The sequence below is a fragment of the Diaphorobacter limosus genome (assembly GCF_033100095.1).
Taxonomy (GTDB): domain Bacteria; phylum Pseudomonadota; class Gammaproteobacteria; order Burkholderiales; family Burkholderiaceae_C; genus Alicycliphilus; species Alicycliphilus limosus.
The window spans coordinates 3,958,020-4,072,126 of sequence record NZ_CP136921.1 but is presented as its reverse complement, the minus strand read 5'-3'; the positions used below and the strand labels follow the sequence as shown (position 1 = coordinate 4,072,126).

The window sequence follows — 114,107 nt, the reverse complement described above, 5'->3', positions numbered from 1 at the left end:
GGCAGCACCACGGGCGGCATCAAGATGACACCCAAGGGCGAGGCCGACCGCCGCTTCGTCACCGCCCAGGAGCTGAGCGACATGGCGGCCGACCAGAAGGTCGCCTCCATTGCCAAGGACGCCATGGCTCCCGGTGCGACCGTGGAGTTCTACGGCTGCTATGTCGGCCGGTCCGAGGAAACCGGCAAGGCCGTGGGCACGATCTTCGGCGGGGCGCAATTCAAGGCCATCGACTCCACGCTGCGCACGAGCAACGAGCGCTTCGCACGGCGGGCAGACAAGGACGAGGACGGCGAAGAGGTGAACACCCGGCACGGCAAGGAAAGGGTCGTCGAGGTCAAGTCCAGCCAGGAGATCGACGACCGCGTCGCCAAGGGCGACAAGGCACTCGGGAAAACCTTCGACAAGTGGCTGCTCGACCGGGCCAGGCAGATGGAGGCCGACGGCGACCTGCCCCCGCAAAAGGACGACGCCGCGCGCATCGCAGCGATGCGCGAGGTGTTCGACCGCTCCGGGGGAAAGATCAAGCGGCTCGAAATCCACACCGACAAGGAAACGCTCCACAAGAGCGACAAGCGGAAGTGGGTCCGCAAGTGGAAGACGACAAAGGTGAACTAGCCGGGAAGGCCTTGTCATGACGATCAGCTCCTCACCCAAACTCACCAAGGGCGGCATCGTGCTCGTCGATCCCACCACCGCCCAGGTGCAACGCGTGATCGCGCTGCAATACAACGCTGAATCGCTCAAGCGCGAGCTCAAGGGCCAGGATGTCGGCGGCGAGGCCGGGGGCGATCGTGCCGAGCCCACACGCTTCAAGGGCCCGGCGGTGGAGACCATCAGCTTCGAGGCCGACCTGGATGCGACCGACCAGCTCGAATTCCCGGACCAGCATGCCGCCACCGTGGCCCATGGCCTGGCGCCGCAGATCGCGCTGCTGGAATCGCTGTCGCAGCCCAGCAGCGCGCAGTTGAGCAAGGTGAACAGCCAGGCCAGCTCGGGCCAGCTGGAGATCGCGCCCATGCTGGCGCCGCTGCTGCTGCTGGTCTGGGGCGCTAGCCGCGTGATACCGGTCAAGCTGACCAGCTTCTCGGTGACCGAGGAGGCCTTCGACCCCGCGCTCAACCCGATACACGCCAAGGCCAGCTTCGGTCTGCGCGTGCTCACCGTCGATGACCTGGGCTTTGCCTCCAAGGGCGGCGCGCTGTTCATGACCTATCTGCAAAACCGCGAGCAGCTGGCCGCCAAGGCCCAGCCGGTGTCGCTGTCCACGCTGGGCGTGACGGGAGTGTGACCATGACCGACCCCATTGCCGCCTTTATGCAGGCCAACGGCCTGGCCCAGCCAGCCTTTGCGCCGGACAGCCGCTACCACGGCCTACCCACGGCGCAGACCCAGCTGGCCGACGGCCGCACCGTGGCCTATGTCACGCGGCGCTTTCTGCCGCCGCCGGAGAACTTCGCCACCATCCAGACCCTGACCCTGGCCGCCGGCCAGCGCCCGGATCAGCTGGCGGCGCAATACCTGGGCGTGGCCGAGCAATGGTGGCGCCTGGCCGACGCCAACGGCGCCATGCAGCCCGAGGCCATGACGGCCGTGCCGGGTTCAAGCCTGCGCATCACCCTGCCCGAGGGCGTGCCGCCGCCCCCCTTCGAGGCCTGATCATGTTCGCCCAGGGCATACAGCTCACCCTGCTCGTCGGCCCGCTGGTGCCGCTGCCGGTGCCGCGCGTGGTGCTGGATGCGCTACAGAGCGTGGAGGTGCGCACGGCGGCGGGCAGCGCCTCGGGCTTTCAGCTCACGTTCACGATCACCGCGCGCTCGCCGCTCAACACCATCTTCCTGCTGGCGGCAGGCACCAACACCGGCATGGCCACGCCGCCGCTGCGCGTGCTGCTGATCCTCACCATGAACGGCAGCGCCCAGCCGCTGTTCGACGGCGTGATGACCCATGTGGAGGTGCAGCCTGGCGGGCGTGGTCAGGCCGGCACGCTCACCGTGACCGGCGAGGACGTGACCAAGGCCATGGACATGCAGGATTTCAGCGGCCTGCCATTTCCCGCCGTGCCGGTGGAGGGCCGCGTCGCCCTGCTGTGCGCCAAGTACGCGCCCTTCGGCCTGATCCCCATGGTGATCCCGGTGCTGTTCCCCGACGTGCAGATCCCCATCGACAAGATTCCCGCGCAAAAGGGCACAGATCTGGCCTATATCCAGGAGCTGGCGCGACAGGTGGGCTATGTGTTCTACGTCGAGCCGGGCCCGGCCCCGGGCACCAACATCGCCTACTTCGGGCCCGAGATCAAGCTGGGCATACCGCAGCCGGCACTGAACCTGGACATGGACGCGCTGACCAATGTGGAGTCGCTGTCGTTCTCCTTCGATCCGACCAAGGGCGTGCTGCCCATCGTCTACATCCAGAACCAGCTGACGCGCGTTCCGATACCGATCCCCATCCCGAACCTGAACCCGCTGCAGCCGCCGCTGGGCGCCTTGCCTACGCCGATTGCCAACCTCAAGGTGCTCAAGGACACGGCCAAGATGAGCCCCATGCGTGCCATCTCGGCCGGCCTGGCCGAGGCCGCCAAGTCGCAGGACGCCGTGAGCGGCAGCGGCAGCCTGAACGTGCTGCGCTACGGCCGGGTACTGAAGGCGCGCGGCCTGGTGGGCGTGCGTGGCGCCGGCGTGGCCTACGACGGCCTGTACTACGTCAGCAGCGTGACCAGCCGGCTCAAGCGCGGGGAGTTCAAGCAGAGCTTCGAGCTCACGCGCAATGGCCTGGTGTCGATCACTCCCAATGTCCCGGTCTGAAGGAGGAACAGACGATGAACGACAAGTTCTACGGCAAGTACCGAGGCATGGTGCTCAACAACATCGACCCCATGCAGATCGGCCGGCTGCAGGTGCAGGTGCCCGACGTGGCCGGGCTGCTGCCCGCCACCTGGGCCATGCCCTGCGTGCCCGTGGCGGGCGTGCAGAACGGCATGTTCGCCCTGCCCATGATCGGCTCGGGCGTGTGGGTGGAGTTCGAGCAGGGCGACCCCGACTATCCCATCTGGGTCGGCTGCTTCTGGGGCAGCGCGGCCGAGGTGCCAGCGCTGGCGCGCGCCACGCCGCCCGGCGTGCAGGCCATCACGCTGCAGACCACGCTGCAGAACGGCCTCACGGTCAGCGACCTGCCCGGGCCCACGGGCGGCATCATGCTCAAGAGCGCCACCGGCGCCACGCTGATCGTCAACGACACGGGCATCTACATCCAGAACGGCAAGGGCGCCTCGCTGATCATGACGGGGCCCACGACGAACATCAACGCCGGCGCGTTGACGGTCGTTTAAGGAACATCGTATGCCCGGCCCCCTGCTGCACCTCGGCGCCACCGTGCTCTGCGCCCACGGCGGCCAGGCCACGCCCAGCGCGCCCGTGCCGCGCGTGCTGGTCTCGGGCCAGCCCGTGGCCACGCAGGCCGCGCCCTGGCTGGTGGCGGGCTGTGCGTTCTCTCCGCCTCAGGGCAACGGGCCCTGCGTCACGGCGCAATGGGTAGTGGCGGCCACGCGCGTATTCGCCGCCGGCCAGCCGGTGCTGGTGATGAGCGGCCAGGCCATCTGCACGCCCACGGGCACGCCGCTGATGCCGGTGGCCGCGCAAACCCGCGTCATTGGGATGTGAAGGAGGTGCATCATGAGCAGCTACGTCGCCTTCCCCTACCGCACCGACGGGCACGGCCGCACGCATGAAGCCGCGCGCGAGGCCTGGCTGCATGGCCTGATCGAGCAGCTGTTGTTCACCCTGCCCGGCGAGCGCGTGAACCGGCCCGACTTCGGCTGCGGGCTGATGCAGCTCGTGTTCGCCCCCAACAGCCCCGAGCTGGCCGTCACCGTGCAGGCTCTGGTTCAGGCCTCGCTGCAGCAGTGGCTGGGGCAGTTGCTGCGCATCGACGAGGTGGCCGCCAGCAGTGAGGACGCCACGCTCACGGTGGCCGTGCGCTACACGGTGCTCGAGACGCAGCAGGCCGGTGAGGCCCAGTTCACGCGGAGCCTCGCATCATGAGCACGCAGCAATACCTCTGCAAGAATCCGCTCCGCATTGCCGCCCTGCGCGCCGCCGCGCAGGAGCTGCCGCCGCGCTGGTTCAACGGCATCGAGTACCTGGAGGTCATGCACGGCGAGCCGCGCCTGGTGCTGCACTTTGTGCATGACCTGGGCCAGGCGCCCGTCGCACCACTGACCGCCGGCAACGTCGAGGTGCGCGGCGGCCAGCGTGTGCGTGACCCGCATGTGGTGGGCGTGAGCGCCAGCGGCAAGCAACTGACGGTGGAGCTGGACGACAGCGGCGACTTCTCGCGCTACCAGCTGCGTCTGGTGGCCTCGGCCGGCGCGGACGCACCACCCGACGGCATAGACCCGGCCCTGGCGCAGATCAGCTTTGGCTTCAAGGTCGACTGCCCCAGCGACTTCGACTGCCGCCAGACCCGGGACTGCCCGCCAGAGACCCAAGCGGTGCCCGACATCGACTACCTGGCACGCGACTACCCGACTTTCCGCCGCCTGGTGCTCGATCGCCTGTCGGTGCTCATGCCAGACTGGCGCGAACGCAACCCTGCCGACCTGCTGGTGACACTGAGCGAGGCCCTGGCGTATCGCGCCGACGAGATCGCCTACTTCCAGGACGCCGTGGCCACCGAGGCCTACCTGGGCACAGCACGCCAGCGCGTCTCGGTCAAGCGCCACACACGGCTGCTGGACTACCAGCTGGCCGAGGGCGGCAACGCCCGCGCCTGGGTCGCCTTCGAGGTCGATGCCACGGCCGACGGCCAGCAGCTGGCGGGCTGCGACCCGGACACCGGCCTGGACGGCACGCTGCTGCTGACCCAGTCGGCCGGCACGGCCAAGCGCCTGCCATCGCGCGCCCGGGCCGCCGAGTTGGTGGCTGGCGGCGCCCAGCCCTTCGAGCTGCTGACGCCCGTCACCCTGTACAGCGCGCACAACGACCTGCGCTTCTACACCTGGAGCGACGAGGCCTGCTGCCTGCCCAAGGGGGCCACGCGCGCCTTCGTGCGCGACGCTGTGGCCCAGCGCCTGCGCCTGCGCGCCGGTGACCTGCTGCTGCTGGAGGCGCGCGCCGGCACCAGCAACGGCCTGCCCCAGGACGCCGACCCCACGCAGCGCCATGTGGTGCGGCTCACGCGGGTAGACCCCGAGGCTGACGCCGCCCGCCAGCCCGCACCCACGCCGCGGCGCGACCCAGTCACGCTGCAGCCCATCGTGGAACTGCAATGGGCCGAGGAAGACGCCCTGCCATTCGACCTGTGCCTGTCCAAGGTCATAGGCGGCTCCCTGGTACAGGACATGGCCGGCGCCTGCGCCAACCTGGCGCTGGCCGACCACGGCATGAGCCCCAGCGCCACACAAAAGCTGCTGCCCGTGCCCGGCGGGCGCGTGCCACGCCTGCGGCCAGAGCATGGCAGCCAACTTCCCCTCACGCGCCAGGCCATGGTGCGCGACGCGTTGGGACGCTTGACGCTGGTCGATGCCACGGCCCCCGCCGCAGCCGCCATGCAGACCGACCCGGCCGGGCAGCGCGCGGCCATGCGTGTCACCAGCGACGGTGACGGCCGGCTCTGGAGCGTGCAGCCCGACCTGCTGGGCAGCAACGGGCAGGCAGCCGACTACGTGGTCGAGACCGACAACGACGCCAGCGTGCTGCTGCGCTTCGGCGACGGCGTCAACGGCCGCTCGCCGGGCGCCACCGAGGGCTTGTCGCTGCGCATGCGCGGCGGCAACGGCAGCAACGGCAACGTGGGCAGCAACGCCATCGCCCATGTGCTGTGCGGCTTCGACGGCATCACGCGCGTGCGCAACCCGCTGCCCGCCCGCGGCGGCACCGGCCCGACACCGCTGGCGCGCGCGCGCATGGACGCGCCCCAGGCCTTCCGCCGCCAGGAGCGCGCCGTTACGCCCCAGAACTATGCCGACATGGCCATGCGCGACACGCGCGTGCAGCGCGCCGTGGCCACGCGGCGCTGGACCGGTAGCTGGTACACGATGTTCATCACCGTGGATCGGCGTGGCGGGGCGCCCGTGGACGCGCCCTTCGAGGACAGCATGACGGCCTTCATCGACCGCTACCGCCTGGCCGGCCACGACGTGGAAATAGACGCCCCGGCCTATGTGGCGCTGGACATCGCGCTGCATGTCTGCGCCCTGCCCGGTTACTTCACGGCCGACGTGGAGCGGCGGCTGCTGCAGGTGTTCGGCAGCGCGCAGGGCGGCTTCTTCGACCCCGACCGCTTCAGCTTTGGCGACCCGGTTTACTTAAGCGCCGTGGTCGCCGCCGCCATGGCCGTGACCGGCGTGTCGCACGTTGAGCCGCTGCGCTTTCAGCGCCTGGGCCGCGCGCCCGCGGGCGAGATAACGGCAGGCCAGATCACCATGGCGCGGCTGGAGATCGCGCGGCTCGACAACGACCCGAATGCACCCGAGAACGGCAGGCTCGCATTCGAGGTACACGCAATGGGAGGCCAGCCATGAGCGACGACCATCTGAGCGGCTGCCACTGCTGCGAAGGCCAGCAACCGCGCCCTGCCATCTACAACGACCCCGGCCTGCCCGCGCTCGCCTGGCGCCTGGACACCCAGCCGGGCTTTTACCAACGCATGCTGGCCAGGCTGCCGCTGTGGCGCGACCCGGAGGCGGGCGCAGGCGCACCGCGCCCCCTGGCGCACCTGGCCACGCGCGAGCCCGTTGACGCCACCGTGGCCCTGGTGGACGCCGCCGCCTGCGCGGCCGATGTGCTGAGCTTCTACCAGGAGCGCATCGCCAACGAGGGCTTTCTGCGCACCGCCACCGAGCGCCGTTCGGTGCTGGAGCTGGCGCGCGCCGTGGGCTACGAGCTGCGCCCCGGCGTCGCCGCTGGCGTGCATCTGGTGTTCACCGTGGAGGACGCGCCAGGCGCGCCCGGCCTGTGCACCATCGCCGCCGGCAGCCCGATCCAGAGCGTGCCGCCGCAGGGCAAGCTGCCCCAGGTGTTCGAGACCTCGGCCGAGCTGCTGGCGCGCGCCGAATGGAATGCGCTGCGCCCGCGCCTGACACGGCCGGCCGACATGGCCTTGCTGAATGTCAGCGGTGGTGCACGGCGGCTGGTGTTGCTGCTGCCCCAGGGCAGCCTGCCCGCGGGCACCGCCGGCCTGCACCAGGGCCTGGCCAGCGGCAGCCTGTACCGCCTGGATCCGGGTCTGCCGGTGGATCCCAGCGTCGATGCACTCGAGGTGGGTCGCATTTACCTGGGCGCCAACGCCAACCGCATACAGGCCGGCGAGCTATTGCTGTTCGTGGGCAAGAACGGCGCCAACCTGCTCCATCTGGTGCTGCGCGCACGCGAAGTCGAAGAAGAAAAGACGCTGGAGCGTGTGCGCATCGATCTCGACCCCCTGCCCGACCCCGTCGCGCCGGCCGCGCCACCCATGCTGCAATGGGCCATACCGGTCATGTACGCCATCTCCGGTCCCTACGCCCAGGCGCAGGTTCAGAGCGTGCCCTTCACCAGCGGCAGCATCAGCACCACCTTCAGCGGCAAGGCCTGGCAGGAGGGCGAACTGCAGGCCATGATCGCCATCCAGGGCTGGAGCGGCACGCAACTGGTGCAGGCCATCACCGCCAGCGCCCAGCCAGCCACCAAGCCGGTGGCGCCCGAAGCCGGCGCCTTCAGCTTTGGCGCACGCCTGGGATTTTTCGGCCACAACGCGCCGCAATGGAACTCCCTGCCGGCCAGCAACACCAAGGGCGGCGCGACCTACTACCCAGCCAACTGGGACAGCACCAACCCCAGCATCTGGACAGACTCGCAAAGCGGCGCCATCACACCCCAGCACACCTACCTGGAACGGCCCGTGCCGGCCCTGGCCGCGGGCAGCTGGATGGTGTTCGATTCGCCCGGTGTCAAGGCCAGCACCTATCTGCTGTACGACAGCCGGGAGTGCGCACGCGCCGACTACGGCCTGTCCGGCCGCGCCATGGCCTTGCGCATGGCCGGCAGCGACGGCAAGCCACTGTCGGCACCCCCTTCGGAAGCCTTCAAGTTCCGCGACACCACGGCCCATGTGGCCAGCCAGCGCCAGCCGCTGGTGGATCTACCCATCGATGCCCCGGTCGCGGCGGGCAGCCAGCGCCTGGAGCTGTCCACCATGGTACTGGGCCTCACCCCGGGCAAGCTGCTGGCCTTTGTCGGCGCGCGCAGCGACATCCCCGGCGTGGATGCGGCCGAGATCGCGGTACTCGACGACGTGGTGCATGCCAACGGCCGCAGCACCCTGGTGCTCAGGGGCAAGAGTGGCCTGCAGTTCAGCTATCAGCGCGAGGGCCTGCGCATACACGCCAACGTGGTCGCCGCCACCCATGGCGAGGGCGTGCAGGAGGTACTGGGCAACGGCGACGCCTCCCAACCGTTCCAGCAGTTCACGCTGCGCCGCCCGCCCACCACCCACCTGTCGGCCGCCAGCAGCAGCGGCGCGCAAAGCACGCTGGCCCTGCGCGTCAACGGCCTGTTGTGGAGCGAACGCCCATCGCTGTATGGCGCGGGACCGAACGAGCATGTGTTTGCCACGCGTATCGACAACGACGCGCGCATGACCCTGCTGTTCGGCGACGGCCGCCAGGGTGCGCGCCTGCCCACCGGGCAGATGAATGTGCGCGCCAGGTACCGCACCGGACTGGGTGCCGATGGCGAGGTGGCGGCCGCCAGCCTGACCATGCCGCGCGCCATGCCGCTGGGCCTGCGCGGCGTCAACAACCCGCTGCCGGCCGGCGGCGCGCAGGATCCCGAGAAACTGGCCGACGCACGCCGCAACGCACCGCTGACGCTGCTGGCCTTCGAGCGCGTGGTCTCGCTGCGCGACTACCAGGATTACGCGCGCGCCTTTCCCGGCATAGGCAAGGCACGCGCCGACCTGGTCAGCGTGGACGCCAGCACGCGCGTGCTGCTGTCGGTAACGGGCGCCACCGGTGGCACGGCCGACGCCCAGGTACTTGACAACCTGCGCCTGGCCATCACCGACCAGTCCGACCCCGCGCAAGCCTTCACGCTACAGGCTGCGGCGTTGCGCTACTTCCGCTGCCAGGCCAGCGTGGTCGTCGATGGGCGCTACCAGGCTACCGCCGTACTGGCCGACTGCCTGGCGCGCCTGCTCGAGGCCTATGGCTTTGACGCACGCGAGCTGGCCCAACCCGTGACCGCCGCCGCCTTGCTGACCCTGCTGCAACAGGTGTCGGGCGTGGTCGCCGTGGATCTGTCGGTGCTGCAGCCTTACGGCCAGGGCGCCAGCCCCGATGCCGTGCAAGAGGTACTGCCGGCCTTGGGCGCACGCTGGGTCGCCGGCGCCATGCAGCCGGCCGAGCTGCTGCTGATCAACCCCGCCGCCGTGCAACTGCTGGAGGCCATGCCATGAGCCTGCTCACCCCCGAAAGGCTGTACCAGCTGCTGCCGGCCATACACCGCCTGCGCGACGCCGAGCAGGGCCAGCCGCTGCGCGCGCTGCTAGCGGTGATCGAGGAAGAACTCACGGCACTCGAGCTGGATGCCGCCCGCCTGTACGACAACTGGTTCATAGAGACCTGCGACGAGTGGACCGTGCCCTACATCGGCGACCTGGTCGGCGCACGGGCGATCCGCCCCGTGCCCTCGGCCGGCGTCAGCATGCGCGCCTGGGTGGCCAACACCCTGGCGTACCGGCGCCGCAAGGGCACGGCCCTGGTGCTGGAGCAGCTGGCGCGCGACGTGACGGGCTGGCCGGCCACGGCCGTGGAATTTTTCCAGCGCCTGGCCACCACGCAGCACATGAACCATGTGCGCCGCGCTCCAGCAGCCACCGCCGGCGTGCGCGACGCCGCACGCGCCGAGCTGGCCCAGGCCCACGGCGGCGCCTTCGATCCATACGCGCACACCCTGGAAGTGCGCAACGCCGACACACGCGGCGGCCGCCACAACATCCCCAACATCGGCATCTTCCTGTGGCGCCTGCGCGCCCAGCCGCTGGGCCAGGGCGTGCCGGGCGAGGCGGATGCCGACTTCATCAGCGCACGCGATAGCGGCGCGGGCTGGTGGGCCATGCACCCCGCCGGCGTGGACGCACCGCTGTTCAACCGCCCGCGCACCTTGACCGGGGGCGCCCTGACCCAGGCTGCCCAGGCCGCGCGCGAGGACAACGTCAGCGCCCCACTGCGCTCGCTGGCCCTGCATGCCGAGCTGGGACGCCTGCGCGCCGGCATGGCTGAACCGCCCCCCGTATTCATGACGGCGCAGCAGCCCGGGCTGCGCGTGTTCGCGCAGCTGGCCGGCGAGAGCCTGCCGGTGGAGATACCGCGCGAGCGCCTGTGGATCTGCGAGATACCCAACGCCGTGACACTGCCCGTGCCGCCGCGCGCGGCGGCGCTGGACGTACGGCGCGGGCGCATTGCCTTTCCCGCCGCCGCCAACGTGCAGCAGGTCTGGCTGCAGGCCGCCCACGGCAGCGTGGCCGACATGGGCGGCGGCCCCTACGACCGGGGCGACGCCCTGCGTGCCGCCAGCGCCAGCCTGTCCGAAGGCACGGCCACGAACGCGGATCAGGGCGGCTTCCTGGCCCCCACGGTGTGGCAGGCGGGCGTGACGCACCTGCTGGCGCTGGGCAGCACCGGCCAGCTGTTTGCCACCTTGCGCGACGCCGTCACGGCCTGGAACGCCCTGCCTGCGGGCCGCACCGGCGTGATCGTTGTCATGGACAGCCTGAGCGAGACTGACGCGGCGCCGCTGACCATCAACCTGGCCGAGGGCTCACGCCTGATGATCGTCGCCGGCCAATGGCCGCTGGTGCCCGTACCCGGCGCCCTGCCCGGCACCCTGGGGCGCCTGCCCGGCCGCTTCGAGGCGCGGGATACGCGCGCGCACTGGCAGGGCAGCCTGCGCGTGGTGGGCCAGGCCGCTCCGGCCAGCCCCAACCCCGGCGCGCTGTTCATCAACGGGCTGCTGCTGCAGGGGCCACTCAGCCTCTCCGGCCCGCTGGGCCAGGTGGAGCTGGCACATTGCACCATGCTGCCCAGCACCACCCACATCACGGTGGCTGGCGACAGCCCGCGCCTGGCGCTGCGCGTGCTGCACAGCCTGACGCCACCCATCGCGGCGGCCGGCCCTGTCACCAGCATCACCCTGGCCGACAGCATCGCCGGCCTGCTGGACGAGGGCGCGGCCCCACAGCCGGCACTGAATGCCCCCGACGCCCCCCTGGATCTGCAGCGCACGACCGTCCTTGGCTCGGTGAGCGGGCTCACGCTCACGGCCAGCGACTGCATCTTCGACGCGCCTGTCACGGCCGTGCGGCGCCAGACGGGCTGCGTGCGCTTTTGCTATGTGCCGCCCGCATCCCAGGTGCCGCGGCGCTACCGCTGCCAGCCGCAGCTCGAGAGCGACACCCGCATCGCGGCGCTGCGCGCCAAGGCAGCGGCCGCCGGCCTGCCCCCGCCGACGGGCGCGGAAGAGGCGGCCCTGCGCGCCGAGGTCGAGGCCACGGTACGCCCGCTGTTCAGCGCACGCCGCTATGGCGACCCGGCTCTGGGTCAGCTGGATCTGCGCTGCGCGGTGCAGATACGCACCGGGGCCGAGAGTGGCGCCGAGATGGGCGCCTACGAGCAGCTGCGCCAGCCCCAGCGCGAGGCCAACCTGCGCGACGCGCTCGACGAATACCTGCGCCTGGGCCTGACGGCCGGGCTGCATTACGCCAACTGATGCAACAAGGCAAGGAGGTACCACCATGCAAGGCGATCTCTCCCGCGAAACCTTCGACGCGCGCAAGCACTACACGGCAGTGCGGCTGCAGCAGGGCCGCGTGCTCACCGATGCCGACTTCAACGAGCAGGGCGACATCACGCGCCAGCGCCTGGAACATCTGGCGCGCGATGTGATCGGCGCCAGCGGCGGCCCGGCCGAGGGCGCGGGCTTTGCGCTGGCGGGCGGCATGGCCGCCCTGGCCGTACACGCCCAGGATGCCAACAGCATCTGGATTGCCGGCCAGGATGGTGTGCTGCTCGTCAGCAGCAACGGCGGCGGCGCCTGGACTGTGGCCAACACCGGCAGCACGCGCCACCTGCGCGCCCTGGCACGCAGCGGCAGCACCGGCTGGGCCGTGGGTGATGGCGGCACCATCTTGCGCACCAGCAATTCCGGCAGCAGCTGGACCGCCCAGGCCAGCGGCACGCTGCAGGCGCTGCGCGGCGTGGCCTGCACCGACGCCCAGCATGCCTGGGCCGTTGGCGATGGCGGCCTGGCCCTGGCCACGGTCGACGGCGGCGTCACCTGGACGGCGCGCGCCACCGGCGTGGCGCGGCTCCATGCCGTGGCCTTCACCAGCGCACAGAACGGCCTGGCCGTGGGCCAGGGCGGCGCCATCGTGCGCAGCGCCGACGGCGGCCAGACCTGGGCCAAGGTCGGCAGCGGCAGCCAGGCCACGCTGCGTGCCGTGGTCTTGAACGGTGCCCAGGCCCTGGCCGCGGGTGACGGTGGCACCCTGCTCGTGAGCGGCGATGGCGGCGCCACCTGGAGCACGGCGACCAGCGGCAGCACGGCCCGCCTGCGCACCCTGCGCATGCGTGACGCCAACACCGGCTGGGCCGCCGGCGACGGCGGCACGCTGCTGGCCACCGGCAACGGCGGCGCCAGCTGGACGGCGCAGCCCGTGGCAGGCAGCCCGCAACTGGCAGGCCTGTCGGTCGCCGGCACGGCCGACGCCTGGGCCGTGGGCGGCGGCCAGTCCTGGCGCATCGCGGCCACGGGCGCGGGCGCCCCCGCCACGCTGCCCGCGGCCAGCCTGCTGATCAGCGCCGGCTGCTACTTCGTGCAGGGCCAGCATTGCGTCTGGGAGCAGGCCGCATCACTGGCCAACCAGCCCGATGGCGGCGTGGCCCCGCGCCTGGCACCGGGCCAGCACCTGATCTACCTGCGCGCCTGGCAGCGCCACATCAGCGCGCTGGAAGACCCCGCCATACGCGAAGTGGCGCTGGGCGGGCCGGACACGGCCACGCGCGCACGGCAGATGGCCCAGGTGCGCGCCCTGGCACTGCCAGCGCCAAGCAACAACCTTGCCTGGCATTGCAACGCCCCGCTGGATGACTGGAACCAGCTGACTGCGCCCTCCAGCGCCCGACTGGCGGCGCGTGCCGAGCCCGAGCTGGCTGCCACCGGCGTGTGCGACCTGGCCGCCAGCGCCGGCTACCGGCGGCTGGAAAACCAGCTCTATCGGGTGGAGATCCACAGCGTGGACGCCAACACCGGCGCCGCCACCTTCAAGTGGTCGCGCGAAAACGCCTCGGTGGCCTACGCGGTGCAATCCGTCACCCTCGACAGCGCGGCCCAGCAGACCATCGTGCGCGTGGCCGCGCGCGGGCGCGATGCCAACCTGGATCTGTCGCCACACGACCGCGTGGAGTTGCTGGACGATGCCGCCGCACAGCAGCAGCGCGCCGGCCAGCTGTTCGAGTTTCTGCACGACGGCGACGACACGCTGGAGCTGGTGCTCGACGGCCTGCCCCAGGGCAGCCTGGGCCAGGACGCCAGCGGCCACCCGCTGCTGCGGCGCTGGGAGCAGCGCCCCACTGCCGCCGGCCAGCACGCGCTGGCCGTGGTCGAGGGCGGCTGGATTCCCCTGGAAGACGGCGTGCAGGTGCGCTTTGCCCCCGGCGGCAGCTACCGCGTGGGCGACTACTGGCAGATCCCCGCGCGCACGGCCACGGCCGATGTCGAGTGGCCGCTGGACGAGGACGGGGCGCCGCAAGCCTGCCCGCCCGCCGGTGTGCGTGACGGCTGGGCGCGCCTGGGCCTGGTGACGGTGGACGCGGGTGGCCTGATCAGCGCCATCACCGACTGCCGCGAATGGTTCCCGCCACTCACCCAGCTGACGCAGCTGCTCTACGTGGGCGGCGACGGCCAGGAGGCCGCGCCCAACACCACGCTGGCCGAACCGCTGCGCCTGCGCGTGGCACGCGGCGCGCTGCCCCTGGCCGGCAGCCGGGTGCGCTTCACGCTGGAGGCCGGTGGCGGCAGCGTCAACCCCCCCGAGGCCACAACCGATGCGCAGGGCCTGGCACAGTGCAACTGGCAGCTGGGCGGCGCCGGGCCGCAGCGCGTGCGCGCCAACCTGCTCACCAGCGGCGGCGCAGCCGTGCCCGAGCAGACACTGGTGTTTGCCGCCACGGCCCAGGCACCGGCGCAGGCGGGCGGCGGTTGTTGCATCACCATTGGCAAGGGCGGCGACTTTGAGCAGCTGAGCACCGAGCTGCTGATGAAACTGCTGGAGGAACATGGCGGCCAGCTGTGCCTATGCCTGCTGCCCGGCACGCATGAGCTCGCAGACCTGACGGTGAACCAGGTGCCGCCCGGAGCCAGGCTGTCGCTGCACGGCTGTGGCCCCACGGCCATCGTCGCCGTGCACGCACCCATCGCGCTGGGCGGGTTTGCCGCGCTGGAGCTGCGCGACCTGCAGCTGGCCATGGACCCCGGCACCTCGCTGCAACTGACGGGCAACCGCGAACTGGGCCTGCACAGCCTGCGCGTGCGGGGAAAGCAGGATCAGCCCCAGCCCTGGATCGTGGTGGACGGCAGCAGCGAGCTGCGCATGCACCAGTGCGAGGTGGCGGCGGCGGCGCCGGCCTCGGTGGTGCTGCAGAACATCACCGGGCAATGCGAGGTCATGCACTGCGTGATCGCTGGCGACCTGGCGTTCTATGGCATGCCGCCGCCCGACGGCACGGCCTCGGCACCTATCGCAACGGTTCTGGTGAATGCGTTGATCAGCGGCGACTTCCAGGTGCCGGCCGGCCGCGGCCAGCTGGTGCTGGGGCACAACCGGTTGCGCCGCCTGAACCTGGGCGAGGAAATGCTCAAGCAGTTGATACAACGGCAATTCAACGGCCTGTTCCAGACCGTGGTGCTGCAGGGCAATACCTTCAGCAGCGCGCCCAGCCTGTGCGCCGGCGTGCTCCTGACGGTCAACGGCAACCATTTCACAGCCGGCCAGACAGCGGAAAACCTGCATGGCGTGCTGGCGGGCCGCCGCGCGGCCGCCAGCGGCAATGCAAGCGACCTGCTCAATGACAAGATGACGCTGGTGTTCCTGCTCACCAACCGCACCCAGTTCCGTGGCGCGGCCAACCTGATGCCCACGACGCCACCATCGATTTGAAGAAAAATTCGACCGTAGCGCCTGACCGTCAAGCGCTGACAGCTATTGTTTTTGATAGCTTTCGGCGCTCTCCCAGCGCCCGGCCACGTTCTTCAGCAGCGTATTCACCGCCACCAGGCGGCGGCCCTGCACGTCGATCAGGCTGCGCCGGGCGGCCAGCACCGTGGTCTGGGCCGAGAGCACGTTGAGGTAGGCCACGGTGCCCGCGCGATACTGGTTGCTCACTACATCCAGCGCCCTTTGCGCGGCGGCGACGGCCTCGGTCTGTACCTGCTGCTGCTGGGCCAGGCTGGTGGCGGCGGCCAGGTTGTCCTCGACCTCCTGCAGCGCCGTGAGCACGCTCTGGCGGTAGCCGGCCGTGGCCAGATCGAGCGCGGCGCGGGCCGACTCGACCGACGCATCGCGTGCCCCACCGTCAAACAAGGTGGCGGCCAGGGCCGGGCCCAGCGACCAGAACAGCTGCGGCGCACTCACCAGATCTGACAGGCGCGCGCCACGGTAGCCTGCCGCGCCCGACAGGGTGAGTGCCGGAAAGTAGGCCGTCCGGGCCACGCCCAGATCGGCGTTGGCGGCGGCCACGCGGCGCTCGGCGGCGGCGATGTCGGGGCGCCGGCGCAGCAGCTCGGCCGGCAGCTCGGCGGGCACCAGGGGAGGCGCCGGCAGCAGGCCGGTGGCCGGCAGATCGAAGGCCGCGGGCGCCAGGCCCAGCAAGGCGGCCAGGGCGTGCTCCAGCTGGGCGCGGCTGGTGCCGGCCTCAATCAGCTGGGCCTGGGTGCTTTTGTACTGGGCCTCGGCCTGGGCCACGTCGGCGCTGGAGGCCACGCCTGCGCGCTCACGGTTGCGCGTGAGCTGCCAGCTTTGCTCGTAGGCGGCCAGGCTCTCCTGCAGCAGCCGCTGCTGGGCCTCGGCGGTGCGCAGCGCGAAATAGGCTTGCGCCAGGCTGGCCTGCAGCGACAGGTGCGCCGCCGCCAGGTCGGCGCCGCTGGCCTGGGCCTGCGCCTGGCTGGCATCCACCGCGCCCGACAGGCGGCCCCACAGATCCAGCTCCCAGCTGGCGTTCAGCCCCAGGCTGTAGCTGTTGTTGGTGCCGCCGCCCGAGCCCGTCGCGCTGCGCGCACGCGTGGCCGTGCCGCTGGCGCCCAGGCTGGGCAGCAGGCCGGCGCGGCTGCCCGCCACGGCCGCCTGGGCGGCGCGCAGCCGTGCCACGGCCTGGGCGATGCCGGGATTCGCGCTCGCGGCCTGCTGCTGCAGGCGGTCGAGATCCGGGTCGGCATACAGACGCCACCACGCCTCGGGTGCCGGTGCGTCCTGTGGCTGCACCGGGCGCCAGATGCCGGCATCCTGCGCGGCTGCCGTGGCCTGCTTGAACTGCGCGGGCAGCGCTATCGCCGGGCGCTGGTAGGGCGGCGCGCTGGCGCAGCCAGCCAATAGGGTCAGGGCGATAGGAAGGCTAATAATTAATACTTGTGATAGCTGCATGCGCTTGTCCTGTAAGCGTTAGAGCCCTGTTTGATTCAAAACCGCTGCACCACCCCCGCGCCGCGCCCGCAGGCGCCGGCGCAGGCGCTCCAGCAGCACATAGACCACGGGCGTGGTGTAGAGCGTGAGCAGCTGGCTCACCAGCAGGCCGCCGACGATGGCAATGCCCAGCGGCTGGCGCAGCTCGGCGCCCACGCCGTGGCCCAGGGCCAGCGGCAGCGCGCCGAAGATGGCAGCCACGGTGGTCATCAAGATGTGGCGCAGGCGCAGGTGGCAGGCGCGGTAGATGGCCTGCACGGGGGTGCCGCGGCCGCTTTTCTGCCGCGCCAGCGCAAAGTCGATCATCAGGATGGCGTTCTTCTTCACGATGCCGATGAGCAACAGCACGCCGATCAGCGCGATCAGCGAGAACTCGGTCTTGAACAGCATCAGCGCCAGCAGCGCCCCGACGCCGGCCGAGGGCAGCGTGGAGAGGATGGTGATGGGGTGCACCAGGTCTTCATACAGCATGCCCAGCACCAGGTAGATGGTGACGATGGCCGCCAGTATCAGCAGCGGCTGGCCCGCCAGCGCCTGCTGAAAGGCCCCGGCCGTGCCGCTGAAACTGCCGCGCACCGACACCGGCACGCCCAGGCCGGCCACGGCGTCGCGTATGGCGTCGTTGGCCTGCGACAGCGACACACCCGGGGCCAGGCTGTAACCGATGGTGCTGGCCGGCGTGCCGCCCTGGTGGTTGACCGACAGCGGCGTGGTGCCGCGCGCGATGCGCGCAAAGGCCGTCAGCGGCACCTGCCGGCCGTCCTTGTTGACGAAGAAGAAGCCGGCGAGCGTCTGCGGGCTTTGCAGGTAGCGCGGCGCGGCCTCCATCACCACACGGTACTGATTCAAGGGGTTGAAGATCACGCCCACCTGGCGCTGGCCGAAGGCGTCGTTCAAGGTGGCGTCGATCTGCGCCACCGTCAGGCCCAGGCGCGTGGCGGCGTCGCGGTCTATCTCCAGCAGGGTCTGCTGGCCGAAGTCCTGCACGTCGCTGTTCACGTCCTCCAGCTCCGGCAGGCGCGCCAGCGCCTGGCGCACGCGCGGCTCCCAGGTGCGCAGGTCGGCGATGTCGTCGGCCTGCAGCGTGTAGTCGTACGACGCGCTGCTTTGCCGCCCGCCTATGCGTATGTCCTTTTGCGTCATCATGAACAGGCGCGCGCCGGGCTCGTTGCGCAGCTTGTCGCGCAGGCGGGCGATGACCTGATCCGACGAGGCCTGGCGCTGCGCCATGGGCTTGAGCGTCATGAACATGCTGGCCGCGTTGCGCTGGCCGCCGCCGGTAAAGCCGGTGACATATTCCACCGCCGGGTCTTCCTGCACGATGGCCAGAAAGCGCTTCAGGCGCTGTTCCATGGCCTGGTAGGACGTGGCCTGGTCGGCGCGTATGAAACCCATGATGCGGCCCGTGTCCTGGTCCGGCATGAAGCCCTTGTCTATGGACCGGTACAGGTGCACGTTCAGCGCCACCACGCCCGCCAGCGCCAGCAGCACCAGCGGCTGGTGGCGCAGGCCCCAGGCCAGGCTGCGGCGGTAGCCGCGCTGCACGGCCGCGCCCAGGTGCGCGGCCCGGCGTGCCCAGGCGCCCGGCGCAGCCCGGCCCGGCGCGGGCGCGCGCAGCAGGGCCGCGCACATCATGGGCGTGGTGGTCAGCGACACCAGCATGGACAGCAAAATGGCCGCGGACATGACCACCGCGAACTCGCGAAAGAAGCGCCCGACGATGCCGCCCATGAACAATATGGGCACGAACACCGCTATCAGCGACAGGCTCATCGAGACCACGGTAAAGCCGATCTCGCGCGCGCCGTCGAGTGCCGCCTGCAGGGCCGTCTTGCCGCGCTCCATGTGGCGCATGACGTTCTCCAGCACCACGATGGCGTCGTCCACCACAAAGCCGGTGGCCACCGTCAGCGCCATCAGCGACAGGTTGTCCAGCGTATAGCCCGCCAGGTACATCACGCCAAAGGTGCCGGCCAGCGACGCCGGCACAGCCACGGCCGGAATCAGCGTGGCGCGCAGCCGGCGCAAAAACAAGAACACCACCAGGATCACCAGCGCCACGGCAATCAGCAGCGCGCGCTGCACCTCGTCCACCGAGGCGCGCAGCGTGGGCGTGCGGTCCGACACCACGGTGATGTCGATCGCCGCCGGTATCGAGGCCTGCAGCTGCGGCAGCAGCGCGCGCACGCGCTCCACCGCGTCCAAAATGTTGGCGCCCGGCTGCTTGTAGATCTGCAGCAATATGGCCGGCTGGCCGTTGGCCACGCCGTAGTTGCGCACGTCCTGCACCGAGTCGGTGACCCGCGCCACGTCCGCCAGGCGCACGGCGCCGCCATTGCGCCAGGCCAGCACCAGCGGCGCGTAGTCGGCCGCCGCGCGCGCCTGGTCGTTGGTGGCCACCTGCCAGTACTGGCCGCCCCGCTCCAGAGCGCCCAGCGGCCGGTTGGCGTTGGTGCTGGTGATGGCGCCGCGCACCTGCTCCAGCGAGATGCCGCTGGCCGCGAGCCGCACCGGATCGAGCTCGACACGCACCGCCGGCAGCGCCCCGCCGCTGACCACCGCCTGGCCCACGCCCTCGACCTGCGAGAGCTTTTGCGCCAGCACCGTCGAGGCCGCGTCGTACATCTGCCCGCGCGTGAGGCTGGCGGAGGTGAGCGCCAGGATCATGATGGGCGCGTCCGCCGGGTTCACCTTGCGGTAGGTCGGGCTGCTGGGCATGCCGGTGGGCAGCAGCGTGCGCGCGGCGTTGATGGCGGCCTGCACGTCGTGCGCGGCGCTGTCCACGGTGCGCGACAGGTCGAACTGCAGCGTGATGCGCGTGTTGCCCAGGCTGGAGCTGGAGGTGATCTCGTTCACCCCGGCTATCGCGCCCAGTGAGCGTTCCAGCGGCGTCGCCACCGTGGCGGCCATGGTGTCGGGGCTGGCGCCGGGCAGACTGGCGCTGACCGAGATCGTCGGATAGTCCACCTGCGGCAGCGGCGCCACCGGCAGCAAAAAATACGACACCGCCCCGGCCAGCGCCAGGCCCAGGGTCAGCAGCATGGTGGCGATGGGGCGGTGGATGAAGGGGGTGGACAGGCTCATGCCACACCTCCCGCGCCCTTAATTGGGGTCAGATTCCAATTAACTACCCGCTTACACCTGTTTGGAAACCTAATTGGGGTCAACCTAATTGGGGTCAGACTCCAATTAATTTTGGCATCCAGCGCTTGCTGGTAGGTCGCTGGTAGCTCTTCTTTTTGATGTTGCTGGCCGGGATATGCGCCCGGCGGCGCACTCACTTTCTTTTGCTTCGCCAAAAGAAAGTAAGCAAAGAAAAGGCGACCCCAAGTCTGCGACCCCTTCGCTGCGCTACGGGGCAAACCTGGGTCGGGGCGCTTGCGGGGTGTGCCGCAGAACTCACTGCGCGCCTGCGGCGCTCCGTTCATACAACCGCGGCAAGCTAGAGGACGATGCATGCGCGCTTCGACGCGCATGCCCACCCCGCAAGCGCCCCGCCCCAGGCGCAGCCCCAGGGGGTTGAACAGCCCGAGACGGGCCATCGCTGCGCTCGGCCCCGCGCGGGGCGCGCCTTTTGCCGGGCCGAGCGCAGCGATGGCCCGTGTCGTCCCCACTCCCTTCTGGCCGTGCCGAGGAGCGCAGGGCGCGGGGCGGGCATGCGCGTCGCAGCGCGCATGCTTTGTGGACTGACTTGCCGCAGTTGTTTGAACGAAGCGCGCAGCGCGCAGTGAGTTCTGCGGCACGCCCCGTGACCGAGCACCGCAGGTTGCCCGGAGCGAAGCGCAAGGACACGGACAGCAGGGTCGCCTTTCTTTTGGGTACTTTTCTTTGGCGAAGCAAAGAAAAGTACCTCGCCTGCCGGGGCGAGACCCGGCCAGCAACAAGCAAGCAACCAGCCAGGATTTAATTGGAATCTGACCCCAATTAGAAATAAAGATAGCGCCTGACGCTTGATACACAAGCGCTTCATGCATTTTTTACCCCAAAACCCCGCCACCTCTGCGCCCAGCCTTCAAAGGTCAGGTAAATCACCGGCGTGGTGAACAGCGTCAGCAACTGGCTCAGCAGCAGCCCCCCCACCATGGTCACACCCAGCGGGTGGCGCAGTTCGCTGCCCACGCCCTGGCCCAGCATCAGCGGCAAGGCGCCGAGCAGGGCCGCCAGAGTCGTCATCAAAATGGGCCGAAAGCGCAGCAGGCAGGCCTGGAAGATGGCCTCGCGCGCGCTCAGGCCCTGCTCGCGCTGCGCCTCCAGGGCGAAGTCGATCATCATGATGGCGTTCTTCTTCACGATGCCGATCAGCAGCACGATGCCGATGATGGCGATGATGTCCAGCTCCAGCCCCGCCACCATCAGCGCCAGCAGCGCCCCCACTGCCGCCGAGGGCAGCGTGGACAAAATGGTCACCGGGTGGATGGTGCTCTCATACAGCACGCCGAGCACGATGTACATGGTGATCACCGCCGCCAGAATCAGCAGCAGCGTGTTGGACAAGGACGCCTGGAACGCCAGCGCCGCGCCCTGGAACTGCGCCTCCACCGCCAGCGGCAGCTCGCCGGCGTCCCGCGCGGCCTGCAGTTGGCCCTGCACCGCCTTGACGGCGTGGCCCAGGGCCACGCCGGGCGCGGTGTTGAAGGAGATGGTGGCCGCGGGCAGTTGCCCCACATGGCTGACGGCCAGGGCCATGCTGCGCTCGCTGACCTGGGCGATGGAGGACAGCGGCACCGGCGCGCCACTGGTCGAGGCCACATGGATGGCCTGCAGCGCCTCGGGCCCCAGCTTGAACTGCGGCGCCACCTCCAGCACCACGCGGTATTGGTTCGACTGCGTGAAGATGGTCGAGATCAGCCGCTGGCCGAAGGCGTTGTACAGCGCCTGGTCCACCGCCGCCACCGTCACGCCCAGGCGGCTGGCCTGGGCGCGGTCTATCTCCACATAGGCCTGGCGGCCCAGGTTCTGCTGGTCGCTGCCCACGTCGGTCAGCTCGGGCAGGGCGCGCATGCGCTCGACCAGGGCCGCGCTGCTGCGCGCCAGCTGCGCCATGTCGGGCGATGACAGCAGCAGCTGGTACTGGGTGCGCGCCGCGCGCTCCTCTATCGTCAGATCCTGCACCGGCTGGGCAAACAGCCGTATGCCGGGCAGGCCGCGGCTGTCGTCCGACAGGCGGCGCAGCACGGTGGCGGCGTCGTCGCGCTCGCCGTGGGGCTTCAGGTCGATGAGCAGGCGGCCGGTGTTCAGCGTGGTGTTGCTGCCATCCACGCCGATGAAGGAGGAAATGCTCTGCACCGCCGGGTCGCGCAGCAGGCGCTCGACCAGTGCCTGCTGGCGTTCGGCCATGGCGGCGAACGAGATCGACTGGTCGGCCTCGGTGGTGGCCTGCAGCGTGCCCGTGTCCTGCGTCGGGAAGAAGCCCTTGGGCACCGCCAGGTACAGCAGCGCGGTGATGGCCAGCGTGGCCAGAAACACGCCCCAGGTCAGGCCGCGACGGTCCAGCACCCAAGCCAGCAGCCGGCCGTACCCGGCGATCATGCCGTCCAGAAAACGCCCGGTGGCGTGGTACAGGCGGCCACGGGCCTGCTCCGGGTCATGCCTGAGCAGGCGCGCGCACAGCATGGGCGTGAGCGTCAACGAGACCACGGCCGATATCAGTATGGCCACGGCCATGGTGATGGCGAACTCCCGGAACAGCCGCCCCACCACGTCGCCCATGAAGAGCAGCGGAATCAGCACCGCCACCAGCGAGATGGTCAGCGAGATGATGGTGAAGCCTATCTGTTTGGCGCCCTGGAGTGCAGCCTCCAAGGGGGTGATGTGGGGTGCTGGCGTGTTCTGGCTATGGCCGGACGCTTGCGCGTCCTTCACGGGGCCTTCGGCCCCATGAGCCTGCACCGAAACATTGCCCGGCATCTCCAGATGCCGGGCAATGTTTTCGATCATGACAATCGCGTCATCGACCACAAAGCCGGTGGAGATGGTCAGCGCCATCAGCGTCAGGTTGTTGATCGAGAACCCCGCCAGATGCATCACGCCAAAGGTGCCCACCAGCGACAGCGGCACGGCAAAGCTGGGGATCAGCGTGGCCGATGCCGAGCGCAGAAAGACGAAGATCACCGCCACCACCAGGGCGATGGCCAGCATCAGCTCGGTCTGCATGTCGCGCACCGAGGCGCGTATGGTCACGGTGCGGTCGGTCAGCACCTGCACGTCCAGCGACGCCGGCAGCGATTCTTTCAGCTGCGGCAGCAGCGCCTGGATGCGGTCCACCGTGGCGATGACGTTGGCGCCGGGCTGGCGCTTGATGTTCAGGATGACGCCGGCGCGCGCGCCAGTGTCCGGCGTGGCGGCCCAGGCGGCCAGGCGGGTGTTCTCGGCATCGTCCACGGTGGCGGCCACGTCGGCCAGGCGCACCGGGTTGCCGTTCTTGAAGGCGATGATCAGCTGGCGGTACTCGGCGGCGGACTGCAGCTGGTCGTTGGCATCTATGGTGGAGGCGCGCTCGGGCCCGTCAAAGCCGCCCTTGGCGGCCTTCACGTTGGCCGCGGCGATTGAACTGCGCAGGTCCTCCAGCGTCAGCCCCAGGCCGGCCAGCGCCGTGGGGTTGGCCTGTATGCGCACGGCCGGGCGGCGCCCGCCACCTATGGCCACCAGGCCCACGCCCTGGACCTGCGACAGCCTGGGCGCCAGGCGGTTTTCCACCAGGTCGTTCACGCGTATCACCGGCAGCGTGGGCGAGGTGATGGCCAGCGTCAGGATGGGCGCGTCGGCCGGGTTCACCTTGCTATACAAGGGCGGCATCGGCAGGTCATTGGGCAGCAGCGACGTGGCGGCGTTGATGGCGGCCTGCACCTGCTGCTCGGCCACGTCCATCGACATATCGAGCGCAAAGCGCAGCGTGATCACCGAAGCGCCGCCCGAGCTGGTGGACGACATCTGCGCCAGGCCCGGCATCTGGCCGAGCTGGCGCTCCAGCGGCGCGGTGACGTTGGAGGTCATCACATCCGGGCTGGCCCCGGGGTAGAGCGTGGTCACCTGGATGCTGGGGTAGTCCACCTCGGGCAGGGCCGATATCGGCAGCTGGCGCCAGGCCAGCAGGCCGGCGATCAGGATGGCCACCATCAGCAGCGAGGTGGCGATCGGCCGCAGGATGAACAGGCGCGACAGGTTCATGGCAGGGCGCTGCGGGTTTCAGCGCGCGCGGCCCTTGTCCGCCCGCGGCCTATCGGCGGCCGGCGCCTGCGCCTGGCCGGGGTCTATCACCGTTACCTTGCTGCCCTCGCGCAGGCGGTCCAGGCCGTCGGTGACCACCCGGTCGCCGGGCTGCAGATCGCCGGTGACGCTGACGCGATCGCCGTCGGTCACGCCCAGCTCCAGGCGGCGCTGCGTCACCTGGCCGTCGGCCTGCAACAGGTAGACATGGTTGTTCTGCACGGCCGTGGCCGGCACGGTAAGCGCCTGCTCGATGAGCCGGATCTGCAGCCGCACGTTGACGAACTGGTTGGCAAACAGCCGGCCATCGGCGTTGTCGAACGCCGCCTTGGCCCTGACGGTGCCGGTGCTGGCGTCGATGGCGTTGTCCAGCGCATTCAGGCGCCCGGTGGCCAGCAGGCTCTTTTGCTCGCGGTCCCACAGCTCCACGGGCAGCGCGCGCTTCTCGGCCAGGGCGCGGGCGATGGCGCCGACATGCGATTCGGGCACGGAGAACAGCGCGTCTATCGGCCGCACCTGGGTGATGGTGACGATGCCACTGGCGTCCGAGGGGTTCAGCACATTGCCCAGATCCGCCTGGCGCAGGCCCAGGCGCCCGGCAATCGGCGCGGTGATGCGCGTGTAATCAAGCTGCAGCCGCGCCGCATCCACCTGCGCCTGGTCGGCCGCCACCGTGCCCTGGTACTGGCGCACCAGGGCCGCCTGGGTGTCCACCTGCTGGCCGGCGATGGAGTTTTGCGCCTGCAGCTCCTGGTAGCGCCGCAGATCCAGCTGGGCGTTCTTCAGCAGCGCCTGGTCGCGCTGCAGCGTCCCCTGGGCCTGCTGCAGGGCGGCGCGGTAGCTGCGCGCGTCGATCTGCGCCAGCAGCTGGCCGGCGCGCACCTCGTCGCCCTCCTTGAAAAAAATCTTCTCCAGCTCGCCCGACACGCGCGTGCGCACCACGGTGGTGGCGCGGGCGTTCATGGTGCCAATGCTGCTGACCAGCACGCGCATGTCGCGCCTGTCCACCAGGCCCACCGACACCGGCTGCGCTGACGGCCCGCCAGGGCGGCCCGACGCGCCCCGGCCGTCGCCCTGCCCGCCCTGGCTCTTCACATACCACCAGCCGCCGGCCGCCGCCAGCAAGGCCAGCAGCAAGATGGTCAGCAGCACCGGCCGGATACGCCCAGCGCATCGGTGTTCATGAGGGCGGCGATACCTGTGGCGACACTGGGGGGCGGGCAAGGGGGTTTCTCCTGCAAAGAGCAAAAGATCATAGCGGGCCGCGCCGTGGTGGCGCATGCAGCGGGCGAAAACACGGCAACGACACCACTACACTTGGGGCAACCAACCTGCACCATGGCCAGCATCGTCTTCTCCCATGCCAACAGCTTTCCGGCCGGCACCTACCGGGTGCTGTTCGATCTGCTGCGCCAGCGCGGCTTCTCGGTCAGCGCCGTGGAGCGCTTTGGCCACGACGCGCGCTATCCCGTCAGCAACAACTGGCCGCACCTGGTGCAGCAGCTGGCCGATTTTGCCGAGCAGCAGCAGCGGCGCACGGGCGAGCCCGCCTTCCTGGTGGGGCACTCACTGGGCGGGTTCCTGAGCGTGATGGCCGCCGCGCGCTACCCGCAACTGGCGCGCGGCGTGCTGCTCATCGACTCGCCACTCATCGGCGGCTGGCGCGCCAGCGCCCTGGGCGTGGCCAAGCAGGCCCAGGTGGTGGGCGCCGTCACGCCCGGGCGCATCAGCCGCGCGCGGCGCAACAGCTGGGCCAGCACCGAGGAGGCGCTGGAGCATTTCCGGCGCAAGCGGGTCTTTGCCCAATGGGACCCGCAGGTGCTGCAGGACTACGTGACCCATGGCCTGCAGGAGCGCGACGGCCAGCGCGTGCTGGTCTTTGACCGCGAGGTGGAAACCCGGATCTACAACACCCTGCCGCACAACCTGGGGCGCATCTTGCAGGCCCACCCGCTGCAATGCCCGGCCGCCTTCATAGGCGGGCGCGACTCGGCAGAGATGCGCCAGGTGGGCATGGCCATGACGCAGCGCATCACCCAGGGCCGCGTGATGATGCTCGACGGCAGCCACCTCTTTCCCATGGAGCAGCCCCAGGCCACGGCGGCGGCCATCGAGGCGGCGCTGCTGAACCTACAAAATATCTAAGCAAAATTTGCCGCTAGCGCTTATCCATATTGCGCCAATAGCTATATTTTCAATAGCTCATTCCGCCCAGCGCACCACCCCCGTCCAGGCCGTTGCCAGCACCACCACGCCAAACACGATGCGGTAGTAGGCAAAGGGCACAAAGCTGTGGCTGCTGATGTAGCGCAGCAGCCAGCGCACGCACAGCCAGGCGCTGATGAACGAGAACACCAGGCCCACGGCGAACACCGGCGTATCGGCGGCGGACAGCAGCGCGCGTTCCTTGTACAGGCTGTACACGCCCGCGCCAATCAGCGTGGGGATGGCCAGGAAGAACGAGAAGTCGGTCGCCGCCTTGCGCGACAGGCCCAGCAGCATGCCGCCGATGATGGTGGCGCCGCTGCGGCTGGTGCCCGGCACCATGGCCAGGCATTGCACCAGGCCCACCTTGAGCGCGTCCCAGGGCCCCATGTCGTCCACCGACTGGATGCGCACCGCCTGCTGCTGGCGCCGCTCGGCCCACAGGATGATGAAGCCGCCGATGATGAAGGTACTGGCCACGATGGTGGGCGTGAACAGATGCGCCTTGATGGCCTTGCCCAACAGCAGCCCCAGCAGCACGGCCGGGAAGAAGCCGATCAGCACATTCAGAGCGAAGCGCCGTGCCTGCGCGCTGGTGGGCAGCGCCACGACCGTGTCGCGGATGCGCTGCCAGTACACCAGGATGACGGCAAAGATGGCGCCGGTCTGGATGGCAATGTCGAAGACCTTGGCCTTGGCGTCGTCAAAGCCCAGCAGCGAGCCCGCCAGGATCAGGTGGCCGGTGGAGGAGATCGGAAGAAATTCGGTCAGGCCCTCGACCACGCCCATGATGGCGGCCTTGAGCAGCAAGAGAGAGTCCACGCAAGCGTCCTGAACAAAAAAACAAAGCGCGGATTATCAACGCCGCCGGGCGGCGCGCATTTCACGCCGCGGCGGCGGCCACTGGCGCCGGCGCACGCGGCCTTCGTCGCAACGCGCTGGCCCGGCGCGCCAGGCAGGGCCACAGTGCGATCCAACAGCCCCGGAGGTCGCCATGCAGCCCACCCCCCTTATCACCGTCCACATGTTTGCCGCCCTGGCCGGCACGGTCGTCGGCGCCGTAGCCCTGTGGGCGCGCCGCAGCGGCGGCGCCCGCCCGCGGCTGCACCGCATGGCCGGCCATGCCTGGGTGCTGCTGATGCTGGTCACCGCCATCAGCGCGCTCTGCATACGTGACTACCAGCTGCCCAACCTGGCCGGCTACACGCCCATACACCTGCTGGTGCCGCTGCTGTTTGCCGGGCTGCTGGTGGCGTTCGGGCGCCTGGCCCGGCGCGACATTGCCGGCCACCGCCGCGCCATGCGCATCACCTACATGGGCGCCTGCCTGGTCGCCGGCGCCTTCACGCTGCTGCCCAACCGTTATCTGGGCGGCCTGCTGTGGCATGGCCTGCTGGGCCTGTGAATCACCCCGCATCCGATTTTCGCAAGGAGCTTTCATGTACAACACCCCCCACCCACTCCCACCCGGCGACGCACTGGAAGCCCTGGCGCGCAAGCGTGCCGGCGCCAAGCTCGGCTGGTTCCTGCATGCTTTGGTGTATGCCGCCGTCATCACCGGCCTGACCCTGCTGTCGCTCCACCAGGGGCGCGGCTGGGCCATCTTTCCGGCCGCCGGCTGGGGTGCGGGCCTGCTGATCCACGGCCTGGCAGTCTGGCTGGTGCCGCCCGGCGGCAGCCTGTGGCAGCGGCTGCTGGAGCGCGAACGCGCGGCGCTGCAACGCCGCTGAGCACTAGTACAGCAACCCGGAAATATCGAAACATGAAAGCGCGCCCTGGCACCCATGGCGGCGTTGCAAATCCTCGCGATAGCCACGGCTATCGCTGCGGTTTGCGCCTTGCCCTGGGCGCGAATTCATCACTTTCATCTTGTTCCGATACCTCCGTGTCGCGGTACTAGCCCTACCATGCCCACCATGCCCCCCTCTTCCTCCATGCCGCAGGCGCGCGCCCTGGCCTGGCACGGATTCTTCACGCTGGTTTTCTGCCTGCTGCTGGCCGGCTCGCTGACGGCGCTGGGCCTGGCGGACTGGCGCAGCAATGCCGCCTACTCCGTGCCCATAGGCCTGACCAGCTGGCTGGTGATCGACCTGGGCCGCCTGGCCTGGACGAGCGCGCCGGACATTCCCTGGCCCGCCGGCTGGCGCGGCCCGGTGCTGGTGGCCGCCGGCATTGGCGCGGGCTGGCTGCTGGGCAGCGCCGTGGGTGACTGGTGGCTGTTCGGCCGGCTGGGCTGGAGCAGCGGCGGCAAGTGGCTGATGTCGCTGCTCATCACCGTGGTGGCCACGGTGCTGGCCAGTGTCTTCTTCTACCAGCGCGGCCAGGCGCGCTACCTGCAGGCGCATATGGCACGCGCCCAGCGCGACGCGGCCGAGGCGCGGCTGAAGCTGCTGGAGGTGCAGCTGGAGCCGCATATGCTGTTCAACACCCTGGCCAATCTGCGCGCCCTCATGGCCACCGATGTGCCACGCGCCCAGGCCATGCTGGACCACCTGATCGCCTACCTGCGCGCCACGCTGGGCGCCTCGCGCGCCACGCTGCACCCGCTGGAGGACGAGTTTGCGCGCCTGGCGGACTACCTGGCGCTGATGGCCATGCGCATGGGCCCGCGCCTGGTCTATGCGCTGGATCTGCCCGAGCCGCTGCGCGGCCTGCCGGTGCCGCCGCTGCTGCTGCAGCCGCTGGTGGAAAACGCCATACGCCACGGCCTGGAGCCGCAGGTAGCGGGCGGGCGCATCGACGTGCAGGCGCGCCTGCTGCAGGCACCAGACCAGGCGGCGCGCCTGCGCATCGAGGTGCGTGACACGGGCCCCGGCCCGGGCGGCGGCGAACCCGGCACGGCATTCGGCCTGCAGCAGGTGCGCGAGCGCCTGGCCACGCTGTACGGCACCGTGGCCACTCTTGAATTGATAGCTATCAGCGCAGGTGGTACAAGCGCTGTCGTCACTTTTCCTTTAAAACCAGAGCAACCATGACGGCACCCCGCGCCCTGATCGCCGAGGATGAACCCCTGCTGGCCGCCGCCCTGGAGCAGGAGCTGGCGCGCGCCTGGCCCGAGCTGGCCATTGCCGTCCGCGTGGGCGATGGCCTGTCCGCCGTGCGCCAGGCGCTGGCCCTGCTGCCCGACATCCTGTTCCTCGACATCCGCATGCCCGGCTGCAGCGGGCTGGAGGCGGCCCTGGAGCTGGCCGACGCCTGGCCCCAGGGCCAGCCCTTGCCGGCCCTGGTCTTCGTCACCGCCTACGACCAGTACGCCGTGCAGGCCTTCGAGGCCCAGGCCGTGGACTACCTGCTGAAACCCGTGCAGCCCGAGCGCCTGCGCAAGACCGTGGACAGGCTGCGCCAGGCGCTGGCGCAGCGCGGCACCGCCTGGGCGCAGGAGCAGACCCTGGCCCAGTTGCGCCAGCTGGCCCAGGCGCCCGGCCTGGACAGACCGCCGACAGCCGCGCCGCTGACGCTGCTGCAGGCCAGCCGCGGCAACCAGATTCACATGGTGGCGCTGGCCGAAGTGCTGTACTTCGAGGCCGCCGACAAATACCTGCGCGTGCTCACCGCGCGGCAGGAATACCTGATCCGCACCCCGCTCAGGGAGCTGGTGGCGCAGCTCGACCCCACCGTCTTCTGGCAGGTGCACCGCGGCACCCTGGTGCGCGCCACGGCCATTGCCAGCGCCGAGCGTGACGAGGCCGGCCGCCTGTACCTGCACCTGCGCGACCGGCCCGAGCGGCTGGCCGTGAGCCGGCTCTACGCCCCGCTGTTCAAGGCCATGTAGCGCCGTGCATTCGGGTAGGCTTGAGCACCATGCCCGACGCCAGCACCGCCCACACCAGCGCCTCGCCCGCCGCCACCACGCCCATGCCCGCGCGCACCGCCCTGCTGATGCTGGTGGCGCTGACCTCGGGCTTTGCCCTCAGCTCGGCCTTTCGCACCGTGGCCGCCATCCTGGCCGCGCCGCTGCAGGCAGACTTTGCCCTGTCGCCCCAGGCGCTGGGGGTGTTTGCCGCCACCTTCCATTTCAGCTTTGGCGCCATGCAGCTGTTCATGGGCATAGGCATAGACCTGTATGGCGTGCGCCGCACCATCTTGGCGGCGTTTCCGCTGTGCATTGCCGGGGCCGTGCTGTCGGCGCTGGCCCCAGGCTATGGCGCGCTGCTGCTGGGGCAGACGCTGATCGGCGTGGGCTGCGCGCCGGCCTTTCTGGTGTGCACGGTGTTCATCGCGCGGCATTTCGCCCCGCAGCGCTTTGCCGCCATCTCGGGCATGGCCATGGCGCTGGGCACGCTGGGCATGCTGTTCACCGGCACGCCGCTGGCCTGGCTGGTGCAGCAATGGTCGTGGCGCGCGGGCTTCTGGGTGCTGGCCCTGCTGGCCCTGCTGGCCTGGCTGTGGATTTGGCGCTCGGTGCACGAGCCCACCCCGGGCGGCACGCCGGAGGGCCCGCGCGAATCGGTGCGCGAGGCCGTGCTGCGCTTTGCCAGCCTGTTCACCCTGCCCCACACCTGGGGCATCGTGGTGCTGGGCGCCGTGACCTATGCGGCGCTGATCTCGCTGCGCGGGCTCTGGCTCGGGCCCATGCTGATAGAGCGCCATGGCTTTTCGCTGGTGCAAAGCGGCAACGTGGCGCTGGCGCTGTCGGTGGTGGCGCTGGCCGGGCCCATGCTGTTTGGCCGCATAGACCCCGGCCCCGCCACCCGGCGGCGCTGGATCGTCGCCTGCACGCTGTTGATGGCGCTGCTGTTCACGGCCATGGCCGTGCTGCATGCGGCCTGGCTGGACATGGCCTGCATGCTGCTCATCGGCCTGCTGTCGGGCTACCTCATCCTGCAGTACGCCGATGTGCGCGCCGCCTACCCGGCGGCGCTCACCGGCCGAGCCATGGCGGTGTTCACCATGGCCATGTTCCTGGGCGTGGCGGCCATGCAGTGGTTCACCGGCCTGGTGGCGTCGCTGGCCAAGGCCCAGGCCATGGCCGATCCGTTTGTCGCCGTGATGGCCAGCATTGCCGCGCTGCTGGCGCTGGCGGCCCTGGGTTTTCGCCTGCTGCCGCAGCCGCCGCGTGAGGGCGGCGTGGGGTAATTCCCCGTGTCTTGATGGGCATGGCGGCCCTTATCATCGCCGCGTCCATATCACTTTTACCTAAAGTACGACCCGGCATGGATCAAGTTCCGGGCCCGTGCCAACACTGGAGGGCGCCAAGACATGAAAAATTCCCTGACCGCCGGGCTGGCCCTGTGCCTGCTCGCCGCCACCGGCCTGGCCCATGCCAGCAGCGACCCGCTGCAGGTGCGCAGCTGGGCCGCCGCCTGCGCCAACTGCCATGGCACGAATGGCCAGGCACAACCGGGCAACGAGCCGCTGGCCGGCGGCAACAAGGACGAGATGCTGAAGAAACTGATGGACTTCAAGAGCGGCGCCAAGCCCGCGACCATCATGCACCAGCTCTCCAAGGGCTACACCGACGAGCAGCTGGCGGCCATTGCCGGCTGGTTTGCCGCGCAGAAGAAATAACGGGAGGCAGCACCATGGATCGTCGTCAATTCATTCGCGCCGGCTCCGCCGCATCGGCCGCCACCGCCCTGGGCCTGACGGCCGGCTGCGCCAGCACCGGCAGCGCAGCGGGCGCCAAGGTGGTCGTCGTCGGCGGGGGCTATGGCGGCGCCACCGCCGCCAAGTACATCCGCATGTGGTCCGAGGGGCGCATCGAGGTCACGCTGGTCGAACCCAATGACAGCTTTGTCTCCTGCCCGCTGTCCAACCTGGTGCTGGGCGGCAGCAAGCAGATGGCCGACATCACCACGCCCTACGACAATCTGACCAGGCGCCACGGCGTGAAGATCGCGCGCGACCGGGCCACCGCCATCGACGCCGACAAGCGCCAGGTGCGCCTGGCCGGTGGCCAGACGCTGGCCTACGACCGCCTGGTGCTCTCGCCCGGCGTGGACTTCATGTGGGACGCGCTGCCCGGCATGAAGAAGGCCGGCGCGCAGGACAGGGTGCTGCACGCATGGAAGGCCGGCCCCCAGACCCTGGCGCTGCGCAAACAGCTCGAGGCCATGCCCGACGGCGGTGTGTATGCCATCAGCATCCCGCTGGCACCCTACCGCTGCCCGCCCGGCCCCTACGAGCGCGCCTGTCAGGTGGCGCATTACTTCAGCCAGGCCAAGCCCAAATCCAAGGTGCTGATTCTGGACGGCAACGACGACGTGACCTCCAAGGGCCCGCTGTTCAAGAAGGCCTGGGCGGATCGCTACAAGGGCATCATCGAATACCGCCCCAAGCACAGCACGGTGGATGTCGATACCGCCACCAACACGCTGAAGTTCGACTTCAACGACGACGTCAAGGCCCAGGTGCTGAACGTGATTCCGCCGCAGCGCGCCGGCGACATTGCCCACAACGCCGGCCTGACCACGGCCAACAGGCGCTGGTGCGAGGTGGACTGGCTGACCATGGAGTCCACCGCCGCCAAGAACATCCACATCCTGGGCGATGCGCTGCAGATCGCGCCGCAGATGCCCAAGTCCGGCCATATGGCCAACCAGCATGGCAAGGTGGCGGCCGCCGCCATCGTCGCGCTGCTGTCGGGGCGTGCGCCGAATGCCCTGCCCATCTACAACAACACCTGCTACAGCTTTGTCAGCGACACCGACGTGGTGCATGTGGCCAGCGTGCACCGCTACGACGCCGAGAAGAAGACCATGCTCACGGTGCCGGGCTCGGGCGGCGTGTCCGCGGCCGCCAGCGAGCTGGAGGGGCGCTATGGCATGGCCTGGGCGCGCAACATCTGGGCCGACACCCTGGCATAAGCCTCCCCAAGCCATCAACCCGGGGCGCCCAGCGCCCCTTTTTTCATGACACGAGCGAAAAAAATGTCTTTCATGCGCACACAGCAAATTTGCCGCGGCCTCGTGGCCCTGGCCTTGCTCGCCCTGGCAGGGGCCGGCACCGCACAGGGCAGCGACGACGAGGCGCGCGCCAAGAAGATCATCGGCGGCTCCTGCTTTCTGTGCCACGGCGCCGAGGGGGAGTCGGCCAGCGCCATCTACCCGCGCCTGGCCGGGCAGAATGCCGAGTACATCGCCAAGCAGCTGGAGAACTTCAAGAACGGCCAGCGCAAGAGCACGGCCATGGCGCCCATGGTGGCCAGCCTTGCTCCCGAGGACATGGTGGCGCTGGGCAAGTTCTTCGCCAGTCGCCCGGCGCAGCAGAAAAAAGCCCGGGACCAGGATCTGGCAGCCGTGGGCCGCTACATCTACCACCACGGCAACCGCTTCAGCGGCATACCCGCCTGCGCCTCCTGCCATGGCCCGGACGCCGCCGGCAGCGCCACGCTGCCGCGCCTGGCGGGCCAGCATGTGGCCTACACGGAAGACCAGCTCAAGCTGTTCAACAAGCGCGAACGCACCAACGACAACGCCGTGATGCACGCCGTGGTGGAGAAGATGACGGCCCTGGAGATGGCGGCCGTGGCCGAGTACCTGAGCGGCAAGTAGCGTTCAGGGTGCCAGTTGTTCCACGATGGGCGCCTGCTGGGTCACCGGCTGCAGACTGTGAATGGGCTCGGCCAGCCAGCGGTCCATGAACCCGGCACCCAGCCACATGCCCGCCAGCGCCAGCCAGGCGGTGAGCGAAAAGATGGCGCCGCCCGTCATGCCGGCCCCCACCGCGCAGCCGCCGGCCAGCATGCTGCCAAAGCCCATGGCCATGGCGCCGGCGATGTAGCGCGCCATGCTGTAGCCGTCCTTGAAGCCCTCGACCTTGAACTCCCGCCCCACCAGCGCCCCCAGCAGCGAGCCGACGAACACCGCGGGCAGCATGCCGGAATCGAAGCCAAAGCTCGCCCCGGGGTTGGCCAGCACGCGCATCAGCCATTCGGCCGACGGGCCGCTGAAGGTCAGCCCTCCCACCGGCACCACATCAAAGCTGGCCTGCGCCACCGCGTGGTTGAACCACCAGGCCAGGGCCACCGCCAGGCCGGTGCACAGCCCGCCCAGCCACATCCAGGCCCGGTTGCCGCTGCGCCAGGAAAAGTACAGCGCCACCGCCAGCCACAGCGCGCCCAGCACCAGGCCATCCCAATGGCCGGCACCCACCAGGGCCAGCAGGTTGCGCGCGCTGCCGCCCTCCACCGTCCACCAGCCGGCGATCTCGCTGCGCAACGGCGCCAGGCTGCCGGCCAGCGTGGCCTGCGCCGTCACGGCAAACACCAGCCCGGACAGCAGGGCGCGCAGATTGCCGTTGGCCGACAGGATGAGCAGGCGGCTGGCGCAGCCACGCGTCATCACCATGCCCACGCCAAACAGCAGGCCGCCGACCAGCGCGCCCGACAGGCTGCCGCGGTTGGCCAGCTGGCGCACGCCGCTCACGTCCAGCCAGCCGGCCAGAATCAAGCCCTGCACCGCGATCAGCGCCGTGGCAAACGCCAGCAGCCAGACGGAGAGCTTCTCGGCAAACTTGCCGCGCCAGAACTCGATCACCGCCGCACGCAGGCAAAACCGCGAGCGCTGGGCAAAAAAACCGAACAGCAGGCCGATCACGGCCCCGCCCACCGAGAGCACACCGGCCGTGCCATGCCGCTCCACCAAGGTTGCCAAGTCGATGGTCATTTTTGATAATCAATTAGCTCTTACTAATACACGCGGGAGACATCATGCAGCCAACACCGAGCCGACGCCAAGTTTTGCAGGGCTGCGCCTGCCTGGGCCTGGGCGGCTTGCTCGGCGGCCGCTGGGCGGGCTATGCCCAGGCGGCTGACAAACCGCCCGCGGCACCCGCCATGCAGGCGCACGAGGCGGCGCCGGGCTGCTGGTATGTCGAAGGCATGTCGGCCCTGGGCTCGCCGGCCAACCAGAACTTTATCTCCAACGCCGGCTTCATCGTCACCTCGACCAGCGTGGTGGTGGTGGACGCCCTGGGCTCGCCGGCGCTGGCCGAGCGGCTGCTGGCCGAGATCGCCCGGGTGACGGACAAGCCGGTCAGCCATGTCATCGTGACGCATTACCACGCCGACCATGTCTATGGCCTGCAGGTGTTTGCCGACCGGGGCATACCAATACTGGCGCACCAGGCCGGGCGTGAATATCTGCACGCCGACACCGCGCGCCTGCGGCTGCAGGCCTCGCGCGAGGAGCTGGCGCCTTGGATCAATGACAAGACACGGCTGGTGCCGGCCACGCAATGGGTCGATGGCCGCCAGGAGCTGACCGTGGGCGACACGCAGCTGGTGCTGCAGCCCGTCGGCCCGGCGCACACGCCGGAAGACCTGGCCGTCTACCTGCCGCAGCGCAAAGTCTTGTACGCCGGCGACCTGGTGTTTCGCAGCCGCATCCCCTTTGTCGGCCAGGCCGACAGCCGCAGCTGGATACTCTCGCTGGACAAGCTGCTGGCCTTTGACACGCGCGTCATCGTGCCCGGCCACGGCCCGGTGTCCACCCAGGCGCGCCAGGACATGCAGCTCACGCGCGACTATCTTGTCTATCTGCGCAAGAACATGGGCGCCGCCGCGCAGGAGATGACGCCCTTTGAAGAGGCCTACAAGGCCACCGATTGGAGCGCCTACGAGCATCTACCGCTGTTTGGCGCGGCCAACCGCATGAACGCCTACAACACCTATCTGCTGATGGAGCATGAAACGCCATGACCAAGTCAACACCGGCAAGCGCCGACAAGATGCGCCGCAAGGCTCTGGCAGCGCTGGCCACGCTCGGCCTGGGGGTTGGCTGGATCGGCCCGGCACGGGCGGCCAAGGCCCAGCTGCCGCTGTCGCAATCGCTGCCCGACGAGCTGGCACGCGCCCTCAGGCAGGGTCAGCCGCTGGTGGTCATGGTCAGCCTGCACCCCTGCCCCTGGTGTGACGAGGTGCGGGGCAACTACCTGGCCCCCATGCATGCGCGCGAAGGCCTGGCCGTGGTGCAGGTGGACATGCGCGGCACGCAGGTCACGCGCAACCTGCAGGGCCAGCCCAGCACGCATGACGCGCTGGTGCGCGCCTGGCAGGTGAAGGCCGCGCCCACGGTGCTGTTTCTGGGCCCGGGCGGGCAGGAGGTGGCGGACCGGCTGGTGGGCGGCTCGCCCGACTTTTACTCGGCCTACCTGGACGGCCGGCTGGAGCGGGCGCGCCAGGCCCTGGGCAAGTGATGATTCATCATGTTTTTGGCATCAAAAGCTTATGCATCAAGCGCCAAAAGCTATCAATTAAATAGTAAAAAGGAGATACCATGCCACCCCTGACCTCGCAATGGCTGCTGCTGCTGGCCCTGGGCATGGGCTCGGCCGCATCGGCACAGGAGCCCGCCCTGTTCAAGAACGCCGACCTGAAGCTGGGCCAGCGGCTGATCGCCGAGAACAAATGCGCCGAATGCCATGCGCGCAAATGGGCCGACGATGGCAACGCCATCTATCGCCCCAAGGGCCGCATCAACACACCGGCGCTGCTGCAGGGCATGGTCGAGCGCTGCAGCAGCGAGCTCAGCCTGAACCTGTTTCCCGAGGAGATCACGGCCATTTCCGCAGCGCTGAACCACGCGCATTACAAGTTCCGCGATGCGCCCTGACGCGCCCACCCGGGGCGCAACCCGGGCGGGCGTTGCACTGGCTTACTCGATCGCCAGGCGCTGCGTCTTGTTGCCCTGCTTCTTGGGCAGCGTGAGCACCAGCACGCCGTTGTCGTAGCGCGCCCTGGCCTGGGCGGCGTCCACCTCCACGGGCAGCTGGAAGCTGCGGGCGACCGCGCCGTAGTAGCGCTCGCTGCGCAGCAGCTTCTCGCCATCCTTCTTCTGGTCATGCTGGCGCACCTCGGCGCGCAGGCTGACCACGTTGCCGTCGATGGAGACGTTGATGTCCTCCTTGGGCACGCCCGGCACCTCGGCATGCACGGTATAGGCGGCGTCGTCCTCCTTCACGTCGATCTTGATCTGGGACGGCTCGGGCAGCGCGTCGCCATGCAGCGGACGCACATAGAAGGCGGGCGCAAAGTCCTTGAAGAAATCGTCGAACAAACCGCTGCGGCTGACCAGTGCATTCATGATGAAACTCCTTCCTTGACACGTTGAGATAAAGAGCCCCTGGGGGCCATCGGGCAAGCGAATCCTGCCCGTTGCCATCTATATAGGCCCCCATGCCCGGGGTTCAAGGGCACAGAGTCCAGGGGTTTGATATGGCGCAAACCCGGCCATGGGCGGGGACAATCAGCCCCATGCTTGCCGCCCTGCTCAGCAGCTTCTCCTGGCGCGCGCTGCGCCACCACCCCTGGCGCAGCGCAGCCGCCGTGGCCGCCGTCATGCTGGGCGTGGCGCTGGGCTTTGCCGTGCATGTGATCAACGCGTCGGCGCTGGGCGAGTTCAGCCAGGCGATGCGCTCCGTGGGCGGCCAGCCGGATCTGGAGCTGCGCGCCACGCGCGGCCATCTACCAGAGTCGCTCTACGGCCTGGTCGCCGCCCAGCCCCAGGTGGCCCTGGCCAGCCCCTGGCTGGAGCTGCCGGTGCGCGCCAGCAGCGCCGCCGCACCGGATGGCGTGCCACTGCGCCTGCTGGGCGCCGACGCGCTGCTGCTGCCGGCCATGGCCCCGGCGCTGGCGCCACGCCCGCATGCGGGCGCAGACCGCCTGGCCATGCTGGCGCCGGCCACGGTATTTCTGAACGCGGCGGCGCAGCAGGCCCTGGGGCTGGCAAGCATCGATGCCGACAGCCCCGCCCTCACGCTGCACGCCGGCCTGCAGCAGCATCTGGTGCGGGTGGCGGGCGTGGTGGCGGCGGGCGGCGCGCCCCTGACCGTGATGGACATTGGCGCGGCGCAGGACTTATTTGGCCGCCAGGGCCAGCTCACGCGCATCGACCTGCGCCTGCGCCCGGGCCACACGCGCGCGCAGCTGCAAGAGGCGCTGGCCGCCCTGCCCGGCTGGCCCGCGGGCGTGCAGTTTGCCGAGCCACAGGACGCCCTGCAGCGCGTGGACAGCCTCTCGCGCGCCTACCGCGTGAACCTCACGGTGCTGGCCCTGGTGGCGCTGTTCACAGGCGCCTTCCTGGTGTATTCGGTGCTGGCGCTCAGCGTGGCGCAGCGCGCGCCGCAGCTGGCGCTGCTGGCCGTGCTGGGCGCCACGCCGCGCGAGCGGCTGGCGCTGGTGCTGCTGGAGTCGGCCGCGCTGGGCGTGGTGGGCAGCCTGGCCGGCATTGCCCTGGGCACGCTGCTGGCGGCGCTGGCGCTGGCGCTGCTGGGCGGCGACCTGGGCGGGGGCTACTTCACGGGCGTGCAACCGGCGCTGCAGTGGAGCGCGCCGGCCGCCCTGGTCTATGGCCTGCTGGGGGTGGCGGCGGCCCTCATCGGCGGCTGGTGGCCCGCGCGCCAGGCGCAGCGGCTGGCGCCGGCGCAGACGCTCAAGGGCCTGGGCAGCCAGGACGGGCCTGGCGGGCGCCCCTGGGCAGGTATTGTATTGATAGCTGCCAGCGCTTTATTGGCGGGCGTTCCGCCCATTTTTGGCCTAGCGCTTGCGGCCTATGTATCTGTCGGCCTGCTGCTGGTCGGCGGCATGGCGCTGCTGCCCTGGCTGGTGCAGGCCCTGCTGCGGCAACTGCAGCCGCTGGCGGCGGGCAACGCCCTGGCGCTGCTGGCGCTGGAGCGCGCGCGGCGCATGCCCGCCAGCGCCGCCGTGGCCGTGGGCGGCGTGGTCGCGGCCCTGAGCCTGGCGGTGGCGCTGACGGTGATGGTGGGCAGCTTTCGCGGCTCGCTCGGCCAGTGGCTGGACAGCGTGCTGCCCGCGCCCCTGTACCTGCGCGCCGCCGGCGGTGCCACGGGCGACGAGGCCGCCGTGTTTCCGCCCGGCTTTGCCGACGCCCTGGCCCGCCTGCCCGGCGTGGCGCGGGTGCAGGCGCTGCGCACCAGCAGCCTGCAGCTGCAGCCCGATCGCCCGGCCGTGGCGCTGCTGGCGTGGCCGCTGGGTGGCGACCCAGCCCAGGCCCTGCCGCTGGTGGGCGCGGCCCTGCCGGTACCAAAGGGGCGCGTGGGCGTGTATGTGAGCGAGGCGGTGCGCGACCTGTACGGCGTCAGGCCGGGCGCGGACTGGCCCCTGCTTTCAGAGGTTTTCAGGCCTCTAGCGCAATCAGGACAAGCGCCAAAAGCTATATTTTATGTAGCTTCCGTATGGCGCGACTATGTGCGCCAGCATGGCGCCATCGCCCTGGACAGCCAGGACTTCATGCGCCTGACGGGCGACGCGCGCGCCAGCGACCTGGCGCTGTGGCCCGCGCCCGGCGCCAGCGCCGATGCCCTGCAGGCCCAGGTGCTGCAACAGGCGCGCCAGAGCCTGGGGCCGGCGGCGGCCGGCGCGCTGGCCTTCACCACGGCCGAGGCGATACGCGCGCGCTCCATGGCAATGTTCGACCGCAGTTTCGCCATCACCTATTGGCTGCAGGCGGTGGCGATCGCCATCGGGCTGTTCGGCGTGGCCGCCAGCTTCAGCGCCCAGGTGCTGGCGCGGCGCAAGGAGTTTGGCCTGCTGGCCCACCTGGGCCTGACGCGCCGGCAAATCCTGGCCGTGGTCGCCGCCGAGGGCGCGGCCTGGACGGCCGTGGGCGCCGTCGCCGGCCTGCTGCTGGGCCTGGCCGTGGCGGCGGTGCTGGTGCATGTGGTGAACCCACAGAGCTTTCACTGGAGCATGGATTTGGCCCTGCCCTGGGCGCGCTTGGGCGCGCTTGCCGCCGCCGTCCTGGCCGTGGGCACGCTGACGGCCTGGCTGGCGGGCCGCCAGGCCGCCGGGCAGGACGCGGTCATGGCCGTCAAGGAGGACTGGTAGGCCGCACAATGGGCCCCATGCCCACCATCGCCGCCCCCCCATCCCCCAGCGCCAGCGCCTGGCTGCACCACGCCATCGCGCGCATCGAGGCCGACTACCAGCGCAGCGCCGACACGCACCTGATACCGCTGCCGCTGCCGGCCTTCTCCGCCGCCGGCATCGACCTGTACCTGAAGGACGAGTCCACCCACCCCACGGGCAGCCTCAAGCACCGGCTGGCGCGCTCGCTGTTTTTGTACGCGCTGTGCAACGGCTGGGTGCGCGAGGGCCGGGCCATCGTCGAGGCATCCAGCGGCTCCACCGCCGTGAGCGAGGCCTACTTCGCGCGCCTGTTGGGCCTGCCCTTTGTGGCGGTGATGCCGCGCAGCACCTCGGCCGAAAAGATCGCGCTGATCGAGTTCTACGGCGGGCGCTGCCATTTCGTGGACGGCGCAGGCGAGGTCTACGACGCCGCGCGCGCCGTGGCGGCCGAGACCGGTGGCCATTACATGGACCAGTTCACCTATGCCGAGCGCGCCACCGACTGGCGCGGCAACAACAACATCGCCGAGAGCATGTTCAGCCAGATGCGGCGCGAGCGCCACCCGGTGCCGCGCTGGATCGTGGTCGGCGCCGGCACGGGCGGCACCAGCGCCACCATTGGTCGCTATGTGCGCTATCAACGGCACGCCACCCAGGTCTGCGTGGCCGACCCGGCCGGCTCGGTGTTTGCCGCCTACCACCGCACGGGCGACGCCACGCTCACAGCACCGGGCTCGCGCATCGAGGGCATAGGCCGCCCGCGCGTGGAGGCCAGCTTCATCCGCACCCTGGTCGATCGCATGGACGAGGTGCAGGACGTGGATTCCATCGTCGCCATGCGCGCCCTGTCCGCGCTGCTGGGGCGGCGCGTGGGGCCGTCCACCGGCACCAACTTCGTCGCCATGCTGCGCCTGGCGCAGGAGATGCGTGCGCGCGGCGAGCAGGGCTCCATCCTGTCGCTGCTGTGCGACGCGGGCGAGCGCTACCTGCCCACCTACCACGACGCGGACTGGGTGCGGCGCTGCATGGGCGACTGCGCGGCGGCCGAGCAGCGGCTGCGGGAACAGCTGGCTTGATCAACCGCCGCGCGCTGCTGGCCCTGGGCGTCCTGGCCTGGGCCGGGCCGGCGGCGGCGCTGCCGGCGCGGACGCTGGTCTTTCCGCGCGACCATGGCAGCCACCCGGATCTGCGCACCGAGTGGTGGTACCTCACCGGCCAGGCGCGCACCGGCCCCACGCCCGGGCGGCTGTGGGGCTTTCAGATCACTTTTTTTCGCTCGCGCGTCGATGCCACGCAGGGCCTGCAATCGGCCTTTGCCGCGCGCCAGCTGCTCTTTGCCCATGCCGCGCTGACCGACCTGCAAGGTGGGCGCCAGCTGCACGACCAGCGCATCGCGCGCGCCGGCTTTGGCATAGCGCAGGCTGCCGAGGACGACACCAACATCCACCTGCGCGACTGGTCGCTGGCGCGCACCCCCACCAGCGCGCCGGGCCACAGCCGCTACGACATCCGCGCCCAGGCCGACGGCTTTGCGCTGGAGCTGTCCTGCGCCAGCACCCAGCCCATCCTGCTGCAGGGCGACGCCAGCCTGTCGCGCAAGGGGCCCGATGCCAGCCAGGCCAGCTACTACTACAGCCAGCCGCAGCTGGCCGTGACGGGGGCCATCACCCTGGGCGGGCGCCGCATGACCGTGACCGACGCGCCTGGGCCCGACAACCGCGCCTGGCTGGATCACGAGTGCAGCCAGGCGTTGATGCACCCCGACGCCGTGGGCTGGGACTGGATAGGCATGAACCTGGATGACGGCGGCGCGCTCACCGCCTTCCAGCTGCGCCGCGCGGACGGCAGCGCGCTGTGGGCGGGCGGATCCTGGCGGCAGGCGGGCGTATCCGGAGCGCAGTCCTTCGAGCCGCAGGCGGTGCGCTTCACGCCGCTACGACATTGGCGCAGCAATGTCAGCGGCGCGCTCTACCCGGTCGAATGGCGCGTGGACACGCCGGCAGGCAGCTTTACCGTGCGGGCGCTGCTGGATGCGCAGGAGCTCGACAGCCGCGGCTCCACTGGCGCCATCTATTGGGAAGGTCTGAGCGAGCTGCGCGACGCAGCAGGCCGCGCGCTGGGGCGCGGCTATCTGGAAATGACGGGCTATGCGCAGCCGCTGCGCCTGGCACGGCAACCCGGAAATATCGAAACATGAAAGCGCCACCTTTCGTTCATGCCTCTGCATACGACCAAGAACCCTTCGGGAGCAAGAGGAAATACAGGCCATGAACCAGCGTCGCCACATTCCACTGTCCCTGCCGGATCCCGACCCGCAGGCCTGCTCGCTGGCCATGCGCCTCGCCGTCTGCCAGAAAGTACCGCTCTTTGCCGAACTCGACGCGCAGCAGCTGGCGCAGATCAACCGGCATTGCCGGGCGCAGCGCTTTGACGCCGCTACGCCGGTCTACATGGAGGGCGATGCCGCGACGCATCTTTACGTGGTGGCGACCGGTGCCGTCAAAACCACGCGCCTTGCGGCCGATGGGCGCGAGTCCCTGATCGACCTGCTCACCCCGGGCGACTTTTTTGGCGCCCTGCCGGCGCTGGGGCAAAAGCACTACGCAGACAGCGCCACCACCTTGACGCCGGCCTGCCTGCTCGGGCTCGATGCATCCGAATACGATGCCGTGATGCATGAAATCCCGCAGGTGGCCGTGGCCACCCTGAAGGGGGTTGCGCACCGGCTGACGCAGTCGCAGCAAGCCATCCACATGCTCGCCGGCGCGCCGCTCGAGCAGCGGCTGGCCGCCATCCTGCTGGTGCTGGCCGGCAAGGTCGGCAAGCCCTGGAACGGGGCGACGCTGCTGGACGTGCCCCTGGCGCGCGAAGACCTCGCCGCCATGGCCGGCGCGGCCACCGAATCGGTCAGCCGCCTGCTGAGCCAGTGGCAGCGCGAGGGCGCTATCGAGGCGGGCCGGCGCTGGGTCGCCGTTGCCGATGCGGCGCGCCTGCGGCAGCTGCGCGACGGCATGGGCTGACCGGCACGCTAAGGCCGCGTGCGGTTGATTGACGTTTCTCATGGAGCCATCCGGCCGGCCGGCCTATGGTGAAGGCATCCCCCAACCAAGTAGTCATCAACAAGGAGAACACCATGAACCCCACGAACACCCGCACCACCTTGCGCGCCGAAGGCTTTTCCTGCCCGTCCTGCGTGACAAAAATCGAGAAAAGCGTCGGTGGCATGGCTGGCGTGAGCCAGGTCAAGGTGCACTTCGCGTCGGCGCGCATCGAAGTCGATCACCACCCCGAGACCGTCAGCGTGGACGATCTCATCGCCGCCATCGCCAAGGTCGGCTTCACGGCGCGGGCATCGGCGTTCTGACGCGGCGCAGCGGGCCGCAGCATGGCCCGCTCATTTCACCCCACAGCAGCATGCCGCCTGGCGGCGGCATGCCTCTTCTTTTGATCTCCCGACCCTGATCACGAACATGGATACCTCATGAACAACATCAATGCATGGATCAACGGCCGCTGGACGATTCCCGCCCTGTCCGGCCTGCTGATCCTGGCTTCATTCACCGCCTCCAAGGGCTACGGCGCCGCCACGGCCGGCGATCTGCTGATGGTCGCCGCCGCCATCGTGGCCGGCCTGCCCGTCGTGCGCAACGCCATCCGCGCGCTCGCCGTGCGCCACATCAGCATCGACCTGCTGGTGAGCATTGCCGCCATCGGCGCGCTGATCATCGGCGAGTATTGGGAGGCGGCGGCCGTCACCTTCCTATTTGCCATTGGCCACGCGCTGGAATCGGCCACCTTGAACAAGACCCGCGCGGCGCTCGCCGAGCTGATTGCCGTGGCGCCGGACACGGCCATCGTCATGCGCAAGGGCGAGCAGGTCGAAATCCCCGCCGCCAGCGTCGCCATGGGCGAGGTGGTGCTGGTCAAGAACGGCGCCAAGGTGCCGGTCGATGGCGAGGTGATCGCCGGCACCGGCGCGCTCGACGAGGCGTCGATCACCGGCGAATCCATCCCGGTGGAAAAGTCCAAGGGCGACCATGTCTTCGCCGGCACCATCTCGCGCGGCGGCTTCCTGCAGGTGCTGGCCACCGGCATCGGCGCCGACACCACGCTGGCGCGCATCATTCACCGCGTGGAAGACGCGCAGGACGCCAAGGCGCGCACGCAGAAATTCATCGACAAGTTTTCGTCCTGGTACACCCCCGCCATCGTCGTGCTGGCGCTGCTGGCCGGGCTCATCAGCGGCAGCGTGGTGCTGGGCCTGACCCTGCTGGTGGTGGCCTGCCCGGGGGCGCTGGTGATCTCCATTCCCGTGTCCATCGTCGCCGGCATTGGCCGCTCGGCACGCGACGGCATCCTGATCAAGGGCGGCGAGTTCCTGGAGACCGCGGCCAAGATCGACGTCGTGGCCGTGGACAAGACCGGCACGCTGACCAAGGGCCGGCCACAGCTCACCGACGTGGTGGCGCTGGCGCCGGGCGTGGAGAAGAACCAGGCGCTGGCCTGGGCCGCGCGCGCCGAGGCGGGCTCCGAGCATCCGCTGGCGCGCCCCATCCTGGAAGCCGCCGAGAAGGCCGGCATCCCGGTGGCCGCGCTGCCCGAGCACATCGAGCCGGTCATCGGCAAGGGCATCACCGCGCGCGTCGATGGCAAGCGGGTGCTGATCGGCAACCTGGGCTTGCTGGAGCAATTTGGCGTCGCCGATACGGTGGGCGCAGACCGCGTGGCGCACGAGCTCGCCACCCAGGGGCGCACGCCCATGATCGTTGCCGTGGACGACCAGGTGCTGGGCGTGATCGCCGTGGCCGACGAGATCCGGCGCGACGCCGCCGCCATGGTGGCCGCGCTGCACAAGGCGGGCGTGAAGAAGGTCGTCATGCTCACCGGCGACGTGAAGCCGGTGGCCGATGCCGTCGCCGCCGCCACCGGCATCGACGAGGTGCACGCCGGACTGCTGCCCGAGGACAAGCTCGACATCGTCGCTCGCCTGCAGCGCGCCGGCCATGTCGTGGCCATGGTCGGCGACGGCGTCAACGACGCCCCGGCGCTGGCCACCGCCGACGTCGGCGTGGCCATGGGCGCGGCCGGCTCGGCCGTGGCAGTGGAAACCGCCGACATCGCGCTCATGGGCGACGACCTGCTGAAGCTGCCCGAGGCCATCTCGCTGGCGCGGCGCACGCTCGCCAACATCCGCCAGAACATCGTGATTGCGCTGGTGACCGTCGGCTTGCTGCTGGCCGGGGTTCTCATGGGGGGCGTGACCATGGCCGCCGGCATGCTGTTCCATGAAGGCTCGGTATTGATCGTCATCGCCAATGCCATGCGCCTGCTGCGGCGTAAAACCCCGGCGCGCGCCAATCTGCCAGGCCCGCTGCGCCAAGAGATCCGGCGTTGATCAATCCGAGCGATTGATTGATGGTTGCTTGCCATGAAAACACAGCGGCCATACGCGGCAAGGTACCGTGTATGGCCGCTGCGCGGGGCATGGCGGCAGGGCCATGCATGCCTCACGTCAATGGCTGTTGCCGCCGCCGGTTCCGCGCCGCTCCAGCCAGGCAACGATCTCGCCCATGATGCCGCGGCGGAAGGCCAGCACGCAGACCACGAAGATCAGGCCGGTGACGATGGTCACCGACTCGCCCAGGGTGTTGAACCAGTCGATGGTCGTCAGCTTGGCCAGCAGCGTGCCCAGGTCGCCGATCTTGTTCTCCAGCGCCACCACCACGGCGGCGCCGACCAGCGGGCCGGCCAGCGTGCCCATGCCGCCGACCAGGGTCATCAAGACCACATGGCCCGAGGCGCTCCAGTGCACGTCCGACAGCGTGGCAAAGCCCAGCACCAGGGTCTTGAGGGCACCAGCGAGCCCGGCGATGGCGGCCGAGATCACGAAGGCCAGCAGCTTGAAGCGGTTGGTGTCATAGCCCAGCGAGGTGGCGCGCGGCTCGTTTTCCTTGATGCCACGCAGCACCTGGCCAAACGGCGAATCAATGGTGCGCACGATGAGCAGGAAGGCCAGCACCACGATCACCAGGCACACGTAGTACATGGTCAGGTCGCTGGACAGATCGAGCACGCCGAACAGCTTGCCGCGCGGCACGCCCTGAAGGCCGTCCTCGCCACCGGTGAACGGCATTTGCAGCGCCGCAAAGAACAGCATCTGCGCCAGCGCCAGCGTGATCATGGTGGCGTAGATGCCCTGGCGGCGGATGGTGAACCAGCCCATCACCAGGCCCAGCAGTGCACCAGAGAGCGTGCCGATCAGCAGGCCCAGCTCGGGCGTAGCGCCCCAGACCTTGACGGCATGGCCCGTCACATAGGCCGCGCCGCCCAGAAAGGCCGCATGGCCAAAGGACAGCAGGCCGGTGTAGCCCAGCAGCAGGTTGAAGGCCGTGGCGAACAGCGCGAAGCACAGCAGCTTCATCACGAACACCGGGTAGGCACCCACGAAGGGCGCAGCGATCAGGCCCAGCAGCAGCAGGCCGTAACCGATGGGGGCAAATTTCTTGACGTTCATGTGGATCACCCCTCTCGGCTTACTTTTCTTTGCCGAACAGGCCGGCGGGGCGGATGAGCAAAACAATGGCCATGATGACGAACACGACGGTGGAAGACGCCTCGGGGTAGAACACCTTCGTGAAACCCTCGATCACGCCCAGGCCCAGGCCGGTGAGGATGGAGCCCATGATGGAGCCCATGCCGCCGATCACCACCACGGCGAACACCACGATGATCAGGTTCTGGCCCATCAGCGGCGTGACCTGGTAGACGGGCGCTGCCAGCACCCCGGCAAAGGCCGCCAGCGCGGCGCCGAAGGCGTAGGTCAGCGTGATCATCACCGGCACGTTGACGCCAAAGGCCTCGACCAAACGCGGGTTCTCGGTGCCGGCGCGCAGATAAGCGCCAAGCTTGGTCTTCTCGATCACATACCAGGTGGCGATGCACACCACGATGGAGGCCACCACCACCCAGGCGCGGTAGTTGGGCAGGATCATGAAGCCCAGGTTGGTCGCGCCCTCCAGCAGCTCGGGCGTGTCATACCCCAGGCCAGAGACACCGTAGATGGAGCGGAACACGCCCTCGATCACCATCGTCAGACCCAGCGTGAGCAGCAGGCCGTACAGGTGATCGAGCTTGTAGATCCAGCGCAGGAACAGGCGCTCTATGACCACCCCGACAAGCCCCACCACCAGGGGCGAGGCGATCAACATCACCCAGTAGTTGACGCCCAGGTAACTCATGGCCATCCAGGTGATCAACGCCCCCAGCATGAACAAAGCGCCATGGGCGAAGTTGATCACGTTGAGCAGGCCGAAGATGACGGCCAGGCCCAGACTGAGGATCGCGTAGAACGAGCCATTGACCAGCCCCAGCAGGAGCTGGCTGAGCATGGCCGGCATTGAAACACCAAAGATTTCCATGAGAAAAACGCGTGTTGTGGGGAAGGGGTCAACCGTGCATCACTTCCACAGCGCGCACTTGCTCTCGGCCTTGGTAGTCCACACCTGATCTGCCGGCAGCTTGGCCACGACTTTGTAGTAGTCCCAGGGCTGTTGCGACTCCTTTTGCGACTTCACCTGCATCAAATACATGTCGTGCGCGAAGCGGCCGTCGGGGCGAATCACGCCCTTGGCGTAGAAGTCGTCGATGGGCGTGGACTTGAGCTTGGCCATGACCTTGTCGGCATCCGTGGTGCCCGCCGCCTGCACGGCCTTGAGGTAGTTCATGGTGGCGGAATAGTCGGCCGCCTGGATGTCCGTGGGCATGCGCTTGGCCTTTTCGAAGAACTTCTTGCCGAAGGCGCGTGTCTGGTCGTTCAGGTTCCAGTCCCAGCTGGTGGTCAGCAGCAGGCCTTCGGTGTTCTTCAGGCCCAGGCTGTGCACGTCGGTGATGAACACCAGCAGGCCGACCAGCTTCATGCTCTTGGTGATGCCGAATTCCTTGGCGGCCTTGATGGAGTTGATCAGGTCGCCGCCCGCATTCGCCAGGCCCAGCACCTGGGCCTTGGAGTTTTGCGCCTGCAGCAGGAAGGAGGAAAAATCCGACGCATTCAGAGGATGCTTGACGCTGCCCACCACGGTGCCGCCGTTTTCCTTGACCACCCGGGCGGTATCTGCCTCTAGTGCGGCGCCAAAGGCGTAGTCGGCCGTGAGGAAGAACCAGCTCTTGCCGCCCTGCTTGACCACGGCGCTGCCCGTGCCCTTGGCCAGGGCCACGGTGTCGTAGGCGTAGTGCACGGTGTAGGGGCTGCACTGATCGTTGGTCAATGCCGACGAGCCAGCGCCGCTGTCAAAGAACACACGCTTCTTTTCCTTGGCGATTTCGGCCATGGCCAGCGCCGTGCCCGACTGCGTGCCGCCAAACAGCATGGTCAGGCCCTGGGTGTCGATCCACTCGCGCGCTTTGCTGGCGGCGATGTCGGCCTTGTTCTGGTGGTCGGCGCTCATCAGCTCGATGGGCTTGCCCAGCACCTTGCCGCCGAAGTCGTCGATGGCCATCTGGATGGCCAGCGCGCCGTTCTTGCCCTCCACGTCGGCGTACAGGCTGGACATGTCGGTGATGAAACCGATCTTCACCTTGTCCTGCGCCTGCGCCTGGCTGGCAGCCAGGCCCATGCCGGCGGCACCGAGCACGGCGACCAGGGTTTTGAGTTTGCGGTTCATGTATCTCTCCTTCTCTTGGTGGTCAGAAATCGAATCTTGCGCTGCCAAATCGGGGCTCAAACGCCCAGCAGCTGATTGAGCACGGGCATCTTGGCCTGCAGCTCGGAGGCCTCGAACTTTTCAACGATACGGCCATGCTCCATGACGTAGAAGCGGTCGGCCAGGGGCGCGGCAAAGCGGAAGTTCTGCTCCACCATGACCACCGTGTAGCCCTTGGCGCGCAGCGTGGTGATCATGCGCGCCAGGGCCTGCACGATGACCGGAGCCAGGCCTTCGGAGATCTCGTCGAGCAGCAGCAGCTTGGCGCCGGTGCGCAGGATGCGGGCCACGGCCAGCATCTGCTGCTCCCCGCCGGACAGGCGCGTGCCCTGGCTGTTCTTGCGCTCGGCCAAGTTGGGGAACATGGCGTAGATTTCATCGACCGACATGCCGGCCTGGCCGGTCTTGAGCGCGGGCGGCAGCAGCAGGTTCTCCTCACAAGACAGGCTGGAGAAGATGCCGCGCTCTTCCGGGCAATAGCCCAGGCCCAGGTGCGCGATGCGGTGCGTGGCCATGTCTATGGTCTCGGTGCCATAGACCTTGATCGAGCCCTTGCGCGCACCGGTCAGGCCCATGATGGCGCGCAGCGTGGAGGTGCGTCCGGCGCCGTTGCGCCCCAGCAGCGTGACCACCTCGCCGGGCTGCACCACCATGTCCACGCCATGCAGCACATGCGATTCGCCGTACCAGGCCTCAAGGCCCTTGATTTCCAGAGCGGGAGTGCCTGCCATGTCAGTGCGCCCCCTGCAGTTCGCCGTCGGTCGTGCCCATGTAGGCTTCCATCACTTGCGGGTTGTTCGAGACTTCTTCGTAATTGCCTTCGGCCAGCACGGCGCCGCGCTGCAGCACCGTGATCCGGTCGGCGATCGTGGAGATGACCTTCATGTTGTGCTCCACCATCAGGATGGTGCGGCCGGCCGACACTTTCTTGATGAGCTGCGTGACGCGGTCCACGTCCTCGTGGCCCATGCCCTGGGTGGGCTCGTCGAGCAGCATCAGCTCGGGCTCCATGCCCAGTGTGGTGGCAATCTCCAGCGCGCGCTTTTGGCCATATGGCAGGTTCACCGTGACCTCGTCGGCCATCTCTTCCAGGCCCACCTCGGCCAGCAACTGGACAGCGCGATCGTTGAGCTGGTTCAGCGAACTTTGGCTGCGCCAGAAATGGAACGAGGTGCCCAGCTTGCGCTGCAGGCCCAGGCGCACGTTCTCCATCAGCGTGAGGTGCGGGAACACGGCCGAGATCTGGAACGAGCGGATGACGCCGCGGCGCGCGATCTGCGCCGGCTGCTCGTTGGTGATGTCGGTGCCGTTGAAGACGATGCTGCCCGAGGTTGGCACCAGGAATTTGGTCAGCAGGTTGAAGCAGGTAGTCTTGCCCGCGCCGTTAGGGCCGATCAGCGCGTGGATGGAGCCGCGGCGCACGCTCAGGTTCACGTCGCTCACAGCCGTGAAGCCCTTGAATTCCTTGGTCAGGTGGGATGTTTTCAGTATGACGTCGTCGCTCATTGCCACCAAGCACGCCGCGCACGGCGGTGCGCGACGGCTTTCTCCTTGTATATGTTGCGGCGCATCATATGGGGCGCAAGCTCGGAATTTGAACGGGAGAAATGCCTACGTACAAACGCCTAAACCGACGCAACTCATTACACGCCCGGCCTTTTCGTGATAGTTCAAACCGCCAGAACAACGGCCGACTCATCGATGACCAGCACCACGCGTGAGCGTGCCCGCAGACCCGAGTCCGGCGCGGCAAAGCCCACCATCTGCACGCCTGCATCCAGCTGCACAGCCACCTCGTCGCCCAGCTCGCCGCGCGACACGCGACTGGCCCGGCCTGGCCATTGGTTGCCGCCTGCCGGCACCGGCGCCTTGGTGGCCGCCAGCACATGTACCGCCGTGGCCTTGCACAGCGCCTGCACCGGCACACCCGCAAGCAGGCCCAGCAGTTCCGCGCTCTCCAGCGTGATGCGCGCAGTCACCGCCAGGCCGGCGGCCGCAGGGCCCACGCCACACAGGTGCACGCGCACGATCTGACCACAAGATCGCATGTCCTGCACGATGCACGGCCACTGATTGCGCATGCTGGTGCGCAGCGACAGCCGCGCCACGGCCAGGTCTGCGCCGCCGCCCTCCAGCTGCGCCAATGCCGACACGCGCGCCTGGCGCACGGCGTCGGCCGCGGCCAGCAACTGCTCGGCCGCGGGCGTGAGCCGCGCGCCGCCACCACCCGCGCCGCCCACCACGCGTTCGACCAGGGTCACGCCGGCCAGGTTGGTCAGCGTGTCCAGCGCCTGCCAGGCGGCCTTGTAGCTGACGCCCGCAGCGCGCGCGGCCTGCGAGATGGAACCGCCCTGCCCTATCTGGCGCAGGATGTCGATGCGCTTGTCGACCATGCCATGCCCCAGGGCATTCACCAAGGATTCGGATTGCTGCATGGGCGGCATCATGCCTTTGAGCGTTCAGGTGCTGGCTATACTTCTCGCTATTCATATTTGGAATAGCGAGGCGATTCATGCACCCTTTGCGCTCCCTGGCTCTGGCCGCCGTTCTGTTGCCCACGGCACATGCCGGCGAGGTTTCCGTCGCCGTGGCGGCAAACTTCACGGCACCCATGCAGAAGATTGCCGCGCAATTCGAGCAGGACACGGGCCACAAGGCCCAGCTGTCGTTTGGCGCCACCGGCAAGTTCTATGCGCAGATCGCCAACGGCGCGCCGTTTGGCGTGTTGCTGGCAGCGGACGACACCACCCCCGAAAAAATTGGCAAAGAAGGCCTGGGCGATGGCAGCACGCGCTTCACCTATGCCATCGGCCAGCTGGTGCTGTGGAGCAAACAGCCCGGCTACGTGGATGCCGACGGCAAGGTGCTGCAAAAGACCGACTGGCAGCATATTGCAATAGCCAACCCCAAGCTGGCGCCCTACGGCCTGGCGGCCATGCAAACGCTGAACAGGCTGGGCCTGACGGCACAGGTGCAGCCGCGCATCGTGCAGGGGGAGAACATTGGCCAGACCTACCAGTTCGCCGCATCCGGCAACGCGCCGCTGGGCTTTGTGGCGCTGTCGCAGGTCATGGAGGGCGGCAAGCTGCGCGAAGGCTCGGCCTGGGTCGTGCCGGCCAGCATGCATGAGAGCATCCGCCAGGACGCCATCGTGCTCAAGCCGGGTCAGGGCAACGCAGCGGCGGCCGCGCTGATGGACTACCTCAAGGGCGACAAGGCGCGCGCCATCATCAAGTCCTACGGTTATTCTTTCTGACCCGCCGACCACCACCCGCAAAACCTTGCCATTGCTGTCCCCCGAAGACTGGTCTGCCATCCGGCTCACGCTGGAGCTGGCCGGCATCACCACCGTGCTGCTGCTGGTGCTGTGCACGCCGATTGCCTGGTGGCTGGCGCACACACCCTCGCGCTGGCGCGGCCCGGTAGGGGCCGTAGTGGCGCTGCCGCTGGTGCTGCCTCCCACGGTGATCGGGTTCTACCTGCTGGTGCTGATGGGCCCCAGTGGCCCGGTGGGGCGGCTCACCGAGTCGCTGGGCTGGGGCCGCCTGCCCTTTACCTTCTGGGGCCTGGTCGTTGGCTCCATCGTGTATTCACTGCCGTTTGCCGTTCAGCCGCTGCAGCGCGCGTTCGAATCCATGGGCCGGCGCCCGCTGGAAGTGGCCGCGGCCCTGGGCGCGGGGCCGCTCGATCGTTTCTTCACCGTCGCCCTGCCGCTGGCGCGCCCGGGCTTCATCACCGCCGCGGTGCTGAGCTTTGCCCACACCGTGGGCGAGTTTGGCGTGGTGCTGATGCTGGGCGGCAACATCCCGGGCAAGACACGCGTGGTGTCGGTGCAGATCTACGACCATGTGGAGGCCATGGAGTACGCCCAGGCACATTGGCTCGCGGGCGGCATGGTGGCATTCGCCTTCGTCGTGCTGATGGCGCTGCATTGGCTGCAGCCCAAGGGGCGGCTGCAATGACCGGCATCAACGCGCGTCTGCGCCTGCAACGCCCCGACTTCCTGCTCGACGTAGACCTGCAACTGCCCAGCCAGGGCGTGACGGCGCTGTTTGGGCCATCAGGCTGCGGCAAGACCACCTGCCTGCGCGCCATCGCCGGGCTGGAACGCACCACGGGCCGCGTCGAGGTCAACGGCCAACCGTGGCAGGACGATGCGGCCGGCCTGTGGCTGCCCACGCACAAACGCCAGCTGGGCTATGTGTTCCAGGAAGCCAGCCTGTTTGCCCATCTGAACGTGCGGCAGAACATGGAATACGGCCTGCGCCGCCTGGCGCCCGAGCGCCGACGCGTGTCGCTGGATCAGGCCGTCGAGCTGCTCGGGCTGTCTGCAATGCTGGCGCGCATGCCGCACACGCTGTCGGGCGGCGAGCGCCAGCGCGTGGCCATTGCCCGAGCCCTCGCCGCCAGCCCACGCCTGCTGCTCATGGACGAGCCCCTGGCCGCGCTGGACGCAGCGCGCAAGGCCGAGGTGCTGCCATATCTGGAGCGCCTGCAGCGCAGCCTGGACATCCCGATGCTCTACGTCAGCCACTCCCCCGACGAAGTCGCGCGCCTGGCATCGCACCTGGTACTGCTGCAGGCCGGCCACGTCAAAGTCCAGGGCCCCACGGCCGAGCTGATGACGCGCCTGGATCTGCCCCTGTCCCATGGCGACACGGCCGCTGCACTGGTGCAGGCACAGGTGCTGGCGCACGATGCGCACGATCACCTGCTCAGCGTGGCCTTCAGCGGCGGCCGGCTGCACCTGATCGCTACCCAGCAATATGTAGCGGGCGAAGCCGTGCGCCTGCGCGTGCTGGCGCGCGATGTCAGCCTGGCACGTACACGCGCCACCGACAGCAGCATCCTGAACCTGCTGCCGGCACGCATCACGCAGCTGGCCGAAGACAGCCCGGGCCAGATGCTGGTGGCGCTGGACGCCGCGGGTACGGCGCTGCTGGCACGCATCACCCGGCGCTCGTGTCAGCAACTGGCGCTGGCCGTTGGGGACACAGTGTTTGCCCAGGTGAAGGGTGTGGCGCTGGTGGATTGATGGTTCAGCAGGTATTGGGTTTAGGCTGTGCAGATACAGCGCCACCCTCACCACACATGAACACCAAACACGCCCACCTCACGCCGACAGAGCACATCCCCTTCGACACCCTGCGCACGACGCTGGCGCACATCTTCGAACGCCACGGCACCAGCGCCGCCGTCGCCGCCGTGCTGGCCGACAACTGTGCCAGCGCCGAGCGCGACGGCGCGCACAGCCATGGCGTGTTTCGCATTCCCGGCTACCTTTCCACGCTGGCCAGCGGTTGGGTGGACGGCCACGCCATACCCCGGGTGCAGGACATGGCGCCAGGCTTTCTGTCGGTGGATGCGTGCAATGGCTTTGCCCAGCCGGCCTACATGATGGCCTACGACGCCCTGGTGGCCAAGGCGCGTGCCAACGGCATCGCGCTGCTGGCGATCCACAACTCGCACCATTTTGCTGCCCTGTGGCCCGACGTCGAGCCGCTGGCGCGCGACGGTCTGGTGGCGCTGGCCCTGGTCAACAGCATGGCCTGCGTGGTGCCCAGCGGCGGCACCAAGGCGCTGTTTGGCACCAACCCCATCGCCTTCGCCGCGCCGCGCGCCGGCCATGACCCTCTGGTGTTCGACCTGGCCACCAGCGCCATGGCCCATGGCGATGTGCAGATTGCGGCGCGCGAGGGCCGGCCACTGCCCGAGGGGTTTGGCGTGGACTGCAATGGCCAGCCAACGACCGACCCGCGCGCCGTGCTGGACGGCGGTGCGCTACTGCCCTTTGGCGGCCTGCACAGCAGCTACAAGGGCTCGGCCCTGTCGATGATGGTGGAGCTGCTGGCCGCGGCGCTCACGGGTGGCCATTTTTCGTTCGAGTTCGACTGGCGCGGCCACTCCGGCGCACAAACCCCGCACACGGGCGAGCTGATCATCGCCATAGACCCGGCCAAGAGCCAGGGGCGTGGGTTTGCCCAGCGCTGCGAAGACCTGGTGCGGGCCATGGCCGGGGCCGGTCAGCAGCGCCTGCCCGGCGAGCGCCGCTACCGCCAGCGGGCGCAGTCGCTGCGCGAAGGCGTTGCGCTACCGGCCGCCACCTGGGCCGAATTGCAGCGCCTGGCGCAGGCGTAGTTTTGACAAAATATGGCTCTAGCGCCCGCCCATCAAGCGCTAACAGCTATCAAAATCAGACGTTGATGGCCGCTGCCGACCCGGCCTGCTTGCGCAGTTCAAACTTCTGGATCTTGCCGGTGCTGGTCTTGGGCAGCTCGCCAAACACCACGGCGCGCGGCACCTTGAAGCCGGCCAGGTGCTGCTTGCAATGCGCCACGATGTCCTCGGGCGTGGTCTGGGCGCCGGCCTTCAGCTCGACGAAGGCGCAGGGCGTCTCCCCCCACTTCGGATCGGGCCTGGCGACCACGGCGGCGGCCAGCACGTCGGGGTGGCGATACAGCACGTCTTCCACCTCGATGGAGGAGATGTTCTCGCCGCCCGAGATGATGATGTCCTTGCTGCGATCCTTGATCTTGATGTAGCCGTCGGGGTACTGCACGGCCAGGTCGCCCGAATGGAACCAGCCACCGCGGAAGGCCTCTTCGGTCGCCTGGGGGTTCTTCAGGTAGCCCTTCATGGCGATGTTGCCGCGGAACATGATCTCGCCCATGGTCTCGCCGTCGTGCGGCACGCTCTGCATGGTCTCGGGGTCGAGCACGGCGGCCGCGCGCTGCAGGTGGTAGCGCACGCCCTGGCGCGCGTTCAGGCGGGCACGCTCGCCGATGTCCAGATCGCCCCAGGCGTCGTGCTTGGCGCACACCGTGGCCGGGCCATAGACCTCGGTCAGGCCGTAGACATGGGTCAGGTCGAAGCCGAGTTTTTCCATGCCCTCGATCATCGAGGCCGGCGGCGCGGCGCCGGCCACCATGGCCTTGATGCCCGCCGGCACGCCGGCCTTCATGGCGGCCGGGGCATTCACCAGCAGGCCATGCACGATGGGTGCGCTGCAGTAATGCGTGACACCATGCTTGCGCATGGCATCAAAGATGGCCTGTGCCTCGACGCGGCGCAGGCAGACGTTGACGCCGGCACGCGCCGCCACCGTCCACGGGAAGCACCAGCCATTGCAGTGGAACATGGGCAGGGTCCACAGATACACGGCATGCTTGGGCATGTCCCACTCCAGCACGTTGCTGATGGCGTTGATGGTGGCGCCGCGGTGGTGGTAGACCACGCCCTTGGGGTTGCCGGTGGTGCCTGACGTGTAGTTGAGGGCGATGGCATCCCACTCGTCGCCCGGCAGCTCCCAGGCGAACTGGGGGTCGCCCGCGGCCAGAAACTCCTCGTAGGTCTGCTGGCCCACGCGCAGCTCGGCCGCGCCATAGACCTCGTCCTCCACGTCGATCAGCAGCAACGGCGCCTTGGACTGGCGCAGCGTAAGCGCCTTGGCAATGACGGTGGCGAACTCGGGATCGACGATCACCGCCTTGGCCTCGCCGTGATCCAGCATGAAGGCGATGGTCTCGGGGTCCAGGCGCGTGTTCAGCGCGTTGAGCACGGCGCCGGCCATGGGCACACCGAAATGCGCCTCCACCATGGGCGGAGTGTTGGGCAGCATCACCGCCACGGTGTCGTTCTTGGCTATGCCGGCGCGCTGCAGGCTGCTGGCCAGGCGACGGCAGCGCGCGTAGGTCTGGGCCCAGGTCTGGCGCAGCTCGCCATGGACGATGGCCAGGCGCTCTGGGTAAACCTCGGCCGTGCGCTCGATGAAGGACAGGGGCGACAGCGGGGCGTGGTTGGCCGCGTTGCGTGACAGGTTCTGGTCGTACATGTGGTTGGCGGTCATGGAAACTCCGAAGCAAAAATTCAGTACCCCCGATTACAACAAACCCGCCTGACGCCGAACTGAGCGCGCGGGCAAGAGGCTGAGAGAAAATAGCCCCGTGTCCATCCCCCAGTCGTTCATCCAGGAGTTGCTTGCGCGCGTCGACGTGGTCGATATCGTCGGCCGCTATGTGCAGCTGAAAAAAAGCGGCGCCAACTTCATGGGGCTGTGCCCTTTTCATGGGGAAAAGTCGCCCTCGTTCAGCGTCAGCCCGTCCAAACAGTTCTACCACTGCTTTGGCTGCGGCAAGAACGGCAACGCCATTGGTTTCCTGATGGACCATGCCGGCATGGGCTTTGTCGAAGCGGTGCAGGATCTGGCCCAGCAGACCGGTATGCAGGTGCCGCAGGACGACCAGTCACCCCAGGATCGCGAGCGCGCCGCAGCCCAGCGGCAGAAACAGGCCACCCTGACCGACGTGCTGGAGAAGGCCGGCGAGGCCTGGCGCAAGCATCTGCGCGACAGTCCGCGCGCCATCCAGTACTTCAAGGGTCGGGGTGTATCGGGCCAGATCGCCAGTCGCTATGGCCTGGGTTACGCGCCCGAAGGCTGGCGCGGCCTGGCCAGCGTGTTCCCGGAATACGACAGCCCGTTGCTCGAAGAAAGCGGCCTGGTGATCGTGAATGCCGAGGACGGCAAACGCTACGACCGCTTTCGCGACCGGGTGATGTTCCCCATCCGTAACGTGAAGGGCGAATGCATAGGCTTTGGCGGGCGCGTGCTGGGCGACGACAAGCCCAAGTACCTGAACTCGCCCGAGACACCGGTATTCCACAAGGGGCGCGAGCTCTACGGCCTGTTCGAGGCGCGTCAGGCGATCCGCGAGATGGGCTACGCCCTGGTCACCGAGGGCTACATGGACGTGGTGGCCCTGGCCCAGCTGGGGTTTGCCAACGCCGTGGCCACGCTGGGCACGGCCTGCACGCCGGATCATGTACACAAACTGTTTCGTTTCACCGAGCAGGTGGTGTTCAGCTTTGATGGCGACGCGGCCGGGCGGCGCGCGGCGCGCAAGGCGCTCGATGGCGCCCTGCCCTATGCCAGCGACACGCGCAGCGTGAAGTTTCTGTTTCTGCCCTCCGAACATGACCCCGACAGCTTCATCCGCGCCCACGGCCCCGAGGCCTTTGCGCGCCATGTGGGCGAGGCCATGCCGCTGTCGCGCTTCCTGCTGGACGCCGCGCGCGAAGGCTGCGACTTAGGGCAGGCCGAGGGCCGTGCCCATATGCTGAGCAACGCGCGACCACTATGGTCTGCCCTGCCCGATGGCGCACTCAGGCGGCAACTGCTGGCCGAGTTGGGCGAGCTGGGTCAGCTGCCAGCCACAGAGCTGGCCAGCCTGTGGGCACAAGACGGCGCACGCCACCCCGGCCCAGCCGGCGCGGCGCACAACGCTCCTCCGTTCGGCGACGAACCACCCTGGGGCCAGGAGCCGCCAGGGTCATGGCCTGGCGACACCGCACAGACCACCCGACCCTGGCGCAAGAGCGGCGACTGGAATGGCAAGGGCGGCCGCTGGCGCCGCGAGGAACAGCGCCCCGCCCAACCGCCGCTGCCGCGCACGCCGGTGGCCGGCCGCGCCGACCACGCGGCGCGGCTGCTGCTGTCGCACATGCAGTTTCTCGAAGAACTTTCGCACGAAGACCATGGCCTGCTGCGCGAGCAGCCCGCGCCCCATGGCGCGCTGTTCGTGTGGCTGGAGGGCCAGCTGCACGAGCATGGCCCCCAGTCCTGGGCCGTTTTGCGCGAGGCTCTGGCCGGCCATGACAGCCAGGCCCTGGCCGAGCGCCTGATGAGCGGCAGCCACGCCCAGACCGAGGGCGACGAAGCCGAGCTGCGCGCCGAACTGCGCGGCCTGCTGAACCGCATGCTCATCGATGCGCTGAAACAGGAGCAAAACGCACTCATCGCCGCCGCGGCCCAGGATCCCACGGCACTGCAGCGATATCGCCAGCTGCAGGAGCGCCGCCGCATCCTGGAAAGCCATGGGCAACCGGGCTCTTGAAAAAATCCAAGTCGGTATAATGTAAGGTTTGTCGGCAAGAGCGACAGCAGCACCTCCGGATCAGGCAACCGCGACAACAGCGCGCAACCGCCCACCCCACCGCAAGGACTGCATCCCAAATGTTCGCCCAGACATCTTGCCTCTGAGGGCCTGCCCCTCGAACCGCGCATGCCCCGGCCTGCGCCGTGCCTGACCGCGCCGATACCGCTGGCGCTTGTGTTTTCTTTGTGTGTCCGTTTTTGACCCTGAGGTTGTTCCATGCCCGTTCAAAAGTCCGCGAAGTCGCCCAAGTCCGCCACCGGCACCGCCGCACAGGCCGCTTCCGAAGCTACAACCACCGTGAAAACCGCCGCCAAGGCGCCCGCGAAAGCCGCCAAGTCCAAGGCAGCCGCTGCGCCCGAGGCGACGACGAAAGTCAAGACCGTGCCAACGCCCAAATCCTCAGCCGAGCTGGAAAAAGCCGCCGACGAACTGTTGAAGAAAAAACCCGCGCGCGCCGCCAAGGCTGCCCCAGCCGAAGACGCTCAAGAGGCGCCCAAGAAAAAACCCGGCCGCAAACCCAAGGCCGCCGACGACGAGGCAACGGCGCCCAAGGCGGCCGCCAAGAAGGCCCCCGCCAAGCGCGGCCGCAAGCCCAAGGGCAAGGAAGAAGGCCTGGAGGACGATGCCGACCTGTCCGACATCGAAGCCGACCTGGAAGGTGAGCCCGAACCCGAGGTTTCCACCACCGAGGCCGCGCCCGCCGAGAAGGTCAAGCCCCTGCGCATGAAGATCAGCAAGGCCAAGGAACGCGCCTTGATGAAGGAGTTCGGCCTGGACGAGACGGTCCTGTCCGAAGAAGACATGGCCAAGCGCCGCGCGCAGCTCAAGAAGCTGATCACCCTGGGCAAGACGCGCGGCTACCTGACGCAGGTCGAGATCTCCGACCACCTGCCGGACAAGCTGGTCGACGCCGAGACGCTGGAAGTCGTGATCTCCATGCTCAGCGACATGGGCGTGGCCGTGTACGAGCAGACGCCCGACGCGGAAACCCTGTTCCAGAACAACGTCACCCCCACTGCCACCACGGTCGAGGAAGCCGAGGAAGAGGCCGAGGCCGCCCTGTCCACCGTGGACAGCGAATTCGGCCGCACCACCGACCCGGTGCGCATGTACATGCGCGAGATGGGCACGGTGGAGCTACTCACGCGTGAGGGCGAGATCGAGATCGCCAAGCGCATCGAGGGCGGCCTGATGGACATGATGGAGGCCATCAGCGCCTCGCCCGCGACCATCGCCGAGATCCTCAACATGGGCGAGGAAATCCGCGAGGGCAAGGTCATCATCAACACCGTGGTCGATGGCTTCTCCAACCCCGAGGAGGCCGACGACTACGTGGCCGAGGAAGACTTCGACGAGTACGACGAAGAGGACGACGACGACGGCAAGGGCGGCTCCAAGGCCATGACGCGCCTGCTGGAAAAGCTCAAGAACGACGCGCTGGAGCGCTTTGACGAGCTGCGCGCGCTGTTCGAGAAGATGCACAAGATCTACGACAAGGAGGGCTACGGCACGCCGGCGTACATGAAGGTGCAGCACGAGATCTCGGCCAAGCTGATGACCATACGCTTCACGGCCAAGACCATCGAGAAGCTGTGCGACATGGTGCGTGCCCAGGTGGACGATGTGCGCAAGAAGGAGCGTGAGCTGCGCCGCATCATCGTGGACAAGTGCGGCATGCCGCAGGAGACCTTCATCAAGGAGTTCCCGCCCAACCTGCTCGACCGCACCTGGGTCGAGAAGCAGGCCGCCGCGGCCAAGCCCTGGAGCACCGTGATGCAGCGCAACATCCCGCCGATCCAGGAGCTGCAGCAGCACCTGATCGACCTGCAGTCGCGCGTGGTCGTGCCGCTGGGCGAGCTCAAGGCCATCAACAAGCGCATGAACCAGGGCGAATCGAATTCGCGCGACGCCAAGAAGGAGATGATCGAGGCCAACCTGCGCCTGGTGATCTCGATTGCCAAGAAGTACACCAACCGCGGCCTGCAGTTCCTGGATCTGATCCAGGAGGGCAACATCGGCCTGATGAAGGCCGTGGACAAGTTCGAATACCGCCGCGGCTACAAGTTCTCGACCTACGCCACCTGGTGGATCCGCCAGGCCATCACGCGCTCGATCGCCGACCAAGCGCGCACCATCCGCATCCCGGTGCACATGATCGAGACCATCAACAAGATGAACCGCATCTCGCGCCAGCATCTGCAGGAGTTCGGCTTCGAGCCCGACGCCAGCATCCTGGCCGAGAAGATGGAGATCCCCGAGGACAAGATCCGCAAGATCATGAAGATCGCCAAGGAGCCGATCTCGATGGAAACGCCCATCGGCGACGACGACGACAGCCACCTGGGCGACTTCATCGAGGACAGCAACAACACCGCGCCGGTGGATGCCGCCATGCAGGCCGGCCTGCGCGACGTGGTCAAGGACATCCTGGACGGCCTGACACCGCGCGAGGCCAAGGTGCTGCGCATGCGCTTCGGCATCGAGATGACCTCGGATCACACGCTGGAAGAGGTGGGCAAGCAGTTCGACGTGACGCGCGAGCGCATCCGCCAGATCGAGGCCAAGGCGCTGCGCAAGTTGAAGCACCCCAGCCGCAGCGACAAGCTGCGCAGCTTCATCGATTCGCTGTAACCGCATCGCGTCACCCAGCCAGCCCCGCCACCGCCCGGTGCCGGGGCTTTTTTTGCGCCCTGTTGCACGGTGCTGCGCGCCATGGACAATGCCTGCGCACCAACCCTTGCCCATCCCGCCATGACCACCACCCCCGACACCTCTGCCCCACGCCTCGCGTTTGCCGTCATGGGCGCGGGCTCGGTGGGCTGCTACTTTGGCGCGCTGCTGGCGCGCGCCGGACATGCCGTCACCCTCATTGGCCGCCAGGCCCATGTGCAGGCCATTACCGCCCATGGTCTGCGGCTGCAGAGCGCAACGCTTGATGAGCATGTGCGCCTGAGCGCCAGCACCGAAGCCAAGGCGGTAGCCGGCGCCGACGTGGTGCTGCTGTGCGTCAAATCCACCGACACCGAGACCGCCGCGCGCCAGATCCAGCCGCATCTGGCGCCCGGCGCCCTGGTGCTGACGCTGCAGAACGGCGTGGACAACGACGAGCGCGTGCGCGCCATGCTCGGCCCCGCTCAGCCCGTGGCCGCCGCCGTGGTGTATGTGGCCACGGCCATGGCCGGGCCGGGCCATGTGCGGCATTTCGGGCGCGGCGATCTGCTGATAGCCCCCTCGCCCGTCAGCGAGCGCCTGGCGCTTGAACTGGCCGCGGCTGGCATTCCCACCCAGGTGTCCGGCAACGTGCGCGGCGCGCTGTGGGCCAAGCTGGTCATCAACTGTGCCTACAACGCGCTGTCGGCGATCACCCAGCAGCCCTATGGCTGGCTGGTGCAACAGGATGGCGCCAGCGCGGTGATTGCCGATCTGGTGGCCGAATGCCAGGCCGTGGCGCAGGCCGACGGCGTGCGCATGGACGGTGACGTGCATGCCGCCGTGCGCGGCATTGCGCAAAGCATGCCGGGCCAGCTGTCATCCACCGCCCAGGATCTGGCACGCGGCCGACCCAGCGAGATCGAGCATTTGAACGGCTATGTGGTGCGCCGCGGCGCAGCGCTGGGCCTGGCCACCCCGGTCAACCGCGCCCTGCTGGTACTGGTGCGCATGCTGCAGGCAAAATCCATCTAAAATGATAGCTGTTAGCGCTTGACTGTAGCGCCTCACAGCCCAAAGACATTCAAAATCAAACCACCGCCTTGGCCTCCAGCAGTGCCTGGATCTGCCCGGCGTCATAGCCCAACCCCTGCAGCAGCTGCTCGGTGTGCTGGCCCAGGCGCGGCGGGTCGCTGCGCACGCCCGGACGCTTGCCGTCCATGCGCAGCGGCAGCAGCGTGGTGCGCGCCACCTGCCCCGCACGTTCACCGTCGGGTAGCGTGATCTCGGCCAGGCCCCCGGTGGCGGTCAGGTGCGGATCGTCGAACAGCTGCTCGGGGCGTGCGATGGGCGCGAACGGCAGGCCGTGGCGCTCGAACACCGCCGCCAGCTCCTCGGCCCGGTGCTGCCCCAGACGCCGGCGCAGCTCAGGGACAAGCGTGGCGCGCTGGCGCACGCGGTCGTTGTTGCTGGCATGGCGCGGGTCGGCATTGAGATCGGCGTAGCCCATGGCGTCGCAAAAAACTTGCCACTGCGCGTCGCTCACCACCGCCAGAAAGATCTGCCCGCCGTCCTTGACATCGAACACGTCGTACACGGCCCAGGATGAGATGCGCTCGGGCATGGGTGCGGCGGGCTGGCCGGTGACGGCGTACTGCATCATGTGCTGGCCCACCAGGAAGACGTTGTTCTCGAAAAGGGCCGAATCCACCTCCTGGCCCAGTCCAGTCTGCTGGCGCTGCATCAGCGCCGCCATGGCACCCATGGCGCCAAACATGCCACCCATGATGTCGTTGACGCTGCTGCCGGCGCGCAACGGGTCGCCCGAGCGGCCGGTCATGTAGGCCAGCCCGCCCATCATCTGCACTACCTCGTCCAGCGCCGTGCGGTGCTCGTACGGCCCAGGCAGAAAACCGGTGTGGTTCACGTAAACCATACGCTCGTTCAGGCGCGAGAGCGCGGCGTAGTCCAGGCCGTACTTGGCCATCACGCCCGGCTTGAAGTTCTGCACCACCACGTCAGCCGAGCTCGCCAGGCGGATCGCCACCTCTCGCCCCTGGCGCTTGCGCAGGTCGATGGCGATGCTCTTCTTGTTGCGGTTGAACATCGGGAAAAAACCCGCCCCCGCCCCCAGCAGGTGGCGCGTGCGGTCGCCCTCCACGGGCTCGACCTTGATGACCTCGGCCCCCAGGTCGGCCAGTACCATGCCGCAGGTCGGACCCATGACCATGTGGGTGAACTCCACCACGCGCAGGCCTTCAAGCGGCAGGCGGGGTGCAGTGGATGGATTCGAAGGCATGTGGAAAAGACCGATCGGTGGCAAAGCGGGAAAGCCGCAAAGCATGCCATGCTACGGCGCAATCGGCCCTGATCCAACCATCAACACTGCGGCCAATTTATGACGTTTGCGCACGACAGATAGGCGCCAGGAGCTACCAAACTTGTAGCGGTTGCATTTCCGCGTTATATTGCTATCGTTTTTTGCGACCCCGGTCACCCCGCCGCATGCGGCGGAGACCCCCATCACCCAACCCAAGCGTAAGGAGAAGCGTTCATGAGCTCCAAGGAAAACGCCGCCGTCTTTCAGCTGTTCGAGAAACTCGAATGCCGCTACGCGCTGCGCGTGCTGTGGGCGCTGCGCGACGGCCACCCGCAGACCTTCCGCCTGCTGCAGGACAGCGTTGGCGGCATCACGCCCAACACGCTGAACACCCGCATCAAGGAACTGCGCGAAGCCGGTTTCATGGACCACGGCAGCGACGGCTACATCGTCACCCCCTCGGGGCAGGATCTGCTCAAGCGCCTGTCCGACGTGCAGGCCTTTGCCAACCGCTGGACGGCAGCACGCGCGAAGAAGTAAGACAGCCCCTTCACCCACCCAACCCGCTCGATGCGGGTTTTGGTCTTTTTGAGCTCAAGCGCTTGATTGGCAAGCGCAGTAAGCTCTACTTTTTGAAGCAATTCAAGGAATCAACATGGCATTCACCACCACGGCCTCCGGCCTGCAGTACGAAGACAGCGTCGTCGGCACCGGCGCCCAGGCCACACGCGGCCAGTCGGTGCGCGTGCACTACACCGGCTGGCTCTACAAGGACGGCCAGCAGGGCGCCAAGTTCGACTCCAGCCGTGACCGTAACGATCCGTTCGAGTTTCCCCTGGGCGCGGGCATGGTCATCAAGGGCTGGGACGAGGGCGTGCAGGGCATGCAGATCGGCGGCCAGCGCACCCTCATCATCCCGGCGGATCTGGGCTACGGCGCGCGCGGCGCCGGCGGCGTGATCCCGCCCAACGCCACGCTGAAGTTCGACGTGGAGCTGCTGGCCGTGGGGGGCTGATAGCGCCCTGCCCTGCCCTCAAAAAAAAGGAGCGTGGTTCACACGCTCCTTTTTTGTGCCGACGCCGCAGTCAGACCGGCACGCCCACCAGGTCATGCCCCTGCGTGCCCACGATGCGCGCCTTGACGAAGTCGCCCACCTTGTAGGTTTTGCTGATCTTCTCGGGCGGCAGCAGATGGACCAGGCCGTCGATCTCGGGCGCATCGGCCCAGCTGCGACCCACGCCGCCCTTCTTGCCCAGGCCCACGGACTTGTCCACCAGCACCTGCAGGGTCTGGCCCACGCGGCGCTGCAGGCGGGCGGTGGAGACCTCTTCGGCCACGGCCATGAAGCGTGCACGGCGCTCCTCGCGCAGCTCCATCGGCAGCATGCCCGGCAGGTCATTGGCCGCGGCTCCGTTGACGTTGCTATAGGCAAAGCAGCCGGCGCGGTCGATCTGCGCCTCGCGCAGGAACTGCAGCAGGTGCTCGAACTCTTCTTCCGTCTCGCCAGGAAAGCCGGCGATGAAGGTGCTGCGTATCACCAGCTCGGGGCACATCTCGCGCCAGCGCTGGATGCGCTCCAGGTTCTTCTCGCCGCTGGCCGGGCGCTTCATGCGCTTCAGGACATCGGGGTGGCTGTGCTGCAGGGGCACGTCCAGGTAGGGCAGCACCAGGCCGTCGGCCATCAGCGGGATGATGTCGTCCACGCTCGGGTACGGATAAACGTAGTGCAGACGCACCCAGGCGCCGTACCCCCGGGCGATCTCGCCGAGCTGCTGCACCAGCTCCAACAGGCGCGTGCGCACCGGCTTGCCGTCCCAAAAACCTGTGCGGTATTTCACGTCCACGCCGTAGGCCGAGGTGTCCTGGCTGACCACCAAGAGCTCCTTCACACCGCCCTCGAACAGCGCCCTGGCCTCCTTCAGCACATCGCCGATCGGGCGCGACACCAGGTCGCCACGCATCGACGGAATGATGCAGAAGGTGCAGCGGTGGTTGCAGCCCTCGGAGATCTTCAGGTAGGCGTAGTGGCGCGGCGTGAGCTTGATGCCGGCCTCGCTGAAGGCGCCGGGCACCAGGTCGATGAAAGGGTCGTGCGGCTTGGGCAGGTGCTGGTGCACATGCTCCATCACCTCCTGCGTGGCATGCGGGCCGGTGACGGCCAGCACATTCGGGTGCACGCCCTTAACCAGGTTGCCGCCGCCATCATCGGCGCGCGCGCCCAGGCAGCCGGTGACGATGACCTTGCCGTTGTCGGCCAGGGCCTCGCCAATCGTGTCCAGGCTCTCGCGCACGGCATCGTCGATGAAGCCGCAGGTGTTGACGATGACCAGATCCGCGCCCTGGAAGGTCTTGGAGGTCTCGTAGCCCTCGGCGGAGAGCTGGGTGAGTATGAGTTCGGAGTCCGTCAGGTTCTTGGGGCAGCCCAGGCTGACGAAGCCGATCTTGGGGTTTTTTGTCGGGGAGAGTGCTTCGCTCATCCCCGTATTTTCCCAGTTTAGGGAACGTCAGCGTTTTTTGAGGCCAAACGCACCCAGCATCTGCTCGGTCTGCTTCTGCATCTGCTCCTGCATCTGCTGGTACATGCTTTGCGACTGCTCCATGTAGTTGCCCATCATGCCCTTCATCATGGGTGACTGTAGGTTCATGAACTGCGACCACATCTCGGGCGTGAAGCCTTGCGTCTGCTCGGCCAGCTTGGACTGGATCTCGGTGAACATCTGCACGTTCTTCTCGAGGTAGGCACCCATGAAGCCCTGCATGGCATGGCCATAGAAGCGGATGATGTTGGCCAGCGCCGCCTCGCTGAACATGGGCGCGCCGCCGGCCTCTTCTTCCAGAATGATTTGCAGCAAGATGCTGCGCGTGAGGTCTTCCCCACTCTTGGCGTCGCGCACCGCGACCGACTCGCCATTCATCACCAGCTGCTTGACCTCGGCCAGCGTCACATAGGTCGAGGTGGAAGTGTCGTACAGCCGGCGATTGGGATACTTCTTGATCACGCGCTGCGTGGTTGGGGCTTCTGGCGCGGTATTGTTGTCTGACACTTACGACTCCTCGGGTCTCTGGCCCGTCTGTATTGCAGTGCAGCAGATTCTAGGCAGGCCTGGCCTGCATGGCGGACAGGAATACCCTCACTTTGCATCTGCCAGCTGATCAAAATTCAGGCAAGAAAAAAGCACCAGGCATTTCTGCGAGGTGCTTGATTCAATTGGTAGGCGCGATTGGACTCGAACCAACGACCCCCACCATGTCAAGGTGGTGCTCTAACCAGCTGAGCTACGCGCCTGTGTTTGTTCGAGAAGCTGGGAGTATAGCAGCAAAAAACGGCCCAAAAAAATCGACTCAACGCCTGCGTGCCGAACGCACGCCTTGCACGTTGGCAACCATGCCCAGCACCTTGTTCAGCCGGCCGGCATCGGACACCTCCACGGTGAAGGTCATCCAGGCCGTGCCCTTCACGGATTGGGTCTGCACGCCGATGACGTTGGTTTTCTCGCGCGCGAACACCTCCGAGATGTCACGCAGCAGCCCCTGCCGATCCGAGGCCTCCACGGCCACGTCCACGGGATAGACCGCAGCGCCCGCGGCCTGGCGCTGCTGTTTGCCCCACTGCACGTCGATCACGCGCTCGGCGTTGCGTGCAAACATTTCGTGAAAATTGCGGCAGTCGCTGCGGTGCACGCTGACGCCCTTGCCGCGCGTGACAAAGCCGCGGATATCGTCCGGTGGCGCGGGCTTGCAGCATTTGGCCAGCTGCGTCATGAGCGAATCCACGCCCACCACCAGCACCCCGCCCTTGGCGCCACCGTCGCTGGCGCGCGCCTTGCGCACCAGCAGATCGGGCGTCGGCACAACGGGCTCGGGCGGGCGCAACAGGGTTTCGATGGAGCGCAGCGAGAGCTCGTCCTTGCCCACCATCTCGAACAGCGCGTCGGCCGTCTTGAAGCCCAATTGTTCGGCCAGGTCGTCGTGCTTGAGGGCCGTCTTGCCCTCGCGCTGCAGCAGCTTTTCCACCAGTTCGCGCCCGCGCAGAACCGTGACCGCGGTGGCCTGGGCGTTGAACCAGGCGCGCACCTTGGCCTTGGCGCGGTGGCTGACGAGGTAGCCCAGCTCCGGGTTGAGCCAGTCGCGCGAGGGCCGCCCCTCCTTCACGGTGCTGATCTCCACCGTCTGGCCGTTTTGCAGCGGCGTGTTCAGCGGCACCATGGCGCCATCGACGCGCGCACCGCGACAGCGGTGGCCGACGTTGGTGTGCACGGCATAGGCAAAGTCCACGGGCGTGGCGCCCTGCGGCAGCTCGACCACGGCGGCGTCGGGGGTCAGCACATAGATGCGGTCTTCGAACAGGCTGCTGCGGCTGGCGGAGCCGACCAGGTCGCGCTCCCAGGCCAGCAGCTGGCGCAGCACGGCAATCTTTGCGTCGTACTCGCTGGCCGCGGACACGCCGGCATAGCCCTTGGTGCCCGCCTCCTTGTAGGCCCAGTGCGCGGCCACGCCATGCTCGGCATGGTCGTGCATGGCCTGGGTGCGGATCTGGATCTCGATGGCGCGCCCCGCCTCGTCACGCACCACGGTGTGCAGAGACTGGTAGCCGTTGGGCTTGGGTTTGGCGATGTAGTCGTCAAACTCGGCCTCTATGGGGCTGAACTGGCTGTGCACCCAGCTCAATGCGGCGTAGCAGTCCTTGACATTGGGCACGATGACGCGCAGCGCGCGTATGTCGAACACCTGGTCGAAGTTGAGCGACTTGCCGCGCATCTTCTTGACGATGCTGTAGATATGCTTGGGCCGACCCGAGACGCTGGCGCTGATGCTGTGGGCGCGCAGCTCGGATTCCAGCCGGGCGCGCAGCTGCTCCATGTACAGCTCACGCTCGACGCGCTTTTCGTCCAGCAGCCGTGCCACCTCCCGGTAGGTATCGGGCTCCAGGAAGCGAAACGCCAGGTCTTCCAGCTCCCACTTCATCTGCCAGATGCCCAGGCGGTTGGCCAGCGGCGCGAACACCTGCTGCGCCTCGCGGGCAATGGCCGGAGAGACGGGGCGCTTGCTGGCCGCGTAGTAGCGCAGCGTCTGCAGGCGCGAGGCCAAGCGCAGCATGACCACGCGCAGGTCGCGCGAGAAGGCCAGCAGCATCTTGCGCACGTTTTCGTTCTGCGTGGCCGCGTCGTCCACCTGCAGACCGGCCACCTGCGCCTCGCGCGCCTGGGTCTGCACGCGCATGAGCTTGGTGGTCTCCACGGCCAGCGCCGCGAAGTTGCTGCCAAAGGCCTTGCCAATGACCTCTTCAGGCTTGTTCAGGTGGTTGCAGGTATAGACCAGATAGGCCGCCGCCTGCATGGTCTCGGAACTGCCCAGCGCATTCAGAATGGCGGCCACGGCATCGGCATGGGCCAGGGTGTTTTCGCCGGTCTCCAGGGTTTCGCCGATGAGCAGCGGCTCGGCAAAGGCGCGGGCACGCGCCAGCGCGTCGGCCTGGCCGGGCTCGGCCTGCGAAGTGGCGGCAATCAGCTGAGGCAAGCCATCAGGGCGTACGCCGTCACCCGGCTCCGGGGCCAGGGGCGGCGCAGGACCGGAGGAGTTGCTTTTCATGCTCCCGGCCCCTGTTGCCGATCGAACAGAAAGTCGGCGACCACCTGGATCTGCCCGGCGTTGACCAGGGTGGGTGCATGGCCCGCGTCGGCAAACTCGACCAGTCGCGCTCGCGGGCCACGCTGTCCCATTTCCTGGGCGGTATGCGCACTCAGCAGATCCGACTGCGCGCCGCGCAGCAGCAGTACCTGGGCGCTGATCTGGTCGTACAGCTGCCACAACTGCTGCTCCCCGGCGCTGGCCGCCTCGGGCGTCAGGGCCTTGAATGGCAGGGCGATCGCCGGGTCGTAATGCAGCTTGAAACCGCCGCCGGGTGCGGGTCGCACCATGGCGCGCGACAGATCCAGCCACTGCTCGGGGGTGTGCGGGCCAAAACTGCTCGAAATCTGCCACAGCGCATCGGCGGCCTGCTGCAGCGAGTCGAAACGCAGCGGCTGCCCCAGGTACTCGCCTATGCGCTGCAGTGCCGCCCACTCGATGCGCGGCCCCACGTCGTTGAGCACCAGGCGCCGCACGGGCACCGGCAGCGGCAGATCGGGCATGCCGCAAACCCCCATGCCGATCAGCCCTCCCATGCTGGTGCCCACCCAGTCCAGCATGGCCATGGGCGCCTGCTGGTGCAGTTGCAGCAACAGGGTCAGCATGTCGGCGGCGTACACCGGCACCTGGTAGGCCATGGGGTCGGCCAGCCAGTCGCTCTCGCCCCGACCCGCCACGTCCGGGCAGATGACGCGCGCCTGGCGGCTCAGATGGCGTGCCAGATGGTCGAAGTCGCGTCCCTGGCGCGTCAGGCCATGCACGCAGACGATGACATGCGGGTGCGCGGGATTGCCCGTGGCATTCCACTCCCAGTAGGCCATGCGGTGGCCCTGTTCGGCAGCCCCGCCTGCAGCGGCGGGGCCCAGGCACGGTACGTAGTTCAGCGTAGGTTGAATCATGGAAACGGTACCGTCATACAGCAATCGATAATCCCTGCGCTGCATCGTAATTCATTCGGAGAGACTCTCATGCTGAACGGCAAAACCGCCCTCGTCACCGGCTCCACCAGCGGCATCGGCCTTGGCATCGCCAAGGCCCTGGCGCGCCAGGGGGCAAACATCGTGCTCAACGGCTTTGGCGACGTGGACGGCCCACGCGCCGAGGTGCTGGCCGCCGGCCAGGCCCATGGGGTGCGCGTCCAGCACCACGGCGCGGACATGAGCCGCGCGGGCGACATCGAGGACATGATGAAGTTCAGCGCCGCCCAGTTCGGCCGCGTGGACATTCTGGTGAACAACGCCGGCATTCAGCATGTGGCCAGCGTGCAGGACTTCCCTGCGGAGCGCTGGGACGCCATCATCGCCATCAACCTGACCAGCGCCTTCCACACCACGCGCCTGGCCCTGCCGGCCATGCAGGCGGCCAACTGGGGGCGCATCATCAACGTGGCCTCGGTGCATGGCCTGGTGGCCTCGGCGCAGAAATCGGCCTATGTGGCGGCCAAGCATGGCATCGTCGGCCTGACCAAGGTGACGGCGCTGGAGAACGCCACCACCGGCGTGACCTGCAACGCCATCTGCCCCGGTTGGGTCCTCACCCCCCTGGTGCAAAAGCAGGTGGACGCCAAGGCCGCCGAGCATGGCCTGTCCAACGAAGACGCCAAGAAGCTGCTGCTGGGCGAGAAAGAGCCCTCGATGCAGTTCACCACGCCGGAGGAGCTGGGCGAGCTGGCCGTGTTCTTCTGCTCGGCCGCTGCCAACAACGTGCGCGGCGTGGCCTGGAACATGGATGGCGGCTGGGCGGCCCAGTAAGCAGTTTAACTATTGTTTTTATAGCTGTCAGCGCCCTACTATTGGACGCTAGCGGCCAAAATCACCGCAACTGCACCGAACCCGAAAGGGTGACCGTCACCTGCGCCTTGCCGGCCTCCACCGGCACCGGCGCGTCACTGGCCACGGACATCGCCTTGGCCTCCATGGCCAGCATGCGCGGACGCGGGCCGGGGGCCATCTCGTTGCTGCTCACGCTCACCTCACGCAGGGTGTAGCCGGTAAAGCCAAAGCCACGCGCCAGCTCGGTGGCGCGCCCCTTGAAGGCCTCTATGGCCTTGGCCTGCGCCTCGCTCTCCACCCTGGCGCGCGCCTCGCGCGAGAGGTCGAACGCGATCTGGCTGATGGCCATGCTCTGGATCTTGCCTGCCGTGGCGGTGATGCGCGCAAAGTCCCGCCCCTGCAGCACCAGCTCGGCGCGCCCCTGCCAGCCGCTGATCTTGCCGTCCTTGCCATGGCGCGGATACATGCCAAACGCCCCCGTGCGCACCTCCAGCTGCTGCGGCTGGGCCGCGGCGCGGGCCAGACCGAGCGCGCCATCCAGGGCCTGCTTGAGCTGCGTCTGCACGGCCGCCGCATCGGCCGCCTCGCGGGTTGCGCTCAATGTCAATACCAGCAGATCCTGCTGCACCTCGACGGCCCCGGTGGCCGACAGCTGCAGCACGTCCTGCGGTGCAGGCGTCAGGCTGTATTGGGCAAAAACGCTTGTAACGCCCATCAATAAAGCGCCAACAGCTACTTTTTTGAAAGCAAGTTGCATATCCATCTATCTCCTGGAATGGGGAATTGACCACCATCGCAACGATAAGCCAGCGCGCATGCGACGGCGCTGGAAGGACCCGTTTACGCCCATGCCGGCCTGGGCAAAACCTGTAACAGTTGGTCAGGTTCCCGAGGAAAACGCGGTTTTTGGCGCGCAAGCTGGTCAGAATCGGCGTTGTTACAAATTGGACTGGGGAAAGACAGCATGGCTTCAACAACCAACCGCACCGACAAGATCCTGGTGGTGGACGACGATGCACGCATCCGCGACCTGCTGCGCCGCTATCTGACGCAGGAAGGCTTCGAGGTCATGGTGGCGGAAGACGGCAAGGCGCTCAACCGCATCCTGCTGCGCGAGACGGTGGACCTGATCGTGCTCGACCTGATGATGCCCGGCGAGGACGGCCTGTCCATCTGCAGGCGCCTGCGCGCCGCCAGCGACCGCACGCCCATCATCATGCTCACCGCCAAGGGCGAGGACGTGGATCGCATCGTCGGTCTGGAGGTGGGCGCCGACGACTATCTTGGCAAACCCTTCAACCCGCGCGAGCTGCTGGCGCGCATCCACGCCGTGCTGCGCCGCCGCCCGCCGCAGGAGGCGCCGGGCGCGCCCTCGGGCGACAACGAGGTCGTGACCTTCGGCCCCTTCACCTTCGACATGGGCACGCGCGCGCTGCAGAAGAATGGCGAGGAGTTGCCGCTGACCACGGGCGAGTTCGCCATGCTCAAGGCCCTGGTGCGCCACCCGCGCCAGCCGCTGTCGCGCGAAAAGCTGGCCCTGCTGGCGCGCGGCCGCGAGTTCGAGCCCTTCGACCGCAGCCTGGACGTGCAAATCTCGCGCCTGCGCAAGCTCGTCGAGGTGGACGCGGCAGCGCCACGCTACATTCAAACCGTGTGGGGCGTGGGCTATGTGTTCGTGCCGGACGGCACGAGCTAAGCCCTCCAGGCCCGCACCATTTCTGAACGGATGGACGCCAGGCCCCGACGGGCCGCGTCCGCCATCTTGCATTGCCAGCCACCACAGCCATGAGCGCCACCCACGACGTGCCCCCAGACGCCACCAGCCCGGCGCCACTGGAGGCTTCCACCAGACGAGGCCCCCCGCGTTCACGCGTGGGGCTGAATCTTTTCTGGCGCACCTTCTTCCTGCTGGGGCTGCTGCTGGTGGGCTGCATGCTGGCCTGGCTGCAAACCCTGCGCGCGCTGGAGCTGGAGCCGCGCACGCTGCAGTCGGCGCAGCAGATCGCCTCCATGGTCAACCTCAGCCGCGCGGCGCTGGTGCACTCGGACGCCATTGCGCGCGTGTCGCTGCTCAAGACCATGGCCGACCAGGAGGGCATGCGCATCCTGCCGCGCGAGCCCGGCGACAAGTTTCAGCTGCTGGAGCCATCGGCCCTGGGCCAGCGCCTGACCGAGGAGCTGTCGCGGCGCCTGGGCCCGGGCACCATTGTGGCCAGCAGCGTGAATGGCGAGGCCGGGCTGTGGGTGGGCTTCACCATCAATGGCGACCCCAACTGGCTGCTGATGGATCGCTCGCGCCTCACCGCCGCCGGCGGCAAGACCTGGCTGATCTGGCTGTCCATCGTGGGTGCGCTGTCGCTGGCCGGAGCGGCCATCATCGCGCGCCTGATCAACCGCCCGCTCAAGCAGCTCAGCGACGCCGCCAACCGCGTGCGCGACGGCGACTTTGCCGCCGGCGCGCTGGACGAAGAGGCCGTGACCAGCGAAATCCGCGAGGTCAACATCGGCTTCAACCGCATGGCACAAAAGCTCGCCAAGCTGGAGCAGGACCGCGCCGTAATGCTGGCCGGCATCTCGCACGACCTGCGCACGCCCCTGGCGCGCCTGCGCCTGGAAACCGAGATGAGCGTGAATGACGACGTGGCGCGCGAGCATATGGTGGCCGACATCGTGCAGCTCGACGCCACCATCGACAAGTTCCTGGACTACGCCCGCCCCGATACCGTGGCACTGAACCCGGTCAACCTGCATGGCGTGGTGTCGTCCTGCGTGTATGCCGTGCAGGACCACCGCGAACTGCAGATCACCATGAACGTGCCCGAAGACCTGATCGTCATGGCCGACGAGGTGGAACTGGCGCGCGTGATCTCCAACCTGCTGGAAAACGCCCGCCGCTATGGCAAGAACCGCGAGACCGGCATCACCACCGTGGACATTGCCGCCAAGGCCCGTGAGAAATGGGTGCTGGTCAAGCTGCGCGACCATGGCCCGGGCGCACCATCGGAGCAGCTGGCCAACCTGACCAAGCCGTTCTTCCGTGGCGACGCGGCGCGCACGGCCGCCGCCGGCGCGGGGCTGGGCCTGTCCATCGTGGACAAGACCGTGCAGCGCATGGGTGGCATCTTCGCGCTGGCCAACTCGGCCTCGGGCGGGCTGGTGGCCCATATCCAGCTGCAACGCGCCACCGACCTGGAGGACGGCCAGAGCCCCGAGCAACGCCTGCAGCGCCCGCAGGTCAAGCGCCACCTGCCGCCCAAGTCGCGCCTGCCCAAGAGGCCGGTTTAGTGGTCAGTGGCGGTGCAGCAGCACTACGGCGCGCGCTTCCATGGCCAGGCCCTGGCCCACGGGGCCAAGGCGCTCGGCGGTCTTGGCCTTGACGTTCACCTGATCCAGCTGCAGCCCAAGGGCACCGGCGATGCGCTCGCGCATGGCGGGGATATGGGCCGCCAGGCGCGGCGCCTGGGCCACCACGGTGCTGTCGACATTGGCAATGGCATAGCCCTTGTCGCGCACGCGGCGTGCCGCCTCGGTGAGCAGCACCTCCGAATCCGCGCCCTTGAAACGCGCATCGCTGTCGGGGAAATGACTGCCTATGTCGCCCAGCGCCGCCGCGCCCAGCAGGGCATCGGTAATGGCGTGCAGCAGCACGTCGGCATCCGAATGCCCGAGAAGGCCCATGCCATGGGGAATGTCCACCCCGCCCAACACCAGCCGCCGCCCGGGCACCAGGGCATGCACATCCCAACCCTCGCCAATCCTGAAATCCATCGCTGTTCCTAGCGCTGCGTCGCGCGCGCAAAAAAGGGGTTGATCGCCTCACTGGCGGCCAGGCCACGCTGGCCACCAAACCTGTCCAGGGTACCGCCATGCAGGCGCTGGGCCAGCACGGCCTCGGCCAAGGCAAAGTCCTCCGGGTAGGTGACCTTGAAGTTCTGCGCGCCGCCCGGCACCAGGCGCGGGCGCAGACCCATGGCCTCGATGGCGCTGGCCTCGTCGGTGGCGGCAGCGCCCACCTGCTCCAGCGCGCGCAGCAGCACACCCAGGCGGAACATCTGCGGCGTCTGCGCCAGCCATTTGTCGCTGCGGTCCACGGTGGCGGCCACGCGCACGCCGCCCGGGCCGTCGCTGGCGGTCTTCAGTGTGTCGGCCAGCTTGTGCGCCAGCAGGCCACCAACGCTGTCACCCTGGCAAGCGTCGATAAGCGCGTCAATCTGCGCCGTGGTCACCAGGCAGCGCGCCGCGTCGTGCACCAGCACCCAGTCTTCGTCCTGCGCGCCGCGCTGCTGCAGCGCTTTCAGGCCGCCCAGCACCGTGTCGGCGCGCGTGGCGCCGCCGCAGGGCAGGGCGAAGAAGGCCGGGTGCGCATGGCTGCTGAAGAAATCATCGCCCGGCGCCACGGCCACCAGCGTGCCGGCCAGCCGGGCCACGCCGGCAAAGGCCGCCAGCGTGTGCAGCACCATGGGCTGACCGGCGACCCTTTGGTACTGCTTGGGCAGGACCGCGCCCGCGCCAGGCTGCACGCGCAGGGCGCGCTGACCCGTGCCCGCGCAGGGCAGCAGCGCCCAGAAGCGCCCAGGCACATGGCGGGCAGGGTTGTGATTGGGCAGCAGGTCGGTCATGGGTGGGCATTCTAGAATCGCCGCTTCACGCCCCACGCCTGCCTGCGCGCACAGCGCAGCCATCCAGGCAACCGTCACGCATGCAGCTGCCCAAACTCTCCCCCGGAAAACGCTTCACCCTGCCCCGCCCCGTGGGTAGCGCCGACGCCCTGTTGCTGGCCCGCCTGGGCGAACGCGAAAAGGCCGCCGGCCGCGTCACCGCCATCGTCACGGCGGACGCCGCCGATGCCCAGCGCCTGATCGATGAAATGGCGTTTTTTGCGCCAGAGCTGCGCTGCGCGCTGTTTCCCGACTGGGAAACCCTGCCCTACGACAGCTTCTCGCCGCACCAGGACTTGATCAGCGAGCGCCTGGCGACGCTGTGGCGCATATCCCAAGGCGAGGCCGACGTGGTACTGGTGCCCGCCACCACGGCGCTGTACCGCCTGGCGCCGCCGGCCTTCCTGGCCGGCTACACCTTCCACTTCAAGGTCAAGCAAAAGCTGGACGAAGCCAAACTGCGCGCGCAACTGACGCTGGCCGGCTACCAGCATGTATCTCAAGTCGTGGGCCATGGCGAATACGCGGTGCGCGGCGGGCTCATTGACCTGTTCCCCATGGGCTCGCTGCAGCCCTATCGCGTGGATCTGTTCGACGACGAGATCGACTCCATCCGCACCTTCGACCCCGACAGCCAGCGCAGCCTCTACCCCGTGCCCGAGGTGCGCCTGCTGCCCGGGCGCGAATTTCCCATGGACGAGGCGGCGCGGGGCAAGTTCCGCCAGCGCTGGCGCGAGCTGCTGGAGGGCGACCCCACGCGCAGCCGCATCTACAAGGACATGGGCAACGGCGTGGCCACCGCCGGTATCGAGTACTACCTGCCGCTGTTCTTCGACGACACGGCCACGGTGTTCGACTACCTTGGCGAACAGGCCACGGTGGTGCTGCACGGCGACCTGGAGACGGCCTTTCAGCGCTTCTGGCAGGACACGCGCGAGCGCTACCGCCTGATCCAGGGCGACCCGGACCACCCCACGCTGCCGCCCGAGGCGCTGTTCCTGTCCGCCGAGCAGTTCTACGGCCAGGCCAAGCCGCATGCCCAGCTGTCGCTGCGCCCGGGTGTGGAGGACGTGCAGGACAACGCCAGCTTCCAGAAGCTGCCCGACCTGTCCGTGGTGCGCGGCGCCGATGACCCGCTCGCCCGGCTGCAAAAACATATAGCATCCAGCGCACACCGGGTCTTGCTTTTGGCCGAATCCGATGGCAGACGCGAGAGCCTGCTGGACTTTCTGCGCGCATCGGGCCTGAACCCTCCGGCCTTCGACTCGCTGGCCGAATTTCAGCAAACGCTCGCCGAGCGCGTGGGCATTGCCACGGCGGCGCTGGCCACCGGTTTTGCCTGGGTCGAAGACGGCCTGGATCTCGTCACCGAGACCGAGCTGTTCGCCACCGGCAGCACGACGCGCCGGCGCAAGAAGCAGGAGCAGGCCAGCGACGTAGAGGCGCTGATCAAGGATCTGTCCGAGCTCAAGATGGGCGACCCGGTGGTCCACAGCCAGCACGGCATAGGCCGCTACCGCGGCCTGATGCACATGGATATGGGGCAGAAAAACCCCGACGGCAGCCCGGCCCTGCAGGAATTCCTGCACCTGGAATATGCCGACAAGGCCATGCTCTACGTGCCCGTGAGCCAGCTGCAGCTGATCGGCCGCTACACCGGCGTCTCGGCCGACGAGGCGCCGCTGCACAAGCTGGGCAGCGGCCAGTGGGAGAAGGCCAGGCGCAAGGCGGCAAGCCAAGTGCGCGACGCGGCGGCCGAGCTGCTCAACATCTACGCCCGGCGCGCCGCGCGCGAGGGCCATGCCTTCCGCTACTCGCCGCAGGACTACGAGCAGTTTGCCAACGACTTCGGGTTCGAGGAGACCGCCGACCAGAACGCCGCCATCCACGCCGTGGTGCAGGACATGATCAGCCCGCGCCCCATGGACCGCCTCGTCTGCGGCGACGTGGGCTTTGGCAAGACCGAGGTGGCTCTGCGCGCCTGCTTCGTCGCGGTGACGGGTGGCAAGCAGGTGGCCTTTCTGGCGCCGACCACGCTGCTCGCCGAGCAGCATTTCCGCACGCTGTCCGACCGTTTTGCCAAATGGCCGGTGAAGGTGGCCGAGGTCTCGCGCTTTCGCTCGGGCAAGGAGATCTCGGCCGCCGTGAAAGGCATTGCCGACGGCACGGTGGACATCGTCGTCGGCACACACAAGCTATTGAGCGAATCGACCCAGTTCAAGAACCTGGGCCTTTTGATCATCGACGAGGAGCACCGCTTTGGCGTGCGCCACAAGGAGGCGATGAAGCAGTTTCGCGCAGAGGTGGACGTGTTGACCCTCACCGCCACCCCGATCCCGCGCACCATGGGCATGGCGCTGGAGGGCCTGCGCGACCTGTCGGTGATTGCCACCGCACCGCAGCGCCGCCTGGCCATCAAGACCTTTGTGAGGAACGAAGGCCAGGGCGTGATCCGCGAGGCCGTGCTGCGCGAATTGAAGCGCGGCGGGCAATGCTACTTTCTGCACAACGAGGTCGAAACCATAGAGAACCGGCGCCAGAAGCTGGAAGAAGTATTGCCCGAGGCGCGCATCGCCGTGGCCCATGGCCAGATGCCCGAGCGCGAGCTGGAAAAGGTGATGCGCGACTTTGTCGCCCAGCGCTACAACATCCTGCTGTGCTCGACCATCATCGAGACCGGCATCGACGTGCCATCGGCCAACACCATCCTGATCAGCCGCGCCGACAAGTTCGGCCTGGCGCAGCTGCACCAGCTGCGCGGGCGCGTGGGGCGCAGCCACCACCAGGCCTACGCCTACCTGATGGTGCCGGACCTGGACGGCCTGACCAAACAGGCGCAGCAGCGGCTCGACGCTATCCAGCAGATGGAAGAGCTGGGCAGCGGCTTCTACCTGGCCATGCATGACCTGGAGATACGCGGCGCCGGCGAGGTGCTGGGCGAGAACCAGAGCGGCAACATGCTGGAGGTCGGCTTTCAGCTCTACAACGAGATGCTGGCCGAGGCCGTGCGTTGCCTGAAGGCCGGCAAGGAGCCGGACCTGCTCGCACCCATGCAGGCGGCGACCGACATCAACCTGCACGCCCCGGCCCTGCTGCCCGACGACTACTGCAGCGACGTGCACCTGCGCCTGTCGTTCTACAAAAAGCTGGCCACGGCGCGCACCAGCGACCAGATCGACGGCCTGCTGGAAGAGATCGTGGACCGTTTCGGCAAGCTGCCGGCGCAGGCGCAGACGCTGATCGACGTGCACCGCCTGCGTGTCCTCTCCCAGCCCTACGGCGTGGTCAAGGTGGATGCGGCCCCCGGCGTGATCACCGTCACCTTCAAGCCCCAGCCGCCGATCGACCCGATGAACATCATCCAACTGATCCAGAAGAACAAGCACATCAAACTGGCCGGCAACGAAAAACTGCGCATAGAGCGTGAACTGCCCGAGCCGGCGCAGCGCGCCCAGCTGGTGCGCGACGTGCTGCGCAGCCTGGGGCAACCGATTGCAGCCCCCGTGGCAGCGTAAATACACTATGTTTTTAGAAGCTACTATCGCTTTACTGGCGCTGGTTACGGCCATATTTTTGCAACCCTGGCGGCTGCTCGCCAGCCAGCGCCCTCTGGTGCATGAAAGCCACGGCAAGCCCTCTGCCCTGTGGACTCCGCTGCTGGCCGCCCTGGTGGTCCTGCCCTGGGCCTGGGCCCTGCCCACGCTGCACCACATGCCGCTGCAGCTGCAATGGTCGGGCGCCTGCCTGGTGCTGCTGACGCTGGGCTGGCCGCTGGCCGTGCCGGTACTGCTGGCCGTGGGGCTGATCGCCGGCCTGGTCTCGCCCGGCCTGGGCTGGGCCGACGCCCTGGGCCTGGCCGTCTGGCAGGGCGTGGTGCCGGCCACGCTGGCGCTGCTGCTGGGCTGGCTCATGCGCCGCCTGATCACCACGCGCGCCTTCACCGGCGCGCGCATCTTTGTCTACGTGCTGGGGCGCGGCTTTCTGGGCACGGCGCTGTGCATCTTCCTGGCCGGCACCCTGTCGCAATCGGCCGGCCATATGCTGCCGGGCGTGGGCGAGCAGTTGTCGCTGGTGGCGCGCTGGCTCATGGCCTGGGGCGACGCGGTCATCACCGGCATGCTGTGCGCAGTGTTCGTGGCCTTCAAGCCCGAGTGGCTGGCGACCTGGTCGGATGACCTCTACCTGCCCAAGCCCTGAACGACAATTCCTTTCTTTACCCTGGCCCACTATGTCTCACACCCCCACCGAACTCTCCCCCGGCCTTGTCGTGCAGGGCATCAAGCCGCCGCTGGCGCTTAAGAACTTCAAGCTCATCGCTTTCGACATGGACTCCACGCTCATCAACATCGAGTGCGTGGACGAGATCGCCGACTTCGTCGGCTGCAAGGCCGAGGTGGCCGCCATCACCGAGGCCGCCATGCAGGGCGTGATCACCGACTTCAAGGACAGCCTGCGCCAGCGCGTGGCATTGCTCCGCGGCGTGACCATGGCCGATCTGGAGCGGGTGTACAGCGAGCGCCTGCGCATCAACCCCGGCGCCCTGGAACTGGTGCGCGCCTGCCAGGCGGCCGGGCTGAAGACCCTGCTGGTCTCGGGCGGTTTCACCTTCTTTGCCCACCGCGTGCGCGAACAGCTAGGCATCGACTTCGTGCGCGCCAACGTGCTGGAGGTGCGCTCCAGCACCAACTGCGGTGAGCTCACCGGCCGCCTGGTCGATCAGGCCTGGGGCGACATCTGCGACGGGGCCGAGAAGCGCCGCACGCTGCTGGAGGTGGCATCGCTGCTGGGCATAGAGCCCGATGAATGCATCGCCATGGGCGACGGTGCCAACGACCTGCCGATGATGCATGCGTCCGGCCTGTCCGTGGCCTACCACGCCAAGCCCGCCGTGCGCGCCCAGGCCCAGGTGGCCATCAACCAGGGCGGGCTGGATCGCCTTTTGGAAGTACTGAGGTGAACATAAAAAACCACGTCGTTATATCTATATGAATTTAATTACGTCGTAACCCCTGGTACAAACCCGTAAACTACGCCGCACGCCGCGCCCTCACCAACCCGGTCTGGGCGCTTTTTCATGGACCCACCCAAGGTTGCATTTGATGTTGAAACACACCCTCTCCGCCCTGGCGATTGCCGCCCTGGCCTTTTCCGCACAGGCTGCCGACGTGCTCAAGGTGGCGGCCACGGCCGTGCCGCACGCCGAGATCCTGAACTTCGTCAAGCCCCAGCTCAAGGCGCAAGGGCTGGAGCTGCAGGTCAAGGAATTCAGCGACTATGTGCAGCCGAACATGGCCGTGGAGGACAAGCAGCTGGACGCCAATTTCTTCCAGCACCAGCCCTACCTGGACAGCTTCAACAAGGACCGCAAGACCAGCCTGGTGATCGTGCCGAACGGCAAGGTGCATGTGGAGCCCTTTGGCGCCTATTCGAGCAAGATCAAGAACATCAAGGACCTGAAGGATGGCGCGACCATCGCCATCCCCAACGACCCCTCCAATGGCGGCCGCGCCCTGATCCTGCTGGCCAAGCAGGGCCTGATCGAGCTCAAGGACGCCAAGAGCCTGACGCCCACGCCGCTGGACGTGACGAAGAACCCGAAGAAGCTCAAGTTCAAGGAGCTGGAGGCCCCGCTGCTGCCGCGCGCCCTGGCCGACGTGGACCTGGCCCTGATCAACACCAACTACGCCATCGAGGCCAAGCTCAACCCGACCAAGGACGCGCTGTTCATCGAGGGCGCGGACTCGCCCTACACCAACATCGTGGCCGCCCGCGCCGACCGCGCCAACGACCCCGACATCGCCAAGCTGATGAAGGCCTTGCACAGCCCCGAGGTGAAGAAGTTCATCCAGGACAAGTACAAGGGCGCCGTGGTGCCGGCGTTCTGAGCAAACGCCTCGCCCAGCATGGAAGCGCTGCCCACGGGCAGCGCTTTTTACTATTATATTGATAGCTTTGGGCGCCTTGCCATCATGGGTTAAAGGCGTTTTTCATCAAAATATCAGCCGGGTGGCGCCGGCACGCTGTGCAGCAGCACCGGCAGTTCGCCGTCGCTGTTGACGCTTTCCAGCTGTACGCCAAAGCCCCACAGGCGCGCCACATGCTTGAGCACCTCCAGCGCATCGGCCGCCAGCGGGCGGCCCTGGTACTGGGTGTGGCGCAGGGTCAGGCAGCGGTCGCCGCGCAGGTTCACGTTCCAGACCTGGATGTTGGGCTCGCGCACGCCCAGGTCGTATTGCTGCGACAGGGTCTGGCGCAGCTGGCGGTAGCCGTCCTCGTCGTGGATGGCGCTGACCAGCAGTTCGCGCTCGCTGGCGTCGTCGTGAATGGAGAACAGGCGCATGTCGCGCATCAGCTTGGGGCTCAGGAACTGGCCGACAAAGCTTTCGTCCTTGAAGTTCTGCATGGCATGGTGCAGCACGGGCAGCCAGGGCGTGCCGGCGATGTCGGGGAACCAGCGCCGGTCTTCCTCGCTGGGGTGTTCGCAAATGCGCCGGATGTCCTGGTACATGGAAAAGCCCAGGGCGTAGGGGTTGATGCCGCTGTAGGCGCGGTGCCCGGCGGGCGGCTGGTAGATGACGTTGGTGTGCGATGACAGCCATTCGATCATCACGCCGTCGGTCAGCCAGCCCTCGTCGTACAGGGTGCTCAGCAGGGTGTAGTGCCAGAAGGTGGCCCAGCCCTCGTTCATCACCTGGGTCTGGCGCTGGGGGTAGAAGTACTGGGCGATCTTGCGCACGATGCGCACTATTTCTCTCTGCCAGGGCTCCAGCAGCGGGGCGTTCTTCTCGATGAAGTAGAGGATGTTCTCCTCGGGCTCCTTGGGAAAGCGCTCATTGGCCTGGGCTGCACTGTCCTTGCCCGGGCGCGCCGGCAGGGTGCGCCAGAGCACGTTGACCTGCTGCTGGGCGTAGGCCTCGCGCTGCTCGCGCTCGGCGCGCTCGCGCGCCAGGCTTTTCTTGGACGGACGGTGGTAGCGGTCCACCCCCAGGTTGGCCAGCGCGTGGCAGGAGTCCAGCCATTGCTCGACGGTGTCCAGGCCATGGCGCTCCTCGCACTGGGCAACGAAGTCGCGCGCATAGACCAGGTAGTCGATGATGCTGCCGGCGTCCGTCCACATGCCGAACAGGTAGTTGTTCTTGAAGAAGCTGTTGTGCCCGTAGGCCGCATGGGCGATCACCAGGGCCTGCATGGCCGTGGTGTTCTCCTCCATCAGGTAGCAGATGCAGGGGTTGGAGTTGATGACGATCTCGTACGCCAGCCCCATGTGGCCGCGCCGGTAGCGCCGCTCGGTGGCTAAAAATTCTTTGCCATAGCTCCAGTGGCGGTAGCCCACCGGCATGCCGACGCTGGCGTAGGCGTCCATCATCTGCTCGGCCGAGATCACCTCCAGCTGGTTCGGATAGGTGTCCAGGCCATAACGCTCGGCCGTGGCGGCGATGGCCGCGTGGTAGCGCTCGATCAGCTCGAACGTCCAGTCGCTGGGGTCGGGCAAGGGGTGGGCCGGACGCTTGCCCGCTGGCAGCAGGGAGCGCGGCACGCCCCGCGCAGCGCGCTGCGCGGCGGCGCCCGGCTTGCCATGGTGCGAACCGGTGCGGCGCGCCAGGGCGGGGTAATGCGAGAGGTTCATGCCGATACCCCTTCCTTCTTGAACAGGTCGCGCAGCACGGGGTAGATCTCCCCGGGCTCGGACACCTTGCGCATCGCGAACTGCGGGAACCGCGGGGCAAGCTGGGTGTACTCCTGCCACAGGTTTTGCTCCTCCTGCGCCACCTGCACATAGGCAAAGTAGCGCACCAGGGGCAGGATCCTCTCCTCCAGCAGGCTGCGGCAGTTGCCGCTGTCGTTGGTGAAGTTGTCGCCGTCGCTGGCCTGGGCAACGTAGATGTTCCAGTCCTGCGAGGAGTAGCGCGCGCGCATGATCTGATCGAGCAGCACCAGGGCGCTGCTGACCACGGTGCCGCCGCTCTCGGTGGAGTGGAAGAAATCGTCCTCGCTGACCTCGGCGGCCTGGGTGTGGTGGCGTATGAAGACGATGTCGATCTTTTCGTAGTGCCGCGTGAGAAACAGGTACAGCAGGATGAAGAAACGCTTGGCCAAGTCCTTGCGCGCCTCATCCATGGAGCCGGACACGTCCATCACGCAGAACATCACTGCCTGGCTGCTGGGCACGGGCACCTTGATGCGGTTGCGAAAGCGCAGGTCTATGGGGTCGAGAAAAGCCACCTTGCCCACGCGCGCCTGCAGTGCGGCGATGCGCTGCTGCAGCTCGGCCACGGCCTCGCTGGTGCCGTCGTCCTGGGTCAAAAGCTCGTCGAGCTGCTGCTGCAGCACCTGCAGCTCGCGCTGCGGCGCCTTGGTCAATGCCATGCGCCGGCCTAAAGCGCCACGCATGGTGCACAGCACCGCCAGGTTGTGCGGCGTGCCGTCGCGGCTGTAGCCGGCGCGGCGCGTGCGAAACAAAGGGGTATCGCCCAGGTGGGTGCGCAGCAGGCGCGGCAGGGCCAGGTCTTCAAAGAACAGCTGCATGAACTCGTCGCGGCTCAGGGTGAAGGTGAAGTCGTCCTCGCCCTCGCCGCTGTCGCTGGCCTGCGAGCCCGCGCCACCGGCACCGCCCTGGGGCCTGGCGATGCGGTCGCCACGCACATGCTCGGTGTTGCCCGGATGCACGGTATCGCGTATGCCACCCGTGCCATGGTGGAACACCGGTTCGCCGATGTCCTTCTTCGGGATGGTAATGTTTTCGGCCTGCTCGATATGGCGAATATCGCGCTTGGACACGGCACGGCGCACAGCCTCGGCGATCTGCGCCTTGTAGCGGCGCAGGAAGCGCTCGCGGTTGCCCACCGACTTGTTCTTGCCGGCAAGCCTGCGGTCGATGATATGCAGTGCCATCTGTTACCCCTGGAGAGGTTGAGCGTTGAGCGTTTTGCGAGAAGTCCGCCCGACGCAAAACGCACAACGCCAAGCGCTCAGCTGCTCTTGCGCACGCGCAGGTACCACTCGCACAGCAGGCGCACCTGCTTGGGCGTGTAGCCTTTGGATTCCATGCGGGTGACAAAGTCCTCGTGCTTGCGCGCATCCTCGGCGCTGGCCTTGGCGTTAAAGCTAATCACGGGCAGCAGCTCCTCGGTGTTGGAGAACATCTTCTTCTCGATCACCAGGCGCAGCTTCTCGTAGCTGGTCCAGCTCGGGTTCTTGCCCTGGTTGTTGGCGCGCGCGCGCAGCACGAAGTTGACGATCTCGTTGCGGAAATCCTTCGAGTTGGCGATGCCCGCGGGCTTCTCTATCTTCTCCAGCTCGGCATTCAGGGCGCTGCGGTCGAACACCTCGCCGGTGTCGGTGTCGCGGTACTCGCTGTCCTGTATCCAGTAGTCGGCATAGGTCACGTAGCGGTCGAAAATGTTCTGGCCGTACTCGCTGTAGCTCTCCAGGTAGGCGGTCTGGATCTCCTTGCCTATGAACTCGGCGTAACGCGGCGAGAGATATTCCTTGATGTAGCCGGTGTACTTGGTCTCCAGCTCGGCGGGGAACTGCTCGCGCTCTATCTGCCGCTCCAGCACATACATCAGATGCACCGGGTTGGCCGCCACCTCGGTGCTGTCGTAGTTGAAAACCTTGGACAGGATCTTGAAGGCAAAGCGCGTGGAGATGCCACTCATGCCCTCGTCCACGCCGGCGTAGTCGCGGTACTCCTGGTAGCTCTTGGCGCGCGGGTCGGTGTCCTTGAGGCTTTCGCCGTCGTAGACCTGCATCTTGCTGAAGATGCTGGAATTCTCGGGCTCCTTCAGGCGCGTGAGCACGGAGAACTGCGCCATCATCTTCAGCGTGCCGGGCGCGCAGATGGCGTGGGCCAGAGACGATTCGCGGATCAGCTTCTCGTAGATCTTGATCTCTTCAGAGACGCGCAGGCAGTACGGCACCTTGACGATGTAGATGCGATCCAGAAAGGCCTCGTTGTTGCGATTGTTGCGAAATGCCTTCCACTCGCTCTCGTTGCTGTGCGCGAGCACGATACCGTCAAACGGTATCGCGCCAAAGCCCTCCGTGCCCTTGTAGTTGCCCTCCTGCGTGGCGGTGAGCAGCGGGTGCAGCACCTTGATGGGCGCCTTGAACATCTCGACGAACTCCAGCAGGCCCTGATTGGCCAGGCACAGGCCGCCGGAGTAGCTGTAGGCGTCGGTGTCGTCCTGGGCAAAGTTCTCCAGCTTGCGGATGTCCACCTTGCCCACCAGGCTGGAGATGTCCTGGTTGTTCTCGTCACCCGGCTCGGTCTTGGCAACCGCCACCTGGCGCAGGATGCTGGGGTAGCGCTTGACCACGCGAAACTGCCGGATGTCGCCGCCGTATTCCTCCAGGCGCTTGACGGCCCAGGGCGAGAGCACATGCTGCAGGTAGCGGCGCGGAATGCCGAACTGCTCCTCCAGCACCGGGCCATCCTCGGCCACGTCGAACAGGCCCAGCGGCGACTCGTTCACCGGCGAGCCCTTGAGGGCGTAGAACGGCACCTTCTGCATCAGGTATTTGAGGCGCTCGGCGATCGAGCTCTTGCCCCCGCCCACCGGGCCCAGCAGGTAGAGGATCTGCTTGCGCTCCTCCAGCCCCTGGGCGGCATGGCGGAAGAAGCTCACCACCTGGTCGATGGCGTCCTCCATGCCATAGAACTCAGCAAACGCGGGGTAGCGGCGAATGACCTTGTTGGCGAACAGGCGCGACAGGTGCGGGTCGCTGCGCGTGTCCACCATCTCGGGCTCGCCAATGGCCGTGAGCATGCGCTGTGCGGCGCTGCCGTAGGCCATGGGATCACGCTGGCACAGCGCGAGGTATTCGTCGATCGACATCTCCTCTTCGCGCAGACGGACGTAACGTGCGGCAAAGTTGCTGATGGCATCCATAAGAGCCTCCTATGGCGGCACGCCCACAGCGGACGGTGCCGCAAAACTGCATTGCCTGACCAGCCCTGCGAGATCGTTGTAGCACCTTGCTCCGGCTTTGAACAGGTGCGTGAATCCCGCAGTGGCGCCTGTCCCGATGGATAACGATGAGCCGCCTCAGGTTCCCTGCCAGACCCACCAGGCCAGCAACAGCATCATGGCGCCCGTCAGGCCATCGAGCATGCGCCAGGCGCGCGGCCGGGCAAACAGCCCCTGCAGGCGCCGGCCGGCCCAGGCCAGCAAGGCAAACCAGGTCAGGCTGGCGCAGGCTGCTCCCAGCACGAAGATCCACTTGAGCGCGCCCTCGTGGCGCGCGCCTATGCTGCCGATGAGCAGCACCGTGTCCAGGTACACATGGGGGTTGAACAGGGTGATCACCGCCAGGCCGCCGACCACGCCCAGCCAGCCGCGCGCCACGCGCGCGCCGTCTGCCCGTGGCCCGGCATCGGCCGCAAACAGCGCGCGGTGCCAGGCCAGCAGGCCATAGGCCAGCAGAAAGAGCGCCCCGCCCAGGCGCAGCCACAGCGCCAGCGTGGGCGCGCCGGCCAGCAGCCGCGCCATGCCGGCCACGCCCAGGGCCACCAGCAGCGCGTCGCTGGCCACGCACCAGGCCACGCAGGCGCGCACATGTTCACCCTGCACCGCCTGGCGCAACACGTAGAGGTTTTGTGCGCCTATGGAGGCGATCAGCGACAGACACACGGTAAAGCCCGTGAGCCAGGATGAAGAGAGGACAGCAGCATCGAACATGGCCCGCATGCTAGTGTAGTGTTCCATTCTGTTTGGAGCTTAATCGGCTATTGGCCCGAATGACCTTCTGCAGGATGTCGCGGGCGCTCTTGGTCCAGATGAACGGTTTGGGGTTGGTATTGTGATGTGCCACGTATTCATCAATGGCGGCCACCAGCTGCGGCACGCTGGTGAATACGCCGCGGCGCAGCCGTTCTGTGGTCAGGTCACGAAAGAAACGCTCGACCATGTTCAGCCACGACGCCGAGGTCGGCGTGAAGTGCATGTGAAAGCGCGGGTGCTTGGCCAGCCAGTCCTGCACCACCGGGTGCTTGTGCGTGGCGTAGTTGTCGGCGATCAGGTGCAGCGTTTTGTCCTTGGGTGTCTCGCGGTCGATCTGCTTGAGGAACTTCAACCACTGCACATGGGTGTGGCGCTGCTGGCATTGGCTGATGACTTGGCCATCGAGCACGTTGAGCGCCGCAAACAATGTGGTCGTGCCGTGGCGCTTGTAGTCGTGCGTCATCGTCTGCGCACGCCCCTTCTTCAGGGGCAGTCCCGGCTGCGTGCGATCGAGCGCCTGCACCTGGCTCTTCTCGTCGCAGCACAGCACCAGGGCATGCTCAGGCGGGGACATGTACAAGCCCACGATGTCTTCGAGCTTCTGGGCAAACTGGGGGTCACGCGAGACCTTGAAGCTGTGCACCAGATGCGGCTTGAGCCCGTGCGCATGCCAATGGCGCATCACGTGCTGGCGCTGACGCCCAGCAGCGTGCCCATCTTGCGTGTGCTCCAGTGCGTGATCGCTTCGGGGCTGCTCTGGGTTGTCAACTGCACCAGCTGGGCCACGTCCACCTTTACCGGCGGCGCGCCGCGTGGCAAGTCGCGCTCGATAGCCTTGATGCCGCCTTGCAGGTAGCGCTCGCGCCAGCGCGCCGGCTGCATGCGACCGATGCCCAGTTGCGCGGCAATATTCTTGTTGTTCAGGCCCTGGTCTGCCAGCAAGATGATGCGTGCGCGCTGCGCCAGACGTACGCTCGTCAGGCCCGAGCGCCAAAGCTTCGTCAACGCCGCACGCTCTTCATCCGTCAATTCGATCTTTGGCGCAACTCGCATGGATTGGCTCCCTTTCAAGCTCCAGTTGAGCATGGGATACCAGCCGACTTTTTAAGTTCAATCAAGAATCGAACACTACACTAGGCCCGCCAATGGTTTACGTATACTTAAGTTGTCTAAACGATATTTAGCAATTCTGCATGCTGGACTACACCAGTCTCGAGGCCCTGGCCACCGTGCTGCACGAGGGCAGCTTCGAGCGCGCGGCGCGCCGCCTGCATGTCACGCCCTCGGCCGTGTCGCAGCGCGTCAAGCAGCTCGAAGAGCGCCTGGGCCAGGTGCTTGTGCAGCGCGGCAGCCCCTGCACCGGTACCGAGGCCGGCCAGCGCCTGTGCCTGCATCTGGAGCAGGTGGCGCTGCTGGAGCACCAGCTGCGCCGCAGCCACCCCGGCCTGCTGCCCGATGCACCCGCCCCCACGCTGAAGCTGGCGGTGAACGCCGACTCGCTCTCCACCTGGTTCATGGATGCCATGGCGGTCTTCACCGCCGGCGGCCCCGAGCTGCTGGAGCTGCGCCTGGACGACCAGGAGCACACGGCCGAGCGCCTGCGCCGTGGCGAGGTGGTCGCCGCCGTCACCGCCAGCGGCGCCAGCATTGCCGGCTGCAACAGCTGGCCGCTGGGGCGCATGCGCTATGTAGCGGCCGCCAGCCCGGGCTTCATCGCCCGGCATTTCGCCCAGGGTGTGTCGGCCGCTGCCCTGGCGCAGGCGCCGGTGATGGTCTACGACCGCAAGGATCGCCTGCCGCAGCAATGGCTGCAGGCCCATGGCCTGGCCACGCGCACGCATGCGCCGCAGCATTTCCTGCCGTCCAACTTCGGCTATGTGCGCGCCTGCGAGGTGGGCATGGGCTGGGGCATACACCCCACGGGGTTGATTGGCCGGCAACTGGCCCATGGCAGCCTGGTGCAGCTGCTGCCCGGCATGGCCCTGGACATGCCCCTGTTCTGGACCCACCCGCGCAGCGCCCAAGCGGCGCTGGAGCGGCTCACGCACTGCGTGATGGCGGCCGCAAGGCAATGGCTGGAGCCAGAGAATGCTATTTAATTAATAGCTGTTTGCGCTTGGTGCACAAGGGCTGCAGCCGTATTCAACCCATTTTTCACGCCGACTGCGGCAGGCCGGGCACCCAGCGCACGGGCTGGCCCGTCGCCGCGCCGCCTTCCTTGCCCGGAGCCAACGGCGCCACCAGGTCGGCCACGGTCAGGCCGTCGAGTACCGCCAGGTAGGCGCGTGTCGCCGTGGACAACACGCTTTGCAGCCGGCAATGCTGGCTCATGCGGCACTGGTTCAGCTCGGCGTTGAAGCATTCGACCATGTCGAAGTCGGTCTCGGTCATGCGCACCACGGCGCCCACGCTGATCTCCTGCGCCGGCCGCATCAGGCGCATGCCGCCGCCGCGTCCGCGCGTGGTGTCCAGCAGGCCCTGCATGGCCAGCTGCTGCACGATTTTTGTCAGGTGGCTGCGCGATATGCCGTGTGCGTCGGCCACCTCGCTGATGGTCACGGGCTGCTCGCGCTCCTGGCAGGCGGCGCAGTACATCAGCACGCGCAGCGCGTAATCGGTCCACTGGGTCAGTCGCATGGGGTTCCCACGGTGCAAGGCAAAAGATTCACATCCGATGCATTTTAGAGAATAAAATATTCAGATTAAATGAATCTTTAGGAACCCACCATGAACGCCATCGCCGACGCCAGCACCATTGACCCCAGCCAGGCCATAGGCCAGATCGCCGTGCAGCTGCCCGGCGCCACTGCCGTGTTTCGCCGTCTGAAGCTCGATTTCTGCTGCGGCGGCCATGTCAGCCTGGACCAGGCGGCCAGCGACAAGGGCCTGGATCTGCAGGCCGTGGTGCATGAGCTATCGGCGCTGCAACGCCCCAGCGAGCTGCCCGACCTGGGCACGCCCACGGAGCTGGTCGAGCACATCATCGCGCGCTACCACGAGGTGCACCGCGCCCAGCTGCCCGAGCTGATCCGCATGGCGCGCCGCGTGGAGGCCGTGCACCGCGACAACCCCAACACCCCGCATGGCCTGGCCGATGCGCTGGAGACCATGGAGCAGGAGCTGCTCATGCACATGCACAAGGAAGAGGCCGTGCTGTTCCCCATGCTGCGCGCCGGCGGCAACAGCTTCGTGAGCCAGCCCATCGCCATGATGCGCCACGAGCACAACGACCATGGCGAGGCGCTGGAACACCTGGCCAGCCTGACCAACGATATCACCCCGCCCATGGGCGCCTGCAACACCTGGCGCGCGCTCTACACCGGCCTGGCGCAGCTGCGCGAAGACCTGATCAACCATATCCACCTGGAGAACAACATCTTGTTCCCGCAATTCGAGCAGGCCGCGCAACCGCAAGACTGCGGCGGCGGTGGCTGCGGCTGCGCATGAGCGCCCTGGACATCCCCACGCGCGAGGGCCTGACCGACCTGGTGCACGGGTTCTACGCCGACGTGCGTGCCGACGCCCAGCTGGGCCCGCTGTTCGACCGCGCCATTGGCGCGCACTGGGACACGCACCTGGAGCGCATGGTGGAGTTCTGGAGCACCGTGGCGCTGGGCACGCGCAGCTTCAAGGGCGACGTATTCGGCAAGCACATGGCCGTGGACGGCGTCGCGCCCGAGCATTTCGCCGTCTGGCTGCGCCTGTGGGGCCAGCACACCGAGCGCGTGTTCGCCCCCGAGGTGGCGCGCGAGCTGCAGACCGTGGCCCACGGCATTGCGCGCAACCTGTTTCGCGGCTATTTCGGCTGACGGCCTGCTGGCTGGCTGGCGCGCAGCGGCGCCAGCAGCCCGCGCAGGCCGTTGTGGTCTATCTCATACATCAAGGCCAACAGCTGGCCGATCTCGCCGCGCGGAAAGCCCTCGCGCGCAAACCATTGCAGGTAGTTGGCCGGCAGGTCGGCAATCACCCTGCCCTTGTGCTTGCCAAACGGCATCTCGCGCTGCAGCAATAGCTGCAGGCGCTGCGCGTCACAGCCGGCGATGTCCATCACAGACCTCCGGGGCGCAGCCGCTCACGGCCGGCGCCGCTCAAGCGGGTAGGCCGGATCGGTATAGCCGGGCGTGGACGGGTGGCCGGGCGCCACCAGGCTGTCGATGAGCGCCTCGTCCTCGGGCGTTACCCGATAGTCCAGCGCCGGCAGGTAGTCCTGCCACTGCGCCAGCGTGCGCGGGCCGGCGATGACGCTGCTCACGCTGCGGTGCGCCAGCACCCAGGCGGTGGCGAACTGCGCCAGCGTCACGCCGCGCTGGCCGGCATGCTGCTTGAGCGTTTGCGCGATGGCCAGCGACTCCTGGCGGAACTCGGTCTGGCCCATGCGCCGGTCGCCACGCCCGGCGCGCGTGCCGGCCTCGGGCGCCTGGCCCGGCAGGTACTTGCCGGTCAGCACACCGCGCGCCACCGGGCTGTAGGGCGTCACGCCCAGGCCATGGTGCGCGCAGGCCGGCAGTATCTCGACCTCGGGCATGCGGTTGAGCAGGTTGTAGTAGGGCTGGCACACCACCGGCCCAGGCATGGCGATGCGGCGCGCGCCATGCACCAGCTCGGCCATGCGCCAGGCGCGGAAGTTGGACAGGCCCCAGTAGCGAATCTTGCCGGCACGCAGCAGCGCCTCGATGGCGTAGAGCGGCTCCTCCAGATCCATGGCCTCGTAGTCACGGTGCAGGTAGAGGATGTCCACATGGTCGGTCTGCAGCCGCTCAAGGCTCGCTTCGACCTCGCGCAGCATCCAGGCGCGCGAGTAGCCCGCCCGGTTGGGCAGGTCGCCCATCTTGTTGCCCAGCTTGGTGGCCAGCACCCAGTCCTGGCGCTGGCCCTTGAGCAGCCGGCCCAGCATGGCCTCGGACGCGCCCTGGGTGTAGACGTCGGCCGTGTCGATGTAGTTCACGCCCTGCTCGCGCGCATGGGCGACGATGGCAGCGGCCTCGGTCTCGCCCGTCTGGTCGCCAAACATCATGGTGCCCAGGCACAGGGCCGAGACCTGCAGCGGGCTCTTGCCCAATTGACGGTATTGCATGGAGTTGCTCCAACTATCAAAAAAAGAGCTGTTAGCGCTTTATTGACGGGCGCTACAGGCCAATTTTCCTGACTATGTACATGTCGCAGATGCCCCTCACCCCTCCCTCTCCCCAAAGGGGCGAGGGCGACCGGTTGCGCCGGCTTTACTCCCTCTCCCTCTGGGAGAGGGTGGGGGTGAGGGCTCGCGGCCCAGTCTGAGGTATGCGCCTAGTCAGGCCAATTTTCTTCAAAATCAATAATGCGGCGGCAGCTCGTCGCGCAGGCTGCGTGCGCCGGTGCCGCCCTCGGGGCGCTGCTGGCGCAGCTCGGTCACGGCGCGCAGCAACCCGTCAATTTGCTGCTGCTGGCGGTAGATGGTCAGGTTCAGCTGATCCAGCAGATCCTCGGTGAAGGCGGCCTTGACCTCCAGCGCCTCCAGCCGCTCTTGCGTGCTCATGGCTGCGCCAGCGCCTGGCCCAGGTGCGCCACGCCCTCGCGGATCTTCGCCACGTCGGCCGTGGCGAAGGACAGGCGCAGCGTGGCCGGGTCCGGGTTGGCGCAAAAGAACGGCGCGCCCGGCACAAAGGCCACGCCCTTGGCGATGGCACGCTGGGCCAGCAGATTGCCATCCTGCACGGCGCCACCCGCACCGGTCAGGCGCGCCCAGACGAACAGGCCGCCCTGGGGCTGAACAAAGTCCACGGCCGCGCCCAGCTGGGCGCGCAGCGCGTCGCTCATGGCCTGGGCGCGCTCGGCATACACCGCACGCACATGGGCCAGCGTGGCCGGCATGCGCCCGACCTTGAGGTACTGCGCGGCCGTGGCCTGGGCGAAGGTGCTGGTGTGCGCGTCGGAAAACTGCTTGCACATGGTGGCTTTGGCCAGCAACTCGGGCGGGGCCATCAGCCAGCCCACGCGCAGGCCGGGCGAAAGCACCTTGGACAGTGACCCGCAATGCGCCAGCCAATCACGGCTGCCCGGCACCTGGGCCGACAAGGCCAGCAGGCTGGGGGGAGGAGCCGCACCAAAGTACAGGTCGCCATAGGGGTCGTCCTCGACGACCAGGGTCTGGTACTTGACGGCCAGCTCCAGCACCTTCTTGCGCCGCTCCAGGCTGAGCATGGCGCCGCTGGGGTTGCCGAAGGTGGGAATCAGGTAGACGAATTTGGGGCGGTGCTCGGCAATCAGGCGCTCCAGCTCGTCGGTCTTCACGCCATCGCCGTCGATGGGCGCGCTGATCAGTTCGGCGCCATACAGGCGAAAGCACTGGATGGTGGCGAGAAACGTCGGGCCTTCGACGATCACCTTGTCGCCAGGGTTGATCAGGGTCTTGCCCAGCAGATCCAGCGCCTGCTGGCTGCCGGTGGTGACGATGAGCTGCTCCGGCGCCACATCGCTCGCGCCCTTGGCCGCCATGAAGGCGGCGAGCTGCTCGCGCAGCGGCTGGTAGCCCTCGGTGGCGCCGTACTGCAGGGCGGCGCCGGGCTCCTCGGCCAGCGCACGCTGGCTGGCCGCGCTGATACCCTCCACGTCGAACATGGCGCTGTCCGGAAACCCCCCGGCAAAACTGATGATGCCGGGCTTGCCCAGCAGCTTGAAAAGCTCGCGGATGGCGGAGGTTTCTACGTTATTCAGACGGTCGGCAAAGGCAATGGGCATGGGTGCAATCCCTGTTGTGATGGCAAAACGGCAGGCCCGCATTGTCGCCAATTCACATCGCCGAGCCGGTGACAATGGCGCCCCATGAAGCCGCGCGACATAGAACCCTTCTTCGCCACCCTCAAGGCCGCCAACCCGCAGCCCAACACCGAACTGGAATACACCACGGTGTTCGAGCTGCTCTGCGCCGTGCTGCTCTCGGCCCAGGCCACCGACGTGGGCGTGAACAAGGCCACGCGCCGCTTGTTTCCGGTGGCGGGCACGCCGCAGGCCATGCTGGATCTGGGGCTGGAGCGCCTGGAGGGCTACATCAAGACCATAGGCCTGTACCCGACCAAGGCGCGCAACCTGCTGGCCACCTGCCGCATCCTGGTCGAGCAGCATGGCGGCCAGGTGCCACGCACGCGCGAGGCCCTTGAGGCCCTGCCCGGCGTGGGCCGCAAGACCGCCAACGTGGTGCTGAACGTGGCCTTCGGCCAGCCCACCATGGCGGTGGACACGCATATCTTTCGCGTGGGCAACCGCACCGGCCTGGCGCCGGGCAAGACTCCGTTGGAGGTGGAAAAACAACTACTGCGGCGCGTGCCGCGGGAGTACCTGGTGGACGCGCACCACTGGCTCATTTTGCTGGGGCGCTACGTCTGCCAGGCGCGCAAGCCGCGCTGCTGGGAATGCGCGGTGGCGCCGTATTGCGATTACCGGCCCAAGACGCCGGCGCCCTGAATACCCCCTTCCACCAACGGCCTGGCCCGCCAGGGCGGGCCAGGAATCAGCGCATCGCACGCCCCGGGGCGCTTACAGCCCTTCGTCGGCCTGCACATCCTTGCGATAGGTGCTGTAGACGATCACGGGGACGGCCAGATCGCCCAGGTACTGGGTGATCAGCGGCTTCACGTCGTCCCACGCCAGGCCACCCACGCCCGTGGCCAGGCGCGGCAGGGCCACGCTGGTGATGCCCTCTTGCCGCACGAACCTGGCCAGGCTTTGCAGGGCGGCGCGCACGTTCTCGACGCTGGCCTTGCCCGGCTTGGCACTGGGGCCCTGGCCCAGGGTGTTCTGGGTGACCAGATTCACGATGCGGCGCACGCCGCCGCCTTGCTGCACGCCCGCCCACGCCCACAGCTCGCCGGCCCCTATGGCCTTGGAATGGGTGTCATGGCGGTAGTCCTTGACCAGCGAGGGCCAGCGCTCGCGCAGCGCCAGGGCCAGGCCACTGTCAAAAGGGTCAAATGCCGAAATGCCGTGGGCAAGCAGGTCTGCCTTGCTGAGCAGGATATCGCCGGTAACTTCCTTGATCATTCGCTGTTCCTTTCAGTGACGGATACGGGTAATTCCTATTGCCCGCATCTCAAATGAACGGTAACGCGTTTTCCCGCCGGCAACTTGATACAGGTCAACCGCCACTCGGCCCATTCACCCCGGCGGACTCGAAGCTCGCCATCTCGCGCAACACGGCGCAGGCCGACACCAACAGCGGCCAGGCCAGCGCCGCACCCGAGCCCTCGCCCAGGCGCAGGCCCAGGTCGATCAGCGGATCGGCGCGCAGCACCTCCAGCAGATGGGCGTGGCCGCGCTCGCCCGAGCGGTGGGCAAACACGCAACGCTGCAGCACCTGGGGCGCCAGGCGCGCGGCCACCAGCACCGCCGCGCCGGTGATGAAGCCATCGACCACGATCACGCGGTGCTCGCTGGCTGCCTGCAGCACGGCGCCGGTGAGCGTGGCGACCTCGAAGCCGCCCAGGGCCGCCAGCGCCGCCAGGGGTTCGGTGGCCGTGGCGTTGGCATCCAGCGCCTGCTGCAGCACGGCCCGCTTGCGCGCGATGCCGGCCGGGTCCAGCCCCGTGCCCGCGCCCACGCAGTCGGCCAGCGGCACGCCACCCAAGCGCGCCAGCAGCAGCGAGGCCACCGAGGTGTTGCCTATGCCCATCTCGCCCAGCAGCAGCACGTTGCCCGGCATGTCGCGCACCATGGCCATGCCGTTGGCAAGGGCCTGGGCGCATTGCTCGCGCGTCATGGCCGGGCCCACGCTGGCGTCCTGCGTGCCGGCGGCAATGCGGCGGCTGACCAGGCGCGGCGCGCCGGGGGCGGTATCGCGCGCGGGAATGGCACGCGCCACGCCGCAGTCGGCCACCGTCAGCGCCAGGCCGTGCTGGCGCGCCAGCACGCTCACGGCGGCGCCGCCGGCCAGGAAGTTCTCCACCATCTGCCAGGTCACGTCGCTGGGGTAGGCCGACACGCCCCGCGCCGCCAGGCCGTGGTCGGCCGCGCACACCAGCATCTGCGGCGCATGCAGCGCGGGCGCCTCACTGCCCAGGATCAGGCCCAGGCGCAGCATCAGCGCCTCCAGCCGGCCCAGGGCGCCCAGGGGCTTGGTCTTGTGGTCGATCAGGAACTGCAGGCGCTCGGTCAGCGCTGCGTCGTTCAAGGGGGCGATTACGGGGAGGTTCAACATTCAATTACTCTTAAAACAATAGCTATCTGCGCTTGATAAACAAGCGTTACAGGCCAATTTCACCTGATTAGACACATGCGTCGGATAGCCGTCATTCCGGCGAATGCGGGAATCCAGGTACCTCGCGCTGGCAATAACCGTGGATTCCGGCTTTCGCCGGAATCACGCGGTGCTACTGCAGCGTGCTATCTGGGGCATGTCGCCAGTCAGGCAATTCCATTCAAATCAATCCAGGGCCAGGGCCTCGGGCGCAAACCACCACCCTACGCCCGCCGCCATGCGCTCGAACACCTGCTCCAGCGTGGGCGCGTCGGCGCCAAACAGTGCGCGCAGCACGGCGGCGTCCTCGAACAGGCCGTGCAGGTACAGCCCCAGCACGTTGCCGGCCGGGTTCTGCCAGGCCAGGCGGGGGATCAGCTCGCGCGCCACGTCGCCCTTGGCGGCCATGGCCGGGTGCTGGGCGGTCTGGCCGTGGTGGATCTCGTAGCCGGCGACCTCTACCCCGGCCAGCGCCGCCCAGGCGCCCCGCACCTCGCCAAAGCGCGCCCGGGTGTGGCGCACGGTCTTGCGCGCCTCGAAGCTGGTCACCAGCGGCAGCAGGCCCAGGCCAGGGCCGTTGCCGTCCACGCCCAGGGTGTCTATCAGCGCCTCACCCAGCATCTGCAGGCCGCCGCAGATGCCCAGCACGCGGCCGCCGCGCGCGGCATGCCGGGCAATCGCCGCATCCAGAGCCTGCGCGCGCAGCCAGGCCAGGTCGGCGGCCGTGGCCTTGGAGCCGGGCAGGATGATCCAGTCGGCGCCCTCCACGTCCGCCGGGCAGCGCGCCCAGGTGAGAAGCACGCCGGGGACGTTCTTCAAGGGCTGGAATTCGTCCAGATTGCTGATGCGCGGATAGGCTACGACGGCGATGCGCGTGTGCACCGCACCGCCGGCGGTAGCGGTGGCCATGTCGAATACGCCGTCCTCCTCGGGCAGGCCGTGGTTCCACTGCATGGGGATGGTGGCCACCACCGGCACGCCGGTCTTCTCCTGCAGCAGCTCGGGCGCGGGCGCCAGCAGCGCCGCGTCGCCACGGAACTTGTTGAGTACAAAGCCCTGGATCAAGGCGCGCTCATCGCCTGGCAGCAGTGCCCAGGTGCCGTACAAATGGGCAAACGCGCCGCCGCGGTCTATGTCGGTCACCAGCAGGCAGCGCGCGCCAGCGTGGCGCGCCACGCGCATGTTGACCACGTCGCTGTCATGCAGGTTGATCTCGGCCGGCGAGCCCGCGCCCTCGATGACCACCACGTCGTTCTCGGCGCGCAATTCATCCAGCGCCGCCGCGATCTGCGGCCAGACGCTGGCGCTGCGCCCGCGCCAGGGCATGGCCGACAGCTCATTGTTCACCTGCCCGAGCAGCACCACCTGGCTGTGCGTGTCGGCCTCGGGCTTGAGCAAGAGCGGGTTCATGCGCACGTCGGGCGCAGCGCGCGCGGCCAGGGCCTGGAAGTACTGCGCGCTGCCGATCTCGCCCCAGGCGCCAAAGGCGCCTGCCTCCCCGCCTGCGCCATCGGGCGTGGCCACCACGCGCGCGTTGTTGCTCATGTTCTGCGCCTTGAACGGCGCCACCTTCAACCCCTGGTTGCTGTAGTGGCGGCACAGGGCCGTGGCCAGCCAGCTCTTGCCGGCGCCGCTGCTGGTGCCCAGCACCATGATGGCCCGCGCCGGGCCGGGCAATGTCTTGTGCGTCATGGCGCCCATTGTCGCCATGCTGCGGCCAGGGCCCGCTGCGCAGCCGGCGCCAGCACGCCCAGGCGCACATGGCCGGCCAGGCCGAACGAGGCGCAGTCGCGCAGCTTGATGCCCTGCGCGCGCAGGGCCTGCAACGCGGCGGCCAGGTCTGGCACCGGCGGGCGGGCGGTGAAGAAGTTGGCCAGGCTGCCCGGCAGCACGGCCCAGCCCAGATCGGCGCACAACCGCAGCTGCGCCGCCTTCCACTGGCGCAAGGTGGCGAGCGACTGGGCCAGCCAATCCTGCGTGTCGGCCTGCACCCAGGCGCTGAGCAGCGCCACGCCATCCACCCCCAGCGGCCAGGACGGCGCCAGCGCCCGTAGCGCCGCAGCGCTGCCATCGGTCACGGCAGCGGCCGGCGCAATGGCATAGGCCGCGCGCACGCCCGTCAGGCCCAGGGCCTTGTTGGGCGACCACAGCTGCCAAACCCCTTCCGGCAGCGCCGTGGCCTGACCGTCCAGGCGCAGCGGGGCATAGGCGCAGTCGAGCACGCGCAGCGCGCCATCGCCCTGCCGTTGCACCCATGCGGCCAGCGCCGCATCCGCCATGCCCAGCGGGCTCGCGGGCTCGCAGGCCCAGTGCAGCGCGGGCGCCATGGCCTGCCCGGTGCCGCAATCCAAACCCCAGTTGCGCGCCGCGCGCGCATAGTCGCCATAGCCATGTGCCGGCGATACGGCGCGGCGCAGGCCGCTGCGCGCCGCATGGGCCGTGATGCGATGGATGAACTCGCTGGCACTGGCGGCGATCACGATGCGCTCGACGTCCACCCCATGAAAGCCCGCCAGCAACGCGCGCAGCCGGGTATAGGCCGGATCGGGGTAATGCTGGCGGTCGGCTTGCTGCAGCGCGGCAAAGGCCACGGGGCAAGGCCCGCAGGCATTGGCATTGGTGGAAAAGTCGTGTAACGGCACGCCCAGGGCGTCGGGGCCACCGTGCGCCGGGGCTTGGTCAGACATGGGCGGGCACTATAGCCAAGCGAATACAACACAAGAAACTGAAAAGCGCAGGTGCACCGTCCGGATCAAGCCTTGCTGCCGCTCCAATAGCGAGCCGGGTGGTGTTACACGTCGCCCAGATACAGCGCAACACGATCTGTAGTCCAGGTTGCGACACCGGTGCCAAAGAAATCGGCATCTTCCGTCCAGACGGGGCACCCCAAAACCATGGCGCAAGCCAACACCGGCCAATCGTCGGCATCCCGTGTCTTGATGCGCCGCAGTGCCTGCTGTTGCAGTCCGCCGTAGACCTCGACGTCCAGGGGATGAACAATGCGCTCCAGTGCATCAAGCACTTGCATAGCGGGGATGGGATCGACGCCACGTTTATCCAGCAGCGCCGGCAGGTATTTGCGCGCATCCGCATACGCCACATCGGGCGCGAAGAACTTGACCGTGGAGGCATGCGCCCGGATCAGTTCACGGACACGCTGGCCAAGCACCGCGCGGATCAGGATGTTCGCATCCAGAACAATGGCCGCGTCGTTCATTTGGCCCCGGCACCGGCGCCGGAAGTGCTCTTCTTTCGCGCCTTCTTGAAGTCGGTCACGATGTCCTCTACGTCCACGCCTTGCGCAGACAGCAGCTTGTCGAGTGACTGGCTGGCTTTCTGGAGCGCCACCAAATCCGCCTCGGCCTGGCCGTGTACAGGAATGAAGTAACCGACCGTCTGACCGTGGCGAGTCACCGCGACCGGGCTGTTCGCAGCGATGTACTCGGCCAGATCCGCACGAAATTCGCGAATTCCGACCTTTGTGGCTTCCATGGAGAAACTCCTGATTTGTGGATCAATGTGTACACATTTTAAGCAATACGACCTTCGCTGGCTATTACGCCGATAACGCACAGCGCAATCACACCTGACCCTGACACGCCAATAGTGCGCTGCGTGATTCCGCTATTTGAAGTGGGTGATTGACTCCAAGCCCACCACCGCCAACATCACCAGTGCCGCAATAGCCCTGGCCGCCAAGCGCAACGCCCGCTCCGCATCCCCCGCCAGCACCACCCGCCCCGCGGCATTCAGCACATACACCCCCGGCTTGGACAGCCGCACCCCCAGCGCCAGGGCCATCGCGCCCATGGGCCAGCCGCCATTGGGCGACGGCGTCACGCGCGCCTGCGTCCGCACATCGCGCCAGCGCACCGCGCCCAGCGCCGCCGCCCACAGCAGCAACGCCGTCAGCCGCGCCGGCAGCCACGACAGCACATCGTCGGCCCGCGCAGCCCATTTGCCAGCCCACTGCCAGTAGCGCCCGCCACGCATGCCGGGGTAGCCCCACATGGCATCGGCCGTATTGGCAAAGCGGTACAGCGCCGCGCCCGGCAGGCCCAGCAGCACAAACCAGAACAGCGGCGCGACCACCGAATCGCAGAGGTTCTCGGCCAGGGTCTCGATGGCGCTCTCGCGCACCGCCGTCTCGTCCAACTGTTGCACATCGCGGCTCACCAGCCAGGCCAGGCGCGCACGCCCGGCGGCCAGCGACTGCCCCAGGGCGGACTCCACTGCCAGCACCTCGTCACGCAACATGCGCCAGGCGAGCAGGGGCTTGAGCAGCAGCCCCAGCACCAGCGCCACGCCACAGGCCGGCAGATAGGCCCAGGCCAGCCACTGCAGGGCTGCAGCCAAAAACAAAACGATAGCTGCCAGCGCGCACCAAATAAGCGCTGCAAGCCAAAAAGACCATAAATCGCGCCCCGTAGCCCGGCCCGGCGCCAGACGCGCGCCGCAGGCGCCCAGCGCGCGCCCCATCCACACCACGGGGTGCAAGGGCGCGGGGGGCTCGCCCCAGAGGCGATCAATGACCAGGGCCAGCACAAGAGCCAGCGCCGGCACGGCAGCGTCCAAAGTCCAGAGCAACATGTAACAAGCCTACCGCGAATGGACTGCATCGATGCCCATGCGCGACACCGAAATGCCGCCTGTCGCGATTTCGACTCCGCTTGTCCGGCTGGTTACAGCACAGGATTCCGTTACAAGTAGCATCAAAGCATGCAACGTTCGCACACTCGTTACCTCCCGCGCACATGGCACGCCGGCGCCACGCCCATGCGCGGCTTCACGGCCATCGAGCTGATGGTGGTAGTGGCCATCATGGCCGTCCTCGCGGCGCTGGCGGCGCCGAGTTTCACGCCACTCATGGAAGGCTGGCGCGTACGCCAGGCAACCGAGGCTCTGCAGTCCACCATCTTTTACGCACGCTCCGAAGCCATCAAGCGCGGCGGGAACGTGGCGATACAGAAGCTTCCCAACAACACCGGCGGGTGCACCACGGCCACCACCAACCAGGACTGGGACTGCGGCTGGTTTGTATGCGCCGATACCAACGGCAACGGCGCATGCGACACCGGGGAACCGGAGCTGCGCCGCTATGAGTCGCCCGGCAACGTAGAGGTGTCGCGCACCGGCGGCGGTGCCAGCATCGAACTCAATCGCTGGGGTCTTGTAAATGGCGCCTGGCTTGGATTCAGCCTCGTTCCGCTGAACAAACCCACCACCAATGCGGCCGCACGCGGCGTCTGCATGAGTTTGGGTGGACGCGTCAGGATCATCCCGCCTGCGGCCATCCCCTGCACAGGTTCCACGTAATGAAGCACCCCACATCACACCGTCAGCGCGGTATCACCCTGATCGAATCCCTGGTTGCCATCGTCGTCGCTGCGCTCGGCATCCTGGGCATCCTGGGCGTACAGATGCGCACCCTGACCGACACCTCCACCTCGCTGCGCCGCGCCCAGGCTATCCGCCTGATCGAAGACCTCGGCGAGCGCATGCGGACCAACCCCAGCGCCCTGGCCAATTTGAATGCCTACGTCGCCAACTTCGCCGCCTCACCCAGCGTTGGCAGTTGCGCCAGCGGCTGCAATCTGACGCAACAGGCTGCCTACGACCTGGCCGTGTGGAAGAAGGCGGTTGGCGACACCCTTCCGGCCGGCAAGGTCAGCATCTTCGTGCCGCCAGCTGAAAGTGGGCTGGCTGCAGGACAAGGGCGGCAGCTCGGCGTAATGATTGCCTGGCGCGAGAACGAACGCTATGAACCTAACCCTGTCGCTGCCATTGCCTATAAGCAAAACATCGACGCCACCATGGTTCACGACTCCAGCGGCAACCTAATAAGCGGCGGCGGCACAACCACGGGCACCGACATCTGCCCTGCCGACCACACCTGCCACCTGCAGTACATCCCGGTCTCCTCGCGTTGCGCGCCCTACGCGCCCGGTAGTGCGGCGACCATGTACGTCTGCCCGGGAGCGTGAGATGACCATAAAAACTATAGCTTCCAACGCTTTATCCGCAAGCGCATCAGCCCAATATCACCCTCAGAAGGCGTTGCCACATCGCACGCAGCGCGGCGTCACGCTGCTCGAGCTGATGGTCGGCATTGCCATCGGCCTGCTGGTCGTGGCCGTGGCCTTGGGTGCGCTGATGGTCTCGCGCGGCATCTCCGGCACCGTCAGCGACGCCAGCGGCATCCAGCAACAGGGGGCCTACGCCATGCGCCTGTTTGGGCAACAACTGCGCCAGGCCGGCTCCCTGCGCCTGAACCGCAACCCGGGGACCGTCGTGGCCGCCGACCTCTATCTGGCCCCGGTTGCATTCGAGACCCAGGCCACCTCGGCAACGTCGCTCTACAGTTTCGATGCCGGCAAGTCAGAACAGATCGTCAGCGGCACAGCCGCCCCGGCGACCCTTGTCGTCGGCTATCGGCGCTACACCGACCCGTCATTCATCAATCCGATCGATCCGTCGCCTTCGCGCAACTGCCTGGGCGGTCCGGCGGACACCAGCAACCATGAGCGGCTGGAGAGTACTTTCTGGGTCAGCAGCAAGAGCGAGCTGCGCTGTGCCGGCAACCCGTCCACCGCACTGCCCACTCCCCCGACGGACGGCGACGGGCAACCCATACTGCAGAACGTCGCCAACTTCCAGGTGCGCTACCTGGTACAGAACAACGCAGCGGGCACCCCCACGCTCACCCAGGTCGATGCCAGCGGCGTCACCAACTGGGCCCAGGTGCAGGCGGTGGAGGTGTGCCTGGTGCTGTACGGCACCGAAGCCATGGATCTGCCGGCCGGCAGCAACTACACCGACTGCGACGGCACTGCTGTGGATATGAGCACCCTCACCGGCGTGCGCGCACGCCGCATGCATGTCCCCTTTCGCAACGTCTTCCAGCTGCGCAGCCAGGGGCTGATCGGAACAGTGCTGTAACCCCCGCTTGCCAGAAAAACCTTCATGCAACCCCTACCACACCACATCCCGGGCCAGCGCCAGCGCCAGCGCGGCGTGGCACTGTTTGTCGTCATCGTTTTCGTGATGCTGTCCATGCTGCTGGCGCTGTGGGCTTCGCGCACCTCGCTGTTCAATGAGTTGGTAGTGGGCAACGATGCCGACTACCAGCGCGCCTTCGAAGCCGCCCAGGCACTGCTGCAGGATGCAGAACTCGACATCCGCCGCGAGCTTCCAGATGGCACCGCGTGCAACATCGCCGGATGCCGGGATTTGGGCAGCGCACAGAAAATTCCGCTGTCCGCCCAGGAGGTCACCCCCCTGCTGGCCGACCTGGACGCACAGCCCACCAAGTGCCAGGACGGTCTGTGCGTCAAGCGCACCGGCCGACAGGACTTCTGGAACTACACCAGCGCCACCAGTCCCGCCCCCACCAATCTACAAGCCGATGAATTCAAGCTGGAAGACATGACCAAGGCCAACGTCGGCGCCCGCTACGGCGACTACACCGGCGCCACCGTAGGCAGTGCCAGCAGCCCCGCCAACCCCATCCTGGCAGACCGCAGCGCCGACAACCGCGGCGGCTGGTACTGGATCGAAGTCATGAACTACGACGAAAGCAGCAAGAACTCAGGCCTGATCGTTGGCGGCGCCACCACCGACAACCTGCTGCGTCTGAACCTGACGCCCAACGTGGTGTACCGCATCACCGCCCTGGCCTATGGGCGCAAGCCCGGCACCATGGCCGTGCTGCAGCAAACCTACGCCCGGCAAATACGCAAAGACTGAACCGCTACCGCTTATGTAGCAAGTCGTGATTGATCGAAGCACGCCACTGCCACATTTTTGCCATTAACCCATTGAACCAAGGAGCCAGCCATGGCCCGCACCGCTGCCCCTCGTTTTCGCAAAACCATGCTCGCCCTGGCGGCCGGCGCCGTTGTTGCACCCTGCAGTGCCTGGGCACTCAACCTGGCCGAGGCGCCGCCTGGAACGGTCGAACCCTATGTGCGCCCGAATGTCATCATCTCCGTGGATGACTCGGGGAGCATGGACTGGAAGGTCACCAACTCATGGACTGGCGACGCAACCATCACCACCCCCCTTGCCGACGGCACCTGGCCCATCGATGCCAAGCGCATCAACATCCTGAAATACGCACTCACGTCGATTTTTGACCCGACACACCCACAGTACGACCCAACGCTGTTGCCAGACAAAAAAATCCGCCTGGCATGGCAAACCATGTGGAACAACGGCAACTCCCCGGATGCGAAAAACGTTGACAGCGCAACCATGCGGCAAAACTCCATGCGCATCCTGGAGGGCAGCCATCGCAGCAATTTTCTGAGCTTCGTCAGCAGCATCAAGGCAACCAACGGCACCCCGTCTCACTTGATGTTCAGCCAGGCCGATGCCTATATGCGCCGGCCGCTCACGGTCAACAGCCCCTGGGCAAGCAACCCAGGCACCACGGACACACCGTACCTCGCCTGCAGGCGCAGCTATCACATCATGATGACCGACGGGCGTTGGAACGGTGCGGCGCTGTCAGTCCCGGACGCCAACAAGCGTGACAACACCACCAACCTGACCCTGCCAGACGGCATGGGGTATGGCGGCGCAAGCGCGGCTGACATCGCCAAGACAGCGCTTTACCGCGACAACCATAATGGAACCACCCTGGCCGACTGGGCGTTCTACAGCTGGGCAGTCCCCATGCAGACCGGCGGCATGACTGGCACGATGCAGACCCCAGCCGATTACAACAAGGCCCCGCCTACCGAAAATTTCGGCAAGGACAGCGCCAACAAGGATGCCATCCTTGAACGCTACTGGAACCCGCGCTACAACCCCGCCAGGTGGCCGCACATGGTCACCTACACCATCGGCTTCAGTAACGATGCCACCACCTGGCCGGGTGCATCCAATATCTTTGCCCCGGCCGCCAGCGACCGCTTGCCCTTCAAGTTCACGGGCAGCTTCCAGGATCTTGTGACTGGCACGAAAACCTGGCCCGTGATGGACAACGAGAACAAGCGCTCGCTGGATTTGTGGCACGCCGCGATCAACGGCAGGGGGCGGTTCTATGCGGTGACCAAGGGCGAGGATCTGGAGCAAGCCTTCCGCGACATTTTCGGCCAGATCAATACCGCCACCGCCCCCAACCTCAGCGCCAGCGCCACCAGCGGCTCCAACGTCTCAAGCAGCGAAGTCGGCAAATACACCGCTGGCTACGAACCCAACAAGTTCTGGAAGGGCACCATCACCGCAGACAAAGTCAAAAAGGACGGCACCACCTACCAAGACCCCAACTGGAATGGCAAGTCCACTGCAGACCTGCTTGACGCCGCAACCGTTGGCTCACGCCTGGTGTTGAGCTGGAGCGACAAGTGGACTGGAACCGCCTTTCAGGGCGGGGTTCCCTTTCAATGGGCGGCAGATGAAAGCAAGCTCAGCACCAGCCAAAAGCTGTGGCTGCAGAAAAACAGCAGCAACGTCGATGAGGGCGCCACCAAAGGCCAGCAGCGGCTGGATTACATCCGGGGTGACAGATCCCTGGAGGGGGTGGACCCCGGGGGCTATAGCGGATCCAAGCCCTTCCGCCAGCGCATGAGCATCCAGGGCGACATCATCAACTCCGACGTGTGGTACACCGGGGCACCTGCGGCCAACCATATGCTCAAAGGCTACACAGCCTTCGTGAAGTACCACAAGTCCCGCCCAGGCATGCTGTATGTCGGTGGCAACGACGGCATGCTGCACGGATTTGCAGCGTACGACGGACAAGAAAAACTCGCCTATGTGCCGCGCGGGGTCATTCCCACACTCACGTTGCTGACAGATCCGCAGTACAACAACAAGCACAAGTATTTCGTCGATGGTTCACCCATGACGGGCGACGTAGACCTCAACGGCGGCATGCAGGATCCCAACGATCCCAATTACGGCATCTACACCGCCAACTGGCGCACGCTGCTGGTAGGCACTCTGGGCCTGGGCGGCAAGGGTTACTTTGTGCTGGATGTCACCAACCCAAGCGCCAACAATCTGGGCAACGGAACCCCGGGGATGTCAGAGACCAATGCCGCGCAACTGGTCAAGCTCGATCGCACGCGCGGAGCCGGCGAATCTGCGCCCAATTGCGCCGTCCTCACGGGCGCGGAACAAGCCGCCTGCCTTCAAATAGTAGATGAAGACAAGGACATCGGCCACATAACGGCCCGCCCCGTGCGAGACGACAACGACAACATGCGCACCACGCAAATCACGCGCATGAACAACAACCGCTGGGCCGTGGTGCTGGGCAATGGCTACAACAGCGCCAACCAGCGCCCGGTGCTGTTGGTGCAGTACCTCGACGGCGCCAAGGAGTTGCTGCGCCTGCCCGTTACCACCGACAGTGCCGGTACCGGCAAGGCCGCGGACAACGGCCTGGCCTCGCCGCGTGTGGTGGACCTCAACGGCGATGGCCTTACCGACCTGGTCTATGCCGGTGACAACCAGGGAAATTTGTGGAAATTCGACCTGACCAGCCACAACCCCGCCAACTGGGCAGTGGCGTTTGGCGGCAAACCGCTATTCACGGCGCTGGGGCCCGCCGCGCTCAATGGCCCGCGCACCAAGGTTCAACCCATTGTTGCGGCGCCCACCGCAAGGGCCAATGACCGCAAAATGGAAGTGGGATCGCCCAAGCAAACCCTGAGCGTGGGCGGCATGATGGTGAGCTTTGGCACCGGCCGCAACATCACCACGAACGACCCCACCAACGCGGATGTGCAAACGCTGTACTCGGTGCTGGACAACACCCGTTACCGTCAGATCACCACGCCCCTGGGCAAGCGCCTTGAGGTGCATCTAGGCGCCGGCACCTGCCCTGGCACCAGTTGCATTCCTGCACCCACAGCACTGGGCGCCGGTGCTGCAACAGCCAAACTGGCCAAGCGCGAGTTCATCGATATCAACTTGGGCGACTATGGCGCCATCAAGGAAGTCGATGTTCTGTCCGAAAAGACCTGGGCCAACTGGAACGGCTGGTATCTGGACTTGCCAGCGGTTGGCGAGCGCCTGCTCAAACCGTTTGAGTTCTACGATTCCAGCAACCTGCTGACGGTGTGGTCGCAAGTGCCCGCCAAGGGATCAAATGCAAATCCCAACGTCGAAAGCTGTGACGTAGCCTCCGTGGACGGCGAACGCCAGTACCGCACCTTTGTCAACATCATGGATGGCAAGGCCCCGTCCATCGCCATCGTGGACAAGGACAAGAACGGGAAATTTGAACTGGGAACGCTTCTGAACCCGGGCGGTGACGCCATCACCGATGGCCCAAGCTTGATCAGCATCTCCCGTGCCAAGGTGACCGAAGGCCCGCACAGCATCATCAAGAAGGACAAATTTGAGAACGTGGACATTGACGCGAAGAACAACAAGGAGCACCTCGCCGCCATGCCTGAAGAATCCTTGCGCCCCAGCTGGCGTCAGATCCAGTGACGACCAATCCGACCTATGACACAAAAAATCAATACTCGCATCACCATGCGGCAACAAGGCTTCACCCTCATCGAGCTGATGATCGTGGTGGCCATCGTCGGCATCCTGTCGGCCATTGCCTACCCCAGCTATACCGAGTTCGTGCGCCGCGGCCACCGCGCCGATGCGCGTGCCGGGCTGCTGCAGGCGCAGCAGTGGCTGGAGCGGGCGGCGACCGCCACGGGTACCTACCCGACCACGCTGCCCACCGCGCTCACCTGGAGCGGCGACGCCAGCAAGCGTTATGACATTGCCTTTCAGGCGGGTAACACCAATGCAGCCTACACGCTCGAGGCAGCGCCAAAGGGCGCGCAGGCGGGCGACAAGTGCGGCACCTATACGCTGAGCAACACCGGGGTGCGTGGTGCCGATGGCAAAAAATCTTACGACGCCGGCTACAACCCGGACTGCTGGGGCAAGTAACCCCGCTCTTGTAGGATGGCAAGATCCATCCAAGGAGTACCGCACATGACTACCCCGACGCAGCCTCAAGCTCACACCAGCATCGAGGACTACCTTGAGGGTGAGCAGGGCGGTGACATCAAGCACGAATACCTGGCCGGGCAGGTCGTGGCCATGGGCGGCGCCAGTGACAAGCATGGCTTCATTGCTGGCTCCTTGTATGCAGCATTGCTGCCAGCGGCACGTCGCAAACACTGCCAGCTGTTCATTGCCGACATGAAGGTGCGCGTTGATCACGACACTGGCAGCTATTTCTATTACCCTGACCTGCTGCTGACCTGCGACCCGGACGACAAGGAGTCTCCGTACTACCGCCGCCATCCCTGCCTGCTGGTGGAAGTGCTATCGCCCAGCACCGAGCGCATCGACGCGCGCGAAAAGCTGTTTGCCTACCGCCTGCTGCCCAGCCTGTGCGAGTACCTGCTGCTGCGCCAGGATCGGTTGCAGGCCGACCTGTATCAACTCAATGACGAGGGTCGCTGGCAGCACAAGGTATTCACCCACCCAGATGACGCGCTGGCGCTGCGCAGCCTGGATGTTGCCGTGACCCTGCACAACGTGTATGCCGATGTGTCCGAGCTGCTGAGCCCCGCCGGCTGACAGGCTTGACCTGGTGATCTGGCCCAGTGAAATCTGAGGCTGTTGTTCAATGGGCTCGCCCCGCCAAGGCGCCCAGGCGCCATGGCGACTGCGGCAGCGCGGCTATCCCGCACGCATGCTGCCAGAGCGGCGCCTGGCCGAGCACCGCAGCGGTGCCAAGGACGGCCGCCACGGTGCGCACGCGGACTTGCACGCCAACTACAGCCGTGATGCTTGCCCCGTGCTCATTTGATTGACAAGCGGAATCAGCCGCAGGCACCGCCCGAGCAGCAGGAGCCTTCGACGCCATGCTTGGACGCCGCCTGCTTGCCGATCTGCACGCGCCACAGATCCGGGCCCTGTTGCAGATAAGTCCAGGCCACCTGGCCAGGTGCGCGGCCTTCAAGCTGCATGTGCAGGGGCACGGGGTTGTGGTCGTTCACGATCACGAAGGCCTCGCCGGTTTGCAGGGCGTCAAAGCGGGCAAACAGCTGCGCATGGCGCTCGTAGGGGGCGATGGTGCGCACGTCGATTTCGGCAACGGTGGAGCTCATGGTTCAACCTTTCAGGTAAAGAGTCGGAGAGAAAAAAGAAAAACGGCTCAGCCATCCTTGCCATCCAGGCGCGTTTGCGTGAGCCAGGGGGTGTAGATCACCAGATAGATCGCAAATGCCACGGCCCACAGGCAGGCTGCGGCCTCCACGGCGTAGGCATACCAGGCCGGCTGCAGGGCAGGCACCAGCACGCGCGCCACGGCGGCCAGCAGCACCAGTGCATAGGCCACCACCTCGCCGCGCGAGGCCAGCAAAGGCCGCCCGGTATGGCCACGCGCGGTGCGGGTGATCATGCCGATAATGAGCCCGCCAATCACGCCGATGGCAAATGCATGCACGGCCAGCGACACCCCCACCAGGCCCCATTGCGCCAGCGCCAGCAGCGCAAAGCCCATGGGCATCCAGGCGTAAGAGGCATGCAGAATCCACAGGATGGGACGCTTGAGCGTCACCCGCGGGTGCCACTGCCACAGCCGTGCGGCATGCAGCACTGCGGCCACGGCACTCAGCACGCCGACCAGCGGCGCGGGCGCGCCCAGCACCCACAGCGCCAGGGTGGCGGCCGTCACGGTGAGCAGCGTGAGTTCGAACCTGCGCGACACGTTGATGACCAGGCCTGGCGTGACGTTCTTGGTGAACATGGGCACCACGCGCCCGGTCATCACGCATATCACCATGATGACGAGCGCCAGCTGCGCATACAGCGGCGCCACGGCAGGCACGGCAATGGCGCCCAGCACCGACAGATGGAACACCAGATTGGCGATGGACATCAGCACCAGCAGCGACACCAGCGGAATGTTGCGCTTGTTGCCGGACTTGATGAGCACGCGCAGCAGCACCAGGGCCACGGCCGGCAGCAAGGCCATGTCCAGCCCCATGAACACCGGATACGGCGCCACCAGCGCCGCGATGCGCGCCGCCACCCACACCAGGGCCAGGGTGCCCAGCAGCGGCCCGCGTGCCGTCTCCAGCCCCGTCCAGGCCTTGACGGCCGTGAGCAGGAAGCCGGCGATCACCCCGGCGGCAAAGCCGAACAGCATCTCGTGCCCATGCCACAGCAGGGGCGAGAGCTCCAACTTCATGTCGAAGTAGCCCAGGAACACCGCCGCCCATACCGGTACCGAAAGGCAGGCCAGCAGGGCCGAGGCCAGATAGAAGGGCCTGAACCCCAGGCGCAGCACGGGCCAGCCCGGCAGCACTGCCGCAGGCTGGGGTTTATCGGAAATTTGGTGGAGTTGCATCACGAAACTTGAAACGTGGAAAACGCCCGGAACGGCAACCACTTATAAGTTTCATTTTACATGAATCTTTAGCGCGGCCCTAATTTTTCACGCCCTACCGTGCTGCCTGGCAGGCCTCACGGCCTGGCCTCAATCGCCAAAACACACGCCAATATCGCGCGCCACGGTGATCAGCTCGTGCCCGGGGGGCACGGTGCGCTGGGTGTTGGCCACCTGGGCGATCTCCACGCTGCCTATGCCACCGTTTTGCAGCGTGACCATGCGGCCCAGCTGCCCGTCGATGACCAGCTGCGCCGCGTGGTGGCCAAAGCGCGTGGCCAGCACGCGGTCAAACGGCGTGGGGTCGCCACCGCGCTGCACATAGCCCAGCACCGTGGCGCGCACCTCGCTCTTCAGGTGCGGCTGCAGTTGCTGGCGCAGTACATGGCCCACGCCGCCCAGGCGCACCGGATCGGGGCTGCCGGCCACATGCTCGCGCACCGTCAGGGCGCCACCGCGCGGCTTGGCGCCCTCGCCTATGCAGATGATGGTGTAGCGCTGGCGCTGCTCGCGCTCGCGGCAGCGCTGGACTATGGCCTGCAGGTCGTAGTCGATCTCGGGCAGCAGGATGATGTCGGCCGCGCCGGCAATGCCCGCCTCCAGCGCCAGCCAGCCGGCGTGGCGGCCCATGGTCTCGACGATCATCACGCGGTGGTGGCTGTTGGCAGTGCTCTCCACGCGGTGCAATGCCTCGGTGGCCGTGGCCACCGCGGTGTCGAAGCCAAAGCTGCGCTCGCACAGCGCGATGTCGTTGTCTATGGTCTTGGGCACGCCCACGCAGGCCAGGCCCACCTGGCGCAGGCTGTGGGCCAGGCTCATGGTGCCGTCACCGCCTATGGCCACGACCACATCCAGGCCCAGGGCACGCACATTGCGCCCTACCTGGGCGAGCGTGGCCTCGTCCTTGAGCGGGTTGGCGCTGTTGCTGGTGCCCAGGATGGTGCCGCCCATGTGCAGGATGCCCGAGACCTGCGTCCACGCCAGCGGCAGCGTGCGCGGGGTCTGGCCCATCAGGCCCTCGAAGCCGTCGGCAATGCCCAGCACCTCGCAGTGGCCATGGTGGATCAGCGACTTGGTGACGGCGCGGATCACCGCGTTCAGGCCGGGGCAGTCGCCCCCGCCAGTCAGCACACCGACACGCATGTTCATGGCAGCAGATCGAGCGCGTGCATGTAGGCCGGCTGCACCATCAGGTCGTCCCAGGGCTGGGGCAGGGTCTCGGGCAGCAGGGCCAGGCGGCGCGCCTCGCTGGCGGCGCTGGCCTGCCAGCGGCCCTGCGCCTGGGCGGTGGCCAGGCCGGCTATCAGCTCGTCCACCCCGGCGCCGCCCTCCAGGCTCTGGTTGCACAGCAGCACCAGGTCGCAGCCGGCGTTCAGCGCGGCCACGCCGGCGTCGGTGTAGCTCACGACCTGTCCGTCCAGGCGGCGCGCGCCTTCCATGCTCAGGTCGTCGCTGAAGATGGCGCCGTCAAAGCGCAACCGGCCGCGCAGTATGTCCTGCAGCCACTTGGCCGAGAAGCCCGCCGGGCGAGCATCGATCTTGGGGTAGATGACATGTGCCGGCATGACGCTGGTGAGCACCGTGGACAGCCACGGATAGGGCGCGGCATCTTCGGCCAGGATGGCCTTGAGGCTGCGCCTGTCGATCGGAATCTCGGTGTGCGAATCCGCCTTGACGAAGCCGTGGCCGGGGAAATGCTTGCCGCAGTTGGCCATGCCCGCCTGCAGCAGGCCCTGCATCAGGGCGCGCGCCAGCATGGCGACGACGCGCGGGTCGCGGGCGAAGGCGCGGTCGCCAATCACGCCGCTCTCGCCCCAGTCCAAGTCCAGCACCGGGGTGAAGCTGAAATCGACGCCGCAGGCGCGCAGCTCGGCGCCCAGCACATAGCCGGCGGCCGTGGCCGCATCCATGGCGCGCAGGGCGCCGCTGCCCTGCCCTGCTTTGCCGTCATTCATCCACAGCTCGCCCAGGGCGCGCATGGGCGGGACATGCGTGAAGCCATCGGTGCGAAAACGCTGCACGCGCCCGCCCTCGTGATCGACACAGATCAACAGGTCATGGCGCACGGCCTTGATGGCGGCGGTGAGTTGCAGCAGCTGGGCCCTGTCCTGCCAGTTGCGCGCAAACAGGATGATGCCGCCGACGAGCGGGTGGGCCAGGCGGCGGCGGTCGGTGTCGCTCAGGCCGGTGCCGGCCACATCGATGATCAGGGGGGCGTGTTCAGTCATTCTCAAATTACTTCTGTTTTGATAGCTGTTTGCGCTTTATGGATAGGCGCTAGAGCCGTTTTTTGCTTAAATCTTCTCAACCACGCAGAAGCTCGCCGCGTAATCGCTCTCGTCGGTCACGCTCAGGTGGGCGCGCAGACCGCGCGCCTCAAACCATTGCTTGAGCGCGCCATGCAGCACGATCACCGGCTGGCCGGTGGGCAGGTTGGCCACCTCGCAATGGCGCCAGGTCATGGGCATGCGCATGCCGAGGCCTATGGCCTTGCTGAAGGCCTCCTTGGCGGAAAAGCGCGTGGCCAGGTAACGCAGGCCGCGCTCGGGCCAGCGGCTGCTGCGCTGGCGCCAGGCGGCCAGCTCGGCGTCGGCCAGCACCTTGGCGGCAAAGCGCTCGCCATGGCGCTCCACGCTGGCGCGTATGCGGCGCACGTCGCAGATGTCGGTGCCTATGCCGTAGATCATGTTGGGCGTTGGGCGTTGGGCGTTGGGCGAAGGCTTATCGCCGCTCGCTCAGGGCGCGTTCCGCCATGCCCTGGTCTATGCAGCGCTGATAGGCGGTGACGGTGTCGGCGTAGCCCAGCTCCAGCGCGTCGGCGATCAGCGCGTGGCCTATCGACACCTCCAGCACGCCTGGCACGGCGGCCAGGAAGTCCGCCAGGTTGTCCCGGTTCAGGTCATGGCCGGCGTTCACGCCCAGGCCGGCGGTGATGGCAGCCTGCGCCGCCAGGCGGTAGCGCGCCAGCTGATCCGAGCGCTGGGGCGTGGCCCAGGCGGCGGCGTAGGGCTCGGTGTACAGCTCCACGCGGTCGGCGCCGACGGCGCGGGCGGCGGCCATCTGCTCAGGGATCGGGTCCATGAACAGGCTCACGCGCACGCCCAGCTCGCGGCACTCCTGGATCAGCGGCTCCAGGCGCTCGGCGTCCTGGGGAAAGTTCCAGCCATGGTCACTGGTGAACTGGCCCACGCTGTCGGGCACGAAGGTGGCCTGATGCGGGCGCACCTG

Annotated in this window: 101 protein-coding genes, 1 tRNA gene and 2 pseudogenes (2 of these 104 cut by a window edge); 58 read left to right on the top strand and 46 right to left on the bottom strand. The window is 67.5% G+C overall.

What is annotated here, in order from left to right; genetic code table 11:
* The 11 genes in view from P4826_RS19560 to P4826_RS19510 are tightly spaced (at most 25 nt apart) and all read left to right on the top strand, a layout consistent with a single transcriptional unit that may run on beyond the window.
* A protein-coding gene (locus P4826_RS19560) for an eCIS core domain-containing protein (RefSeq protein ID WP_059401771.1) crosses the window boundary here: on the top strand, positions 1–618 show its end. Its footprint begins 738 nt before the window's first position; the window shows 618 of its 1,356 coding nt (coding positions 739–1,356); the start codon falls outside the window, past its left edge; the stop codon is at positions 616–618.
* Positions 619–634: 16 nt separating this feature from the next.
* On the top strand, positions 635–1,291 hold the full coding sequence (locus P4826_RS19555) for a hypothetical protein (RefSeq protein WP_317702001.1): 657 nt from the start codon (positions 635–637) through the stop codon (positions 1,289–1,291).
* A 2-nt stretch (positions 1,292–1,293) separates the two neighbouring features.
* Positions 1,294–1,659 carry a LysM domain-containing protein gene (locus tag P4826_RS19550; protein WP_317702000.1) on the top strand — a complete coding sequence of 122 codons (366 nt, stop codon included), beginning with the start codon at positions 1,294–1,296 and terminating at the stop codon, positions 1,657–1,659.
* Between the two features lie 2 nt (positions 1,660–1,661).
* On the top strand, positions 1,662–2,804 hold the full coding sequence (locus P4826_RS19545; RefSeq protein WP_317701999.1) for a hypothetical protein: 1,143 nt from the start codon (positions 1,662–1,664) through the stop codon (positions 2,802–2,804).
* 14 nt (positions 2,805–2,818) lie between these two features.
* Complete coding sequence (locus P4826_RS19540; RefSeq protein WP_317701998.1) at positions 2,819–3,328, top strand: phage baseplate assembly protein V; 510 nt, start codon at positions 2,819–2,821, stop codon at positions 3,326–3,328.
* A 10-nt stretch (positions 3,329–3,338) separates the two neighbouring features.
* Entirely contained in the window at positions 3,339–3,659 is a 321-nt protein-coding gene (locus P4826_RS19535; RefSeq protein WP_317701997.1) for a hypothetical protein, read from the top strand.
* Positions 3,660–3,671: 12 nt separating this feature from the next.
* Positions 3,672–4,040 (top strand): GPW/gp25 family protein, encoded by a 369-nt coding sequence (locus P4826_RS19530; RefSeq protein ID WP_317701996.1) that lies wholly within the window; start codon positions 3,672–3,674, stop codon positions 4,038–4,040.
* Positions 4,037–6,520 (top strand): putative baseplate assembly protein, encoded by a 2,484-nt coding sequence (locus tag P4826_RS19525; protein WP_317701995.1) that lies wholly within the window; start codon positions 4,037–4,039, stop codon positions 6,518–6,520. The genes P4826_RS19530 and P4826_RS19525 overlap by 4 nt, the downstream gene beginning before the upstream one ends.
* Positions 6,517–9,432 (top strand): baseplate J/gp47 family protein, encoded by a 2,916-nt coding sequence (locus P4826_RS19520; protein WP_317701994.1) that lies wholly within the window; start codon positions 6,517–6,519, stop codon positions 9,430–9,432. Before P4826_RS19525 ends, P4826_RS19520 begins: the two co-directional genes overlap by 4 nt.
* On the top strand, positions 9,429–11,744 hold the full coding sequence (locus P4826_RS19515; RefSeq protein WP_317701993.1) for a hypothetical protein: 2,316 nt from the start codon (positions 9,429–9,431) through the stop codon (positions 11,742–11,744). The genes P4826_RS19520 and P4826_RS19515 overlap by 4 nt, the downstream gene beginning before the upstream one ends.
* Positions 11,745–11,769: 25 nt before the next feature.
* Positions 11,770–15,192 carry a DUF6519 domain-containing protein gene (locus tag P4826_RS19510; RefSeq protein WP_317701992.1) on the top strand — a complete coding sequence of 1,141 codons (3,423 nt, stop codon included), beginning with the start codon at positions 11,770–11,772 and terminating at the stop codon, positions 15,190–15,192.
* Positions 15,193–15,234: 42 nt separating this feature from the next.
* Here the strand turns inward: P4826_RS19510 and P4826_RS19505 are convergent, their stop codons facing one another.
* From P4826_RS19505 to P4826_RS19490, 4 genes are all read right to left on the bottom strand, one after another.
* Positions 15,235–16,671 (bottom strand): efflux transporter outer membrane subunit, encoded by a 1,437-nt coding sequence (locus P4826_RS19505; protein ID WP_317701991.1) that lies wholly within the window; start codon positions 16,669–16,671, stop codon positions 15,235–15,237.
* 18 nt (positions 16,672–16,689) lie between these two features.
* Positions 16,690–19,794 carry an efflux RND transporter permease subunit gene (locus P4826_RS19500; RefSeq protein ID WP_317701990.1) on the bottom strand — a complete coding sequence of 1,035 codons (3,105 nt, stop codon included), beginning with the start codon at positions 19,792–19,794 and terminating at the stop codon, positions 16,690–16,692.
* 882 nt (positions 19,795–20,676) lie between these two features.
* Entirely contained in the window at positions 20,677–23,877 is a 3,201-nt protein-coding gene (locus tag P4826_RS19495; protein WP_317701989.1) for an efflux RND transporter permease subunit, read from the bottom strand.
* An 18-nt stretch (positions 23,878–23,895) separates the two neighbouring features.
* A complete protein-coding gene (locus tag P4826_RS19490; RefSeq protein WP_425605192.1) occupies positions 23,896–25,068 on the bottom strand; it encodes an efflux RND transporter periplasmic adaptor subunit in 1,173 nt (390 codons plus the stop codon).
* A 186-nt stretch (positions 25,069–25,254) separates the two neighbouring features.
* Between P4826_RS19490 and P4826_RS19485 the strand changes: the two genes are divergently transcribed.
* Positions 25,255–26,061: an alpha/beta fold hydrolase gene (locus P4826_RS19485; protein ID WP_317701988.1), complete on the top strand. Its 807-nt coding sequence runs from the start codon at positions 25,255–25,257 to the stop codon at positions 26,059–26,061.
* A 57-nt stretch (positions 26,062–26,118) separates the two neighbouring features.
* Here the strand turns inward: P4826_RS19485 and P4826_RS19480 are convergent, their stop codons facing one another.
* A complete protein-coding gene (locus P4826_RS19480; RefSeq protein ID WP_317701987.1) occupies positions 26,119–26,943 on the bottom strand; it encodes an undecaprenyl-diphosphate phosphatase in 825 nt (274 codons plus the stop codon).
* Between the two features lie 172 nt (positions 26,944–27,115).
* Between P4826_RS19480 and P4826_RS19475 the strand changes: the two genes are divergently transcribed.
* The 8 genes from P4826_RS19475 (at position 27,116) to P4826_RS19440 (ending at position 33,614) form a co-directional block, all read left to right on the top strand.
* Entirely contained in the window at positions 27,116–27,526 is a 411-nt protein-coding gene (locus tag P4826_RS19475) for a DUF2306 domain-containing protein (protein WP_317701986.1), read from the top strand.
* A 34-nt stretch (positions 27,527–27,560) separates the two neighbouring features.
* On the top strand, positions 27,561–27,851 hold the full coding sequence (locus tag P4826_RS19470) for a 2TM domain-containing protein (protein WP_317701985.1): 291 nt from the start codon (positions 27,561–27,563) through the stop codon (positions 27,849–27,851).
* 186 nt (positions 27,852–28,037) lie between these two features.
* Positions 28,038–29,096, top strand: a complete 1,059-nt coding sequence (locus P4826_RS19465; protein ID WP_317701984.1) for a sensor histidine kinase — start codon at positions 28,038–28,040, stop codon at positions 29,094–29,096.
* Positions 29,093–29,893, top strand: coding sequence for a LytR/AlgR family response regulator transcription factor (locus P4826_RS19460; RefSeq protein WP_317701983.1), 801 nt, complete (start codon positions 29,093–29,095; stop codon positions 29,891–29,893). The genes P4826_RS19465 and P4826_RS19460 overlap by 4 nt, the downstream gene beginning before the upstream one ends.
* 83 nt (positions 29,894–29,976) lie before the next feature.
* Positions 29,977–31,197, top strand: a complete 1,221-nt coding sequence (locus P4826_RS19455) for an MFS transporter (protein WP_317703808.1) — start codon at positions 29,977–29,979, stop codon at positions 31,195–31,197.
* Positions 31,198–31,320: 123 nt separating this feature from the next.
* Positions 31,321–31,629 carry a c-type cytochrome gene (locus P4826_RS19450; protein ID WP_317701982.1) on the top strand — a complete coding sequence of 103 codons (309 nt, stop codon included), beginning with the start codon at positions 31,321–31,323 and terminating at the stop codon, positions 31,627–31,629.
* A gap of 14 nt (positions 31,630–31,643) precedes the next feature.
* Positions 31,644–32,927, top strand: a complete 1,284-nt coding sequence (locus P4826_RS19445; RefSeq protein WP_317701981.1) for an FCSD flavin-binding domain-containing protein — start codon at positions 31,644–31,646, stop codon at positions 32,925–32,927.
* Positions 32,928–32,999: 72 nt separating this feature from the next.
* Positions 33,000–33,614 carry a c-type cytochrome gene (locus tag P4826_RS19440; protein ID WP_317701980.1) on the top strand — a complete coding sequence of 205 codons (615 nt, stop codon included), beginning with the start codon at positions 33,000–33,002 and terminating at the stop codon, positions 33,612–33,614.
* A 3-nt stretch (positions 33,615–33,617) separates the two neighbouring features.
* Here P4826_RS19440 and P4826_RS19435 read toward each other — a convergent pair whose 3' ends face one another.
* Positions 33,618–34,727 (bottom strand): YeeE/YedE family protein, encoded by a 1,110-nt coding sequence (locus tag P4826_RS19435; RefSeq protein WP_317701979.1) that lies wholly within the window; start codon positions 34,725–34,727, stop codon positions 33,618–33,620.
* A gap of 44 nt (positions 34,728–34,771) precedes the next feature.
* Here P4826_RS19435 and P4826_RS19430 point away from each other — a divergent pair, with 44 nt between their 5' ends.
* The 3 genes from P4826_RS19430 (at position 34,772) to P4826_RS19420 (ending at position 36,674) form a co-directional block, all read left to right on the top strand.
* Positions 34,772–35,761, top strand: a complete 990-nt coding sequence (locus P4826_RS19430; RefSeq protein WP_317701978.1) for an MBL fold metallo-hydrolase — start codon at positions 34,772–34,774, stop codon at positions 35,759–35,761.
* On the top strand, positions 35,758–36,258 hold the full coding sequence (locus P4826_RS19425; RefSeq protein ID WP_317701977.1) for a thioredoxin domain-containing protein: 501 nt from the start codon (positions 35,758–35,760) through the stop codon (positions 36,256–36,258). Before P4826_RS19430 ends, P4826_RS19425 begins: the two co-directional genes overlap by 4 nt.
* A gap of 80 nt (positions 36,259–36,338) precedes the next feature.
* Complete coding sequence (locus P4826_RS19420) at positions 36,339–36,674, top strand: hypothetical protein (RefSeq protein WP_317701976.1); 336 nt, start codon at positions 36,339–36,341, stop codon at positions 36,672–36,674.
* Between the two features lie 42 nt (positions 36,675–36,716).
* Here P4826_RS19420 and P4826_RS19415 read toward each other — a convergent pair whose 3' ends face one another.
* Positions 36,717–37,145, bottom strand: coding sequence for an Hsp20/alpha crystallin family protein (locus tag P4826_RS19415; protein WP_317701975.1), 429 nt, complete (start codon positions 37,143–37,145; stop codon positions 36,717–36,719).
* 170 nt (positions 37,146–37,315) lie between these two features.
* Here P4826_RS19415 and P4826_RS19410 point away from each other — a divergent pair, with 170 nt between their 5' ends.
* From P4826_RS19410 to P4826_RS19385, 6 genes are all read left to right on the top strand, one after another.
* Positions 37,316–39,907, top strand: coding sequence for an ABC transporter permease (locus tag P4826_RS19410; protein ID WP_317701974.1), 2,592 nt, complete (start codon positions 37,316–37,318; stop codon positions 39,905–39,907).
* 8 nt (positions 39,908–39,915) lie between these two features.
* Entirely contained in the window at positions 39,916–41,004 is a 1,089-nt protein-coding gene (locus P4826_RS19405) for a PLP-dependent cysteine synthase family protein (RefSeq protein ID WP_425605191.1), read from the top strand.
* The gene (locus P4826_RS19400; protein ID WP_317701972.1) at positions 41,001–42,125 is read left to right on the top strand and encodes a lipocalin-like domain-containing protein; all 1,125 of its coding nucleotides are present in this window, start codon (positions 41,001–41,003) and stop codon (positions 42,123–42,125) included. The genes P4826_RS19405 and P4826_RS19400 overlap by 4 nt, the downstream gene beginning before the upstream one ends.
* Before the next feature lie 70 nt (positions 42,126–42,195).
* The gene (locus tag P4826_RS19395; RefSeq protein WP_317701971.1) at positions 42,196–42,948 is read left to right on the top strand and encodes a Crp/Fnr family transcriptional regulator; all 753 of its coding nucleotides are present in this window, start codon (positions 42,196–42,198) and stop codon (positions 42,946–42,948) included.
* Between the two features lie 113 nt (positions 42,949–43,061).
* The gene (locus P4826_RS19390; RefSeq protein WP_317701970.1) at positions 43,062–43,292 is read left to right on the top strand and encodes a heavy-metal-associated domain-containing protein; all 231 of its coding nucleotides are present in this window, start codon (positions 43,062–43,064) and stop codon (positions 43,290–43,292) included.
* Between the two features lie 117 nt (positions 43,293–43,409).
* Positions 43,410–45,323 carry a heavy metal translocating P-type ATPase gene (locus P4826_RS19385; protein WP_317701969.1) on the top strand — a complete coding sequence of 638 codons (1,914 nt, stop codon included), beginning with the start codon at positions 43,410–43,412 and terminating at the stop codon, positions 45,321–45,323.
* Positions 45,324–45,440: 117 nt separating this feature from the next.
* Here the strand turns inward: P4826_RS19385 and P4826_RS19380 are convergent, their stop codons facing one another.
* From P4826_RS19380 to P4826_RS19355, 6 genes are all read right to left on the bottom strand, one after another.
* The gene (locus P4826_RS19380; RefSeq protein ID WP_317701968.1) at positions 45,441–46,442 is read right to left on the bottom strand and encodes a branched-chain amino acid ABC transporter permease; all 1,002 of its coding nucleotides are present in this window, start codon (positions 46,440–46,442) and stop codon (positions 45,441–45,443) included.
* Between the two features lie 19 nt (positions 46,443–46,461).
* Positions 46,462–47,346 (bottom strand): branched-chain amino acid ABC transporter permease, encoded by an 885-nt coding sequence (locus P4826_RS19375; RefSeq protein ID WP_317701967.1) that lies wholly within the window; start codon positions 47,344–47,346, stop codon positions 46,462–46,464.
* A 39-nt stretch (positions 47,347–47,385) separates the two neighbouring features.
* Entirely contained in the window at positions 47,386–48,588 is a 1,203-nt protein-coding gene (locus tag P4826_RS19370) for an ABC transporter substrate-binding protein (RefSeq protein WP_317701966.1), read from the bottom strand.
* A gap of 56 nt (positions 48,589–48,644) precedes the next feature.
* Complete coding sequence (locus P4826_RS19365) at positions 48,645–49,358, bottom strand: ABC transporter ATP-binding protein (protein ID WP_317701965.1); 714 nt, start codon at positions 49,356–49,358, stop codon at positions 48,645–48,647.
* A gap of 1 nt (position 49,359) precedes the next feature.
* On the bottom strand, positions 49,360–50,133 hold the full coding sequence (locus P4826_RS19360) for an ABC transporter ATP-binding protein (protein WP_317701964.1): 774 nt from the start codon (positions 50,131–50,133) through the stop codon (positions 49,360–49,362).
* Positions 50,134–50,297: 164 nt separating this feature from the next.
* Positions 50,298–51,074 (bottom strand): TOBE domain-containing protein, encoded by a 777-nt coding sequence (locus P4826_RS19355; RefSeq protein ID WP_425605190.1) that lies wholly within the window; start codon positions 51,072–51,074, stop codon positions 50,298–50,300.
* A gap of 65 nt (positions 51,075–51,139) precedes the next feature.
* Between P4826_RS19355 and modA the strand changes: the two genes are divergently transcribed.
* From modA to P4826_RS19335, 4 genes are read left to right on the top strand one after another with little or no spacing between them, the layout of a single operon-like run.
* Positions 51,140–51,883 carry a molybdate ABC transporter substrate-binding protein gene (gene modA, locus P4826_RS19350; RefSeq protein WP_317701963.1) on the top strand — a complete coding sequence of 248 codons (744 nt, stop codon included), beginning with the start codon at positions 51,140–51,142 and terminating at the stop codon, positions 51,881–51,883.
* Between the two features lie 31 nt (positions 51,884–51,914).
* Entirely contained in the window at positions 51,915–52,589 is a 675-nt protein-coding gene (gene modB, locus P4826_RS19345; protein ID WP_425605275.1) for a molybdate ABC transporter permease subunit, read from the top strand.
* Positions 52,586–53,662, top strand: a complete 1,077-nt coding sequence (modC, locus tag P4826_RS19340; protein ID WP_317701961.1) for a molybdenum ABC transporter ATP-binding protein — start codon at positions 52,586–52,588, stop codon at positions 53,660–53,662. Before modB ends, modC begins: the two co-directional genes overlap by 4 nt.
* A 56-nt stretch (positions 53,663–53,718) precedes the next feature.
* Positions 53,719–54,765, top strand: a complete 1,047-nt coding sequence (locus P4826_RS19335) for an Ldh family oxidoreductase (RefSeq protein WP_317701960.1) — start codon at positions 53,719–53,721, stop codon at positions 54,763–54,765.
* Positions 54,766–54,820: 55 nt separating this feature from the next.
* On the opposite strand, the gene P4826_RS19330 is transcribed toward P4826_RS19335, so the two are convergent.
* Complete coding sequence (locus P4826_RS19330; RefSeq protein ID WP_317701959.1) at positions 54,821–56,473, bottom strand: acyl-CoA synthetase; 1,653 nt, start codon at positions 56,471–56,473, stop codon at positions 54,821–54,823.
* Positions 56,474–56,570: 97 nt separating this feature from the next.
* Here P4826_RS19330 and dnaG point away from each other — a divergent pair, with 97 nt between their 5' ends.
* From dnaG to P4826_RS19315, 3 genes are all read left to right on the top strand, one after another.
* Positions 56,571–58,517, top strand: coding sequence for a DNA primase (gene dnaG / locus P4826_RS19325; RefSeq protein WP_317701958.1), 1,947 nt, complete (start codon positions 56,571–56,573; stop codon positions 58,515–58,517).
* Positions 58,518–58,775: 258 nt separating this feature from the next.
* Positions 58,776–61,190 (top strand): RNA polymerase sigma factor RpoD, encoded by a 2,415-nt coding sequence (rpoD, locus tag P4826_RS19320; protein ID WP_317701957.1) that lies wholly within the window; start codon positions 58,776–58,778, stop codon positions 61,188–61,190.
* Positions 61,191–61,310: 120 nt separating this feature from the next.
* Positions 61,311–62,243 (top strand): ketopantoate reductase family protein, encoded by a 933-nt coding sequence (locus P4826_RS19315; protein ID WP_317701956.1) that lies wholly within the window; start codon positions 61,311–61,313, stop codon positions 62,241–62,243.
* A 55-nt stretch (positions 62,244–62,298) separates the two neighbouring features.
* Here P4826_RS19315 and P4826_RS19310 read toward each other — a convergent pair whose 3' ends face one another.
* Entirely contained in the window at positions 62,299–63,507 is a 1,209-nt protein-coding gene (locus tag P4826_RS19310; RefSeq protein ID WP_317701955.1) for a CaiB/BaiF CoA transferase family protein, read from the bottom strand.
* A 255-nt stretch (positions 63,508–63,762) separates the two neighbouring features.
* Between P4826_RS19310 and P4826_RS19305 the strand changes: the two genes are divergently transcribed.
* Positions 63,763–64,068, top strand: a complete 306-nt coding sequence (locus tag P4826_RS19305) for a winged helix-turn-helix transcriptional regulator (RefSeq protein ID WP_317701954.1) — start codon at positions 63,763–63,765, stop codon at positions 64,066–64,068.
* A gap of 115 nt (positions 64,069–64,183) precedes the next feature.
* Positions 64,184–64,543, top strand: coding sequence for an FKBP-type peptidyl-prolyl cis-trans isomerase (locus tag P4826_RS19300; RefSeq protein WP_317701953.1), 360 nt, complete (start codon positions 64,184–64,186; stop codon positions 64,541–64,543).
* A 70-nt stretch (positions 64,544–64,613) separates the two neighbouring features.
* Here the strand turns inward: P4826_RS19300 and rimO are convergent, their stop codons facing one another.
* From rimO to P4826_RS19275, 5 genes are all read right to left on the bottom strand, one after another.
* The gene (rimO, locus tag P4826_RS19295; protein ID WP_317701952.1) at positions 64,614–66,005 is read right to left on the bottom strand and encodes a 30S ribosomal protein S12 methylthiotransferase RimO; all 1,392 of its coding nucleotides are present in this window, start codon (positions 66,003–66,005) and stop codon (positions 64,614–64,616) included.
* 27 nt (positions 66,006–66,032) lie between these two features.
* Positions 66,033–66,572, bottom strand: coding sequence for a polyhydroxyalkanoate synthesis repressor PhaR (phaR, locus tag P4826_RS19290; protein ID WP_317701951.1), 540 nt, complete (start codon positions 66,570–66,572; stop codon positions 66,033–66,035).
* 165 nt (positions 66,573–66,737) lie between these two features.
* Positions 66,738–66,814, bottom strand: a tRNA-Val gene (locus tag P4826_RS19285).
* Positions 66,815–66,870: 56 nt separating this feature from the next.
* Positions 66,871–69,117 (bottom strand): RelA/SpoT family protein, encoded by a 2,247-nt coding sequence (locus P4826_RS19280; protein WP_317701950.1) that lies wholly within the window; start codon positions 69,115–69,117, stop codon positions 66,871–66,873.
* Positions 69,114–70,055 (bottom strand): alpha/beta fold hydrolase, encoded by a 942-nt coding sequence (locus P4826_RS19275; RefSeq protein WP_317701949.1) that lies wholly within the window; start codon positions 70,053–70,055, stop codon positions 69,114–69,116. Before P4826_RS19275 ends, P4826_RS19280 begins: the two co-directional genes overlap by 4 nt.
* A 69-nt stretch (positions 70,056–70,124) precedes the next feature.
* Between P4826_RS19275 and P4826_RS19270 the strand changes: the two genes are divergently transcribed.
* The gene (locus P4826_RS19270; RefSeq protein ID WP_317701948.1) at positions 70,125–70,907 is read left to right on the top strand and encodes a 3-hydroxybutyrate dehydrogenase; all 783 of its coding nucleotides are present in this window, start codon (positions 70,125–70,127) and stop codon (positions 70,905–70,907) included.
* Between the two features lie 61 nt (positions 70,908–70,968).
* Here the strand turns inward: P4826_RS19270 and P4826_RS19265 are convergent, their stop codons facing one another.
* Entirely contained in the window at positions 70,969–71,643 is a 675-nt protein-coding gene (locus tag P4826_RS19265) for an SIMPL domain-containing protein (RefSeq protein WP_317701947.1), read from the bottom strand.
* Between the two features lie 249 nt (positions 71,644–71,892).
* Between P4826_RS19265 and ompR the strand changes: the two genes are divergently transcribed.
* Complete coding sequence (ompR, locus tag P4826_RS19260) at positions 71,893–72,624, top strand: osmolarity response regulator transcription factor OmpR (protein ID WP_317701946.1); 732 nt, start codon at positions 71,893–71,895, stop codon at positions 72,622–72,624.
* An 89-nt stretch (positions 72,625–72,713) separates the two neighbouring features.
* Entirely contained in the window at positions 72,714–74,213 is a 1,500-nt protein-coding gene (locus P4826_RS19255) for a sensor histidine kinase (RefSeq protein ID WP_317701945.1), read from the top strand.
* Positions 74,214–74,216: 3 nt separating this feature from the next.
* On the opposite strand, the gene ispF is transcribed toward P4826_RS19255, so the two are convergent.
* Positions 74,217–74,696, bottom strand: a complete 480-nt coding sequence (ispF, locus tag P4826_RS19250; RefSeq protein WP_317701944.1) for a 2-C-methyl-D-erythritol 2,4-cyclodiphosphate synthase — start codon at positions 74,694–74,696, stop codon at positions 74,217–74,219.
* Positions 74,697–74,704: 8 nt separating this feature from the next.
* Positions 74,705–75,547 (bottom strand): 2-C-methyl-D-erythritol 4-phosphate cytidylyltransferase, encoded by an 843-nt coding sequence (gene ispD, locus P4826_RS19245; protein WP_317701943.1) that lies wholly within the window; start codon positions 75,545–75,547, stop codon positions 74,705–74,707.
* Positions 75,548–75,627: 80 nt separating this feature from the next.
* Here ispD and mfd point away from each other — a divergent pair, with 80 nt between their 5' ends.
* The 4 genes from mfd to P4826_RS19225 all read left to right on the top strand — a co-directional run bounded on the left by mfd (position 75,628) and on the right by P4826_RS19225 (position 81,471).
* Entirely contained in the window at positions 75,628–79,101 is a 3,474-nt protein-coding gene (gene mfd / locus P4826_RS19240; RefSeq protein WP_317701942.1) for a transcription-repair coupling factor, read from the top strand.
* A gap of 7 nt (positions 79,102–79,108) precedes the next feature.
* Positions 79,109–79,783: a hypothetical protein gene (locus P4826_RS19235; RefSeq protein ID WP_317701941.1), complete on the top strand. Its 675-nt coding sequence runs from the start codon at positions 79,109–79,111 to the stop codon at positions 79,781–79,783.
* Positions 79,784–79,814: 31 nt separating this feature from the next.
* Positions 79,815–80,543 carry a phosphoserine phosphatase SerB gene (gene serB, locus P4826_RS19230; protein ID WP_317701940.1) on the top strand — a complete coding sequence of 243 codons (729 nt, stop codon included), beginning with the start codon at positions 79,815–79,817 and terminating at the stop codon, positions 80,541–80,543.
* A gap of 142 nt (positions 80,544–80,685) precedes the next feature.
* A complete protein-coding gene (locus P4826_RS19225) occupies positions 80,686–81,471 on the top strand; it encodes a MetQ/NlpA family ABC transporter substrate-binding protein (protein ID WP_317701939.1) in 786 nt (261 codons plus the stop codon).
* 113 nt (positions 81,472–81,584) lie between these two features.
* Here P4826_RS19225 and P4826_RS19220 read toward each other — a convergent pair whose 3' ends face one another.
* The 5 genes and pseudogenes from P4826_RS19220 to P4826_RS19200 form a co-directional block, all read right to left on the bottom strand.
* Positions 81,585–83,213 carry a SpoVR family protein gene (locus tag P4826_RS19220; protein WP_317701938.1) on the bottom strand — a complete coding sequence of 543 codons (1,629 nt, stop codon included), beginning with the start codon at positions 83,211–83,213 and terminating at the stop codon, positions 81,585–81,587.
* Positions 83,210–84,478, bottom strand: a complete 1,269-nt coding sequence (locus P4826_RS19215; protein ID WP_317701937.1) for a YeaH/YhbH family protein — start codon at positions 84,476–84,478, stop codon at positions 83,210–83,212. Before P4826_RS19215 ends, P4826_RS19220 begins: the two co-directional genes overlap by 4 nt.
* A 77-nt stretch (positions 84,479–84,555) precedes the next feature.
* Positions 84,556–86,478 carry a PrkA family serine protein kinase gene (locus P4826_RS19210; protein WP_317701936.1) on the bottom strand — a complete coding sequence of 641 codons (1,923 nt, stop codon included), beginning with the start codon at positions 86,476–86,478 and terminating at the stop codon, positions 84,556–84,558.
* Between the two features lie 156 nt (positions 86,479–86,634).
* Complete coding sequence (locus tag P4826_RS19205; protein WP_425605189.1) at positions 86,635–87,294, bottom strand: LysE/ArgO family amino acid transporter; 660 nt, start codon at positions 87,292–87,294, stop codon at positions 86,635–86,637.
* A pseudogene (locus P4826_RS19200) lies at positions 87,278–88,362 on the bottom strand (IS630 family transposase). Before P4826_RS19200 ends, P4826_RS19205 begins: the two are co-directional and overlap by 17 nt.
* 140 nt (positions 88,363–88,502) lie before the next feature.
* Between P4826_RS19200 and P4826_RS19195 the strand changes: the two are divergent.
* On the top strand, positions 88,503–89,408 hold the full coding sequence (locus P4826_RS19195) for an HTH-type transcriptional regulator ArgP (protein ID WP_317701935.1): 906 nt from the start codon (positions 88,503–88,505) through the stop codon (positions 89,406–89,408).
* A gap of 55 nt (positions 89,409–89,463) precedes the next feature.
* Here P4826_RS19195 and P4826_RS19190 read toward each other — a convergent pair whose 3' ends face one another.
* A complete protein-coding gene (locus P4826_RS19190; RefSeq protein ID WP_317701934.1) occupies positions 89,464–89,946 on the bottom strand; it encodes an RrF2 family transcriptional regulator in 483 nt (160 codons plus the stop codon).
* A gap of 90 nt (positions 89,947–90,036) precedes the next feature.
* On the opposite strand from P4826_RS19190, the gene ytfE reads away from it, so the two are divergent.
* Complete coding sequence (gene ytfE / locus P4826_RS19185) at positions 90,037–90,756, top strand: iron-sulfur cluster repair protein YtfE (RefSeq protein ID WP_317701933.1); 720 nt, start codon at positions 90,037–90,039, stop codon at positions 90,754–90,756.
* Positions 90,753–91,118: a group III truncated hemoglobin gene (locus P4826_RS19180; RefSeq protein WP_317701932.1), complete on the top strand. Its 366-nt coding sequence runs from the start codon at positions 90,753–90,755 to the stop codon at positions 91,116–91,118. The genes ytfE and P4826_RS19180 overlap by 4 nt, the downstream gene beginning before the upstream one ends.
* On the opposite strand, the gene P4826_RS19175 is transcribed toward P4826_RS19180, so the two are convergent.
* From P4826_RS19175 to P4826_RS19160, 4 genes are all read right to left on the bottom strand, one after another.
* Positions 91,106–91,357 (bottom strand): DUF3820 family protein, encoded by a 252-nt coding sequence (locus P4826_RS19175; RefSeq protein WP_317701931.1) that lies wholly within the window; start codon positions 91,355–91,357, stop codon positions 91,106–91,108. The genes P4826_RS19180 and P4826_RS19175 overlap by 13 nt on opposite strands.
* A 24-nt stretch (positions 91,358–91,381) precedes the next feature.
* A complete protein-coding gene (locus P4826_RS19170; protein ID WP_317701930.1) occupies positions 91,382–92,383 on the bottom strand; it encodes an aldo/keto reductase in 1,002 nt (333 codons plus the stop codon).
* Positions 92,384–92,617: 234 nt separating this feature from the next.
* Positions 92,618–92,821, bottom strand: coding sequence for a SlyX family protein (locus P4826_RS19165; protein ID WP_317701929.1), 204 nt, complete (start codon positions 92,819–92,821; stop codon positions 92,618–92,620).
* On the bottom strand, positions 92,818–94,017 hold the full coding sequence (locus P4826_RS19160; RefSeq protein WP_317703805.1) for an aminotransferase-like domain-containing protein: 1,200 nt from the start codon (positions 94,015–94,017) through the stop codon (positions 92,818–92,820). The genes P4826_RS19165 and P4826_RS19160 overlap by 4 nt, the downstream gene beginning before the upstream one ends.
* A gap of 90 nt (positions 94,018–94,107) precedes the next feature.
* Here P4826_RS19160 and nth point away from each other — a divergent pair, with 90 nt between their 5' ends.
* Positions 94,108–94,746 (top strand): endonuclease III, encoded by a 639-nt coding sequence (gene nth, locus P4826_RS19155; RefSeq protein WP_317701928.1) that lies wholly within the window; start codon positions 94,108–94,110, stop codon positions 94,744–94,746.
* A gap of 72 nt (positions 94,747–94,818) precedes the next feature.
* Here nth and P4826_RS19150 read toward each other — a convergent pair whose 3' ends face one another.
* The 7 genes from P4826_RS19150 to cbiB all read right to left on the bottom strand — a co-directional run bounded on the left by P4826_RS19150 (position 94,819) and on the right by cbiB (position 101,104).
* On the bottom strand, positions 94,819–95,322 hold the full coding sequence (locus P4826_RS19150; protein ID WP_317701927.1) for a macro domain-containing protein: 504 nt from the start codon (positions 95,320–95,322) through the stop codon (positions 94,819–94,821).
* A gap of 94 nt (positions 95,323–95,416) precedes the next feature.
* Positions 95,417–96,475, bottom strand: a complete 1,059-nt coding sequence (cobT, locus tag P4826_RS19145; protein ID WP_317701926.1) for a nicotinate-nucleotide--dimethylbenzimidazole phosphoribosyltransferase — start codon at positions 96,473–96,475, stop codon at positions 95,417–95,419.
* A 225-nt stretch (positions 96,476–96,700) separates the two neighbouring features.
* Positions 96,701–98,206, bottom strand: a complete 1,506-nt coding sequence (locus tag P4826_RS19140; RefSeq protein ID WP_317701925.1) for a cobyric acid synthase — start codon at positions 98,204–98,206, stop codon at positions 96,701–96,703.
* Complete coding sequence (locus P4826_RS19135; RefSeq protein ID WP_317701924.1) at positions 98,203–99,201, bottom strand: aminotransferase class I/II-fold pyridoxal phosphate-dependent enzyme; 999 nt, start codon at positions 99,199–99,201, stop codon at positions 98,203–98,205. Before P4826_RS19135 ends, P4826_RS19140 begins: the two co-directional genes overlap by 4 nt.
* Before the next feature lie 104 nt (positions 99,202–99,305).
* Positions 99,306–99,731, bottom strand: coding sequence for a PIN domain-containing protein (locus P4826_RS19130; RefSeq protein ID WP_317701923.1), 426 nt, complete (start codon positions 99,729–99,731; stop codon positions 99,306–99,308).
* Positions 99,728–100,006, bottom strand: coding sequence for a type II toxin-antitoxin system Phd/YefM family antitoxin (locus tag P4826_RS19125; protein ID WP_317701922.1), 279 nt, complete (start codon positions 100,004–100,006; stop codon positions 99,728–99,730). Before P4826_RS19125 ends, P4826_RS19130 begins: the two co-directional genes overlap by 4 nt.
* A 132-nt stretch (positions 100,007–100,138) precedes the next feature.
* Positions 100,139–101,104: an adenosylcobinamide-phosphate synthase CbiB gene (cbiB, locus tag P4826_RS19120; RefSeq protein WP_317701921.1), complete on the bottom strand. Its 966-nt coding sequence runs from the start codon at positions 101,102–101,104 to the stop codon at positions 100,139–100,141.
* 129 nt (positions 101,105–101,233) lie between these two features.
* On the opposite strand from cbiB, the gene P4826_RS19115 reads away from it, so the two are divergent.
* From P4826_RS19115 to P4826_RS19080, 9 genes and pseudogenes are all read left to right on the top strand, one after another.
* Positions 101,234–101,830: a GspH/FimT family pseudopilin gene (locus P4826_RS19115; RefSeq protein ID WP_317701920.1), complete on the top strand. Its 597-nt coding sequence runs from the start codon at positions 101,234–101,236 to the stop codon at positions 101,828–101,830.
* A complete protein-coding gene (gene pilV / locus P4826_RS19110; RefSeq protein WP_317701919.1) occupies positions 101,830–102,498 on the top strand; it encodes a type IV pilus modification protein PilV in 669 nt (222 codons plus the stop codon). Before P4826_RS19115 ends, pilV begins: the two co-directional genes overlap by 1 nt.
* A 1-nt stretch (position 102,499) precedes the next feature.
* Positions 102,500–102,625: pseudogene (locus P4826_RS19755) on the top strand (hypothetical protein); the annotation flags it as partial.
* 42 nt (positions 102,626–102,667) lie between these two features.
* Positions 102,668–103,453, top strand: coding sequence for a PilW family protein (locus tag P4826_RS19105; protein ID WP_425605274.1), 786 nt, complete (start codon positions 102,668–102,670; stop codon positions 103,451–103,453).
* 24 nt (positions 103,454–103,477) lie between these two features.
* Positions 103,478–104,260 (top strand): pilus assembly PilX family protein, encoded by a 783-nt coding sequence (locus tag P4826_RS19100; RefSeq protein WP_317701918.1) that lies wholly within the window; start codon positions 103,478–103,480, stop codon positions 104,258–104,260.
* A gap of 90 nt (positions 104,261–104,350) precedes the next feature.
* Complete coding sequence (locus P4826_RS19095) at positions 104,351–107,962, top strand: pilus assembly protein (RefSeq protein ID WP_317701917.1); 3,612 nt, start codon at positions 104,351–104,353, stop codon at positions 107,960–107,962.
* Between the two features lie 45 nt (positions 107,963–108,007).
* Entirely contained in the window at positions 108,008–108,424 is a 417-nt protein-coding gene (locus P4826_RS19090; RefSeq protein WP_317701916.1) for a type IV pilin protein, read from the top strand.
* A gap of 45 nt (positions 108,425–108,469) precedes the next feature.
* Positions 108,470–109,063: a Uma2 family endonuclease gene (locus P4826_RS19085; RefSeq protein ID WP_317701915.1), complete on the top strand. Its 594-nt coding sequence runs from the start codon at positions 108,470–108,472 to the stop codon at positions 109,061–109,063.
* Between the two features lie 49 nt (positions 109,064–109,112).
* Complete coding sequence (locus P4826_RS19080; RefSeq protein WP_317701914.1) at positions 109,113–109,295, top strand: hypothetical protein; 183 nt, start codon at positions 109,113–109,115, stop codon at positions 109,293–109,295.
* Positions 109,296–109,308: 13 nt separating this feature from the next.
* Here P4826_RS19080 and P4826_RS19075 read toward each other — a convergent pair whose 3' ends face one another.
* The 6 genes from P4826_RS19075 to P4826_RS19050 all read right to left on the bottom strand — a co-directional run.
* Positions 109,309–109,596 carry a DUF2249 domain-containing protein gene (locus P4826_RS19075; protein WP_317701913.1) on the bottom strand — a complete coding sequence of 96 codons (288 nt, stop codon included), beginning with the start codon at positions 109,594–109,596 and terminating at the stop codon, positions 109,309–109,311.
* 47 nt (positions 109,597–109,643) lie between these two features.
* Entirely contained in the window at positions 109,644–110,840 is a 1,197-nt protein-coding gene (locus P4826_RS19070) for an NnrS family protein (protein ID WP_317701912.1), read from the bottom strand.
* Between the two features lie 129 nt (positions 110,841–110,969).
* On the bottom strand, positions 110,970–112,022 hold the full coding sequence (locus P4826_RS19065; protein ID WP_317703803.1) for a 6-phosphofructokinase: 1,053 nt from the start codon (positions 112,020–112,022) through the stop codon (positions 110,970–110,972).
* 2 nt (positions 112,023–112,024) lie between these two features.
* The gene (gene nagZ, locus P4826_RS19060) at positions 112,025–113,107 is read right to left on the bottom strand and encodes a beta-N-acetylhexosaminidase (protein WP_317701911.1); all 1,083 of its coding nucleotides are present in this window, start codon (positions 113,105–113,107) and stop codon (positions 112,025–112,027) included.
* Positions 113,108–113,173: 66 nt separating this feature from the next.
* Positions 113,174–113,566: a holo-ACP synthase gene (acpS, locus tag P4826_RS19055; RefSeq protein WP_317701910.1), complete on the bottom strand. Its 393-nt coding sequence runs from the start codon at positions 113,564–113,566 to the stop codon at positions 113,174–113,176.
* 34 nt (positions 113,567–113,600) lie between these two features.
* Positions 113,601–114,107, bottom strand: the 3' portion of a protein-coding gene (locus tag P4826_RS19050; protein ID WP_317701909.1) for a pyridoxine 5'-phosphate synthase. The gene runs 273 nt beyond the window's last position; the window shows 507 of its 780 coding nt (coding positions 274–780); its start codon lies off the right edge, out of view; its stop codon occupies positions 113,601–113,603.

Excerpts from the sequence above, each read along its gene's own strand:
- P4826_RS19255 (WP_317701945.1), top strand. The coding sequence starts at position 72,714 with ATGAGCGCCACCCACGACGTGCCCCCAGACGCCACCAGCCCGGCGCCA.
- modA (WP_317701963.1), top strand. The coding sequence starts at position 51,140 with ATGCACCCTTTGCGCTCCCTGGCTCTGGCCGCCGTTCTGTTGCCCACG.
- P4826_RS19165 (WP_317701929.1), bottom strand. The coding sequence starts at position 92,821 with ATGAGCACGCAAGAGCGGCTGGAGGCGCTGGAGGTCAAGGCCGCCTTC.
- P4826_RS19500 (WP_317701990.1), bottom strand. The coding sequence starts at position 19,794 with ATGAGCCTGTCCACCCCCTTCATCCACCGCCCCATCGCCACCATGCTG.
- mfd (WP_317701942.1), top strand. The coding sequence starts at position 75,628 with ATGCAGCTGCCCAAACTCTCCCCCGGAAAACGCTTCACCCTGCCCCGC.
- pilV (WP_317701919.1), top strand. The coding sequence starts at position 101,830 with ATGAAGCACCCCACATCACACCGTCAGCGCGGTATCACCCTGATCGAA.
- P4826_RS19330 (WP_317701959.1), bottom strand. The coding sequence starts at position 56,473 with ATGACCGCCAACCACATGTACGACCAGAACCTGTCACGCAACGCGGCC.
- P4826_RS19070 (WP_317701912.1), bottom strand. The coding sequence starts at position 110,840 with ATGCAACTCCACCAAATTTCCGATAAACCCCAGCCTGCGGCAGTGCTG.
- P4826_RS19535 (WP_317701997.1), top strand. The coding sequence starts at position 3,339 with ATGCCCGGCCCCCTGCTGCACCTCGGCGCCACCGTGCTCTGCGCCCAC.
- P4826_RS19360 (WP_317701964.1), bottom strand. The coding sequence starts at position 50,133 with ATGAGCGACGACGTCATACTGAAAACATCCCACCTGACCAAGGAATTC.
- P4826_RS19115 (WP_317701920.1), top strand. The coding sequence starts at position 101,234 with ATGCAACGTTCGCACACTCGTTACCTCCCGCGCACATGGCACGCCGGC.
- P4826_RS19365 (WP_317701965.1), bottom strand. The coding sequence starts at position 49,358 with ATGGCAGGCACTCCCGCTCTGGAAATCAAGGGCCTTGAGGCCTGGTAC.
- P4826_RS19555 (WP_317702001.1), top strand. The coding sequence starts at position 635 with ATGACGATCAGCTCCTCACCCAAACTCACCAAGGGCGGCATCGTGCTC.
- ompR (WP_317701946.1), top strand. The coding sequence starts at position 71,893 with ATGGCTTCAACAACCAACCGCACCGACAAGATCCTGGTGGTGGACGAC.
- P4826_RS19300 (WP_317701953.1), top strand. The coding sequence starts at position 64,184 with ATGGCATTCACCACCACGGCCTCCGGCCTGCAGTACGAAGACAGCGTC.
- P4826_RS19470 (WP_317701985.1), top strand. The coding sequence starts at position 27,561 with ATGTACAACACCCCCCACCCACTCCCACCCGGCGACGCACTGGAAGCC.
- nth (WP_317701928.1), top strand. The coding sequence starts at position 94,108 with ATGAAGCCGCGCGACATAGAACCCTTCTTCGCCACCCTCAAGGCCGCC.
- P4826_RS19225 (WP_317701939.1), top strand. The coding sequence starts at position 80,686 with ATGTTGAAACACACCCTCTCCGCCCTGGCGATTGCCGCCCTGGCCTTT.
- P4826_RS19390 (WP_317701970.1), top strand. The coding sequence starts at position 43,062 with ATGAACCCCACGAACACCCGCACCACCTTGCGCGCCGAAGGCTTTTCC.
- P4826_RS19545 (WP_317701999.1), top strand. The coding sequence starts at position 1,662 with ATGTTCGCCCAGGGCATACAGCTCACCCTGCTCGTCGGCCCGCTGGTG.
- P4826_RS19280 (WP_317701950.1), bottom strand. The coding sequence starts at position 69,117 with ATGAAAAGCAACTCCTCCGGTCCTGCGCCGCCCCTGGCCCCGGAGCCG.
- P4826_RS19100 (WP_317701918.1), top strand. The coding sequence starts at position 103,478 with ATGCAACCCCTACCACACCACATCCCGGGCCAGCGCCAGCGCCAGCGC.
- P4826_RS19335 (WP_317701960.1), top strand. The coding sequence starts at position 53,719 with ATGAACACCAAACACGCCCACCTCACGCCGACAGAGCACATCCCCTTC.
- P4826_RS19380 (WP_317701968.1), bottom strand. The coding sequence starts at position 46,442 with ATGAACGTCAAGAAATTTGCCCCCATCGGTTACGGCCTGCTGCTGCTG.
- P4826_RS19355 (WP_425605190.1), bottom strand. The coding sequence starts at position 51,074 with ATGATGCCGCCCATGCAGCAATCCGAATCCTTGGTGAATGCCCTGGGG.
- ispD (WP_317701943.1), bottom strand. The coding sequence starts at position 75,547 with ATGACCGACCTGCTGCCCAATCACAACCCTGCCCGCCATGTGCCTGGG.
- P4826_RS19080 (WP_317701914.1), top strand. The coding sequence starts at position 109,113 with ATGGGCTCGCCCCGCCAAGGCGCCCAGGCGCCATGGCGACTGCGGCAG.
- P4826_RS19095 (WP_317701917.1), top strand. The coding sequence starts at position 104,351 with ATGGCCCGCACCGCTGCCCCTCGTTTTCGCAAAACCATGCTCGCCCTG.
- P4826_RS19530 (WP_317701996.1), top strand. The coding sequence starts at position 3,672 with ATGAGCAGCTACGTCGCCTTCCCCTACCGCACCGACGGGCACGGCCGC.
- P4826_RS19540 (WP_317701998.1), top strand. The coding sequence starts at position 2,819 with ATGAACGACAAGTTCTACGGCAAGTACCGAGGCATGGTGCTCAACAAC.
- P4826_RS19450 (WP_317701982.1), top strand. The coding sequence starts at position 31,321 with ATGAAAAATTCCCTGACCGCCGGGCTGGCCCTGTGCCTGCTCGCCGCC.
- acpS (WP_317701910.1), bottom strand. The coding sequence starts at position 113,566 with ATGATCTACGGCATAGGCACCGACATCTGCGACGTGCGCCGCATACGC.
- P4826_RS19410 (WP_317701974.1), top strand. The coding sequence starts at position 37,316 with ATGCTTGCCGCCCTGCTCAGCAGCTTCTCCTGGCGCGCGCTGCGCCAC.
- P4826_RS19395 (WP_317701971.1), top strand. The coding sequence starts at position 42,196 with ATGAACCAGCGTCGCCACATTCCACTGTCCCTGCCGGATCCCGACCCG.
- P4826_RS19105 (WP_425605274.1), top strand. The coding sequence starts at position 102,668 with ATGGTCTCGCGCGGCATCTCCGGCACCGTCAGCGACGCCAGCGGCATC.
- ytfE (WP_317701933.1), top strand. The coding sequence starts at position 90,037 with ATGAACGCCATCGCCGACGCCAGCACCATTGACCCCAGCCAGGCCATA.
- P4826_RS19385 (WP_317701969.1), top strand. The coding sequence starts at position 43,410 with ATGAACAACATCAATGCATGGATCAACGGCCGCTGGACGATTCCCGCC.
- P4826_RS19415 (WP_317701975.1), bottom strand. The coding sequence starts at position 37,145 with ATGAATGCACTGGTCAGCCGCAGCGGTTTGTTCGACGATTTCTTCAAG.
- P4826_RS19135 (WP_317701924.1), bottom strand. The coding sequence starts at position 99,201 with ATGTCTGACCAAGCCCCGGCGCACGGTGGCCCCGACGCCCTGGGCGTG.
- cbiB (WP_317701921.1), bottom strand. The coding sequence starts at position 101,104 with ATGTTGCTCTGGACTTTGGACGCTGCCGTGCCGGCGCTGGCTCTTGTG.
- rimO (WP_317701952.1), bottom strand. The coding sequence starts at position 66,005 with ATGAGCGAAGCACTCTCCCCGACAAAAAACCCCAAGATCGGCTTCGTC.
- P4826_RS19310 (WP_317701955.1), bottom strand. The coding sequence starts at position 63,507 with ATGCCTTCGAATCCATCCACTGCACCCCGCCTGCCGCTTGAAGGCCTG.
- P4826_RS19090 (WP_317701916.1), top strand. The coding sequence starts at position 108,008 with ATGCGGCAACAAGGCTTCACCCTCATCGAGCTGATGATCGTGGTGGCC.
- P4826_RS19375 (WP_317701967.1), bottom strand. The coding sequence starts at position 47,346 with ATGGAAATCTTTGGTGTTTCAATGCCGGCCATGCTCAGCCAGCTCCTG.
- P4826_RS19180 (WP_317701932.1), top strand. The coding sequence starts at position 90,753 with ATGAGCGCCCTGGACATCCCCACGCGCGAGGGCCTGACCGACCTGGTG.
- P4826_RS19425 (WP_317701977.1), top strand. The coding sequence starts at position 35,758 with ATGACCAAGTCAACACCGGCAAGCGCCGACAAGATGCGCCGCAAGGCT.
- P4826_RS19265 (WP_317701947.1), bottom strand. The coding sequence starts at position 71,643 with ATGGGCGTTACAAGCGTTTTTGCCCAATACAGCCTGACGCCTGCACCG.
- P4826_RS19435 (WP_317701979.1), bottom strand. The coding sequence starts at position 34,727 with ATGACCATCGACTTGGCAACCTTGGTGGAGCGGCATGGCACGGCCGGT.
- P4826_RS19175 (WP_317701931.1), bottom strand. The coding sequence starts at position 91,357 with ATGGACATCGCCGGCTGTGACGCGCAGCGCCTGCAGCTATTGCTGCAG.
- P4826_RS19420 (WP_317701976.1), top strand. The coding sequence starts at position 36,339 with ATGCCACCCCTGACCTCGCAATGGCTGCTGCTGCTGGCCCTGGGCATG.
- P4826_RS19065 (WP_317703803.1), bottom strand. The coding sequence starts at position 112,022 with ATGCGTGTCGGTGTGCTGACTGGCGGGGGCGACTGCCCCGGCCTGAAC.
- rpoD (WP_317701957.1), top strand. The coding sequence starts at position 58,776 with ATGCCCGTTCAAAAGTCCGCGAAGTCGCCCAAGTCCGCCACCGGCACC.
- serB (WP_317701940.1), top strand. The coding sequence starts at position 79,815 with ATGTCTCACACCCCCACCGAACTCTCCCCCGGCCTTGTCGTGCAGGGC.
- P4826_RS19445 (WP_317701981.1), top strand. The coding sequence starts at position 31,644 with ATGGATCGTCGTCAATTCATTCGCGCCGGCTCCGCCGCATCGGCCGCC.
- P4826_RS19170 (WP_317701930.1), bottom strand. The coding sequence starts at position 92,383 with ATGCAATACCGTCAATTGGGCAAGAGCCCGCTGCAGGTCTCGGCCCTG.
- ispF (WP_317701944.1), bottom strand. The coding sequence starts at position 74,696 with ATGGATTTCAGGATTGGCGAGGGTTGGGATGTGCATGCCCTGGTGCCC.
- P4826_RS19085 (WP_317701915.1), top strand. The coding sequence starts at position 108,470 with ATGACTACCCCGACGCAGCCTCAAGCTCACACCAGCATCGAGGACTAC.
- cobT (WP_317701926.1), bottom strand. The coding sequence starts at position 96,475 with ATGTTGAACCTCCCCGTAATCGCCCCCTTGAACGACGCAGCGCTGACC.
- nagZ (WP_317701911.1), bottom strand. The coding sequence starts at position 113,107 with ATGACTGAACACGCCCCCCTGATCATCGATGTGGCCGGCACCGGCCTG.
- P4826_RS19370 (WP_317701966.1), bottom strand. The coding sequence starts at position 48,588 with ATGAACCGCAAACTCAAAACCCTGGTCGCCGTGCTCGGTGCCGCCGGC.
- P4826_RS19220 (WP_317701938.1), bottom strand. The coding sequence starts at position 83,213 with ATGAACCTCTCGCATTACCCCGCCCTGGCGCGCCGCACCGGTTCGCAC.
- P4826_RS19520 (WP_317701994.1), top strand. The coding sequence starts at position 6,517 with ATGAGCGACGACCATCTGAGCGGCTGCCACTGCTGCGAAGGCCAGCAA.
- P4826_RS19495 (WP_317701989.1), bottom strand. The coding sequence starts at position 23,877 with ATGAACCTGTCGCGCCTGTTCATCCTGCGGCCGATCGCCACCTCGCTG.
- P4826_RS19510 (WP_317701992.1), top strand. The coding sequence starts at position 11,770 with ATGCAAGGCGATCTCTCCCGCGAAACCTTCGACGCGCGCAAGCACTAC.
- P4826_RS19405 (WP_425605191.1), top strand. The coding sequence starts at position 39,916 with ATGGGCCCCATGCCCACCATCGCCGCCCCCCCATCCCCCAGCGCCAGC.
- P4826_RS19125 (WP_317701922.1), bottom strand. The coding sequence starts at position 100,006 with ATGGAAGCCACAAAGGTCGGAATTCGCGAATTTCGTGCGGATCTGGCC.
- P4826_RS19275 (WP_317701949.1), bottom strand. The coding sequence starts at position 70,055 with ATGATTCAACCTACGCTGAACTACGTACCGTGCCTGGGCCCCGCCGCT.
- P4826_RS19130 (WP_317701923.1), bottom strand. The coding sequence starts at position 99,731 with ATGAACGACGCGGCCATTGTTCTGGATGCGAACATCCTGATCCGCGCG.
- P4826_RS19475 (WP_317701986.1), top strand. The coding sequence starts at position 27,116 with ATGCAGCCCACCCCCCTTATCACCGTCCACATGTTTGCCGCCCTGGCC.
- P4826_RS19315 (WP_317701956.1), top strand. The coding sequence starts at position 61,311 with ATGACCACCACCCCCGACACCTCTGCCCCACGCCTCGCGTTTGCCGTC.
- P4826_RS19075 (WP_317701913.1), bottom strand. The coding sequence starts at position 109,596 with ATGAGCTCCACCGTTGCCGAAATCGACGTGCGCACCATCGCCCCCTAC.
- P4826_RS19190 (WP_317701934.1), bottom strand. The coding sequence starts at position 89,946 with ATGCGACTGACCCAGTGGACCGATTACGCGCTGCGCGTGCTGATGTAC.
- P4826_RS19455 (WP_317703808.1), top strand. The coding sequence starts at position 29,977 with ATGCCCGCGCGCACCGCCCTGCTGATGCTGGTGGCGCTGACCTCGGGC.
- P4826_RS19465 (WP_317701984.1), top strand. The coding sequence starts at position 28,038 with ATGCCCCCCTCTTCCTCCATGCCGCAGGCGCGCGCCCTGGCCTGGCAC.
- P4826_RS19525 (WP_317701995.1), top strand. The coding sequence starts at position 4,037 with ATGAGCACGCAGCAATACCTCTGCAAGAATCCGCTCCGCATTGCCGCC.
- P4826_RS19215 (WP_317701937.1), bottom strand. The coding sequence starts at position 84,478 with ATGGCACTGCATATCATCGACCGCAGGCTTGCCGGCAAGAACAAGTCG.
- P4826_RS19460 (WP_317701983.1), top strand. The coding sequence starts at position 29,093 with ATGACGGCACCCCGCGCCCTGATCGCCGAGGATGAACCCCTGCTGGCC.
- P4826_RS19515 (WP_317701993.1), top strand. The coding sequence starts at position 9,429 with ATGAGCCTGCTCACCCCCGAAAGGCTGTACCAGCTGCTGCCGGCCATA.
- P4826_RS19550 (WP_317702000.1), top strand. The coding sequence starts at position 1,294 with ATGACCGACCCCATTGCCGCCTTTATGCAGGCCAACGGCCTGGCCCAG.
- P4826_RS19485 (WP_317701988.1), top strand. The coding sequence starts at position 25,255 with ATGGCCAGCATCGTCTTCTCCCATGCCAACAGCTTTCCGGCCGGCACC.
- modC (WP_317701961.1), top strand. The coding sequence starts at position 52,586 with ATGACCGGCATCAACGCGCGTCTGCGCCTGCAACGCCCCGACTTCCTG.
- P4826_RS19210 (WP_317701936.1), bottom strand. The coding sequence starts at position 86,478 with ATGGATGCCATCAGCAACTTTGCCGCACGTTACGTCCGTCTGCGCGAA.
- P4826_RS19140 (WP_317701925.1), bottom strand. The coding sequence starts at position 98,206 with ATGACGCACAAGACATTGCCCGGCCCGGCGCGGGCCATCATGGTGCTG.
- P4826_RS19235 (WP_317701941.1), top strand. The coding sequence starts at position 79,109 with ATGTTTTTAGAAGCTACTATCGCTTTACTGGCGCTGGTTACGGCCATA.
- P4826_RS19270 (WP_317701948.1), top strand. The coding sequence starts at position 70,125 with ATGCTGAACGGCAAAACCGCCCTCGTCACCGGCTCCACCAGCGGCATC.
- P4826_RS19205 (WP_425605189.1), bottom strand. The coding sequence starts at position 87,294 with ATGGAACACTACACTAGCATGCGGGCCATGTTCGATGCTGCTGTCCTC.
- P4826_RS19305 (WP_317701954.1), top strand. The coding sequence starts at position 63,763 with ATGAGCTCCAAGGAAAACGCCGCCGTCTTTCAGCTGTTCGAGAAACTC.
- P4826_RS19195 (WP_317701935.1), top strand. The coding sequence starts at position 88,503 with ATGCTGGACTACACCAGTCTCGAGGCCCTGGCCACCGTGCTGCACGAG.
- P4826_RS19150 (WP_317701927.1), bottom strand. The coding sequence starts at position 95,322 with ATGATCAAGGAAGTTACCGGCGATATCCTGCTCAGCAAGGCAGACCTG.
- P4826_RS19430 (WP_317701978.1), top strand. The coding sequence starts at position 34,772 with ATGCAGCCAACACCGAGCCGACGCCAAGTTTTGCAGGGCTGCGCCTGC.
- P4826_RS19440 (WP_317701980.1), top strand. The coding sequence starts at position 33,000 with ATGCGCACACAGCAAATTTGCCGCGGCCTCGTGGCCCTGGCCTTGCTC.
- P4826_RS19505 (WP_317701991.1), bottom strand. The coding sequence starts at position 16,671 with ATGCAGCTATCACAAGTATTAATTATTAGCCTTCCTATCGCCCTGACC.